General features: G+C 52.3%; 102 protein-coding genes, 1 rRNA gene and 1 riboswitch (1 of these 104 running past the window's edge). Of the genes, 44 read left to right on the top strand and 59 right to left on the bottom strand.

The genetic code is table 11. The annotated features are described in order from the left end of the window. The 7 genes from yhdP to csrD all read right to left on the bottom strand — a co-directional run. Positions 1-945: the 5' portion of an AsmA2 domain-containing protein YhdP gene (yhdP, locus tag EC840_RS17035; RefSeq protein WP_132966289.1), read on the bottom strand. 2892 nt of this gene lie to the left of the window's left edge; the window shows 945 of its 3837 coding nt (coding positions 1-945); the start codon lies at positions 943-945; its stop codon lies off the left edge, out of view. A gap of 97 nt (positions 946-1042) precedes the next feature. Beyond that, a complete protein-coding gene (gene rng / locus EC840_RS17030) occupies positions 1043-2512 on the bottom strand; it encodes a ribonuclease G (protein ID WP_112290421.1) in 1470 nt (489 codons plus the stop codon). Beyond that, on the bottom strand, positions 2502-3095 hold the full coding sequence (locus EC840_RS17025; protein ID WP_112290419.1) for a nucleoside triphosphate pyrophosphatase: 594 nt from the start codon (positions 3093-3095) through the stop codon (positions 2502-2504). The genes rng and EC840_RS17025 overlap by 11 nt, the downstream gene beginning before the upstream one ends. Before the next feature lie 7 nt (positions 3096-3102). Continuing rightward, positions 3103-3591: a rod shape-determining protein MreD gene (gene mreD, locus EC840_RS17020; protein ID WP_132966287.1), complete on the bottom strand. Its 489-nt coding sequence runs from the start codon at positions 3589-3591 to the stop codon at positions 3103-3105. Continuing rightward, positions 3588-4595: a rod shape-determining protein MreC gene (gene mreC, locus EC840_RS17015; protein WP_112290416.1), complete on the bottom strand. Its 1008-nt coding sequence runs from the start codon at positions 4593-4595 to the stop codon at positions 3588-3590. Before mreC ends, mreD begins: the two co-directional genes overlap by 4 nt. Positions 4596-4870: 275 nt before the next feature. After that, on the bottom strand, positions 4871-5914 hold the full coding sequence (gene mreB / locus EC840_RS17010; protein ID WP_013577291.1) for a rod shape-determining protein MreB: 1044 nt from the start codon (positions 5912-5914) through the stop codon (positions 4871-4873). 355 nt (positions 5915-6269) lie between these two features. Beyond that, positions 6270-8204, bottom strand: a complete 1935-nt coding sequence (csrD, locus tag EC840_RS17005; protein ID WP_112290414.1) for an RNase E specificity factor CsrD — start codon at positions 8202-8204, stop codon at positions 6270-6272. Between the two features lie 388 nt (positions 8205-8592). Here csrD and msrP point away from each other — a divergent pair, with 388 nt between their 5' ends. The 20 genes from msrP to EC840_RS16905 all read left to right on the top strand — a co-directional run bounded on the left by msrP (position 8593) and on the right by EC840_RS16905 (position 27873). Next, positions 8593-9594 (top strand): protein-methionine-sulfoxide reductase catalytic subunit MsrP, encoded by a 1002-nt coding sequence (gene msrP, locus EC840_RS17000; RefSeq protein WP_112290413.1) that lies wholly within the window; start codon positions 8593-8595, stop codon positions 9592-9594. Positions 9595-9613: 19 nt separating this feature from the next. After that, positions 9614-10216 carry a protein-methionine-sulfoxide reductase heme-binding subunit MsrQ gene (gene msrQ, locus EC840_RS16995; RefSeq protein WP_112290411.1) on the top strand — a complete coding sequence of 201 codons (603 nt, stop codon included), beginning with the start codon at positions 9614-9616 and terminating at the stop codon, positions 10214-10216. Positions 10217-10457: 241 nt separating this feature from the next. Beyond that, a complete protein-coding gene (gene aroQ / locus EC840_RS16990; RefSeq protein WP_013577295.1) occupies positions 10458-10910 on the top strand; it encodes a type II 3-dehydroquinate dehydratase in 453 nt (150 codons plus the stop codon). 32 nt (positions 10911-10942) lie between these two features. Beyond that, positions 10943-11407 carry an acetyl-CoA carboxylase biotin carboxyl carrier protein gene (gene accB, locus EC840_RS16985; protein WP_013577296.1) on the top strand — a complete coding sequence of 155 codons (465 nt, stop codon included), beginning with the start codon at positions 10943-10945 and terminating at the stop codon, positions 11405-11407. A gap of 11 nt (positions 11408-11418) precedes the next feature. Further along, positions 11419-12768 carry an acetyl-CoA carboxylase biotin carboxylase subunit gene (gene accC / locus EC840_RS16980; RefSeq protein WP_112290409.1) on the top strand — a complete coding sequence of 450 codons (1350 nt, stop codon included), beginning with the start codon at positions 11419-11421 and terminating at the stop codon, positions 12766-12768. Positions 12769-12924: 156 nt separating this feature from the next. Further along, on the top strand, positions 12925-14847 hold the full coding sequence (locus EC840_RS16975; protein ID WP_132966285.1) for a M60 family metallopeptidase: 1923 nt from the start codon (positions 12925-12927) through the stop codon (positions 14845-14847). A gap of 98 nt (positions 14848-14945) precedes the next feature. Further along, positions 14946-15188: a YhdT family protein gene (locus tag EC840_RS16970; RefSeq protein WP_112290408.1), complete on the top strand. Its 243-nt coding sequence runs from the start codon at positions 14946-14948 to the stop codon at positions 15186-15188. Then, on the top strand, positions 15178-16623 hold the full coding sequence (gene panF, locus EC840_RS16965; RefSeq protein ID WP_132966283.1) for a sodium/pantothenate symporter: 1446 nt from the start codon (positions 15178-15180) through the stop codon (positions 16621-16623). The genes EC840_RS16970 and panF overlap by 11 nt, the downstream gene beginning before the upstream one ends. Before the next feature lie 43 nt (positions 16624-16666). Further along, a complete protein-coding gene (gene prmA / locus EC840_RS16960; RefSeq protein WP_112290405.1) occupies positions 16667-17551 on the top strand; it encodes a 50S ribosomal protein L11 methyltransferase in 885 nt (294 codons plus the stop codon). 147 nt (positions 17552-17698) lie between these two features. Next, a complete protein-coding gene (locus EC840_RS16955) occupies positions 17699-18436 on the top strand; it encodes a carbonic anhydrase family protein (protein WP_192878633.1) in 738 nt (245 codons plus the stop codon). A 388-nt stretch (positions 18437-18824) separates the two neighbouring features. Continuing rightward, positions 18825-19790 carry a tRNA dihydrouridine synthase DusB gene (gene dusB / locus EC840_RS16950; RefSeq protein WP_112290402.1) on the top strand — a complete coding sequence of 322 codons (966 nt, stop codon included), beginning with the start codon at positions 18825-18827 and terminating at the stop codon, positions 19788-19790. Positions 19791-19811: 21 nt separating this feature from the next. Further along, the gene (fis, locus tag EC840_RS16945; protein ID WP_004097144.1) at positions 19812-20108 is read left to right on the top strand and encodes a DNA-binding transcriptional regulator Fis; all 297 of its coding nucleotides are present in this window, start codon (positions 19812-19814) and stop codon (positions 20106-20108) included. Positions 20109-20328: 220 nt separating this feature from the next. Beyond that, the gene (locus EC840_RS16940) at positions 20329-20757 is read left to right on the top strand and encodes a DoxX family protein (RefSeq protein ID WP_112290400.1); all 429 of its coding nucleotides are present in this window, start codon (positions 20329-20331) and stop codon (positions 20755-20757) included. Between the two features lie 420 nt (positions 20758-21177). Beyond that, positions 21178-22098: a kdo(2)-lipid IV(A) palmitoleoyltransferase gene (gene lpxP / locus EC840_RS16935; RefSeq protein WP_129638064.1), complete on the top strand. Its 921-nt coding sequence runs from the start codon at positions 21178-21180 to the stop codon at positions 22096-22098. A gap of 84 nt (positions 22099-22182) precedes the next feature. After that, positions 22183-22368: a hypothetical protein gene (locus EC840_RS16930; protein WP_113876792.1), complete on the top strand. Its 186-nt coding sequence runs from the start codon at positions 22183-22185 to the stop codon at positions 22366-22368. A 144-nt stretch (positions 22369-22512) separates the two neighbouring features. Beyond that, positions 22513-23199: a CTP synthase gene (locus EC840_RS16925; RefSeq protein WP_129638063.1), complete on the top strand. Its 687-nt coding sequence runs from the start codon at positions 22513-22515 to the stop codon at positions 23197-23199. Positions 23200-23571: 372 nt separating this feature from the next. Beyond that, positions 23572-24597, top strand: coding sequence for an amino acid ABC transporter substrate-binding protein (locus EC840_RS16920; RefSeq protein WP_112290395.1), 1026 nt, complete (start codon positions 23572-23574; stop codon positions 24595-24597). A 208-nt stretch (positions 24598-24805) separates the two neighbouring features. Continuing rightward, complete coding sequence (locus EC840_RS16915) at positions 24806-25984, top strand: amino acid ABC transporter permease (protein WP_113876708.1); 1179 nt, start codon at positions 24806-24808, stop codon at positions 25982-25984. Between the two features lie 15 nt (positions 25985-25999). Further along, positions 26000-27103 (top strand): amino acid ABC transporter permease, encoded by a 1104-nt coding sequence (locus EC840_RS16910; RefSeq protein ID WP_132966420.1) that lies wholly within the window; start codon positions 26000-26002, stop codon positions 27101-27103. Between the two features lie 8 nt (positions 27104-27111). Beyond that, positions 27112-27873 (top strand): amino acid ABC transporter ATP-binding protein, encoded by a 762-nt coding sequence (locus EC840_RS16905; RefSeq protein WP_120162185.1) that lies wholly within the window; start codon positions 27112-27114, stop codon positions 27871-27873. Between the two features lie 630 nt (positions 27874-28503). On the opposite strand, the gene EC840_RS16900 is transcribed toward EC840_RS16905, so the two are convergent. Together EC840_RS16900 and EC840_RS16895 are read right to left on the bottom strand one after the other, a co-directional pair. Then, entirely contained in the window at positions 28504-29193 is a 690-nt protein-coding gene (locus tag EC840_RS16900; protein ID WP_113876706.1) for an LrgB family protein, read from the bottom strand. Continuing rightward, complete coding sequence (locus tag EC840_RS16895; RefSeq protein WP_113876705.1) at positions 29186-29608, bottom strand: CidA/LrgA family protein; 423 nt, start codon at positions 29606-29608, stop codon at positions 29186-29188. Before EC840_RS16895 ends, EC840_RS16900 begins: the two co-directional genes overlap by 8 nt. Positions 29609-29752: 144 nt before the next feature. On the opposite strand from EC840_RS16895, the gene EC840_RS16890 reads away from it, so the two are divergent. Beyond that, entirely contained in the window at positions 29753-30631 is an 879-nt protein-coding gene (locus EC840_RS16890; RefSeq protein ID WP_112291302.1) for a LysR family transcriptional regulator, read from the top strand. 89 nt (positions 30632-30720) lie between these two features. On the opposite strand, the gene EC840_RS16885 is transcribed toward EC840_RS16890, so the two are convergent. The 3 genes from EC840_RS16885 to EC840_RS16875 form a co-directional block, all read right to left on the bottom strand. Then, positions 30721-32370, bottom strand: a complete 1650-nt coding sequence (locus tag EC840_RS16885; RefSeq protein ID WP_113876704.1) for a Na+/H+ antiporter — start codon at positions 32368-32370, stop codon at positions 30721-30723. An 824-nt stretch (positions 32371-33194) separates the two neighbouring features. Next, positions 33195-34562 carry an NCS2 family permease gene (locus EC840_RS16880; RefSeq protein ID WP_113876702.1) on the bottom strand — a complete coding sequence of 456 codons (1368 nt, stop codon included), beginning with the start codon at positions 34560-34562 and terminating at the stop codon, positions 33195-33197. 534 nt (positions 34563-35096) lie between these two features. Then, on the bottom strand, positions 35097-35765 hold the full coding sequence (locus EC840_RS16875) for a glutathione S-transferase (RefSeq protein WP_113876701.1): 669 nt from the start codon (positions 35763-35765) through the stop codon (positions 35097-35099). Between the two features lie 269 nt (positions 35766-36034). Here EC840_RS16875 and EC840_RS16870 point away from each other — a divergent pair, with 269 nt between their 5' ends. Continuing rightward, positions 36035-38131 (top strand): bifunctional diguanylate cyclase/phosphodiesterase, encoded by a 2097-nt coding sequence (locus tag EC840_RS16870; protein ID WP_132966281.1) that lies wholly within the window; start codon positions 36035-36037, stop codon positions 38129-38131. A gap of 16 nt (positions 38132-38147) precedes the next feature. Here the strand turns inward: EC840_RS16870 and EC840_RS16865 are convergent, their stop codons facing one another. Continuing rightward, on the bottom strand, positions 38148-39710 hold the full coding sequence (locus EC840_RS16865; RefSeq protein ID WP_129638060.1) for a methyl-accepting chemotaxis protein: 1563 nt from the start codon (positions 39708-39710) through the stop codon (positions 38148-38150). A gap of 246 nt (positions 39711-39956) precedes the next feature. Beyond that, the gene (locus EC840_RS16860) at positions 39957-40760 is read right to left on the bottom strand and encodes an inositol monophosphatase family protein (RefSeq protein WP_112287039.1); all 804 of its coding nucleotides are present in this window, start codon (positions 40758-40760) and stop codon (positions 39957-39959) included. Between the two features lie 161 nt (positions 40761-40921). On the opposite strand from EC840_RS16860, the gene EC840_RS16855 reads away from it, so the two are divergent. Together EC840_RS16855 and modA are read left to right on the top strand one after the other, a co-directional pair. After that, complete coding sequence (locus EC840_RS16855) at positions 40922-42010, top strand: ABC transporter substrate-binding protein (protein ID WP_132966279.1); 1089 nt, start codon at positions 40922-40924, stop codon at positions 42008-42010. A gap of 47 nt (positions 42011-42057) precedes the next feature. Beyond that, a complete protein-coding gene (gene modA / locus EC840_RS16850; protein WP_120162193.1) occupies positions 42058-42798 on the top strand; it encodes a molybdate ABC transporter substrate-binding protein in 741 nt (246 codons plus the stop codon). A 3-nt stretch (positions 42799-42801) separates the two neighbouring features. Here the strand turns inward: modA and EC840_RS16845 are convergent, their stop codons facing one another. Then, positions 42802-43659: a PA4780 family RIO1-like protein kinase gene (locus EC840_RS16845; RefSeq protein WP_112287042.1), complete on the bottom strand. Its 858-nt coding sequence runs from the start codon at positions 43657-43659 to the stop codon at positions 42802-42804. Between the two features lie 453 nt (positions 43660-44112). Here EC840_RS16845 and EC840_RS16840 point away from each other — a divergent pair, with 453 nt between their 5' ends. Next, positions 44113-45228, top strand: a complete 1116-nt coding sequence (locus EC840_RS16840; protein WP_113876696.1) for an SDR family oxidoreductase — start codon at positions 44113-44115, stop codon at positions 45226-45228. 225 nt (positions 45229-45453) lie between these two features. On the opposite strand, the gene EC840_RS16835 is transcribed toward EC840_RS16840, so the two are convergent. The 3 genes from EC840_RS16835 to EC840_RS16825 form a co-directional block, all read right to left on the bottom strand. Continuing rightward, on the bottom strand, positions 45454-46077 hold the full coding sequence (locus tag EC840_RS16835; RefSeq protein WP_132966277.1) for a glutathione S-transferase: 624 nt from the start codon (positions 46075-46077) through the stop codon (positions 45454-45456). A gap of 34 nt (positions 46078-46111) precedes the next feature. Then, positions 46112-46645: a GNAT family N-acetyltransferase gene (locus tag EC840_RS16830; RefSeq protein WP_112287045.1), complete on the bottom strand. Its 534-nt coding sequence runs from the start codon at positions 46643-46645 to the stop codon at positions 46112-46114. Positions 46646-46730: 85 nt separating this feature from the next. Continuing rightward, positions 46731-47609 carry an AraC family transcriptional regulator gene (locus EC840_RS16825; RefSeq protein WP_132966275.1) on the bottom strand — a complete coding sequence of 293 codons (879 nt, stop codon included), beginning with the start codon at positions 47607-47609 and terminating at the stop codon, positions 46731-46733. A gap of 189 nt (positions 47610-47798) precedes the next feature. Here EC840_RS16825 and EC840_RS16820 point away from each other — a divergent pair, with 189 nt between their 5' ends. Next, complete coding sequence (locus EC840_RS16820; protein WP_132966273.1) at positions 47799-48704, top strand: DMT family transporter; 906 nt, start codon at positions 47799-47801, stop codon at positions 48702-48704. 51 nt (positions 48705-48755) lie between these two features. Here EC840_RS16820 and zorE read toward each other — a convergent pair whose 3' ends face one another. From zorE to zorA2, 3 genes are all read right to left on the bottom strand, one after another. Further along, on the bottom strand, positions 48756-49838 hold the full coding sequence (zorE, locus tag EC840_RS16815) for a type II Zorya anti-phage system protein ZorE (RefSeq protein ID WP_132966271.1): 1083 nt from the start codon (positions 49836-49838) through the stop codon (positions 48756-48758). Positions 49839-49842: 4 nt separating this feature from the next. Further along, entirely contained in the window at positions 49843-50475 is a 633-nt protein-coding gene (gene zorB2 / locus EC840_RS16810) for a type II Zorya anti-phage system protein ZorB2 (RefSeq protein ID WP_243701088.1), read from the bottom strand. A 78-nt stretch (positions 50476-50553) separates the two neighbouring features. After that, positions 50554-52203 (bottom strand): type II Zorya anti-phage system protein ZorA2, encoded by a 1650-nt coding sequence (gene zorA2 / locus EC840_RS16805; protein WP_132966268.1) that lies wholly within the window; start codon positions 52201-52203, stop codon positions 50554-50556. 364 nt (positions 52204-52567) lie between these two features. Here zorA2 and EC840_RS16800 point away from each other — a divergent pair, with 364 nt between their 5' ends. Continuing rightward, positions 52568-52948 (top strand): tautomerase family protein, encoded by a 381-nt coding sequence (locus EC840_RS16800; protein ID WP_113876693.1) that lies wholly within the window; start codon positions 52568-52570, stop codon positions 52946-52948. 97 nt (positions 52949-53045) lie between these two features. Here EC840_RS16800 and EC840_RS16795 read toward each other — a convergent pair whose 3' ends face one another. Beyond that, on the bottom strand, positions 53046-53786 hold the full coding sequence (locus EC840_RS16795; RefSeq protein ID WP_132966266.1) for an SDR family oxidoreductase: 741 nt from the start codon (positions 53784-53786) through the stop codon (positions 53046-53048). 119 nt (positions 53787-53905) lie between these two features. Here EC840_RS16795 and EC840_RS16790 point away from each other — a divergent pair, with 119 nt between their 5' ends. Then, positions 53906-54808, top strand: a complete 903-nt coding sequence (locus EC840_RS16790; RefSeq protein ID WP_132966264.1) for a LysR family transcriptional regulator — start codon at positions 53906-53908, stop codon at positions 54806-54808. Between the two features lie 55 nt (positions 54809-54863). Further along, positions 54864-55355: a hypothetical protein gene (locus tag EC840_RS16785; RefSeq protein ID WP_113876791.1), complete on the top strand. Its 492-nt coding sequence runs from the start codon at positions 54864-54866 to the stop codon at positions 55353-55355. 55 nt (positions 55356-55410) lie between these two features. Here EC840_RS16785 and EC840_RS16780 read toward each other — a convergent pair whose 3' ends face one another. From EC840_RS16780 to EC840_RS16760, 5 genes are all read right to left on the bottom strand, one after another. After that, positions 55411-55950 carry a hypothetical protein gene (locus EC840_RS16780; protein ID WP_132966262.1) on the bottom strand — a complete coding sequence of 180 codons (540 nt, stop codon included), beginning with the start codon at positions 55948-55950 and terminating at the stop codon, positions 55411-55413. Positions 55951-55967: 17 nt separating this feature from the next. Then, positions 55968-56297, bottom strand: coding sequence for a hypothetical protein (locus tag EC840_RS16775; RefSeq protein WP_095924354.1), 330 nt, complete (start codon positions 56295-56297; stop codon positions 55968-55970). 199 nt (positions 56298-56496) lie between these two features. Beyond that, a complete protein-coding gene (locus EC840_RS16770) occupies positions 56497-58071 on the bottom strand; it encodes a hypothetical protein (RefSeq protein ID WP_132966260.1) in 1575 nt (524 codons plus the stop codon). 127 nt (positions 58072-58198) lie between these two features. Continuing rightward, a complete protein-coding gene (gene hpxO, locus EC840_RS16765) occupies positions 58199-59356 on the bottom strand; it encodes an FAD-dependent urate hydroxylase HpxO (protein WP_132966258.1) in 1158 nt (385 codons plus the stop codon). 212 nt (positions 59357-59568) lie between these two features. Further along, a complete protein-coding gene (locus tag EC840_RS16760; RefSeq protein ID WP_132966256.1) occupies positions 59569-60249 on the bottom strand; it encodes a YopT-type cysteine protease domain-containing protein in 681 nt (226 codons plus the stop codon). A gap of 205 nt (positions 60250-60454) precedes the next feature. On the opposite strand from EC840_RS16760, the gene EC840_RS16755 reads away from it, so the two are divergent. Together EC840_RS16755 and EC840_RS16750 are read left to right on the top strand one after the other, a co-directional pair. Continuing rightward, on the top strand, positions 60455-61309 hold the full coding sequence (locus tag EC840_RS16755; protein ID WP_132966254.1) for a LysR family transcriptional regulator: 855 nt from the start codon (positions 60455-60457) through the stop codon (positions 61307-61309). Between the two features lie 112 nt (positions 61310-61421). Next, positions 61422-62834, top strand: coding sequence for an amidohydrolase family protein (locus EC840_RS16750; protein WP_243701083.1), 1413 nt, complete (start codon positions 61422-61424; stop codon positions 62832-62834). An 88-nt stretch (positions 62835-62922) separates the two neighbouring features. On the opposite strand, the gene EC840_RS16745 is transcribed toward EC840_RS16750, so the two are convergent. Continuing rightward, complete coding sequence (locus EC840_RS16745; protein WP_095924349.1) at positions 62923-63465, bottom strand: single-stranded DNA-binding protein; 543 nt, start codon at positions 63463-63465, stop codon at positions 62923-62925. Positions 63466-63791: 326 nt separating this feature from the next. Between EC840_RS16745 and uvrA the strand changes: the two genes are divergently transcribed. From uvrA to EC840_RS16730, 3 genes are read left to right on the top strand one after another with little or no spacing between them, the layout of a single operon-like run. Then, positions 63792-66647 (top strand): excinuclease ABC subunit UvrA, encoded by a 2856-nt coding sequence (gene uvrA, locus EC840_RS16740; protein ID WP_113876684.1) that lies wholly within the window; start codon positions 63792-63794, stop codon positions 66645-66647. A gap of 59 nt (positions 66648-66706) precedes the next feature. Next, the gene (locus tag EC840_RS16735) at positions 66707-68047 is read left to right on the top strand and encodes an AAA family ATPase (protein WP_132966250.1); all 1341 of its coding nucleotides are present in this window, start codon (positions 66707-66709) and stop codon (positions 68045-68047) included. Continuing rightward, on the top strand, positions 68034-68666 hold the full coding sequence (locus EC840_RS16730) for a TIGR02646 family protein (RefSeq protein ID WP_132966248.1): 633 nt from the start codon (positions 68034-68036) through the stop codon (positions 68664-68666). The genes EC840_RS16735 and EC840_RS16730 overlap by 14 nt, the downstream gene beginning before the upstream one ends. Positions 68667-68729: 63 nt before the next feature. Here EC840_RS16730 and EC840_RS16725 read toward each other — a convergent pair whose 3' ends face one another. Next, positions 68730-69911 carry an esterase gene (locus EC840_RS16725; protein ID WP_132966246.1) on the bottom strand — a complete coding sequence of 394 codons (1182 nt, stop codon included), beginning with the start codon at positions 69909-69911 and terminating at the stop codon, positions 68730-68732. 114 nt (positions 69912-70025) lie between these two features. Next, positions 70026-70943, bottom strand: coding sequence for a LysR family transcriptional regulator (locus EC840_RS16720; RefSeq protein ID WP_113876682.1), 918 nt, complete (start codon positions 70941-70943; stop codon positions 70026-70028). A gap of 100 nt (positions 70944-71043) precedes the next feature. Here EC840_RS16720 and EC840_RS16715 point away from each other — a divergent pair, with 100 nt between their 5' ends. Both EC840_RS16715 and EC840_RS16710 read left to right on the top strand, forming a co-directional pair. Further along, a complete protein-coding gene (locus EC840_RS16715; RefSeq protein ID WP_129638042.1) occupies positions 71044-71664 on the top strand; it encodes a glutathione S-transferase in 621 nt (206 codons plus the stop codon). A gap of 5 nt (positions 71665-71669) precedes the next feature. Next, entirely contained in the window at positions 71670-72590 is a 921-nt protein-coding gene (locus tag EC840_RS16710; protein ID WP_132966244.1) for a pyridoxamine 5'-phosphate oxidase family protein, read from the top strand. On the opposite strand, the gene EC840_RS16705 is transcribed toward EC840_RS16710, so the two are convergent. From EC840_RS16705 to EC840_RS16690, 4 genes are all read right to left on the bottom strand, one after another. Beyond that, positions 72572-72925, bottom strand: coding sequence for an MmcQ/YjbR family DNA-binding protein (locus tag EC840_RS16705; RefSeq protein WP_120163839.1), 354 nt, complete (start codon positions 72923-72925; stop codon positions 72572-72574). The two genes, EC840_RS16710 and EC840_RS16705, sit on opposite strands and share 19 nt — an antisense overlap. 176 nt (positions 72926-73101) lie before the next feature. Next, the gene (locus EC840_RS16700) at positions 73102-74295 is read right to left on the bottom strand and encodes an amino acid aminotransferase (protein WP_113876790.1); all 1194 of its coding nucleotides are present in this window, start codon (positions 74293-74295) and stop codon (positions 73102-73104) included. A 149-nt stretch (positions 74296-74444) separates the two neighbouring features. Further along, positions 74445-75077, bottom strand: a complete 633-nt coding sequence (locus EC840_RS16695) for a YitT family protein (protein WP_112287068.1) — start codon at positions 75075-75077, stop codon at positions 74445-74447. Positions 75078-75322: 245 nt separating this feature from the next. Continuing rightward, complete coding sequence (locus tag EC840_RS16690) at positions 75323-75787, bottom strand: Lrp/AsnC family transcriptional regulator (RefSeq protein WP_112287069.1); 465 nt, start codon at positions 75785-75787, stop codon at positions 75323-75325. 147 nt (positions 75788-75934) lie between these two features. Between EC840_RS16690 and EC840_RS16685 the strand changes: the two genes are divergently transcribed. Further along, positions 75935-76714 carry a transporter substrate-binding domain-containing protein gene (locus EC840_RS16685; RefSeq protein WP_112287070.1) on the top strand — a complete coding sequence of 260 codons (780 nt, stop codon included), beginning with the start codon at positions 75935-75937 and terminating at the stop codon, positions 76712-76714. Between the two features lie 3 nt (positions 76715-76717). Here EC840_RS16685 and alr read toward each other — a convergent pair whose 3' ends face one another. Both alr and dnaB read right to left on the bottom strand, forming a co-directional pair. Beyond that, the gene (gene alr, locus EC840_RS16680) at positions 76718-77797 is read right to left on the bottom strand and encodes an alanine racemase (RefSeq protein ID WP_132966242.1); all 1080 of its coding nucleotides are present in this window, start codon (positions 77795-77797) and stop codon (positions 76718-76720) included. Positions 77798-77983: 186 nt separating this feature from the next. Then, positions 77984-79390 (bottom strand): replicative DNA helicase, encoded by a 1407-nt coding sequence (gene dnaB / locus EC840_RS16675; RefSeq protein ID WP_113876676.1) that lies wholly within the window; start codon positions 79388-79390, stop codon positions 77984-77986. A 182-nt stretch (positions 79391-79572) separates the two neighbouring features. On the opposite strand from dnaB, the gene EC840_RS16670 reads away from it, so the two are divergent. Then, positions 79573-80556 (top strand): quinone oxidoreductase, encoded by a 984-nt coding sequence (locus tag EC840_RS16670; protein WP_129638039.1) that lies wholly within the window; start codon positions 79573-79575, stop codon positions 80554-80556. A 394-nt stretch (positions 80557-80950) separates the two neighbouring features. Here the strand turns inward: EC840_RS16670 and pspG are convergent, their stop codons facing one another. Further along, the gene (pspG, locus tag EC840_RS16665; protein WP_112287074.1) at positions 80951-81187 is read right to left on the bottom strand and encodes an envelope stress response protein PspG; all 237 of its coding nucleotides are present in this window, start codon (positions 81185-81187) and stop codon (positions 80951-80953) included. A gap of 192 nt (positions 81188-81379) precedes the next feature. Then, positions 81380-82387, bottom strand: a complete 1008-nt coding sequence (gene dusA, locus EC840_RS16660; RefSeq protein ID WP_132966240.1) for a tRNA dihydrouridine(20/20a) synthase DusA — start codon at positions 82385-82387, stop codon at positions 81380-81382. A 267-nt stretch (positions 82388-82654) separates the two neighbouring features. On the opposite strand from dusA, the gene zur reads away from it, so the two are divergent. Continuing rightward, entirely contained in the window at positions 82655-83164 is a 510-nt protein-coding gene (gene zur, locus EC840_RS16655; protein WP_112287076.1) for a zinc uptake transcriptional repressor Zur, read from the top strand. 165 nt (positions 83165-83329) lie between these two features. Here zur and EC840_RS16650 read toward each other — a convergent pair whose 3' ends face one another. From EC840_RS16650 to EC840_RS16635, 4 genes are all read right to left on the bottom strand, one after another. Further along, positions 83330-83539: a CsbD family protein gene (locus tag EC840_RS16650; RefSeq protein ID WP_112287077.1), complete on the bottom strand. Its 210-nt coding sequence runs from the start codon at positions 83537-83539 to the stop codon at positions 83330-83332. Positions 83540-83730: 191 nt separating this feature from the next. Continuing rightward, positions 83731-85095: an MATE family efflux transporter DinF gene (gene dinF, locus EC840_RS16645; RefSeq protein ID WP_132966238.1), complete on the bottom strand. Its 1365-nt coding sequence runs from the start codon at positions 85093-85095 to the stop codon at positions 83731-83733. A gap of 298 nt (positions 85096-85393) precedes the next feature. Continuing rightward, positions 85394-86002, bottom strand: coding sequence for a transcriptional repressor LexA (gene lexA, locus EC840_RS16640; protein ID WP_095924321.1), 609 nt, complete (start codon positions 86000-86002; stop codon positions 85394-85396). 119 nt (positions 86003-86121) lie between these two features. Then, positions 86122-86490, bottom strand: a complete 369-nt coding sequence (locus EC840_RS16635; protein WP_112287079.1) for a diacylglycerol kinase — start codon at positions 86488-86490, stop codon at positions 86122-86124. A gap of 130 nt (positions 86491-86620) precedes the next feature. Between EC840_RS16635 and plsB the strand changes: the two genes are divergently transcribed. After that, entirely contained in the window at positions 86621-89104 is a 2484-nt protein-coding gene (plsB, locus tag EC840_RS16630) for a glycerol-3-phosphate 1-O-acyltransferase PlsB (protein ID WP_120163847.1), read from the top strand. A 99-nt stretch (positions 89105-89203) separates the two neighbouring features. On the opposite strand, the gene ubiA is transcribed toward plsB, so the two are convergent. The 4 genes from ubiA to pgi all read right to left on the bottom strand — a co-directional run bounded on the left by ubiA (position 89204) and on the right by pgi (position 93046). Continuing rightward, entirely contained in the window at positions 89204-90070 is an 867-nt protein-coding gene (ubiA, locus tag EC840_RS16625) for a 4-hydroxybenzoate octaprenyltransferase (protein ID WP_207914770.1), read from the bottom strand. Positions 90071-90111: 41 nt separating this feature from the next. Beyond that, positions 90112-90651: a chorismate lyase gene (gene ubiC, locus EC840_RS16620; protein WP_120163848.1), complete on the bottom strand. Its 540-nt coding sequence runs from the start codon at positions 90649-90651 to the stop codon at positions 90112-90114. A gap of 89 nt (positions 90652-90740) precedes the next feature. Then, positions 90741-91148, bottom strand: a complete 408-nt coding sequence (gene psiE, locus EC840_RS16615) for a phosphate-starvation-inducible protein PsiE (protein WP_095924316.1) — start codon at positions 91146-91148, stop codon at positions 90741-90743. A gap of 251 nt (positions 91149-91399) precedes the next feature. Continuing rightward, a complete protein-coding gene (gene pgi / locus EC840_RS16610) occupies positions 91400-93046 on the bottom strand; it encodes a glucose-6-phosphate isomerase (RefSeq protein ID WP_113876669.1) in 1647 nt (548 codons plus the stop codon). Positions 93047-93274: 228 nt separating this feature from the next. Then, a riboswitch (Lysine riboswitch) is annotated at positions 93275-93462 on the top strand. 109 nt (positions 93463-93571) lie between these two features. On the opposite strand from pgi, the gene lysC reads away from it, so the two are divergent. Then, entirely contained in the window at positions 93572-94960 is a 1389-nt protein-coding gene (lysC, locus tag EC840_RS16605; RefSeq protein ID WP_132966234.1) for a lysine-sensitive aspartokinase 3, read from the top strand. Between the two features lie 94 nt (positions 94961-95054). Beyond that, on the top strand, positions 95055-95972 hold the full coding sequence (panS, locus tag EC840_RS16600; protein ID WP_132966231.1) for a ketopantoate/pantoate/pantothenate transporter PanS: 918 nt from the start codon (positions 95055-95057) through the stop codon (positions 95970-95972). Between the two features lie 85 nt (positions 95973-96057). On the opposite strand, the gene EC840_RS16595 is transcribed toward panS, so the two are convergent. The 7 genes from EC840_RS16595 to EC840_RS16565 all read right to left on the bottom strand — a co-directional run bounded on the left by EC840_RS16595 (position 96058) and on the right by EC840_RS16565 (position 102992). Next, entirely contained in the window at positions 96058-97710 is a 1653-nt protein-coding gene (locus EC840_RS16595; RefSeq protein WP_132966229.1) for a Na/Pi cotransporter family protein, read from the bottom strand. Positions 97711-97725: 15 nt separating this feature from the next. Beyond that, on the bottom strand, positions 97726-98382 hold the full coding sequence (locus EC840_RS16590) for an HAD family hydrolase (protein WP_132966227.1): 657 nt from the start codon (positions 98380-98382) through the stop codon (positions 97726-97728). After that, complete coding sequence (locus EC840_RS16585; RefSeq protein ID WP_112287087.1) at positions 98379-99371, bottom strand: ABC transporter ATP-binding protein; 993 nt, start codon at positions 99369-99371, stop codon at positions 98379-98381. Before EC840_RS16585 ends, EC840_RS16590 begins: the two co-directional genes overlap by 4 nt. A gap of 2 nt (positions 99372-99373) precedes the next feature. Then, on the bottom strand, positions 99374-100159 hold the full coding sequence (locus EC840_RS16580; RefSeq protein WP_132966225.1) for an ABC transporter permease: 786 nt from the start codon (positions 100157-100159) through the stop codon (positions 99374-99376). Positions 100160-100181: 22 nt separating this feature from the next. Further along, complete coding sequence (locus EC840_RS16575; RefSeq protein ID WP_112287089.1) at positions 100182-101024, bottom strand: ABC transporter permease subunit; 843 nt, start codon at positions 101022-101024, stop codon at positions 100182-100184. A gap of 26 nt (positions 101025-101050) precedes the next feature. Then, the gene (locus EC840_RS16570; protein ID WP_132966223.1) at positions 101051-101848 is read right to left on the bottom strand and encodes an alkaline phosphatase family protein; all 798 of its coding nucleotides are present in this window, start codon (positions 101846-101848) and stop codon (positions 101051-101053) included. A gap of 85 nt (positions 101849-101933) precedes the next feature. Beyond that, positions 101934-102992: an ABC transporter substrate-binding protein gene (locus tag EC840_RS16565; RefSeq protein ID WP_112287091.1), complete on the bottom strand. Its 1059-nt coding sequence runs from the start codon at positions 102990-102992 to the stop codon at positions 101934-101936. A 202-nt stretch (positions 102993-103194) separates the two neighbouring features. Here EC840_RS16565 and EC840_RS16560 point away from each other — a divergent pair, with 202 nt between their 5' ends. Further along, complete coding sequence (locus tag EC840_RS16560; RefSeq protein WP_112287092.1) at positions 103195-103905, top strand: UTRA domain-containing protein; 711 nt, start codon at positions 103195-103197, stop codon at positions 103903-103905. Positions 103906-104093: 188 nt separating this feature from the next. On the opposite strand, the gene metH is transcribed toward EC840_RS16560, so the two are convergent. Next, a complete protein-coding gene (gene metH / locus EC840_RS16555; RefSeq protein WP_132966221.1) occupies positions 104094-107777 on the bottom strand; it encodes a methionine synthase in 3684 nt (1227 codons plus the stop codon). Positions 107778-108042: 265 nt separating this feature from the next. Here metH and iclR point away from each other — a divergent pair, with 265 nt between their 5' ends. Continuing rightward, the gene (gene iclR / locus EC840_RS16550) at positions 108043-108885 is read left to right on the top strand and encodes a glyoxylate bypass operon transcriptional repressor IclR (protein WP_112287093.1); all 843 of its coding nucleotides are present in this window, start codon (positions 108043-108045) and stop codon (positions 108883-108885) included. 46 nt (positions 108886-108931) lie between these two features. On the opposite strand, the gene aceK is transcribed toward iclR, so the two are convergent. The 5 genes from aceK to rrf all read right to left on the bottom strand — a co-directional run. Next, positions 108932-110644 carry a bifunctional isocitrate dehydrogenase kinase/phosphatase gene (aceK, locus tag EC840_RS16545; RefSeq protein WP_132966219.1) on the bottom strand — a complete coding sequence of 571 codons (1713 nt, stop codon included), beginning with the start codon at positions 110642-110644 and terminating at the stop codon, positions 108932-108934. A 52-nt stretch (positions 110645-110696) separates the two neighbouring features. Beyond that, positions 110697-112019 (bottom strand): isocitrate lyase, encoded by a 1323-nt coding sequence (aceA, locus tag EC840_RS16540; protein ID WP_132966217.1) that lies wholly within the window; start codon positions 112017-112019, stop codon positions 110697-110699. A 41-nt stretch (positions 112020-112060) separates the two neighbouring features. Further along, a complete protein-coding gene (gene aceB / locus EC840_RS16535; protein ID WP_132966215.1) occupies positions 112061-113659 on the bottom strand; it encodes a malate synthase A in 1599 nt (532 codons plus the stop codon). Positions 113660-114033: 374 nt separating this feature from the next. After that, on the bottom strand, positions 114034-114963 hold the full coding sequence (metA, locus tag EC840_RS16530) for a homoserine O-succinyltransferase (RefSeq protein ID WP_113876657.1): 930 nt from the start codon (positions 114961-114963) through the stop codon (positions 114034-114036). 292 nt (positions 114964-115255) lie between these two features. Then, a 5S ribosomal RNA gene (gene rrf, locus EC840_RS16525) occupies positions 115256-115343 on the bottom strand; the annotation flags it as partial.

The following is a 115343-nucleotide window of genomic DNA, read 5'->3' as shown; positions in this document are numbered from 1 at the left end:
GCGACCTTTTGGCCACGCGACGCCATCCGTTTTCAGATTCAGTTGCTGCGTGCCGACCTGCCAGCCATTTCCCTGACGGCTGCCGTGCAAGGTGAGATTATCAACATCGAGGCGGTGCTCATCGTCACCGGTTTTCCAGGTGGCGGACCCCGTTTTCAGCAGCGCATCACCGGCATAAATATCGCCATTGTGGACTGTGAGCCATGCCGCCAGGCTAAAGTTAGCGCTTTCCAGACCGGTGTTACTGCGCAGCCACCGGCTGAACCACGGTTTCATATCAATATCATCGGCTTGCATATAAATCTTGCCGTTATTGAGCAGACCGTTTGAGTCGTTGAGATCCATACGCAGTTGCACAACGCCGTGCTGACCGTTAAAGCTCGAGAGGCTGAGCTGCCCTTCGGCGCGGTGGCGGTTACGGCTGTTCAGCCAGGTGAGCTGGGGAATATCGAATTCGGCACGCGAACCGGAAGGCGTAGGGAACGTAATGCGGCTGTTGCGCAGGTCAAAATGGTCAACCTGACGCAGAAAAATATCGCTGACACGACCGGGCTTGATGCCGTTGCCTTTATTGGCCTCGCCACCGAGCGGGGTGTTTAAATCCAGTTGCAGGTTATAGAAAGTGAGATCGCGAAACTGCCAGCGAAAATGCAGCAGTGATTGCCAGACGTCCAGCGCCATCGTGATGCGCTGAACCCGCCATTTGGCCTCGGGTAATGTGACCTGAAGACCACGGACTTCCATGATCGGGCCAAAGGTTTTCCAGCTGGCGCTGATTTGCGACAGTTCAATCGGTACGCCGGTGACCGCCTCTACTTTCCCGACCAGTTGATCCTGAAAGCGGCTAAGCTGCGGCAATGCGAGACGCAAGCCGCTGATCACCAAAGCCACTATCACGACAAGGGTTGCGCTGGTGGTTAATAAAATACCGGGCAGTCGCCTCAAACCTCTCTCCTTGTTTTCCATTCCATGCTGGTTTCACCCGCACAGACGGCAATGGAAACCTTTAACACCCAGATGCTTCAAGCCAGTCATCCGCAGATCACATCATGACGACGTCGAACTGTTCCTGACTGTAGAGCGGCTCAATCTGCACCTTAACCTGCTTACCGACGAAGATTTCCACTTCGGCCAGCGCATGGGATTCTTCTCCCTTGAGGGCTTCCCCCACGGCAGCAGACGCGTAAACCAGGAAACGGTCGGAATCGTAGGCATGATGCACACGTACGATCTCACGCAGAATTTCATAGCAGACGGTTTCAACGGTTTTCACCGTACCGCGTGCATGGCATGTCGGACAGTCGCTGCACAGAACATGCTCGACGCTTTCACGCGTACGCTTACGGGTCATTTCCACCAGACCGAGCGCAGAGAAACCGTGAATGCCGGTCTTCACGCGGTCTTTCGCCAGCGCCTGCTCGAGGCTGTGCAATACGCGACGGCGGTGATCTTCATTCGACATATCAATGAAGTCGATGATGATAATGCCGCCGAGATTGCGCAGACGCAGCTGACGGGCAATCGCCTGTGTCGCTTCAGTATTGGTGTTAAAAATAGTGTCTTCGAGATTGCGATGGCCGACAAACGCACCGGTATTGATATCCACGGTGGTCATGGCTTCGGTCTGATCGATAATCAGGTAGCCGCCGGATTTGAGTTCCACCTTGCGCTCCAGCGCACGCTGGATTTCATTCTCAACATCGAACAAATCGAAAATAGGTTGCTTGCCGCTGTAATGCTCCAGCTTGCTGGTCATTTCAGGCATGTATTCGCTGGTGAATTCCACCAGCAATTCGTAGGTCAGACGGGAGTCAACGCGGATACGATCCAGCGCTTCACCGGCAAAATCACGTAAAACGCGATGCGCCAGCGCCAGTTCGCCATACAACTTGCACTTGGTTTTGTTGCGACGTTTACGCTCCATCACCTTAGTCCACAAGCGTTTTAAGTAGGCGGCATCCTGCTTAAGTTCTTCTTCGCCCACGCCTTCGGCGGCGGTACGAATAATGTAACCACCGTGCTCGTCGCAATATTCGGAGACGATACGTTTCAGACGGTCGCGTTCCGCCTCGCTTTCAATACGCTGGGAAACCCCAACGTGAGAAGCCCCGGGCATGAACACCAGATAGCGGGAAGGCAACGTAATGTCAGTCGTCAGGCGCGCGCCTTTGGTGCCAAGCGGGTCTTTCACCACCTGCACCATCAGATCCTGGCCCTGATGCACCAGCTCTGCGATATCACGCACATGGAAATTTTTCTGCTCGTCACGCGCCACACATTCGGTGTGAGGCATGATGTCTGAAGCGTGTAAGAACGCTGCTTTCTCAAGGCCGATATCCACGAATGCTGCCTGCATACCTGGCAGAACCCGGCTGATACGTCCTTTATAAATATTGCCGGCAATCCCGCGTTTGGTCTCACGCTCAATATGGATTTCCTGCAGAATGCCACCGTCAATGTAGGCCACGCGGGTTTCAGACGGGGTGACATTGACCAGTAATTCAGCTGTCATGTTTTCTCCTAAGCTCGCGTAAGGCAGAAAATTCATTTAGCAGTTCCTGAGTTTCCACCAAAGGAAGACCCACAACTGCATAGTAACTGCCGCGAATTTCACGGACGAAACAACCGCCCTTTCCCTGAATACCATAAGCGCCCGCTTTATCCATGGGCTCACCGCTCAGAATATAGTGTGCAATGTCGTCGGAGGATAGTGAACGGAAAGTGACATCTGTCACAACCAACGTATTGAGACAATCCTGCCGGTCGGCAAACGCAATCGCGGTCATCACCTGATGCTGTCTCCCAGACAATGCATTAAGCATAACAGCGGCTTGCGCTTCGTCACGTGGCTTTTCCAACACATTACCGTCAAGTACCACAATCGTATCTGCGCCCAGCACCGGCAAATCTTCTGCTGCTACCGCCACACCGGCCTGCGCCTTGTCTTTCGCCAGCCGCAAAACATAATCTTGCGGCGCTTCGCCGGGCTGACGTTCTTCTGCCACGTCCGTAGACAGGCGCTCGAAAGGCAACTCCAGCAACGTCAGTAATTCACGGCGGCGCGGTGACCCGGAGGCCAGATAAAGTGCGGTCATAACATCCTCATTGCACGGCAAACTGACGACGAATTTTACGCATCAGCAGGAACAGCCATGGCCACAGAATACCGTCAACCACACTACTCCAGAAAACTTCAGGCCGGAACGAAACGTTAACGACCAGGAATTCACCCCAGAACACCATCACGTCCACGGCCAGTGAAAGCACCATGACAATCAGCGCCTGTTGCCATAGCGCCAGATTACGGAATAACTGGAATTTGAACGCGACCAGATAGGCGGTGATAGCAAATGCCAGCGCCCGGATGCCGAGCGTCGATCCCAGGATCAAGTCCATGATGAAGCCGACAATAAAACCGGTACCCACGTTGACGCGATGCGGTAACGCCATCACCCAGTAAATCAGGATCAGCATCAGCCATGACGGCCTGAACATGTAAATTTGTTCCGGCCACGGCATGACCTGCAACAGCATGGCTATTAAGAAGGATAGCCAAATAATCCAACGCCCGTGGCTCCGGTAACTGTTCATCGTGTCGCTCCCTGAACAGCAGGGGTGCTGACAGGCGCGGTCACCGTACCGGTAGCCGGTGGTGGAACCGGTGCAGGAGGCCCCATATCACCCGGAGGTGGCAGGACTTGCGGCATCATTTGCATCAGACGTTCGTTGGCGACGCGATGGACTTCGTCAGGCGGCAGAGGATGTTCACCATTACGGTCGGAACCCCATAACAGCAGCAAATAACGCAGACGTTGCAGACCGGCGGTCGGACGCGCCTGAATCACGGTATACGCACGCTGGTTGTCCACTTTAACAGAGGACACCACACCCACCGGATAGCCTTCAGGGAAGCGGCCGCCAAGACCTGACGTGACCAGCACATCGCCGACACGAATGTCGGTATTGCTTGGCAGATGCTCGAGTTGCAGGTCATCGGCACAGCCGCTACCGGCTGCAATCACGCGGATGTCGTTACGCAGCACCTGAATCGGTAATGCGTGCGACGCATCGCAAATCAGCAATACGCGGCTGGTCAGAGCGGCAACGGCAACAACCTGACCGACAACACCTTTGTCGCTGATCACCGGTTGCCCGATATAGACGCCATTGTTGCTGCCTTTGTCGATCACCACCTGATCACTGTACGGATCGTTGCTGGTAGAAAGAACCTGCGTCACCATCTTGTGCTCGTCCTGACGCAACGGCGACCCTAACAGTTCGCGCAGACGGGCGTTTTCTTGTTTGTATTGGCCAAGCAGCATCAGGTCGCTGTTTTTCAGCAACAGTTCCTGACGCAAAGCGCGGTTTTCGAGCTCCATCTGACCACGAGTGGCAAATGTTGAAGAGACCTGATCTAAGAATTCACGCGGGGCATTGGACAAAAAATAGAAGGGACTGACGGCAGTATCCATATAGGTGCGAATTTTAACAAACGTACCTATTTTACTGTCGGCAACAATCAGGACAATGGCCGTGAGAATAGCCAAAAAAAGTCGCAGTTGCAGGGAAGGTCCCCTGCTAAAAATTGGCTTCATAAAATATGCGAGTTCCTCGGCAACAGAAGGTTTCAGCCAGTCGAAGTAAAGACTTCCCCTGACAGAAAAGGCGGCAATCTCATGGGATAGACAAAACACCGGCAAAGCGTTTATCGCTCAGCCAGTGTTTGCGCGGATCCACATTGAACACTGCACACTTCACGTTGCAGGTTTTACCTGACGGACAACCACCTTCCCGGGCAGACTGATTTTGTTCACTACGACAAGGCTTGCTGACAACAAGCCCTGCCCAAAACCACAAGTCTTCGCTCAGATTACTCTTCGCTGAATAAGTCGCCGCCGTGCATGTCGATCATTTCTAATGCTTTACCACCGCCGCGGGCTACGCAAGTCAGCGGATCTTCTGCGACGACAACCGGAATACCGGTTTCTTCCATCAGCAGACGATCCAGGTTACGCAGTAATGCGCCACCGCCGGTCAGCACCATGCCGCGCTCGGAAATATCAGAAGCCAGTTCTGGCGGACACTGTTCCAGTGCAACCATCACGGCGCTGACGATACCGGTCAGCGGTTCCTGCAGGGCTTCCAGGATTTCGTTGGAGTTCAGCGTGAAGCCACGTGGAACACCTTCAGCCAGGTTACGGCCACGAACTTCGATTTCGTGCACTTCATCGCCAGGATAAGCAGAACCAATGCTGTGCTTAATACGTTCGGCAGTCGCTTCACCAATCAGTGAACCGTAGTTACGACGAACGTAGTTAATGATAGCTTCGTCGAAACGGTCACCACCAATACGTACAGAAGAGGAATACACCACGCCGTTAAGGGAGATCACCGCAACTTCCGTCGTACCACCACCGATATCCACCACCATTGAACCGGTCGCTTCAGATACTGGCAGGCCTGCACCGATTGCCGCAGCCATCGGTTCTTCAATTAGGAACACTTCACGCGCGCCTGCACCTTGTGCAGATTCACGGATAGCACGGCGTTCAACTTGCGTTGCACCGACTGGCACACACACCAGCACGCGCGGACTTGGGCGCATGAAGCTGTTGCTGTGAACTTGCTTGATGAAGTGTTGCAGCATTTTCTCAGTCACGAAGAAATCGGCGATAACGCCGTCTTTCATTGGACGAATGGCTGCGATATTGCCAGGAGTACGACCCAGCATCTGTTTAGCGTCGTGACCAACAGCAGCAACGCTTTTAGGTGAACCAGCACGATCCTGACGAATAGCCACTACAGATGGCTCATTCAACACGATGCCTTGTCCTTTTACATAGATAAGGGTATTGGCGGTACCCAGGTCGATGGACAAGTCGTTGGAAAACATGCCACGAAATTTCTTAAACATAACGAAAGGATAATCCTGCAAGCTGGGGGCGGAAAATAAAATCCGCCTACTTTACCAACCACGCGAAGCAGCGACAAGGCGCAAAAACGTCCTGCTTCCGTGAAAATTGTCAGCGATGTCGCCATTCACTTGTTGTTACTTTTTGAGGCTGATGGCACTGCGAAATAATTCTTTATCGCAGGCTCGGTTTACCTCGGGCAGGCACCCAGGCGAAGTAGCAACACCGCACATAAATTCTTACACTTTTACCGAAATTTTCCGCTCATCTGCGGCCTGATAATAAGCACCGGAGGCCAGGCAAGGGAGTCGGTCAAAAGCTGGCTCATTCTACGTTAAATAATCCCATAACGGTCACTTAAACATCGCGGTTATGTGAATATTTTTTACCGACCGGGTCAACAGGCTCCGGCACAGCAAATAAATCGCCCTGACCGCCGTGGATCCCACTTTTCAGCAGGACGGCCCACTCCTCTTTTGTCCTCACTCCGGAGGCAAAAACCAGGGCCTGAGTTCCTTCACATGCACTGAGCAAACTTTGTACAAAAAGCTGATTTTCCACCCTTTTATCAATATCGCGCACTAATCCCGGGTGAAGCTTGACTCTCTCCACCGGGAAAGTTTTCAGATAAGAGGTGCTGACGACCGACAATCCTGCCTGCGTCACGGCCAGACGACAGCCTAAACCTTGCAATAGCCTGATAGCCGGACGCAGCCGGTCGGTATGTTGACAGAGATCTGCCTCTGCAAGTTCAATCAAAATTCGATTTCGTTGGGTTCTTTCGCACTGAAGCAACGTATCGCGCAGCCAGCGAACAAACGAGCGCTGCAATAATGAATCAACCGTCAGGTGAAATGCCAACGTTTCATCCGGCCAGCGGTTAAGTAACGGAATAATCTGACTTAACATGACCCGGTCAAAGCTCTGAGACAGGCCAAACTGAACCACCAGAGGAATAAATTCTGCGGCCAGCAGTTCCTGTTCTCCGTCAAAGACGCGACGCTGCACTTCCCGGTGGTCAAGCTTGCCGCCTTTTGAGAATGACGGTTTCTGGTATAAACGCGGGCCGCCACGCGCCAGGGTATTCTCCAGCAAAGTCCGCCAGCGCACGCTTCCCCGGCCCTTTTCCGGCACGTTTTTATCGTAGATAAACCAGCTGTTACTTCCCTGGAACGCCGCGTGACGGGTGGCCTGCTCAACCATATCCATGACCTGATCCGGCGTCTGCCCGAAACGGTACGCACTGATGCCGATGTACATCAGTGCGTCGCGGTCGATCAGCGAAGACGTCGGCAACACGCCCAGCGCATTCACCAGCTGGGCCGCCATCACTTCCGCTTCTTTCAGGGTGCGATGCGGCAGCAGCACCGCAAAATCACTGTGGAAATAGCGGGCCAGTAAAGCGTCAACGTGGCGCATAACAAACGTCGATAATAAATTCACCATCGCCGAACGTAGTTCTTCAACCACCGCCTGACCGTGGGTCTCGCGCATCATATCGAAATCAGGTAAACGCAGCAGCATCACCACGCCATGCGCGCCCTTTTCTTCCAGCTGTGTGGCGAGCTGGTTATCAAAGAACAGGCGGTTACTCAGCCCGGTTTGTGCGTCCTGCTGCGCATACGCGCGTATCAGCGTGTCCACGCGGCTACGCTGTTCACGGGCTTCGTTCAGGTCAGTCAGCAACACATCGATAGCACTGCTGGCAGAATGAGGCCATTCACCAACATCACCGGTCAGACCCTCGCGTTCTCCGCGTAAAATGCGCACTGCGCGGTCTTCCAGTTTTTCCACGCCATCGGTTTCCTGACGCAGCCAGCGGAAACTGAGCATCAGCATGCCCAGCATCACCAGAATGGCGAGACCAATCGCAAATGTTGAGCGCAGGGAGCGGATATAAGTGCTGATCGGATCGATATAGGACATCTGCAGAGACATCGCATGGTTCTGCATCAGCGGGAAAATTGCCGTCTCGAATTCAGGGATTACGCTGTCCCAGGAACGGCGTAAATTAGGCTTTTCATGATACTCATAAACAGTGGTGTTATTGAGTTTGAGCTCAACATCCGTGATATCAAGCATGCGCATCGCCGGTGGCATCCAGCGTTCGGCTTCCGCAGGGGTATGGGTCAGAAGCGCCTGATCATAGGTCGCCGCCAGCGCCTGAAGATGTTGCTCTGTACTTTGTTTATTGAGATAGAGAAAACTGAAAGTGACGCCCAGCAACATCAACAGCATTGCCAGCGCGACTAACATCGAAATCAGTGCCGATAGTCTGGTAGTAAATCGCATCCCTGTGCCTTACTCGCTACGGTTAGGTGAACACAAACCCGTTGTCTGAGCCTGCTGCGTAAAAACGCCGCTACTATAAAACAGAAAAAGGGAGGGACTGGAGAAATTTACGAAAAAGGATTACTCGCATATTTCGTTATTTCTGCCACATCGGGCACCATTTCATTCCTTTATCAGGCCGAAAAGTGCCCTTTGCATACATTGATAGCATAGCAACGCAAAAAACAATCAATTCAGAATTCTTATGCAAATGGATAAAAATCAGCCAAAGGCGTTTTTTTAAAATCGGGTATTTGCAGGGTTCATCTCGCAAAACCCCCAATTTCACGCCATGCTCTGTCTATAACCATAAAAATGAACCATATAAAAGAGAATGCCGGAGAATGCTATGTTCAAACCCCGCAAACTAACGGAAGCCGATGTCACACCCGAAGACATCTTCCATGACCGGCGCAAAGTATTACAGGCGCTGGGTATCAGTGCGGCGGCACTGGCCATCCCGCAAGATGCCCGGGCTGATCTGCTTTCCTGGTTTAAAGGCCATGACCGCCCGTCCGCACCTGCGGGCAAGCCGCTGGATTTCACCAAACCAGCCGCATACCAGAATGATCTGCCGCTGACACCGGAAGATAAGGTGTCCGGCTATAACAATTTCTATGAATTCGGACTGGATAAAGCGGATCCGGCAGCGAATGCCGGGCAACTGGTCACATCGCCATGGACGTTAAAAATTGAAGGTGAAGTCGCTAAACCGATGACACTGGATATGGACGACATTATGAAGCGTTTCCCGCTCGAGCAGCGGATCTACCGCATGCGTTGCGTCGAAGCCTGGTCAATGGTGGTGCCGTGGGTCGGATTCCAGCTCAGTGAAATACTCAAACTCGCCGAGCCGACCAGCAATGCGCGTTATGTCGCGTTTACCACCTTATATGACCCTGAGCATATGCCGGGGCAAAAAGACCGGTTTATCGGCGGCGGGCTGAATTACCCGTACGTTGAAGGATTGCGTATAGATGAAGCGATGAACCCGCTGGCGATGATGACGGTCGGCGTGTATGGCAAGGCACTTCCGCCGCAAAACGGCGCGCCCATCCGCCTGACCATTCCGTGGAAGTACGGCTTCAAGGGGATTAAATCCATCGTGAACATCAAATTCACCAAAGATGAGCCGCCGACCACCTGGAACCAGATTGCCTCGAATGAATACGGATTTTACGCCAATGTGAACCCGCAAGTTGATCACCCGCGCTGGTCGCAGGCGACGGAGCGATTTATCGGTTCGGGCGGATTGCTCGACGTGCAGCGTCAGCCCACCTTATTGTTCAACGGTTATGCCGAACAGGTGGCGTCGATGTATCACGGTATGGACTTGCGTAAGTTCTATTAAGGAAGGGGAAGCTTCACCTATGCGTCGTTTAAGCCCTGCAAATATTACCTGGCTGAAGGTGATCATCTATCTTTGCGCTATTTTGCCTTTTTTCTGGATTGTGCTTTCGATTAATCAGGGCTGGTTCAGCGCCGATCCCGCCAAAGATATTCAGCATTTTACCGGTAGGATGACTCTGAAATTTTTACTGGTCACTCTGCTGGTTACGCCTGTCGCACGTTACGGAAAACAGCCGCTGCTGATCCGCACCCGTCGTTTGCTGGGTTTATGGTGTTTCGCGTGGGGAACGCTGCATCTTCTCAGCTATTCCTTCCTTGAACTGGGCATCAGTAATCTTCGCCTGCTCGGCAGTGAACTGATATCACGTCCGTATCTGACGCTCGGTATCATCTGCTGGGTTCTCCTGCTGGCACTGGCCTGCACTTCTCCCATGTGGGCACAGCGCAAATTGGGGTCAAAATGGCAGAAGTTGCACAATTTCATTTATCTGATCGCGGTACTTGCGCCGATCCACTACCTTTGGTCGGTAAAAGTGTTATCGCCGCAACCCGTCATTTACGCATTACTGGCGGTCATCTTGTTGGCATTTCGTTATAAAAAATTCCGCCAGTGGCTGCGATAAGCGGTGGAACTTTTCTGTGTTCTGCCCCTCATAATTCCGGCAATCACACTCACATTCTCCGGGCGAGGGTTGATTATCTTCGCTGATAAGACCAGTATTTAGCTGCGAATTGCCACGATATCATTATAATGCCCGACCTCATGCCGAAGAGACGGGCCGATTTGCCGCGAAATAGGTGACAAATCGGTGACATCAGGGTATTTTCTACAATCTTTGTCTAATTGCCGGAGATAGGCTCACAATGGCGCATAAGTTTGACATTTTGCTACTGAACGGTCCTAACCTGAATTTGTTAGGCACCCGTGAGCCTGAAACGTACGGACACACCACGCTCAACGATATTGTTAAAGGTTTGGAAGTTCAGGCTGCTGCTGCTGATGTAGCACTCAGCCATCTGCAATCCAACGCAGAACATGTCCTGATTGAACGCATTCATCAGGCACGCGGAAACGTCGATTTTATTCTGATCAATCCCGCGGCCTTTACCCATACCAGCGTGGCGCTGCGCGATGCATTACTGGGGGTGTCGATTCCGTTTATCGAGATCCATCTGTCGAATGTACATGCCCGCGAAGCGTTCCGGCATCATTCCTATCTTTCCGACATCGCAGTGGGCGTTATTTGCGGACTTGGCGCAGATGGCTACCACTTTGCATTACAGGCAGCGGTTAATCGCTTGTCAAAAACCCACTAATTTCTACGCAAAAAGAGTACGGAATCACACCCATGGATATTCGTAAAATTAAAAAACTGATCGAACTGGTTGAAGAATCAGGCATTTCTGAACTGGAAATTTCTGAAGGCGAAGAATCAGTACGTATCAGCCGTGCTGCACCTGCGCAGGCTTATCCAATGATGCAACAGGCTTATGCTATGCCTGTACAACAACAGCCAGGTCTGGCTGCTGCGGTCGCGCCAGCTGCTGCGCCTGCAGAAGCGGCTCCGGCTGCCATCAGCGGTCATATCGTTCGCTCACCGATGGTAGGTACCTTCTACCGTACGCCAAGCCCGGACGCTAAAGCCTTCATCGAAGTGGGTCAGAAAGTGAACGCTGGCGATACCCTGTGTATCGTTGAAGCGATGAAAATGATGAACCAAATCGAAGCAGACAAATCCGGTGTTGTTAAAGCAATTCTGGTAGAAAGCGGCCAACCGGTTGAGTTCGACGAGCCGCTGGTCGTCATCGAATAACGAGGCGTACCATGGTAGATAAAATTGTTATCGCGAACCGCGGCGAGATTGCCCTGCGTATTTTGCGTGCCTGTAAAGAAATGGGCATCAAAACCGTTGCTGTGCACTCCACTGCTGACCGTGACCTGAAACACGTGCTGCTGGCAGACGAAACCGTCTGTATCGGTCCTGCACCTTCAGTAAAAAGCTATCTGAACATCCCTGCCATTATCGCGGCGGCAGAAATCACTGGAGCGGTGGCTATTCACCCTGGCTATGGTTTCCTGTCCGAGAATGCTGATTTTGCAGAGCAGGTTGAGCGTTCTGGTTTTATCTTCATCGGCCCGAAAGCTGAAACTATCCGCCTGATGGGCGACAAAGTTTCTGCGATCCACGCGATGAAAGCGGCTGGCGTACCTTGCGTACCTGGCTCTGACGGCCCGCTGGGCGACGACATGGATCAAAACCGTGCCTTCGCTAAACGCATCGGCTATCCGGTCATCATCAAAGCTTCTGGCGGCGGCGGTGGTCGTGGTATGCGTGTTGTGCGCAGCGACAAAGACCTTGAGCAATCCATCAACATGACCCGTGCGGAAGCCAAAGCGGCTTTCAACAACGACATGGTTTACATGGAAAAATACCTGGAAAACCCACGTCACGTGGAAATTCAGGTACTGGCTGACGGTCAGGGCAATGCGGTTTATCTGGCTGAACGTGACTGCTCTATGCAGCGTCGTCACCAGAAAGTCGTGGAAGAAGCGCCAGCACCGGGCATCACTGAAGAACTGCGTCGTTTCATCGGCGAACGTTGTTCAAAAGCCTGTGTGGATATCGGCTACCGTGGCGCAGGTACTTTCGAGTTCCTGTATGAAAACGGTGAGTTCTTCTTCATCGAAATGAACACCCGTATCCAGGTTGAGCATCCGGTTACCGAGATGATCACTGGTGTGGATTTGATCAAAGAGCAGCTGCGCATTGCGTCCGGCCAGCCACTGTCGATCAAACAAAGCGAAGTGAAAGTCAAAGGCCATGCGGTGGAATGCCGTATTAACGCGGAAGACCCTAACACCTTCCTGCCAAGCCCGGGCAAAATCACTCGTTTCCACGCACCTGGCGGCTTCGGTGTTCGTTGGGAATCGCACATTTACGCAGGCTACACTGTGCCTCCGTACTACGATTCCATGATTGGTAAACTGATCACTTACGGCGAAACCCGTGAAGTGGCGATTGCCCGCATGAAAAATGCACTGGCAGAACTGATCATCGACGGCATCAAAACCAACATTGATCTGCAAATGCGCATTATGGACGACGAGAACTTCCAGCACGGTGGGACTAACATCCACTATCTGGAGAAAAAACTCGGTCTGCAGGAAAAATAATTCCTCGATAAAACCTCAACGAATCCGTTGAGGTTTTTTTATTTATATTGATATAAATAATATATTCATAAAATTTCGACTAATAAATCTATAGTTAAAACCGCCTTGTTAATCTGCTAATCTTCCGACCCCATCATTTAGAGCAAGGAAGAGTCAATGCATATTAAAAAATTATCCAAAAGGAATCTATTATTCACATCCGTAATATCATTACTTTCAGTTACGGCCTGCACGTCATCTTTTGCGGATATGGCAAGTCCATCACAAAACTGGTGGGATAATTATTCTGACAGCGAAGGATTCAGGGAAGCCTTATTTGAATTAGGCACCACCCCAGTTGAATTAAATGCAGATATAAAAAACACGATTGCCAGGGGGAATAATGTTAACGACCCCTTATTCTGGCTGAAAAGAAATCTCGATATATACCCTGCTGACAACGAAAATGCTTACAATATTCCCGTAACAGAAATTCATAGCCAGGGCAAAAACAGAACCGGTGCAAACGGGCGCAATGGTTATTTCCTGACCCGCGATTTCGCGACTGCTGGGCAAAACATCAAACTCATGGTCGGTGAGATGCCTCAGGGAGTGTCTTGCTCCATAGCAACCGGGGTGGGCTTTGCCAAAGAAAACCATATGTTGGATTCTCAAGGTCTGAAAAGTGCTTCAGTCAATACCTACACATTAAAGCAGGATGGAACAATATTATTAGCCTGCAACGATCAAGATATTACAATGCCTAATGTAGATAAGGCCGTTAATATTGAAATTCTGGAAGGCGGTGTCAATCAACCCTTCTTTATTTTCGGACAAAGTACACAGGCAGACTGGAAAACATTAAGCCAGAGCAATTCTAAATCGGGTCAGATATTTATGTTCTCGGGTCGTTCCAGAATGAATGTAAAGACCGCAATTGCTAAAAAATCGGCTGATACAAATATGGTTCATTCAATGAGCCAATATCTTGCGATGACAATTAAGGATGACTCGCTTAATGGCTTTGACGGTACTGATCCTTTAAACCAACCATCTCGCGGTTTAATCGTCGCCACATATAATGACTGTTGCTACGCTACCGGTGGTCAGGGCTTTACCGCAATAGGGTTCAACAGCAAGCTTGCCGACGATACTGACTGGGGCGACTGGCATGAATTTGGTCATCACAACCAACAGGGTTGGTCATGGTCGGCATTAAATGAAGTGACGGTGAATCTCTACTCTGTCGCAAACTGCACCCTTTTACGCGGAGAAGCACCTACCCCCTCGTGCCATTCTAATAGCAATATAAAAGCGTTAGACTGGAGCACTTACGCTGTCGGGAACTTTATTGCTTCCGGGGAACATTATAACTTTGATAATTCGGGGTCTGGCACCGAATTTAAAAGGGCGACTCTGTTTGCCCAATTGCTCTTCAGCTACCCGGAACTTTATCCGCAATTAGGTAAAGCGTTCCGCGAAGAATACAACTACGCTAAAAACCGCTCCAACCTCGATTCTTCTCAGGAGTTAAAAGATTGGTTTGTAGTGAATACCAGTAAGTATTCTAAGAACGATCTTCGTGAGTTTTATGACCACTGGGGACTCACCTATTCTTCGCAAGCCAGCGATGCGGTAAACGCAATGAAACTGCCGAAACCTTATCAACCCGCACAAACACAAGAGATAACACTTAACAGTGATTATTCCTCTTCTTATGCCACCACAACCATGGTTGATCCTGTTGCTAAAAATATTGGCTTCGTTCTGCCAACCTCAGCCCAGGGGCCAACATCATTAGTGTGGAGCAAATCAGGCGACACGCAGTTTTATGCAGATGTGACCGACAGCCAGCAGCGCGCATTTAGAGTAAAACTTCACGGCAAAAAATCCGTAGGACAATGTGCAAATTATACCCTCAACTCTGCTGCTAACTGTGTTTCCGGCTCAACAAGCTTCCTGCGTTTCGATTTCCGCAAAGAGGATAACACTCAGCTTCCGGCGGGCACTTACCATGGAACAACACATTTATCAGGCCGTGACTGGCATAAGCCAACATGGGCTTCTGAGATAAAGATCAACCTTAATATCGTCAAATAATCCTGCCTGCCAGGTGAATTCCTCGCCTGGCAAATAGTTACTGCGAAAAATGCCATAATCCGTAAAATCCCCCCTTATTTTCAATTTACGGTGAACCTATGGATCAACGTTTCTTACAAGCCAACCGCGAAGCCCGCTGGGCTTTTGGGCTGACGATTGCCTATCTGCTGGCATGGAGTTTTGCCGCTTATATTCCTGACGATAAACAGGGCATCACCGGCCTGCCGCACTGGTTTGAAATGGCCTGTCTGCTGGTACCGCTGATATTCGTTCTTTTAAGCTGGCTGATGGTTCGCGTGATTTATCGCGATATTCCGCTGGAGGATCATCATGCAGACTGAAGTCTTGTTGCCGCTGATTGCCTATCTGCTGCTGGTATTCGGGCTGTCTGTGTATGCCTACACGCGTCGCGAACAGGGCAACTTCCTCACCGAGTATTTCCTCGGTAACCGCTCGATGGGCGGCTTCGTACTGGCCATGACTCTTACCGCTACCTACATCAGCGCCAGTTCGTTTATCGGCGGTCCCGGTGCTGCATACAAGTTTGGCCTTGGTTGGGTGTTGCTGGCGATGATCCAGCTGCCTGCTGTCTGGCTTTCACTGGGCGTGCTGGGCAAAAAATTCGCCATTCTGGCGCGCCGCTATAACGCAGTTACCCTGAATGACATGCTGTTTGCGCGCTACCAGAGCCGCCTGCTGGTCTGGCTGGCAAGTCTGAGCCTGCTGGTGGCATTTCTGGGTGCGATGACCGTGCAGTTCATCGGTGGTGCGCGTCTGCTGGAAACCGCCGCCGGTATCCCTTACGACACCGGTCTGCTGATTTTCGGCATCAGTATCGCGCTGTATACCGCGTTTGGTGGCTTTCGTGCCAGCGTGCTCAATGATGCCATGCAGGGTCTGGTGATGCTTCTGGGCACCATTTTGCTGCTGGTAGCGGTGATCCATGCCGCCGGAGGGCTGCACAGTGCCGTTGATAAACTTCAGCAAATCGACCCGAAACTGGTTTCCGTTCATGGCGGAGATGACGTGCTGTCGCTGCCATTCATGGCCTCGTTCTGGATTTTAGTGTGCTTTGGCGTGATTGGCCTGCCGCACACTGCCGTGCGTTGTATCTCATACAAAGACAGCAAAGCCGTGCACCGCGGCATTGTGCTGGGCACGATTGTGGTCGCCGTACTGATGTTCGGTATGCATCTGGCTGGCGCACTCGGGCGTGCGGTTTTACCTGATCTTAAAATTCCCGATCAGGTGATCCCGACGCTGATGATCACCGTGCTGCCACCTTACGCCGCCGGGATTTTTCTGGCCGCACCGATGGCTGCCATTATGTCGACCATCAACGCACAGCTTTTACAGTCATCAGCGACTATCGTTAAAGACTTATACCTCGGCATTAAACCGGAGCAGTTAACCAACGAGCGTAAGCTGAAGCGGTTCTCGAGCTGGGCGACCTTTGTGCTGGGATTGCTGGTATTACTGGCCGCATGGCGTCCGCCGGAAATGATTATCTGGCTGAACCTGCTGGCGTTTGGCGGGCTGGAAGCGGTGTTCCTGTGGCCGCTGGTGCTCGGTTTGTACTGGGAGCGCGCCAATGCTGCCGGGGCGCTGAGCTCAATGATTGTTGGCGCAGTTTGTTATACCCTGCTTGCCAGTATCGACCTGCATATTGGTGGTCTGCATCCGATTGTGCCGTCGCTGTTGCTGAGCCTGCTGGCGTTTTATGTCGGCAATAAGTTTGGTAAACAGCCACGCGAAACCGTACTCAAGCCGTCCTGACCGGGCGGCACTGATTTTACAGATTGTTAAGAAGAGAATGGCTATGCCTTGGATCCAACTGAAAATTAATACCACCGGTAACGACGCGGAAACGCTGAGCGACGCGCTTATCGAAAGTGGCGCCGTGTCCGTGACTTTCCAGGATACCCACGATAATCCGGTGTTCGAACCCCTGCCTGGCGAAACCTTGCTGTGGGGCGATACCGACGCTATCGGCCTGTACGATGCGGAAACCGACATGGAAGAAGTGGTCGCCATGCTGGAAAACGAACCGCTGCTGGGCAAAGGTTTCGTGCACAAAATCGAACAACTGGAAGACAAAGACTGGGAACGCGAATGGATGGATAACTTCCACCCGATGCGTTTTGGCGAGCGTCTGTGGATTTGCCCAAGCTGGCGCGATGTGCCGGATCCGAATGCTGTCAACGTGATGCTCGATCCGGGCCTGGCATTTGGCACCGGCACCCATCCGACCACCGCGATGTGTCTGCAATGGCTCGACAGTCTGGATCTGACCGATAAAACGGTGATCGACTTCGGCTGCGGGTCGGGCATTCTGGCGATCGCTGCGCTGAAACTTGGCGCAAAACACGTCGTTGGGATCGACATCGATCCGCAGGCGATTCAGGCCAGCCGTGATAACGCCGAGCGTAACGGCGTTTCAGAGCGTCTGTCGTTGTACCTGCCGAAAGACCAGCCAGAGAACCTGTCAGCCGACGTGGTCGTCGCTAACATCCTTGCTGGCCCTCTGCGCGAACTGGCACCGCTTATCAGCGTGCTGCCGGTTGCAGGCGGTCATCTGGGGCTTTCCGGCGTTCTGGCCAGCCAGGCGCAAAGTGTGGCGGATGCGTACAAAGATAAATTTGAACTGGATGCGGTGGCCGAGAAAGAAGAATGGTGCCGCATTACAGGCGTTAAAAAAGCCTGATAGCCGTCACCCGCTCTTTCTTTTTGTGCATAAAGAGCGGGTTTCCCCCCAAAAACCTTTTCTGACCTTTTCTTATATTTATCCTGCCGCACCAAACCCTTAAACTTCGCATGGTTTTTATTACTCAACGAACGAAAGGGATATCTTTTGAAAGGAAAATTGCTGTTTATTGCACTCGCTGCATTTTCGGTGTCTGCGGCTGCGGCCGATGCGCCACACTGGTCCTATGACGGCGATGCCGCCCCGCAAAACTGGTCTAAACTCAGCCCGGATTTCCATCTGTGCGAACAGGGCAAAGCACAGTCGCCTATCGATATCAAAGAAGCGTTACCGGTGCATCCCCGCCCGCTTAAACTCAGCTACGAGTTACCGCCGGTGAGTGTCATTAATAACGGCCATAGCGTGCAGGTCAATGTTCAGCAGGGTGATTTTGCCACGCTGGACGGGGATAAATTCGTCCTTCAGCAGTTCCACTTCCACTCCCCGAGCGAAAACACTCTCAACGGTAAATCCTTCCCGATGGAAGCGCACTTTGTGCATATGGATGCTGAGGGTGAAGTTGCGGTGATTGCGGTGATGTTCGAGACCGGTAAGGCCAATCCGGAACTGGAAAAGATCTGGCAACAGATGCCAGAAAAAGCGGGCGAATCGGTCATGCTGAAAGAGAAAGTCAGTCTTGATGGACTGCTGCCTAAAGATCTCACCCATTACCGCTTCAGCGGATCGCTGACCACCCCGCCATGCACTGAAGGCGTTCGCTGGCTGGTCGTGAAACAGCCTCAGACGCTGTCTGAAGCGCAACTGGAAAAATTCCAGCATGTTATGCATCATGCAAATAACCGTCCTGTGCAGGGTCTGCATGGCCGCGTGGTGGTCGACGAATAATCTAGCCTGAACCCGGAGACGCAGACAGGGCTTCTGCGTCTCTTTCTGTTGCCTTTCTTAGTTTCTGAAAATCAGTCACTTTTTAACCAAAAGACGATCTGCGTCACGGAATTTTGTGGTGATTGCTGCTTAAAACGTCAAATCTGCCCTTAGATTCAACTGATATAACAGGATGTTTCAGAGAGATATTAGGAATTTGCATAAGCGCACAATTTGACCTACGTCACATAACTCAATGTAAAACCAAGACAAAAAATCTAATTGCGCTCAATTTCACCATTGGCAAGGTATTTTCTTAGCTAATTGCTCAAAGTTTGGCCTTTCATATCGCAACGAAAATGCGTAATATACGCGCCCTTGCGGACATCAGTATGGTCATTCCTAGTTCATGCGCATCGGACACCACCAGCTTACAAATTGCCTGATTGCGGCCCCGATGGCCGGTATCACTGACCGACCATTTCGTGCCTTATGTCATGCGATGGGGGCTGGAATGGCAGTATCTGAAATGCTCTCCTCCAATCCGGAGGTGTGGCGGACGGATAAGTCACGTTTGCGCATGGTACATAACGATGAACCGGGGATCCGCGCCGTGCAAATTGCCGGTTGTGACCCCGAAGATATGGCGGCTGCTGCACGAATTAACGTGGAAAGCGGTGCGCAAATCATTGATATCAATATGGGCTGCCCGGCCAAGAAAGTGAACCGCAAACTGGCAGGTTCTGCATTATTGCAGTATCCGGATTTGGTCAAACAAATCCTCACTACCGTAGTGAATGCGGTAGATGTGCCAGTCACGTTGAAAATTCGTACTGGTTGGGCACCGGAACACCGTAACTGTGTACAAATTGCCCAATTGGCTGAAGACTGTGGAATTCAGGCCCTGACTATTCATGGCCGAACCCGTGCCTGTCTCTTCAATGGAGAAGCAGAGTACGACAGTATTCGGACAGTTAAGCAGAGTGTTTCCATTCCGATTATCGCGAATGGCGACATAACTGACCCGCATAAAGCCAGAGCGGTGCTCGACTACACCGGAGCTGATGCTCTGATGATAGGACGTGCCGCTCAGGGGAGACCCTGGATCTTCCGGGAAATCCAGCATTATCTGGACACAGGGGAGCTGTTACCTCCACCGCCTATGGGTGAGGTTCAGCGCTTGTTACTAGGGCACGTACGGGAATTGCACGACTTTTACGGTCAAGGCAAGGGATTTCGTATCGCTCGTAAGCATGTTTCCTGGTATCTCCAGGAGCATGCCCCAAATGACCAGTTTCGGCGCTCCTTCAACGCCATAGAGGATGCCAGCGAACAGCTGGAGGCGTTGGAAGCATATTTCGAAAATCTTGCGTAACAAAAAAGAGCTGACAGAACTATGTTCGAACAACGCGTGAATTCTGACGTACTGACCGTTTCTACCGTTAATTCTCAGGATCAGGTAACCCAAAAACCCCTGCGTGACTCGGTAAAACAAGCACTTAAGGGCTATTTTGCTCAATTGAATGGTCAGGACGTGAATGACCTGTATGAGTTGGTATTGGCTGAAGTTGAACAGCCACTGTTAGACATGGTGATGCAGTATACCCGTGGCAACCAGACTCGTGCGGCCCTGATGATGGGTATCAACCGCGGTACGCTGCGTAAGAAATTGAAAAAATACGGCATGAACTGATACTAATCAGTCGATGTCTTAAAAAGGCGCTTTTCCGCAAGGGGAGCGCCTTTTTGTTTTCTGTTTTTTATATTTACCGATTCTTTAGCAGCAAACCTTTAGCCCAAAATTTGCGCAAAACCTAACCCAGATCAACCCAAATGAGAATAATTCTCCCCTGCATTTCGCGATAAAGCACTACCTTATACAGACAATAAAAACGTCTCCGGGAGTCACACTGATGAAGCCACTTTATCTACGTTTTACCGCGGCAATGAATAAACCTGATCTGGCTATTTTACTGCTGCGTATCACTTACGGTCTGCTGATTTTTCATGGCTGGCATAAGCTGCATGACGGACTGGGCGGTATACAGGGGATGCTGGCAGGTTATGGTATTCCGGCGTTTGTCGCCTACGGCGTAATTATCGGTGAGGTCATCGCCCCGATCATGATGATATTGGGGATCTTCACCCGTCTCGCCGCTCTGTCTGCTGCAGCGACGATGGTCGTGGCCTGGCTGATGGTCGGTATCCACCATACGTTTGCATTGTCACCGGTGGGTGCCTGGGCCATTGAAGACATCGTGTATTACTTCATGGCAGCCATCGTGATCGCGCTGTACGGTAGCGGGCGTTATTCCATTATGAGCAACCCGCTCTACCGCTGATATTCCCTTTCAGCATGCTTCTAGGAAGGAGCATGCTGAAATATCATGCACACGAGGCTGCAGTTTCCAAAAGCTAATCCCTTCTTTCCGTAGTGTTTTCATTTTATGGTCTGAGCCCACTCGTAAAAAATCAGTAAAGAGTCCGTTTATCGGACAATTTCCCCCTCCGGTTAGATCAAGCAGCATGTTATACTCTGTGCAAGAGTCGTATTCGCTCGCTCAACGCCTACGGACAGCCCTTCAGCTTCGCGATCCCGCCTTTTAAAAGTGTCTTCTTAGAGTAAAAATTGCGTCAACTTGTGTCTTTTCAAAAACGTTTGCCGGCACATGCTGTCCCACTCTATGTCAGACAATCCGTATCGCGAATGAGCCAACTCCTTACGCGTTACCCCGGTTTTTTATGCAGATGATTAGGCTTTTATGACTTCTCCTCGCTTTCGTGCTTCATTTTTACATCCACGTTACTGGCTGACCTGGTTTGGCCTGGGTGTACTGTTCCTGCTGGTTCAGCTGCCTTATCCGGTGTTAAACCGTCTGGGTATCTGGCTTGGCCGAACGTCGATGCGTTTCCTGAAACGCCGCGTGTCAATAACGCGCCGTAATCTGCAATTGTGCTTCCCGGATCTGCCTTCTGATCAGGTTGAAGCCCGCATTGTCAGCAATTTTGAATCCCTCGGTATGGGCTTACTGGAAACCGGCATGGCCTGGTTCTGGTCGGATGCCCGTGTGAAACGCTGGTTTGATGTCAGCGGCCTGCACAACCTGAAAAAGGCGCAGGAAAACAAAAAAGGCGTACTGGTGATAGGCGTGCATTTCATGTCGCTGGAACTGGGTGGCCGTGCGATGGGCTTATGTCAGCCGATGATGGCGATGTACCGTCCGCACAACAATAAAGCGATGGAATTTGTGCAAACCTGGGGCCGTATGCGGTCTAACAAGGCAATGCTCGATCGCAAAGATTTACGCGGTATGGTTCACGCTCTGAAAAAAGGCGAAGCGGTCTGGTTTGCGCCGGATCAGGACTACGGCCCGCGCGGCAGCGTCTTTGCCCCCCTGTTTGCCGTCGATCAGGCTGCCACCACCAGCGGCACCTTCATGCTGGCGCGTCTGGCGAAACCGGCGCTGGTCACCGTAGTACTGGTGCGCAAAGCCTTAGGTAAAGGCTATGAGCTGGTGATCCAACCTGAGTTGCAGGATTACCCGATCGATGACGAAATGGCGGCTGCGGCTTACATGAATCGCGTTATCGAGAAAGAGATTATGCGTGCGCCCGATCAGTATCTCTGGTTGCACCGCCGCTTTAAAACCCGTCCGGCAGGAACGCCTTCTCTTTATAGCTAAGTGCCAGACGTGATAAAACAGAAGCCCGATGCAATGCGTCGGGCTTTTTCATTGAACAGCATCCATAAGAGATTTGTAATTTTCATGGCTAAAAAACCTGACGCGACACCTTCCATCTTTGACCATCTCAAAGAGGAAGACAGCTTTGACCTCTGGGGACGCTCCGGCCTCAGCACTGCACTGAACAAAGCCAAACCTAAAGCGCCGGATAACGAGCAGATTGCCGCCGCACGTAAGCTTATCAAAGGCAATACCGACAAGAGCGAATGATGTGAAAACATCGCCTGACAGAAACCCACTCTATGTGGGTTTTTTATGGCTTTTATCTGCACAAACAGGCTGATGAAAATAATTCTCACGACAGATTAATCGCTTTTCTGTAACCTCTCTTTTTACCTGCCCTGGAGAGAAGTGATGAAAACCTCTGTTCGTCTGGCGCTGGTCGGAGACTACCACTCCGCGATCACGGCCCACCAAGCTATCCCCCTTGCTATCGACCTTGCAGCACAACACTTCAGCACTGAAATTCACGCCGACTGGCTCGCAACCGACACCATTACCCCTGAGATTTTACAAAACTACGACGCTTTCTGGTGTGTCCCCGGCAGCCCGTATCACTCCACCGAAGGTGCCCTGAGCGCTATCCGTTTTGCCCGCGAAAACCACAAGCCTTTCCTCGGAACCTGCGGCGGTTTTCAGCATGCGATCATCGAATACGCCCGTAACGTGATGGCCTGGCAGGATGCAGGACATGGCGAAACCGATACCGAAGGCCGGCTGGTGATCAGCGCCCTGTCGTGCGAAATGGTGGAAGTTAAAAACACCCTCACCTTTATCCCAGACAGCCTGCCAGCACGCGCCTATGGCAGGCTGGAAGTCGAAGAGGGTTATCACTGCCGTTACGGCATCAATACCGAATTTCAGGCGGCGCTTGAGGCACAGCCGTTGCGGATGGTGGGTCATGATGCCACCGGCGAAGTTCGCGCCATCGAATTGCCCGGACATCCGTTTTTTGTCGCGACCTTATTTCAGCCGGAACGCGCCGCACTAAAAGGTCAGCTTCCGCCGCTGGTGGCTGCACTGATAAAGTCCGCTCTCTGAGTCTGCCTGTTTCTGAATATCTCTCAGGCTATCCTGTCTGAGAGATTTACTCATCGTTTTGCCTCATTTTTTTACCCAATATGACACCGTATTTCACTTCCCTTCAAAGACCGCGATCTGCACTCCAATATTGAAATAATCCGCTCCCTTTTAAAGCAGCCACATTGACCGCGCACCGAAACAGGGCAATAAATTTTATACACCTCATCAATGTTACTGAGCAATTCCTCTACGCGACTTGATTGATGGGGTGTTTTCGATGTTGGCACTCCCTTTGCAAAGACAGGTGCAGAGGGCGTTGCCCCATAAACAGACAGGGTGCTCCGGCACTCACACAATAATAATTTTCAATTTTGTCTCACAGGACGCTTAATGAAAAAAATATTGCTCTCAACGCTGATTGCCGCAGCAAGCTTCGTGACACTGGCTGGTCAGGCTCACGCAGGTACCACTCTGGATGCAGTTAAAAAGAAAGGATTTGTTCAATGCGGTATCAGCGATGGCCTGCCAGGCTTCTCTTACGCTGACTCCAAAGGCAAATTCACCGGTATCGACGTTGACCTCTGCCGCGCAGTAGCTGCTGCCGTATTTGGTGACGCTGAGAAAGTGAAATACACCCCGCTGACCGCAAAAGAGCGTTTCACCGCGCTGCAGTCTGGCGAAGTGGACATCCTGTCACGTAATACCACCTGGACCTCTTCCCGCGATGCGGGCATGGGCATGATTTTCGCCGGCGTAAACTATTACGACGGTATCGGCTTCCTGACTCACCAGAAAGCCGGCCTGAAAAGCGCCAAAGAACTTGATGGCGCCACCGTCTGTCTGCAGGCCGGTACGGATACCGAGCTGAACGTAGCTGACTACTTCAAAGCCAACAAAATGACTTACACCCCGGTCACCTTCGACCGTTCAGACGAAAGCGCCAAAGCGCTGGACTCAGGCCGTTGTGACACTCTGGCCTCTGACCAGTCTCAGCTGTACGCACTGCGTATCAAACTGGGCAAGCCGGATGACTTCATCGTTCTGCCAGAAGTCATTTCTAAAGAACCTCTGGGTCCGGTCGTTCGCCGTGGTGACGAAGACTGGCTGGCTATCGTGCGCTGGTCACTGTTCGCGATGCTGAACGCCGAAGAAATGGGCGTGACGTCTGCCAACGTCGATCAACTGGCGGCAAACCCGACCACGCCTGACATGAGCAACCTGCTGGGCAAAACCGGCACTTACGGCGCGGATCTGAAAGTGCCTAATGACTGGGTGGTTAAAATCGTTAAACAGGTCGGCAACTACGGCGAAAGCTTTGAGCGTAACGTCGGTCAGGGCAGCGAGCTGAAAATCAAGCGTGGTCAGAACGCATTGTGGAATAAAGGCGGGATCCAATACGCACCACCTGTCCGCTAATTTTATCCTTCGTACCTGACGTTGCACCGGCGTTGGCGGCACTCGGTCACCCGAATCACTGACCCGTGTCAGCTCATCGGGATTTCCTCCCTTGCTGCAACGCCAGTTACTTTGGATAAACAAAAGTTCAGTCTGAGAAAGGAAGCTGATGCACCGGTCGTTCCCCGGCGCATCACTTCCACTGTTTTACCTGCAGGTCGAGGTTAAAATGTCGCAACGCCCAACCGGAAAAGTCTCGTTCTCGCTGACCAACCCAGCGGTACGGGCCTGGATTTACCAAATTTTCGCGGTGGTGTTGCTGGTAGCCTGTCTGGGTTACCTGCTCCACAACACCATTACCAATCTGACTACACGAGGGATCACCTCGGGATTTGCGTTTCTTGAAAAGGGTGCCGGTTTCGGCATTGTTCAGCATCTTATCGACTACCAGGAAGGCGACACCTACGCCCGCGTATTTGTTATCGGTCTGCTGAATACGCTGCTGGTTTCCGCGCTGTGTATCGTTTTTGCTTCCATCCTCGGGTTCATTATCGGCTTAGGACGCCTTTCCGATAACTGGCTGATCCGTAAAGTCTCGACCGTCTATATCGAGACGTTCCGTAACATTCCACCGCTGCTGCAAATCTTCTTCTGGTACTTCGCCGTACTGCGCAACCTGCCGGGCCCGCGTCAGAGCCTGAATGCGTTCGACCTGGCTTTCGTCAGTAACCGCGGCCTGTATTTGCCGTCGCCGGAACTGGCGCCGGGCAGTCTGGCGGGATTTATCGCCCTGGTGCTGGCGATTTTTGGCATCGTCGCGCTGCAACGCTACAACCACTTCCGCCAGATCCATACCGGACGCGTCTGGCATATCTGGCCATGGGCGATTGTGATGCTGGTTGTGTTTCCGGCGCTGGCGCACCTGATTTTCGGGCCTGCGCTGCACTGGGATGTGCCTGCGCTGCGCGGTTTTAACTTCCGCGGCGGCATGGTTTTGATCCCGGAACTGGCGGCGTTAACGCTGGCGTTATCGGTGTATACCTCGACGTTTATCGCCGAAGTGATCCGCTCCGGTATTCAGTCTGTTTCGCACGGCCAGCACGAAGCCGCCCGTTCGCTCGGTCTGCCGAATCCGGTCACGCTGCGACAAGTGATTTTGCCGCAGGCGATGCGGGTGATCATCCCCCCGCTGACCAGCCAGTATCTGAACATCGTGAAAAACTCCTCTCTGGCCGCCGCTATCGGTTATCCGGATATGGTGTCGCTGTTCGCCGGTACAGTGCTCAACCAGACCGGTCAGGCGATTGAAACCATTGCTATCACCATGTCGGTTTACCTGATCATCAGTCTGGTGATTTCGTTCCTGATGAATATTTACAACCGGCGTATCGCGCTGGTCGAGCGTTAAGGGAAACCCATGACGATGACAACACTTCCTCCCGGAGTCAGAGCCGTGAAACCCGGAACGCCGCTCGGTACCGCCGTGCTCTGGGCGCGTAAAAACCTGTTCTCCAGTTGGTTCAACAGTTTGCTGACACTGTTTTGTTTATGGCTGATGTGGCTGCTTATCCCTCCGCTTCTGAACTGGGTGATTTTCCAGGCTAACTGGGTCGGCACGGCGCGCACTGACTGCACCAAAGCCGGTGCCTGCTGGGTGTTTATCCACGCACGTTTCGGCCAGTTTATGTATGGGTTATATCCGTTTGATCAGCGCTGGCGCATCAACGTCACGCTGATTGTCGGCCTGCTGACCCTTGCGCCGATTTTTTTCAAAGCCACGCCACACCGCGGACGTTATATCGCCTGCTGGATGGTGCTGTTCCCGATTTTCACCTGGTTCATGTTGTATGGCGGATTCTTTGGTCTGAGCCGCGTCGAGACCCGCCAGTGGGGCGGCCTGACGCTGACGCTGATTATCGCCGCTGTCGGTATTGCCGGGGCATTACCGCTGGGCATTATGCTCGCGCTGGCACGTCGTTCACGTCTGCCCATCGTGCGTATTCTGTCGGTCGTTTTCATTGAGTTCTGGCGTGGTGTGCCGCTGATCACCGTGCTGTTTATGTCCTCGGTGATGCTGCCGCTGTTTATGACCGAAGGAACGAGCATCGACAAACTGGTGCGCGCGCTGGTGGGTGTGGTGCTGTTCCAGTCGGCGTACGTCGCGGAAGTGGTGCGCGGCGGGCTACAGGCGCTGCCGAAAGGCCAGACTGAAGCCGCCGAATCACTGGCGCTGGGTTACTGGAAAACGCAGGGATTAGTCATTCTGCCGCAGGCGCTGAAAATGGTGATACCGGGTCTGGTGAACACCATCATCGCGCTGTTTAAAGATACCAGTCTGGTGATCATCATCGGCCTGTTTGACCTGTTCAGCAGCGTACAGCAAGCCACCGTCGATCCGGAATGGCTGGGTATGTCGACCGAAGGCTACGTCTTCGCCGCCGCCGTTTACTGGATTTTCTGTTTTAGCATGTCGCGTTATAGCCAGCATCTGGAAAGACGCTTTCACACCGGACGTTCCGCACACTGAGGTAAACCATGAGCGACCATCAAGTCACTGAAAACCAAAATATGATGATCACGCTGGAAAACGTGAATAAGTGGTACGGACAATTCCACGTATTGAAAGACATTAATCTGAGCGTCAAACCGCGCGAACGTATCGTCCTTTGCGGCCCTTCCGGTTCAGGGAAATCAACGACCATTCGTTGCATTAACCATCTGGAAGAGCACCAGCAAGGGCGCATCGTGGTGGACGGCACTGAACTGAATGATGATCTGCGCAATATCGAACGCGTACGTACCGAAGTCGGCATGGTGTTCCAGCACTTCAATTTGTTCCCACATCTGACCGTGTTGCAAAACTGCACTCTGGCACCGTGCTGGGTACGCAAGATGCCGAAGAAAGAAGCCGAAGAACTGGCGATGCATTATCTGAAACGTGTGCGTATCGCCGAACATGCCAATAAATTTCCCGGCCAGCTTTCCGGCGGCCAGCAACAGCGTGTGGCGATCGCCCGTTCGCTGTGCATGAAGCCAAAAATCATGCTGTTTGATGAACCGACATCGGCGCTCGATCCGGAAATGGTGAAAGAGGTGCTGGATACCATGATCACGCTGGCGGAAGAAGGCATGACCATGTTGTGCGTGACGCACGAAATGGGATTTGCGCGAACCGTCGCCGACCGGGTGATCTTTATGGATCGCGGGGAGATCGTTGAGCAGGCGCCACCGCTGGAGTTCTTTGCGAATCCGAAGTCGGCGAGGACAAGGGAGTTCCTGTCCCAGGTGATTCATTAAACACCGGGCGGTGTTTAAGCGCGCCGTTTAAGAGCAGAAGTGTGAAAATTTCGGTTTCTCAATAGCGATGATCACTTATCGCGCTGCGCCGAAACCGCCCAAAAGGGGCCAGGACGGGCCCCTCTTGGATCTCCCGCGTCTTTTTACGGCGCTATCGCTCGCTGGCCATGTTTCAGCCACCACAGTGACAGGCTGGAAATCTTGCCGCTGCGAGGTTCCTTCATTTCGGGATTGCAGCCTCAGGTCTGCAACCTCTCATTCAGCAAGCTTTCTGAAACGCCCGCACGATCTTAAATTCAAAACCAATAGGTTTTTCATATTAAAATCCGTGAGGTTGTGAAGTTAACGTTGAGGCCGGTTCCAAAATACCGCCGGAGGAGAGGTGGAAAACCGCGCGTCTTTTTGCGCGGGTTGTAACCCGAACGTAGGGCACCGCGCAGCGGCGGGATTTTGCGGCTATCGCTGCGGCACCTGAAACATAGCCAGCGAGCGGAGCACGCAGTTAAAAAAAAGCGCGGAGTCCAGAGGCCCGCGCGTTACCGGGTCTCTGGTCGGTGTGGGCCGACGCCCACGACCTTGAATTTGAATTTGAATTTGAATTTAAAGTTTCAGATCTTTTTCAAAAGATCATCACCACATCACTCCCCCGATCACCGGCGCAATCACCACGGTGACAACTCCCGCCAGCATCATTACCAGACTCGATACCACGCCTTCTTCCGCGCCCAGCTCATAGGCTCTCGCCGTACCCGCACCGTGCGACGCCGCACCAAACCCGGCGCCTTTTGCCAGTCCGCTTTTCACTGCCAGACGCAGAAACAGCATATCGCCGACCGCCATGCCGAATACGCCGGTGATCACCACAAACAACGCGACCAGATCCGGCTGACCGCCCATTTGCTTCGCCGCTGCCAGCGCGAACGGTGTGGTGATGGAACGCACCGCCAGACTGCGCTGAATCTCTTCAGGCAAGGTCAGCATCCGCGCCAGCCAGACGGAGCTGCTGACCGCCACCACAATCGCGGTCAGCACGCCCGCACTCAGCGACATCCAGTGACGGCGGATCACCGCCATATTCTCGTAAACAGGCACCGCAAACGCGATGGTTGAAGGCCCAAGCAGCCATAACAACCAGTGCGTTTCGCCGATGTAATCCTGATACGAGGTGTGCGTCACCACCAGCAAGACAACCAGCACAATCGGCGTGAATACCAGCGGCATCAGCAGCAACGTGCGTTTCTGGCGGTAAAGTTTCTTGTTGGCGTAATACAGCCCGAGCGTGATGACAAAACACAGAATGCTGATAAGAAGATCAGTCACGGCTCGCCTTCCTTGCCGCCAGACGTTGTTCCAGACGATAAACTTTATCAACCACCACCGCCGTCGCACCGAGGGTCAGTACGGTACTGACACCAATCACCAGAAAAATTTTCCAGCCCTCGATCATCAGCAACTGGGCGTAATTCACCACCGCCACCACGGCAGGCACGAAGAACAACAACATTTCCGCCAGCAGCCAGCGGGAACCGGCTTTCACCCATTTCACCGGCAAAATGCGGAACATAATCAGCAGTAAAAGCATCAGCATGCCGACAATATTGGCAGGTAACGGCAGATGTAATGCGGTGACCAGACGATCGGCGATAACGAATAACACCGCGTACAGCACCACCTGAACGGGGATCTGACAGCGGGTCAGCAGGGACGGCGCTTTCGTGCGCAACGCCAGCAACATGGGGACGACCTCGAAAGAGGGAAAAGAGTGAAAATGAAGTATACGCTGGCAGGAAACCGGTAAAGAAATGAATTAAAATCATAAAAATGATTCCAGTTTGGAATACTTTGTTACTCGCCGATCTGACCGGGGAAACATCAGCCCATGGACGTCCGTACCTTACGCTATTTTGTCGAAGTGGTTCGCCAGCAGAGCTTTACCCGCGCGGCGGAAAAGCTGTTCGTCACGCAACCGACGATCAGCAAAATGCTGCGTCATCTGGAAGAAGAACTGGAATGCACGCTGATTGTTCGTGAAGGACGGCGTTTGCGGCTGACTGACAGCGGTCAGGCGCTGTATCAGCGCGGGCTGAATATCCTTGAAGAATTCCGCCAGCTGGAAGCCGAACTCGAAGATATCAACTCACTTAAATCCGGTCACCTGCGGCTGGGCATTCCGCCGATGGTGGGCACACAAATCGCGCCGCTTATTAGCAGTTTCCGCCAGCAATATCCGGGTATCGAACTGATTATTTCCGAATTTGGCGGACTGACCGTGCAACAGGCGGTGATCTCCGGCGAGCTGGATCTGGCGCTCACCGCCCTGCCCGCCGACGCTGTGCCTTCCATCGCCTCGTTGCTGCTGTTCAGTCATCCGCTGTGCGTGGTGGTACCGCGCACGCCGCACTGGCTGAACCGCACGCGCATCGGGTTCAGTGATCTGGCGGATGAAAGTATTCTGATTTATAACGAAGATTTTGCACTGTATCGCCAGCTGATGGATGCGTTTTCCGCTCACGGTTTTACGCCCAAAATTGCCGCACGCAGCGGTCAGTGGGATTTCTTAGCCGCGATGGTGCAAACCGGCATGGGCGTGGCGATTTTGCCGGAACCTGTCTGTCAGCGGCTGGATAAAAACGCGCTGATGTGGCTGCCGCTGGATCCGCTGATGCCGTGGCAACTGGGGCTTATCTGGCATCAGGGCAGTTATCTTTCACACAGCGCCCAGGCGTGGATCACGCTGTGCAGAGATTACTGGAAATAGCGGGAAGCAACGGGAAGTGACGGGAAATAGCAGGCAATAAAAAACCGCGTGAACTTTGCAGCGCACGCGGTTTTTATTTCTGACAGAAGTTAAACTTCTTTTTCTACAAGAAGCGCTTCAAGTAAATCGAGATCATGCAGCAGTTTTTGCAGCGTCTCATTACTGATTTTCTGCGTGGCGCGCAGGTGATACAGCTCACCACGTTCAGCGCGCAGCGCGGTCAGACGGAAGCGGCGCTCGAGGTTTTCCAGCTTCAGCGCGGTTTCCATATCATCGCGGTTGGCCGTGCGTCGTCGCAGAGTCCCGATAACCCGCGAGCTGATTTCCTTCAGCGTCTGCTCGTCGATGTTTTCTTCAGTATCCGCCGCCAGACGTTCCTCCATCTTATGCAGGCTTTCTATCGCCACTTCCGCCGCGATAGATTTCGCCATGCGTTCTTCTTCGCGATACGCGGTGCCATCCGCCACCACCACGCCTTTGAGCAGGAACGGCAAGGCAATCACGCCCGCAATCAGCGAGAACAGAATGACGCCGGTCGCCAGGAACACCAGCTGATAGCGCGACGGGAAGGCCGAACCATCGGCGAGGAACAGCGGAATTGACAGCACACCCGCCAGCGTAATCGCCCCGCGCACACCGGCGAAGGATGCCACCCACAGCTCACGCGTACTGTAGCTGCCAAACAGCAGCGGTTTCTTTTTCAGGAAACGGTTGCTGAAATTTTTCATCACCCACAGCCAGACAAAACGCAGGATCAGCAGCGCAAAGTAGATAATCCCGACGTCTGCGAACAGATGCCACGTCACGATAGACGGATCGTGTGTCGCCTGATCAATTGAGTTCTCAAGGATGCCCGGCAATTGCAGGCCCAGCATAATGAACACCATGCCGTTGAACACAAATTCCAGCATCGCCCAGACGCTGTTGGCACGCAGACGCATCGCCAGCGGTGCGTTACGGATAATGCCCGACTGGCTGATGGTCATACCGGCGGCCACTGCGGCCAGAATGCCCGATACGCCAATGTGTTCGGCAATCAGATACGACGCAAACGGCAGCAGCAACAGGAAGACGATTTGCGTTGCCGGATCATCACCGCTCCAGCGGCTCATGATACGCAGCGATTTACTGTACAACCACGTCACCGCCACACCGGCCATCAGGCCACCGATCGCCACTTTAAGGAACTCAACGCTGGCACCGCCGACGGTAAAGATCATCGTGCCCATCGCCACAGCGATAGCGAATTTCAGCGACACCAGACCGGACGCGTCATTCATCAGCGCTTCACCTTCCAGCACGCTCATGATCGACTTCGGAATACGGCCCTTGCCGACAATCCCGCCTAATGCCACGGCATCGGTGGGTGAAAGCACCGCAGCCAGCGCGAACGCAGCCACCAGCGGAATATCCGGCACCATCATATAAATCAGATAGCCGATACCGACGACGGTGAGTAATACCAGCACCAGCGCCAGCCCAAGAATTTCGCGACCGTGGTGGAGGAATTCACGGGTCGGGGTTTTCCAGCCATCGGCGAACAGCAATGGCGGGATGAACAGAACGAGAAACAGTTCCGGATCGAAGTCCACGTGCAGGCCAAAATTGGGCCATGCCAGCAAAGCACCGACGGCAATCTGCATCAATGGAAGAGGAACCTGAAACGGCAACATTCTGGTGACGACACCGGATAGCGACACCACCAGAATCAAAATCAGAATGGTAAAGAATATTTCCATGCTTTCCTTAGACTCTTGTTTTTATGATTTCAATCAGACAGGGTCTGACACGTACAGGGGGAATAGTAGATCAAAAAAAGCGTACTTTTAAATCAGAGCGTGCTTAAAGCCGCTTTTAAACCCAAGTCAAGGTACCCAGACTGGCCTTAAGGTCAACACCGTGGGTTGCCACCCACACTGGCTTCAAGGTCAACATCGTGGGTTGCCACCCACACTGGCTTCAAGGTCAACACCGTGGGTTGCCACCCACACTGGCCTTAAGGGCGGCTTATCGCCGCCGCCCTTAAGAATCCCAGGCTCTTTCACTGCGCGCTGTCGCAGGTACGATGGACATGTTTCGGTACATTTGTGAGTGGCGCAAAATATTGCCGCTACGCGGTTCCTTCTCTCGGTCTTCGAGCCACTGGTCTCGAAGCCGCTCCGTTCAGCAAAATTTTTAATCACGCCATTTCACTCTCTGAAAAGCAGATTGGTTTTGAATTTAAGATTGTGAGGGCGATTCAGAAATCTTGCCGAACGTAGCGGCCTGAAGACCCAGGGCTTCAGGACCGAGAGAGGGAACCGCGCAGCGGCAAGATTTCCAGCCTGTCGCAGCGGTTGCTGAAACATAGCCAGCGAGCGAAGCGCTTGTTGAAAAAAGCGAGGGGAGTTCAGAGGGGAAAAGCCTTTCCCCTCTGGTCGGTTTGGGCGCAGCGCGTTAAGCGATCACCGCACGTGAGAAACCGAAATTTTCTCGGCCCGCCGGTGCAACCGGCAAAAACCAAAATTTTCTCAGTCAGCCCGCCAGTGCAACCGGCCAAATCCGCCTGATACCCGGCCTGGCATCAAATCGCCCAGCCGCCCGCATAAAACACCACCAGCGCCACGGCGATCACCACCGTGCCCACGTTCAGTTTCCGCCATTCGCCGGAGAAAATACGGCCAATCACCAGCGAGCTGAAACCGAGCATGATGCCGGTCACGATGTTACAGGTCAGCACGATGAACACCGCGCACAGCAATCCTGACATCGCATCCACGAAATCGGTGAAATCCAGTTTGGTCACGTTGCTGAGCATCAGCAGACCGACGTACATCAGCGCCGGTGCGGTAGCGTAAGCCGGTACCAGATAAGACAATGGAGACAGGAACAACATCAGCAGGAACAGCACGCCGACGACCGTTGCGGTCAGGCCGGTTTTGCCGCCCGCTGCCGTACCGGCTGCCGATTCGATGTAAACCGCTGCCGGTGATGCGCCAACCAGCGAGGCAAAAATGCTGCTCACGGAGTCTGCGGTCAGCGCTTTGCCGCCGCTGATGATCTGGCCGTTTTCATCCAGCAGGTTTGCCTGACCGGCTACTGCGCGGATAGTGCCGGTGGCATCAAACACCGCGGTCATCACCAGCGCCAGAACGCTTGGCAATACCGCCGCTTTCAGCGCGCCCATGATGTCGAGATCGAAAATCACCGATTTGCCGTCAGCACCTGCCAGAGAAGGCATCGCGAACAAACCCTGATATTTCACGGCAGGATCGAAAATCAGACCAATAATGGAAATCGCGATAATCACCAGCAAAATGCCGCCGGGCACACGCAGTTTCTCAAGGCCGAAAATCACCGCCAGTCCGAGCAATGTCATGATCACCGGGAAAGAAGTAAAGGCGCCAAGCGCGACAGGTAAACCGTCCAGCGGGTTTTTCACCACCAGGCCGACGCCGTTGGCCGCGATCAGCAACAGGAACAGGCCGATACCGATGCCGGTTCCGTGCGCAACGCCGGTTGGCAGGTTGCGCAAAATCCACGACCGGATGCCGGTCATCGAGATAATGGTGAACAATACGCCCATCAGGAATACCGCGCCGAGGGCAACCGGCACGCTGATGTGCTGGCCGAGCACCAGACTAAAGGCGGTAAAGGCAGTCAGAGAGATGGCGCAACCAATCGCCAGCGGCAGATTAGCCCACAGGCCCATCAGCAGGGAGCCGAAACCGGCTACCAGACAGGTCGCGACAAACACGGCGCTTGGCGAGAAACCCGCTTTGCCAAGCATTGACGGTACAACGATGACCGAATACACCATCGCCAGAAACGTCGTTAAGCCGGCGATCACTTCCTGGCGAACGTTACTGCCACGCGCACTGATTTTGAAAAAAGCATCAAACGGGCCCTTTGGCGCAACGGCGCTGCCCGTCTGAGTGTGTTGACTCGACATGAAAATTCCTCTGAATGTCTCTGCTGATTAGCCGGCGTGGTCATTATGAAACCGTTTCTGCACGTTCACTTCCCTATTTGTCGCCTGAAATCGCCGAAACGGGCGTCAGAACGGCAAGGCAAACGTTTAACTCGCATCGCGTATGGCGGGACAAAAATTAACGCAAACGATTATCTCGTTTTTAATTACCACACATCAACTGTGAATGACGACAATTTACCGTTGTCTGGTCAATAAAAACGCGGTTGTGGTGCAAATCTGTCCGCCTGGCGATTTGCTGTGCGGTAACGGTTGCGCACGCTTCGTGGCGATGAGAAAGAGAGACAGCAAATCAGGATGAATAGGCTATGCCGGGAGGTAAAAGACCGGAGATAAAAATAACAGGACGTTTATTAAGGTTTATTTTCTGATGGCGTTCATTGGGCAAATTCCACACCCGCAAAGAGCCCGCTGTGAAATATAAAAAGGGAATACGTTCCGGCGATAAAAAACCAAAACGCTTCCCCCTTTAAATTTCTGAGGACTTAAAAACCATTAACGCAGGATATTCAAAGGGCCACCGGTTTCCAGAGCCCGCTGATAAGCCGGTCGGGCTGTCACATTGGAAAGCCATGCATTTAAATGTGGGTATTTTCCCAGACCGGTGCGGGCGTTTATGGCTTCTACCGGGAAACTCATCTGAATGTCCGCTGCGCTGAACTGATAACCCGCGAAATAAGGATGCGTGGTCAGATGTTGTTCCAGATAATCCATGTGGGTATAAATCTGTTTATCCAGATAGTTTTTCTGCACACCCTGTCCGATCGCACCGGCAATCGGGCGGATCAGCCACGGCATTGGCGGCTTGCCCAGACGGCTGAAAATCAGCTTCATGACCAGCAGCGGCATCAGCGAACCTTCGGCATAATGCATCCAGTAGCGATACTGCTGGCGCTCCGCGAACGCCGTCGGTTTCAGCGTGCCTGCCTCATCGTACACTTCCTGCAGATACTCAATAATGGCGCCAGATTCCGCGAGGATCATGCCGTTATCTTCCAGTACCGGTGATTTGCCGAGAGGATGCACTTTTTTCAGCGATTCCGGTGCCAGCATGGATTTCTTATCACGTTGATACTGTTTGATTTCGTAAGGTACGCTCAGTTCTTCGAGCATCCATAAGATTCGCTGTGATCGGGAGTTATCCAAATGATGAACTGTTAACATAAACGTCTTCTGCCCTGTCGTATTTAATTATCTGTTAACTATAGACAACGGTTTCGCAGGCCGTATCACATTCGTTTAAAAACCCTTTCTTTCATCCGGATTAATACCGCAAAAAATCTTTTTATTTGATTAAAATTACTTACGGATTAATCTTAATTACACGAAAAAAATTATCGTAACTTCATTCGCCTTTAATAATTCTTAATGCCATTATCGCCGGATAAAAAAATCAGCCCGTCGCTTTCGACTCTATGTTTGTGGAGCCTCACATGTTTTCCAGTAATTACAACAATGTGCTTGTCATGTTTTCGTTCATTGTTGCAATGCTTGCCTCTTATACCGCGCTTGATATGGCTGGCCGGGTTGCCACCACGGAGGGAAGGGCTTCCCGACTTTGGTTAATTGGTGGCGCCATTGCAATGGGCATCGGTATCTGGTCCATGCATTTCATCGGCATGCTGGCTTTTAATTCCTCTATGCCAATGGGTTACGACCCGGTCATTACATTGCTTTCCATGCTGATTGCGATTATTTCCTCGGCGTTTGCGCTCTGGCTGGTATGCCTGCAAGAGTTGCCGCTGCGGCGATTGCTGGCCGGCGCGTTACTGATGGGTGGCGGCATTGCGGCCATGCATTACACCGGAATGTCAGCGATGCTGATGATGCCGCCGATTGTTTATGACTTCCGCTGGGTCACATTATCCGTCGTGGTCGCCATTGTTGCCTCCGGCGCAGCACTGTGGATGGCGTTCCATCTGCGCCAGCAGTCGCCGAATGTGCGCCTGTTGCGCATCAGTGCCGCCGTGGTGATGGGCACGGCGATTGTCGGTATGCACTATATCGGTATGGCCGCTGCGCAATTCCCCATCGACAGCCACAGCATGGCGGCCTTCAGCGGCGTGGATAATAACTGGCTGGCGCTGCTGGTGATTGTAGTGACGCTGGCTATTCTGGCGATCACCCTGATTATTTCTATTCTTGATGGCCGGATGCAGGCACGCACGTCGATTCTGGCGTCGTCGCTGGCGCAGGCTAACCGCGAGCTGACTCAGCTGGCGCTGCACGACAATCTCACCCGTTTACCGAACCGCCTGTTACTGGAAGACCGCCTCAGTCAGGCGTTTCAGAAAGCCTCGCGGGGAGAATCTCAGTTTGCGGTGCTGTTTATAGATCTCGACGGGTTCAAAGCCGTTAACGATGCTTTTGGCCATCACATCGGCGATCAGCTGTTAATTTCTGTCACTGAGCGGCTGAAATCCCAGCTGCGCGCGACAGACACGCTGGCACGTCTCGGCGGTGATGAATTTGTCCTGCTGGTGGAAATCGCTGAACCGACAGATGCTTCTCAGTTAGCCGATAAACTGGTGCATCTGATTGCCCGTCCGTTTTACGTGTCCCGCTACGAACTGCTGGTGTCCGCCAGTGTCGGTATCGCGGTGTATCCGGGCGACGGTGAAAATGAACGCGAGCTGATGCTCAATGCTGACGCAGCGATGTATCACACCAAAAATTCTGGCCGCAACGGGCACAGTTTCTTTCAGCCTTCGATGAATGCCAATGCGCAAAACCAGCTGCAGATGCTCAATGATTTGCGTCTGGCTATCGAGCACCATGAACTGCGGTTGCACTATCAGCCGAAATTTATTGCGCCTTACGGGCCGGTCAGCGGGTTCGAGGCGCTGCTGCGCTGGGAGCGTGACGGCAAAACGCTGAGCCCGGATGTATTCCTGCCACTGGCAGAGAAAACCGGTCTGATCATTCCGATTGGCGAATGGGTGCTGAATGAAGCCTGCCGCCAGCTGCGCGAATGGCATCTGCAAGGACACACCACCTGGACGGTGGCGGTCAATCTGTCCACGCTGCAATTTGAGCAGTCGAATTTGGTCGAAATGGTGATTGAGACGATTGAACGTCATCAGATCCCACCGGAAATGCTGACGCTGGAAGTCACCGAAACCACTGCAATGCGCAATCCGGACGTCAGCGTGGCAATTCTCGAACGCCTGACCCAGTACGGTGTGAAGGCCTCGATTGACGATTTCGGCACCGGCTATTCCAGCCTGCTGTATCTGAAACGTCTGCCGGCCAGCGAACTGAAAATCGACGGGGCCTTTATCAATGACCTGATCGCCGGCAGCGAAGACGCCAGCATTGTTGCGGCGATTATCGCTCTGGGCCAGACCCTTAATCTGAAAGTGGTGGCCGAAGGCGTGGAGACCACCCAGCAGCAGGATTTCCTGACGCAGCTGGGTTGCGACACGTTGCAGGGCTATCTGCTGGGACGTCCGATGACACCGCAACAGATTGCCCAGCATCCCGATACCGACTGGGAACCGCAGCTCTCCATCAATCATAAACCTGACTAACCCAGGGCGTCGTACATCACGCGGTCGCTGTGCGGAAAAATCGCACAGCGTTGCGCAGTTCGACGCTTTGTTCCGTCAGCGATTGCGCGGCGGCGGCAGCCTGTTCAACCAGCGCCGCATTTTGCTGCGTCACCTGATCCATCTGACCGACCGCAATCCCCACTTCATGGATCCCGCTGTGTTGCTCCGAACTGGCGGTCGAAATTTCACTCACAATCTCCGCCACCTTATTCACCGAAATCACGATTTCGCTCATCGCTTTACTGGCACGATCGGCCTGATCTGAACCTTCGGAAATTTTACTCACCGTATCCTGAATAAGATCTTTAATCTCTTTTGCCGCCTGCCCGCTTTTCTGTGCCAGCACGCGGACTTCACTCGCCACCACCGCAAAACCTTTACCCTGCGTCCCCGCGCGCGCCGCTTCCACGGCGGCGTTGAGCGCCAGTAAATTGGTCTGAAAAGCGATGCCTTCAATGACGCTGATAATATTAATGATTTCGCTGGAGCTCCCGGAGACATCGCGCATATGCGCCTGCATACCGCTGACAATCGCCCCGCCCTGCGAGGCCGTTTTCGAGGTTTCGTGTGCCAGCTGGCTGGCCTGCCGCGCATTCTCAGCATTCTGGCTGACGGTCGCGGTCAGGTTCTGCATATTCGAACTGGTTTGCACCAGCGATGCCGCCTGCTCTTCCGTGCGCTGCGACAGATCGACGTTGCCCTGCTCAATTTCACTGGCGGCGTGATTTATCGACTCGCTGCCCTGCATGATCTGATGAATGGTTTTGTTCAGTTGGAGATTCATGGCATTCAGCGAAGCCAGCAAACTGCTCTCATCTCCCGGCTTAAGGGCAATTTTGGCGGCCAGATTACCGGTCGAAATCTCATGCATAATCGAAGCCGCATAAGCCGGTTCTCCGCCCAGCTGGGTGATCAGATTTCGTGCCAGCAAAAGCGCCATAAGCAGGGAAATAATAAAGGCCACGGCGACCAGCACTAAAAACATCACACTGGCATTCCGATAACTGCTGTGCGTCTGTGCGGCCGCCTTCTCGCTGTTGGCAAGTTCGTCACTGACCAGTTTCGCCAGATCTGCCATCAGCTGGGTGCGGTATTTACGTGAATTGTCACCGCTGATTTGTGTGGCCTGCGCAATATCGTTGCGTTCCACTGCTGCAATAACTTCATCATTTGCCAGCGAAAACTGTTCGAAATTCCTGACGATTTTCTTAAAGAGGTCTGATTTACTGCCTCCGCTGTTCAGCTTCTGATACGCATTTTCGGCGGTCTTAAAGGTATCGACGGCTTGCTGAATTTCCACCCGGTGCCCGTCGCGCGGTGCCCCTTGCGGCGAAGCAATGTATTGCACCTGCTGCAGGCGTAATTCCGCCAGTGTGCCGCGCATCACCAGCGGATATTGCACACCGGGAAGACGATAGGCACGGTAGTTTTCGATCTGCTGATTACTGCTGTTGAGCAACCAGGCGGACATGGCGGCAAGGGTGAGCATCAGCGCCATCACGAGGGCAAAAGCGCCGAGTAAACGGGTAAGAACAGAGAGACTGGTGAATTTTTTCATCTGGACACATCAGAAAGTCAGTGAAAGGAAACTCTCATAACGGCCGGAAAAAAGGGAACTTTATGGCAAAATGAAACTATATTTCATTTTGTTAAGCACTGGCTTTCAAAATGTAATTCCACGGTTACCGGACAAATTTTTCATGTTATCCACGCGGCTAAAAAGATGATCTGCAACGCAGATTGGGATTTTTGCCCTCTCCTGACGAGAGAGCACCATCAATGCTTTATTTCAGGCTACTTAATTTCAGCGTGGTTCAAAATCCGGCCATAACGGCGCGATGTCAGACATCAGATTCGGGGTTCCGGCTGCCACTGCCATATGCCGGTAGTTGTCGGTACCATCCGGCGTTTTCGCGAATTTCACCACCGTGTGCAGTCCGGCTTCCTGACACAGCACGGCGCCTCCTGCAATGTCCCACAGCGTCGTGCGCCGTTGCAGATGGCCGTCGATAATGCCCTTTGCGGCAAACACCATACCGATGGTCGTGCAGCGATAACAATGCACCGACCAGTCTGCGGCGCGAAGCCCCTGATAAAATGCTGAAGCTTCGTCCAGTTTATCGTCCGAGCTGTCGCCCAGCGATACAATCTGCACGTCGCCAAAACGGTCATCGCGACGGAATGGCTTTCCGTTCAGGAAAATCCCCTTTCCGGATTCTGCGGCAAACAGGTCGTTTAATACCGGCAACGCCACAATGCCCACCACTGGCTTTTTGTTCTCGACCAGGCCGAGCGACACGCCCCATAGCGGCGAACCGCGCAGGAAATTCGAGGTACCGTCAATCGGGTCGATCACCCAGCAAGGCGCGTCAGTCAGCACGCCACCCAGTTCCTCACCGATAATGGCATCCTGCGGGAAATGCTCTGCAAGCTGGCGACGGATAAACTGCTCGACCGCCACATCCGCCTCAGAGACGAAATCCTGCGTGCGTTTGCTGCTGACTTCAATGGTGTCCCGGCGGTTAAAAAAGCCCAGCGCCAGTTCAGCCGCCTGCGCCGCGATCTGACTGGCCATCGCCAGACGGGGAGACATCGTCGTGTTGGTCATCATAAATCCTGAATATTCAGTCTGAAGGCGAAAAGTTATTGCCATAGAATGCATCGGAATCGATGAATAAAAAATGACAACCGGTCCTTTATCACCGGTCATATTCAGCTATGACATAACGCTATATAATCCTCTGTATAACGTAACCAGAGGATTTATCCGTGCGCGCATTATCATCCCGCTTTTTACCTTCACTCGCCCTGCTCGGGCTGGCCCTGAGTTTTGCTTCCCCTTCCGCTCTGGCTGCACGCCAGATTACTGACCAGTTAGGCCGTCAGGTCACGATCCCCGATAACGTGGATCGCGTGGTTGTTCTGCAACATCAGACCCTGAATTTGCTGGTTCAGCTGGATGCCACCAAAGACATTGTTGGCGTGCTGAATAACTGGCAGAAACAACTGGGCAGCGGTTATGCGCGCCTTGCGCCAGAGCTTCTGAAAACGCCGGAAGTGGGTGACCTGACCAGTGTGAATCTGGAAAGCGTGGTCGCGCTGCATCCGCAGGTGGTTTTCGTCACCAACTATGCGCCGCAGGAAATGATCGACCAGATCAGCCAGACCGGCATCGCGGTGGTGGCGATCTCACTGCGTGACGATCCGAAAGGCGAAGAACATAAAATGAATCCGGTGCTGCCTGATGAAGATAAGGCGTACACCGAAGGGCTGAAGAAAGGTATCGCGCTGATTGGCGAAGTGGTTAATCACCAGAAACAGGCTCAGGCATTGATCGACTATACTTTTTCAGAGCGCAAGCTCACCGCCGAACGTCTGAAAAGCATTCCGCCTGAACAGCGGATCCGCACATACATGGCAAATCCCGATCTGACCACTTACGGTTCCGGCAAATATACCGGCCTGATGATGTCCCATGCCGGCGCGATGAATGTGGCCGCCGCGACCGTGAAAGGGTTTAAACAAGTGGCGATGGAACAGGTGATTGCCTGGGATCCACAGGTGATCTTCGTGCAGGACAGATATCCGGAAGTGGTGGGGCAGATCAACGGTGATCCGAAATGGCAAAGTACTGATGCCGTTAAACATCATCGGGTCTATCTGATGCCGGAATACGCCAAAGCCTGGGGCTACCCGATGCCCGAAGCGCTGGCGATAGGTGAACTGTGGATGGCGAAAAAACTGTATCCACAAAAATTCGCCGATATCGATATGCAAAAACAGGCAGACGCTTATTACCAGCGCTTCTACCGGACGGATTTTAAACCCGCGGCAGACGCGGCGCGCGCGGGAAAATAACCTCGTCCCCGGCGTTTATTGTTGAGGCAATGTGACAAGGAGACCTGATGACAAATTCAATCAAAGTGCTGGCCGCAGGTAGCCTGCGCCGGGCATGGCAGCCGTTGTGTGAAGCATTTACGGAAAAAACAGGCACGAAAGTAATTGCGGAATTCGGCCCCGCCGGGTTGTTACGTGAACGCATCGAACAGGGTGAGAAAGTCGATCTGTTTGCTTCCGCCAATACTTCTCACCCGCTGGCCTTACAGCAGCATGGTAAAGCGCTGTCAGTGGACAGTTTTTGCGGCAACAGCCTGTGCGTGACGGCGCGTAAAGTACCAGAACTGGACACACTTAACTGGCTGAAAGTGCTGCTCGATTCGCGTTTCCGGCTGGCGACTTCGACGCCAAAAAGTGATCCTTCCGGCGACTATACCTGGCAGATGTTTGAAAATATTGAGCGTCGCCATCCGGGCGCGGGAGAAACCTTGCGCAATAAAGCCTTACGGCTGGTGGGCGGTGAAAATTCAGCAAAAGTGCCGGAAGGAAAACTGGCTGCGGAATGGCTGATTTGCAGCGGACAAGCCGATGTATTTATCGGCTATACCAGTTATGCCACGCTGCTGCGTGAAAATGACGAGCTGGAAGTGTTCAACGTGCCGGCCGATTACAATGTCCGCGCCATCTACGCGCTGGCCACCTGCACCGAAAAAGGCAAACCGCTGGCGGAATTTATTCTTTCAGAAACCGGCCAGCATATTTTGCAGAACGCCGGTTTTTGCGGAAAGCATTCGGTGATGCCGGAATAAAGACTAATGATCTAAATCGCGTTCCTTCATTGCCCGCTGACGATCGTAATACTCATCTTCGGCGGCAATGATTTCATCCAGCAGGGAATCCACATCGGCTTTATGCGTATCTTCGGCAAACAGGCCGGTCAGCGGCGATTCCGGCGTCAGTTTGCCGTCTTCGTACAATGCCCAGATCTCTTTGGCATAGCGCGTTTCCAGCAACTTCGGCGCGAACTGACCGTAATACTCGGTCATGTTATTCACATCGCGCTCAAACATCGATTCGGCATGGTTATTGGCGGCCGCATCCACGGCCTGCGGCAGGTCGATAATCACCGGCCCGTCGGCATCCATCAGCACGTTAAACTCTGATAAATCGCCATGCACGATACCGGCACACAACATGCGCACGATATTACGGATCATGGTTTCGAAATCAGCCACCGCTTCTTCTTCGCTGAGGATGACATCACTGAGGCGCGGCGCGACCACACCGTCAGCGTCGGTGATTAGCTCCATCAGCAACACGCCATCGAGACAAATGTAAGGCTGCGGCACGCGCACACCGGCATTCGCCAGACGGAACAGCGCATCGACTTCCGCCGTCTGCCAGGACTCTTCCTGCTGTTTACGTCCGAACTTAGTGCCCTTTTGCATCGCACGCGCGTTGCGGCTGTTACGGACTTTACGGCCTTCCTGATACTGTACGGCCTGCTTGAAGCTACGCTGCGTCGCTTCTTTATAAACCTTGGCACAACGGATCTCTTCACCGCATAACACGGTGTACACGTCGGCCTCTTTGCCACTTTTCAGTCGACGGACCACATCATCAATCAGGCCGTCATCCACCAGAGGTTGGATTCTATTTGGGATTTTCATGCAGCCTTGTACCTTATTTCAGCGCATGAGGGAATGACCTGCGCAATATTCCCTTCATTACACACCAGACACGCCGTTCGCGTCATCCTTTCTTGATCCTTATCGCTTACTGCCTTCAGGAGTACAGTTTAACGTAGTGGCGATGGAGTGGATACTTTCTGCGCACAAGTTATTGTCATTCTGCGTAAAAAAGCACACGGACATTGTGGGTGTTTTCCTTCTGATCATCATCGCCGGGAATTTGACTTAAATGATGACTTCAGGCCTGATAATTATTTCTTACTGTAAATAAGTCCTGCCAGTTATTATATTTTCATATCGCCGGAACTTTTTCTCTCAATTGAGCTTTTCGTGCTGTTTAGCTGAGGTTTAATAACGGCATGAAATGGTATACGCTCCGTTTAGAATTTTGGTGGTACTGTGCCGGTAATTTCCCGTTGCAGGTTGTCTCTTATGAACACTCTATTAATTACCGGTGCCACTGGTTTCGTTGGCGGAGCTGTTGTTGAATATTTTCTGCGTCAGCAATTAACCACCAGAAATAAACTATTACTTTTAGTCAGGGCTGACGATAATACGACGGGACTCGCCAGAATTATCGATAACTTAAAGAAATTTGAACTCAGTGATGAACAGCTTTCTTCTCTGAGCGAACAGTCAATATTAACCGGTGACTTAGCTGAGCCGGAAAGTTTTATTCATGACCCGCGTTTAGATAATGTCACGCATGTCATTAACTGTGCCGCCATTGCGTCATTCGGTAATAATCCGGCCATGTGGCGGGTGAATGTTGAAGGCTCACTGGTGTTTGCCAAACGTATGGCACAGGTCAAAGGGCTGCAAAGATTTGTGCATGTTGGCACGGCGATGGCCTCAATGCCTGATAAAGACAGCGTATTCTATGAAGGGATGCCGGACAACGAGCAGAACGAAGACCTGGTGCAATATACCGCGTCCAAGCGCGCCATCGAGAATCTGGTGCGGGAAGAATGTCCGTCACTGCCGTTTGTCGTCGCACGTCCGTCGATTATCGTCGGTCATACCCAGTACGGTTGCCAGCCTTCGAGCAGCATTTTCTGGGTCTTTATGATGGCGATCAAACTGAAGAAATTTACCTGTACGCTCGACGACCAGGTGGATGTGATCCCGGTAGATTATTGTGCGATGGTGCTGGCAAAATTATGTCTGGCGACCGAACTCAGCCATAATTTTTATCATATTTCTTCCGGCGAAGAGATGTGTACACCCTTCCATGAAATTGATACCTCGGTGGCAAAAGCGAATAATTCGCCACGGATTATCAGCGAATATGAGCAGATCAGTTATCAGGACTTCACCGGTATCCGTAAGCAATTTAAAGATGTGCTTGGTCCGTGTAATGACAAAATCATTTTACGCGCCATTAAACTTTACGGCGGCTTTGCCCAGTTAAACGTGAAATTTGATAACTCACGCTTATTGAATATGGGTATTCCTAAACCTGCGGCCTTTAAAAGTTATATTGATAAATGTGTTTCCTCTACCCGTGGACAATCTATCAGCGAACTGATGCGGGTTGATTTTAAATAAACACGATGTCTGTTAAATATTAAACACTCCCCTAAATCATTCTCGTTGCATCAAGGCGGCAACGGAATGAATCCCCGGAGCTTACATAAGTAAGTGACCGGGGTGAGTGACCAATCTGCAGGGAGCAGATTGGAACGCTGCTTGCAGCGGCTCCTTCAGGAGCGAGGTCCATGGATGGGCCGAGTAACGCAGCCAACGCAGAAGCAGCGTGAAGGATGACGGGGATTATACCAGGCCGTTTCGGCCATACAGCCTGAAACCTTCGCGCTGATTCAGCCTGTCGTAATACGCCGTCACTGCCGGTAACGCCGGACGTGGCATCGGCGTCATTGACCAGCGGTTCACCGCCAGCCCGAGCGGAATATCTGCCAGCGTAAGATTATCTCCCAGCACGTAATCGCCGCTGCGCTGAAGTTGTTCTTCCAGCATCTGCATGTGACGGTTCCATTCGCTGACACCGGCATCAATCAGCGCCGGATCCTGATGTTGCGCACTGTTGCGCGCCAGCGCCGGAAACGCATAGCGCCAGGCGTTATTCAGCTCACCGGCCTGCCAGTCCATCCACTGTTCCGTCAGCGCGCGACGTTTCGGGTCAGAGGACAGCAAATCCTCGCGCCCTTCCCGCGCCGCCAGATACCGGCAAATCACGTTGGATTCCCACAGCACGAACTCGCCGTCGAGCACCACCGGCACCATCGCATTCGGATTCAGCGCTTTAAATTCCGCTGTCTGCGTGGACTGAAAACCTGAACCAAACTGCTCCTGCTCGTAATCCAGCCCCAGTTCATGGCAGGTCCACAACACTTTACGCACATTGATCGACGGTGATTTACCCAGAATCTTCAGCATGATTTCCCCTGTCAGGTGGAACGCAAATGGCCGGTCACGACGGACGAACAAAAATCCGCGTGGCAGAGCCGTGATAAGTGGTGTCGGTTTTCGCCACGAAACCACATTTTTCCGCCAGCCGAATTGAAGCCTGATGCTCCGGCGCAATAATGCAGCATAGCTGACGATCCAGATTTGTTTCAGCCCAGCGGATCACCGCCTGCGCCGCTTCAAACGCGTAACCTTTGCCATGAAACGCCGGAGAAACCACCCAGCCCATTTCTGCCATGCCGCTGAGCGAGGGAGTAATGTCACGCTGATAATCTGCCAGACCAATTTCGCCGATAAACGCGCCTTCTGCACCATCGGTTTTTTCAAACACAATCCAGTAGCCGAAACCGAGCATCTGCCAGTGGCCGGGATAACGCAGCAGACGGCTCCAGCTGGTTTCGCGACCCGACGGTGTGCCGCCGATATATTTCACCACCGCAGGATCAGCCCATTGCGCGGCAATATGTTCAAAATCATCAACGTGATGGGCGCGTAAAATCAGACGTTCGGTTTCGATAACAGGTGCCTGGGTCAGCATGGTTTTCCCTGAATAAAGTGAATTTCCATTAAATTAGCACTGGAATCAGACAGACCGGAAGAAGGGTTTTAACGCGGAATGAAAATCAGACGATAATGCCGCCGCGCAGCGCCGACGGCGTGATACCGCGGACGGATTTAAAGCGGTTACTAAAATGACTGGTGGAACTGAATCCGCACTCAAGCGCGATAGCCGTGATGTTCATCTGGCTGGTTTTCAGCAGATTTTCTGCGTGGATCAGCCGGGCGTTCATTACGTACTGATGCGGCGCCAGCCCCATGCTTTGCCTGAACATACGTGCAAAATGGAATTCGCTGAGTTGTGCCAGCGCAGCCAGTTCCGGCAGCAATAAAGGCTCAGCCAGATGGGTGTGAATGTAATCTTTCACGCGATTGAGAATATGCGGTGCCAGCCCGCCGCGCACCGTCGGCAGCGCCCATTGCAGATGGGTATAATTTTTGACCAGATGCGCCAGCAGCAGATTGGCGGCGCTGCTCAGCATCAGCTGATTGCTGTTTTCCTGCCACTGACTGCTGAGCAAAAAGTGGCGATACAACAGCGTAATCTGCGGATCTTCTTCAAACGTGCGTTCCTCCAGCTCAATTGCCGCCGGGCTGCGATCCCAGGTTTGCTCGACCAGATACCGCAGATGGTCGTCGGAGCAGTACAGATGTACAAACGACAAATTGTCGCGCACGTCCCAGCTCGACATGCTGCCTTTCGGCATCAGACAAAAGCGATCCGGCCCGCCGCCGTTACGCCAGCCGCCACGGGTTTTGTGATAGCACTCGTAACCGTCGGCAACGTACAGGCTCAGCGTGTGGTGATCGGCGCTTTCCTGATTCACGATGTCATTTTTGTTCGACCACGCCGCCAGCTGAATGCCGGAACCCAGCTCCACACTGTCATGCAGAACCGCTTTGTGCTGACGCAGCGTTTCAAAAGCCTGATAAACCTTCGTCATGGCATGTCCGTGTGGAGGGAAGAAGAGGTTCAGTTTACGGTTTTTCACCGTCACAGAGCCACATTTTGCAGGCCGCCGCCGCAAAAAATGCGCAAGAATATGCAACTCAGCGCAGGTCGCTGAAAGCCTGCAATCTCCCGTTCCGGCAGACTTCTCTCAGCCATTATCTTTTTTGAGTGAGAGAAACCCATGAACGCTTTGCTTTATATTCTGGTGATAATTATCTGGGGCACCACCTGGTTTGCCATCTATCTGCAACAAGGCGACGTGCCAGTGACGGTGTCGATTTTCTACCGTTTCCTGCTGGCCGCGGTGATCATGCTGGTGGCTTTGCTGGCAACGCGCCGGTTACGACGTCTGGCGCTGAAAGATCATCTGTTCTGCATGATTCAGGGCTGCTGTGTTTTTTGCTTCAATTTTTACTGCTTCTATCACGCAGCGGCTTACATCACCAGCGGGCTGGAGTCAGTGATCTTCTCAATGGCCGTGTTATTTAATGCCTTCAACGGCATGCTGTTTTTCCGCCAGAAGCTGGCACCGGCAGTGATTCCGGCGTCAACTCTCGGGCTGGCGGGCATTATCACACTGTTCTGGCATGATCTCAGCGCCGCGCATATCGCGCCGGAACTGCTCAAAGGCATCGGCCTCAGCCTGCTCGGCACCTACGGATTTTCACTCGGCAACATGATCAGCTCCCGCCATCAGCGCCACGGGCTGGACGTACTTTCCACCAATACTTACGCGATGTTTTACGGCACCGCGGTGATGGGCGTACTGAGTCTGATACAAGGCGCGTCATTCGCCATCGACCTGACATCGCACTATCTCGGCTCGCTGGTCTATCTTTCGGTGTTTGGCTCAGTGCTGGCCTTCGGTATTTACTTCACACTGGTCGGGCGCATCGGTGCCAGTCAGGCGGCCTACAGCACCCTGCTGTTCCCGCTGGTCGCACTGACCGTGTCCACGGTTTATGAAGGTTATCAGTGGCACGCCAATGCAGTTATCGGGCTGGCGCTTATCCTGCTGGGCAATCTGGTGATGTTCTGCCGCCCGGACTGGCTGGGGGTGTTCAGGAAGAAGGTGGTAGTAGTTTAAGAAAATTCAGTAACGTCACGCAGTTGGCAAGGTTGCCGCAAACCGACAGCCTTAACCCTCATTGATATAGGACACAGCTTCACTGACTGTAAAAATAGTCCAACCGGGCAAAAAAACGGGCTCCAGATTTACAGCAATTTTTTCCGATACCCAGGCAGCATCCAGAGTTATTTCTCTACCCTGCCCCGCATTTTCTACCTGATAACCCAGCTTGGGTAACGGATATTTCTTCATTTCTAATATATTAATATCGCCATGAATAGAAGTATCAGTAAGGGAATAAACGTCACTCCAGGTATTGACGTTATTAACGCCTTGTTGTAGTCGGCAAGCCTTTATAACTTGCATATCCGATGATGAAAGGAACATCCATCCATGCTGCGGTTTTTTCCGGTGACAATCGCGACAAACGACTTCTAGATTTTCTTCCGTATTATTATATTTCACACCATCTTTGTGATGTACGTCGCACAAATTACGGTGTGAACTCATATCAACACCACAGTCACTGCATACAAAACCACTTCTGTTTCTTATCCTGTTAGATATTTCTTTCCAGTCTTCAGTATAGCCGCTATTTGTGGCGTTATATAAACCTTTAGGCATATAGCTAAAACAAGTACTGTAATGAGAAAAGAAATCTTTGAGCACAAAAGAAGCAAACACAATATGTCTAACGGCCTTATTAGCGCTTTCACGATAATTCAATTTCTCCAGACAATTTTTACAGACTTTAAGTTCGATATCCTGATGTTTTCCATGACCATCGTCGATTTCGAAAAATCCATCAAGTCGGTTTGTTGCATGATAGCGACCAAAACGACCGTCCTGCCGCATAGTATCCAGCGTTTTACACCATGCAATATGAAATTTATTGCCTCTACCAGGATCAGCTATTGCAGAATCATATATTTGACTATGATCTCGTATATAAAGTAGAACCTGACGTCCCTTAAATGAAATCAACCCTGTGCCGGCATCCAACTCACTAATGTTGATTTTTATACCGCTTTCCAATTCAACATCTAAAGGTTCAAAACTCACTGACTTTTCGCCCAAAATAAAACCCGATCCTTCTGGTAGCATGCGTTTTCCCAGCCGGATTAATTCAGATAAGTTAATATTAAGTTTCATTATATTACTCCTGAATTATCCGTCGAATCTGCAACTCAGCATTAGTGACGACTTTAAAGGTGACTCGTCTTGAGCGGCTCGGGTCTTCTCTGCCAGAAGCGTTAAGCACGGGGTGTGATGATGAGTAACCTACTGCTGAAAAATGAGATTTTATCCAAGGCCGCTGGCTTTTAATTTCATCCATTTCATAGACATATTCCAGTACTGTTCGGGTTCTACCTTGCGACAATTCCATATTGTTAAAATAAGCAACATCACGGTCAGATGTCCCGGTCCAGTCACTACTGGTATGGCCTTCAATTCTGACTTCAGTAATATGTTCTTTAAATTTATCAAGTACGGTAAGATACCGGGGAAAGAAGTTATCGAGAGTAGACTTAAATCCTAATTGAAGATCCGAGCTACCTGTTCTGAACAATACATCTGGGGATTTGAAACGAAATTCTAATGTTTGCTTATCAATTTCAGCATCCCAATCAGGCAGATCTTTGGCAAACTCCACTTCAAGCGCATTATAAAGTTCTATTTGTGCATTCTGATAAGCAACGGCGACTTCTTTGATCTTATTTTTTTCTACCTGAACATAGTGCATATAAGCAACAGAAATAAAAAGGAACACCATCATTAACCCCGCCATCAGATCTGACATGGATATCCAGTGTTCATTGTCCTGTTTTTTAACTTCCACAGGTTTACCTAAGAATTTCTCCATTTTTTACCTGCGCTCATTGCTGTTAATCATCGACTTAAGTTGCCCCATAACAACCTGATATTCTCTAATTAACTGGTCATAGTTATTTATGAAGCCTTTACTGATCGAAATAAGTGAATCAGCCAGGATTTGTAATTCACGATTCATTTCACGATCGGTTGCCTCTCCGAAGGCTTTGAGCTGACTATTGATTGCCTCTCCAAAACGACCTAGGGAATCATTAACATGTTCGGTAAGTCCGGAGTTTGCCTTATCAAACGAACTCTGCAGAGTATCCAGCATATTGCTCGAATTACTTTTCAACGCCCCAGAAAGTTCATCAGACTGAGTTTTCATCATTGCGGAAAGGTCCGCAGAATGATCTTTCAGTTTTCCTCCCATGTCGGATACAGAGATTTGCATCGAAGTAAGAAGTTCAATGGCGCTGGACTTCATTTCCTCCACAGTTTCTCCAAGAGAGGATGTCAGGACTTCTGAGGAGTTCGCTACGTCATGTGCCATAGAAGCAAAAGATTGCTGGGTTTGCGTTACGGAGTTTCTGAAACCTTCTGCACCTTCATCCAGAGCAACACGCATAGAGTTAGCATTGACCAACAACTGTCCGCCAGTCTGTTCCAGCGAAGCACTGACACTTAAAGCACCGGCTTTTAATTGTTCCCCAACTTCATCCAGTTTCATTTGAATTGCAGGGACAGCTTCGGTGGCTTTATCTCTTAAGGTCGCGAAAGCGTCTAAATGCCTTGAAAGTTCATCAATCTGATGCTGATTGACCTTCAATACATTTTGCAGTTCTGCCATTGCGAGAGGGATTTCTTTGCACTCTTCCCAAATACCCGCGACAGAATTTTTTGTCTCCATAAGCGAATCAACACTTTGCTTATATTGCTCACTCATCACTTCGACTTGGTCTTTATAAGCACCTTGCCATTCAACGAGTTTTTTAACAGAACTGTCTAAGGCCTTAAAATTCTCACCAAATTGTTCCGTAAGGTTATTATTAAAATCGACAATGACTTTTCTCAGGGCATCGATGATTTGCTCTGTTGCGCCTTTTGCCATCAAATCGCCAAAGTGAGTCAATTCAGCCCATAATTTCTGACTGAACTCTTCATGATGATTTCTTTGCAGTTTAGAAATATCACCCATGTCAGTGCGCAACAATTTCAATTGCCCCACTAAAGAGACCTCATCATTTCCATCAAAACCGAACGCAATTCGTTCTAAAAGCTTGTGCTGCGACTGGAGAACCTGGTGAATATGATCAGGCGTCACCGCTTCTGGCTGGGCTACATTCATACCGTTTGGCCGGGGGGAGGAGAGCATCGTATCTAAAATATTAAATGCTAGAGCACCTAACATACCGACAATACTTGTAATAAATGCTGTTTTTAATCCCCCCAATAAGACAGGAATGCTGCGTTCTATATTGGTTGTATCGAAATGCAAAAGTCCAATCACGACCCCTACGAAGGTCCCCAAGATCCCAAGCGCAGTCATTAAAGTCGGTGCGTATTCCAAAAAACGGGGTGATTTACTCTTATATCTGGCATATAAAGCACCAAAAAAAACGAGTACAACAGCCCAAATAAAACAATCGGTTATCGTTGATGAATCCATTGCACTTAACAAAGATTCCAGCACTTTTGACAGCATTGTGATCCTTTTGGAACATGAAAGAAGCAAACGCCGAAAGGCTATGCTTGAATTAACTATTGCTGTGAATTCTGAAAACAATCGTTATCAGAAAAAGGGGACATAAAATACCAAGAAAGTTGCAATAAAGGCATGATAAATATCATTTACAACGGATTATTACTTTCACTGAAAACGAACTATTTTACCTAAGTTATTATTATACTTTTAAGTATCATGAGATAAACAAGGGCTAATGAGGAAGTGTACGTAGAATACCGGTGCGTACAAAAAATCGCTCGACACACTGGCTCTTCGTGTTGCATACCTGAAAGGCCGCATCCCCGAAGATGCGTGCCCTACAGAAAATAATGAGGAGAATAAAATGCCTTTTGTACGTATTGATATGGTCGAAGGAAAACCCGAAACCTACCGCAAAACCGTTGGCGATGTGGTCTACGACGCCATGCGCACCACGCTGAATGTGCCGGAAAATGACAAGTTTATCGTCATCTCCGAACACTCTCCGGCAGAAATGATGATTTCACCGGACTATCTGGATATCCAGCGCAGTCCGAACTGCATCGTTATCCAGATAACCCTCAACGCAGGCCGCACGACAGAGATGAAAAAAGCTTTCTATCACGCCGTGGCGTACGGGCTGCACGAAAAAACCGGACTACGCCTCGAAGATGTGTTCATCAGTCTGGTGGAAGTGCCGAAAGAAAACTGGTCCTTCGGCAACGGCGAAGCACAATACGCGTGATCCCTTGCCTGAAGATTAACTTCAGGCCAGTAAGCTCTCACCGCCAATCAGCGGAATAATCCGGGCAAGCACATCGTTAAACCGTTAATCGGGAGTGTTAAATAATCCCGCCATTCGCCTTCAGCGTCTGGCCGTTAACCCATGCGCCATCGGCACCGGCGAGGAAGGCGACGACGGAGGCAATATCTTCCGGCTGGCCGAGGCGCTCAAGCGGTGAGGTTTTGGCGATCGTTTCCACCAGTTGATCCGATTTGCCGTTGAGGAATAAATCCGTTGCCGTCGGGCCGGGCGCCACGGTGTTGACGGTTATCTGGCGTCCGCGCATTTCTTTGGTTAGCACGCGGCTCAGTGCTTCGACAGCTGCTTTGGTCGCGGCATACACGCCGTACGTCGGCTGGTATAACCCAACCACGGTCGATGAGAAATTGATGATTCGCCCGCCGTCGTGCAGATGTTTCGCCGCTTCACGCAGCGTGTTAAAAGTGCCTTTCAGGTTAATGTCGATAAGGCGATCGAACGCTGCATCGTCTGTGTCGGCAATGGCGGAAAGTGTCATGATCCCCGCGTTATTCACCAGCACATCAACACCACCAAACGCCTGTTCCGCGCTGGCAAACATCCGGCTGACCGCCGCAGCGTCGCTGACATCCGCCTGCCCGCTGATGGCCTTGCCGCCTGCCTGTACGATTTTACTGACCACCGCGTCAGCTTCTGCCGCACCGCGTGAATAGTTCAAAATCACGGTAAAACCGTCCTGCGCCAGACGCTGCGCAATCGCTGCGCCGATACCACGGGATGCGCCGGTGACCAGGGCGACTTTCTGTTTAGATGAAGTCATGAGGTGTTTCCTTTTGAGTTGTCCGGATTCGTTGCTGCTGAAGAAAGCGTAGCCGATTGACGCTGCCGGATAATTACCCGATATTCGTTATCACTATCCGGAAAAGGCGAACAATCATCATGGATAAACTCGACAGTATGCAGTTATTCACCCGCGTGGTGGAACTGCGCAGTTTTACGCAGGCCGCACAGGCGCTGAACCTGAAACGCTCGACGGTGACCGACGCGATTAAGCAGCTGGAAACGCGGCTGAACATCCGGCTTCTGCAACGCACTACCCGTCACGTCAGCCCGACACTGGACGGCGAAGCCTATTACCAGCGCTGTCTGCGTATTCTGGCGGATGTGGAAGATGCCGAAATGGCCTTTGCCGGTGCGCAGCCGAAAGGGTTATTGCGGGTGGATGTCCACGGTTCGATGGCGCGACATTTTCTGCTGCCAGGACTGCCGGACTTTCTGGCGCAGTATCCCGACATTGAGTTTTACATGAGCGAAGGCGACCGGCTGGTGGATCTGGTGCGCGAAGGGATTGATTGCGTGATCCGCGCAGGAGAGCTGAAAGACAGCGATATGGTGGCGCGCCCGCTCGGTACGCTGCCGGAAATTACCTGCGCCAGCCCGGAGTATCTGCAACGTTTTGGCATACCGGAAACACCGGAAGATCTCGCCGGTCACCGGATGATTGGTTTTCGTTCCAGTGCCACCGGAGGCCTGTTGCCATTAGTGTTTCAGGACCAAGGCAAAACGCGTGAAATCCTGCTGCCGACCAGTTTGTCGGTCAACGGCGCGGAAAGCATGAAAGAAGCGGCACGGCGCGGAATGGGGATTATTCAGGTGCCGCATTACGGCCTGCTGGAAGATCTCGCGCAGGGAAGTCTGGTGCAGATCCTGACTAATTTTCCGGCCGGTACGTTACCGGTTTCCCTGCTTTACCCGCGTAACCGCCAGCTTTCGCCACGGGTGCGGGTGTTTATCGACTGGATGGTGAAAGAATTTGCGCGGCGCGATCCGCATCTGACATGATAGTTTTTCTGCTCAGAAAGCCTGACGTCATAACGTTAACGATTGGGAGATGCCGATGACCACACCTGCTGTATTGCTGCATATCGGCAGCGAAGAAACGCAAGTTATCGTCCGTAGTGATGATAACGAAGATAAAAGTTTGCTCCTGACACTGGGCTCACAACTGACATCCGTCGGGTATTTCCGCCATTCGCCGCCGACGCCGGATGAAATGGAAACCGCCATTATGGTGGTCGAGGACGAAGTAATTCGTATCCGGCATGACATTCCGCCGGACGCCAAACTGTTCAGCACAGACAACGATATCCGCGCGCTGGCCCGCATTGCCGGTGAAGCAGAAAACGAAATAATGACCTTATCCCTCGACGCCGTTGAACGCACTTTCGACCGGCTGGCGCTGGTGATTAATGGCCGTCCTGCCCATTTCGAAGGCATCCCGGACGGTAATGATTTCGCCGCCACGCTGCTTATTTTGCGCGAATTTATGCATCACCTGCAATTTGATGAAATCGTGGTGAAAGGGACGAAATTTGAGATACCCAGGTAAGCACTAAAGAGAAAAGAACAGCCCCGGATGGGGCTGTTAATACGTTAGCACTGGATCAGGATTTACTTTTTCCCTGCCCGTGGGTGTCGTAATAATTGAGCACGAATTCGAGATCGAAGGTTTTCGACTGGAATGTCTGTTTAAGTTTTTCCTGTAAAGGTGCTGGTAAAGCTAAAAACCGACCTTCTGTTTTTATCACAGAGGGATTTGCGCCCGGCGAAAGGACAATCAAAGATTCGATCACTGTTTGATAATCTTGCCCGCTATGTGTGCTTTCAGGAAAACTGCCCGCATAGGCAATCATACTCAGCATATATTCATATTCTTGCTGTTGAATACAGGATTTCAGCGATTCATTTTTAAAGTAAATAAGCGCAGTAGATATCGTTTCCCGATCAAAAGGCTTCAGATCTTCTGCGGTGACTTTCGGCTTTTGTTGCTCTTTTTTGTCACACAGCGTGGTTTGTCTGCCCAGGCTGTCCATCGCAGATTGCATTGCCTGCTTTAGTCTTAATTGTTCCGGCGAGATACTCTGAGTAGCAAATACGCACAGAGGAAAAAAGAGTAAGAGTGCGGTTAATGGTAAAAGCTTCACATTCATTCCTTAAATGTTTAACGAAGACTGTCCTTCATACACATCCAAAAAGCACGTTCCTCACCTTGCAATCCAGTTGTTAATATTAGCATTTCGATATCTCTATATATCAAGTTCCTGACAAGGTCACCGGTTCCTTTCGCTGCCTGAGAAAACATAAAGAAATCTTGTTGTGTAACGTAAAAACTACTGGTTAATGAATTATTTTTAACGAAAATAGAATAAAGAACACTAGTTGCATTCAGTGCCTGAAGTAATGTTCCCAATTTTCTCTTTCGACGTATTTCTTCAATGGTATTGATACTCTGCTGGCCGAAAGTTACGGAACCTCCACCACATTCTATCATTTTAGACCTCAGCTATTATTGAAATATATCATTCATAATAAATACATTCACATGACCCATCAAATAACTTCATTTATATGATATTGGTAAAAATGATTTTTAACTGAAGAAATATCACACTTCCAGAAATAAAAAGCCTCTCTGAAATATTCAGAGAGGCTTATAGTTTCCGTTTATTTAATAACGTTACTGCAAAATATTAATTATTTTTCAATACCGCAGGTTCAGATTCCATCAGTACCATCCCGCTGAGATCAGGCAGGGTCTGATGATTCAGGTAATCCTGGAACGACATCCGCGGGGCATTATTTTCCCAGGCGGATTGCAGCTTGCCGAGCAGGTTAGTGGTCTTCGACACAGATTCCGGCGTGGTGGTGTCGGATTCCAGTGCGCCTTTCACATATTTCTGAATATGTGTTGAGTTGCTGGCGGACTGAGTCACTGACGCACTCACCAGCGCCCCTTTGTGATACTGCACGGACGTCGTGCTTTCTGCCGAGTCATCAATCTGATAGTACAGGTAATTCTGCGAATTCCGGTCGCTGGTCAGGTTCAGCTGTAAACCCGGCGTCAGCGACTGATGGTAACTGGCGACCAGATGCGACTGCTGCTTCTGGGTGATATTGCGATCCTGCGTACCCGTACCGGTGATGCTGCTGGTTTGAGAAACCTGATAAGAGAACGTATCGGTTTCGTCCGGGCGCATCGGATTGGTGGTATCGACCGGCGTCTGTGAGATGGACGCCGTGAAATCCGCCAGCCCCGTCATCATGTTTTTATCGGTTTTGGTCAGCGAGAAATACACCGGCTCTGAGCCACGGGTTTTGTATGTCGTCGCCGTATCGCCGTAATTGCTGTTCAGGGCGGTAAAGGCATCTTTGAACATGGCCATCAGCGATTCATCGGCATTGCCGCGATTGCCTGCGCTGTTGATTTGCTTCAGATAACTGTTCAGCGCCTGTTTCTGCTGATTATCGGTGCCCAGCAGTGCGCGTTGACTCATGTCCACGCTGATATCTACCGTGCCAGCCACACCGGTCGATTTGACTGAGCGCGTATTCGCATCAGCATGAAAATCCAGCGTCTGGGTATTAGTGGTGCCCAGCGTGGCGTGCAAATCCACCGACGACAGCACCGAGGTATCGAATTTTGTCAGGCCGCTCAGATCCAGCTTCGGCGGCTGCGCCGTCAGGCCATCAATCGCTTTCTGAAAACCTTCTGCAAGACCGGCCAGCGCTTTGCGATCCGCATCGCTGAGCGTGCCTTTGCTGACATTCACCTGCACGCCGAGACCGTCATCATTGCTGCCCAGCGTGATATCCACCAGCGCGCCGCTGGCGGTTTTAATGCTCAGGCTTATCTGGTTATCGGCTTTGGTATGAAGCTGGGTTTGGGCGGCGACGTTGGCCGCAGAACTGGCTGACTGAGCGGAAGTCTGCTTCATCACCGACTGGGAATAACTGCTGCTGTAGGTAGTAAATCGTTCAAGCAGCGCCGCACCGAGTCCGGTAAAACGCGCCGCATTGCCGGCGTTGCTGAAATTGGATGCGAGCTTTGAAGACATCAGATCACTGGAAGAACGTTCCCAGACCAGTGCCGGTTTGGTGATGCTGTATACCGGCGACGCAGATTCCGTCTGGCCGATCATCACTGCGGTGGATTGTGTCGTTGAAGCCTGCTGCTGACTGGCTGTAGTAGTGACTGCCGTCAGTGATTTTGTTGACGTAACCAGCGTATTAAGCGCCTGATTACCTGTCGCAGAGATAACTGTCATCCTGATGAGTCCCTATGTTTTTGCGTCAAAGCGCCAGTGGATACCTTGATCCTTCTGATGCTATTTTCGGCAAAAACACAGGAAACTTTAAGGATGTGTAAAAAGTTATTTCCTGCCAGTCACCGCGCTATTCCAGCGGGCCGCCCAGAATGGTTTCACACATTCCGGAAAGAATGCGTTCACCGGTTTCAGTTTTCAAATCCTCATACCATTGTTCGGTCACGGCCATTTCTTTGCCGTGGGTGACATCGCAGCGTTTACGCGCTTTCAGTACCAGATCCTTCACGCGACATGCGCGTTTTTCCTGATAACGCAGCAGTGCATCTTCAATGCCTAATGAATTGGTTTGCAGCATGTTCGCCAGCACCACCGCATCTTCCATCGCCGCACAACCACCCTGCCCGATATCCGGCGTGGTGCTGTGGCCGGAATCGCCGAGCAGCGCAATACGGCCTTTGACCAGTTGCATAAAGGGTTCGATATCGTGGATTTCAACGCGGTTAGTAGTTTCAGGATTGATCTGGCTGATCAGCTTTTGCACCGGTTCCGCCCAGCCCGCAAAGTAGCCCTGCAAATCCTCGCGCACGGTGGTGCGATCCTGCGGCAAACCTTTCGGCAGCGGCACATCAAAGAAGAAGTAAAAACGGTTGCCGCTCACCGGCATCAGCGAAACGCGTTTGCCTTCGCCGACAAACGTCGTCCATTGATCGGCAGGCGCGATGCTTTCGTCGATTTCCACCAGGCCGTTCCAGTTGACGTAACCGGCGTACCGGCGCTCCGTCGCATAGCCCAGAACGTGCTGGCGGATAACAGAATGGGTGCCGTCGGCGGCAATCAGTAAATCACCGGTCGCAGACGTGCCGTCGTCAAACCAGGCGGTCACGCTGTCGGCGGATTCTTCAACATGCGTTACGCGCTTGCCAAACTGCACCTGATCGCGGCCATACGTCTCGAGCAACATCGACTGAAGTTCCGCACGCGCCACCGGATACGGCTGCTCGCCGACGCTTTGGATCAGCGGATCCATACTGAAACGCGTCATGGTCTGACCCTGCTGATATTCTTTGTAGGCCATAAAACGCATGTTGCCGCCAAGTTCGCGCAGCGCATCTTTCATACCGAGATAATTTAGGCACTTCACGCCGTTAGGCCAGATGGAGATCGCCGCGCCGACCGGTTTGATCTCTTTCACTGCCTCGTATACCGCCGTTTCGATGCCAAAACGCTTCAGCGCAATCGCCGCACACGCCCCGCCAATACCGCCACCAATCACGATCGCTTTCATATTTTTCTCCCCTGAGTCTCTTTAGGGAAAAGCAATTTCTGTACCAGAAAGACGATTTGCCGCCAAAGCCTTGTAGTCAATCTTAAGTGAAATCAACCACTGCCAAAGCGTGGACGGAATGCGCTAAAACGAGGCGCACTTTTGGAGCAAACGTGTCGCAACCAGCACGAAATGAACCAGTCTGGTGCGTCGACCTTTTTCACCGCTTTCCCTCAGGGAACGGCGTAGTGCTCCACCGTTAACATAAAGTACTGGCTGTAGTATTGTGAAAAAACATGCGTCAGAAATCTTTCCATTTCATCATTAACGCCCTTGTTATAGGGAAAAACGGTTTCCCCATAATTGGGGTCGAGAAATTTAATTTGATTTGCCTCAGCCCTTATACCTAAAGAATGCCCACCGGACGATTTTTTAATGGATATATGATAGCCATAGCCCTGACGGACATTATTCAATATTGCCTGAGACATTTTTATTGGCGTGTTTTCTGTCAGCCGGATCTCTTCACGAATGAAATTAACGCTATGCGGTTTAAGGATGCCATGAAAAACGTTTTTCATTTCTTTCATATTCCCGCTGGCGCTCAGGTGCTCCTGAAAATTCATAATTCCACGCACCAGTGTCTTACCCCGCTCACTGCTGATATACGAACTGAACTGGCTCCAGCTTTGACCTGAGATCAGGTATGCACCAATCAACCCCTGACACACACCGCTTTCAAAACCATATTCCACCACCCGTCCTGCACGGTCATAACTATTCCCGGTCCATGCCCCCTTACGTTTTAGTGAATCGCAATGATCCCACTTGTTTTTCTTAATATATTCACCCTGCCTGAATTTATTATATATCCCATTAGAATCTTGTATCAGTCTGACTGAATCAATTCTCATAAATCACTTCATTCCATCATTAATAAAATTTTTTCAAATGATAAAGAAATAAGACTTTCAATGTCGGACATGAATAATTAAGAAAACAGAAAGAAAACCTTGCCTTCTGAAGTGTTCTCAGCCCCTGGTCTGGTGCGCACGGGCGAAGGTTGGTACTCTGGGTAGTATTGATATTTTGAATACGTAAAACATAAGTATTTATAAAATGAATCGCTATCCGATGTTCAGCCCGCAGCAGTTGCTTAGTTTTGTCGCCGTCTGCGAAACCGGCAGTTTTACCCGTGCTGCCGACCGCGTTTATCTCTCGCAATCCACCGTCAGCCAGCAAATCCGCCGGCTGGAAGAGGCGCTGGGTAAACCGCTGCTGGAACGCACCTCACATCAGGTTCAGCTCACCGAAGAAGGCGAACGGTTGCTGGGTTATGCGCGGCGGATTATTGCCCTGAACGGTGAAGCGCACGACGCGCTGAGTGACCAGTGGCCGGACGGCGTGGTGCGTCTTGGCGTGCCGGAAGATTTTGCCGCCGCCACCACATCGTTGCTGGCCCAGTTCAGCCGCGCCCATCCGCATATCCGCCTCGATGTGACCAGCGGCCTGAGCCACGAACTGCGCCGCGCCTGGCAGCAGGAGATGCTGGATATTATTCTGGTGAAACAACTCTCCGGCGAGAAAGCCAATGCCTCGCGCCCCGAGCCGATGCTGTGGCTCGACAGCGCCGCGTTTCCGGCGTTTGAACGGGATCCGATCCCGCTGGTGCTGTTTCCGCTCAACGGGTTATACCGCGAAGAACTGTGTCAGGCGCTGGATACTCTCGGACGCAGCTGGCGCATCAGTTACAGCAGCGCCAGCCTCGCGGCGCTGGTCGCCGCCAGTGCCGCCGGACTGGGCGTTACCTTATTGCCTGCCAGCTGCCGCCTGCCGGAACACCGGATTTTAGGCACCGAGAGCGGCTTGCCGCCGGTGGATAACGTCGAACTGGCGCTGTTTTATCGCCCCGATGCGACGCCGGCACAAATCGCACTGGCCGGAAAACTAAAGGATTTTTGTCAGCTCAGTTAGCCATTACGTTTCCCACTGACAGGCAGTGGGAAAAATCGCAGCCGGAACCGGCGATATCTTTTAGGGTGAAAGGGAAACAGCATCCTCCCGCATCATGATTAAGGAATTCGACGTGCAAAATCCTCAGCAACAAAGCCGCAGAAACTTTCTCTCTCATAGCGCCAAAATCACCGCCACCGGCGCATTGCTCACCGCAGGAATGTCCTCCGGAATCGCATCAGCCGCGCCGTTTAAAGCGGGCGCGATGGACGAAAAAGGTGACGATGTCAGCCAGATCAACGCGATTTCTGCACCGCATTACCAGCTGCGCAATGTGCGGCTGGAAGAGGGTTTTGAGCGCGAAGGCGATATCGTTGTCGCCACCCAAACCGGGCTGTACAACCTGGAAATCAATAACGGCAAAATCGTGGCGATCCAGCCAGCAAAAGACGCCCCGGCCAGTAACTTGCCTGCTTTTGATGCCAGAGGATTACTTCTGCTGCCCGCCACACGCGACATGCATATTCACCTCGACAAGACCTTCTACGGCGGCAAATGGGAAGCACCCCGCCCGCGTAAAGGCAAAACCATCATGGATATGATTGCCCGCGAACAGGTGCTGATCCCCCAACTGTTACCGACATCGGTGGAACACGCCGAAGCAATCATTGGCCTGCTGCATTCCAAAGGCACGACTGTTGCGCGCAGCCACTGCAATATCGACCCGGTCAGTGGCCTGAAAAGCCTTGAGCATCTGAAGATTGCGCTGGAAAAGCATCAGCAGGATTTCAGTTGTGAAATTGTGGCGTTCCCGCAGCACGGTTTACTGCATTCGAAAGTCGATGGCCTGATGCGCGAAGCGATGCAAATGGGCGTGCAGTACGTCGGCGGGCTGGATCCGACCAACGTGGACGGCGCGATGGAAAAATCCCTCGACGCGATGTTCCAGATTGCGCTCGATACCAACAAGGGCGTGGATATTCATCTGCATGAAACCACGCCAGCCGGGATTGCAGCGGTGAAATACATGATTCAGACGGTGGAGAAAAACCCGCAGCTGAAAGGCAAAGTGACGCTCAGCCACGGTTTCGCACTGGCGATGATGCAGGGCGCAGAACTCGACGAGGTAATCAACGGGCTTGCCGAACAGCAGTTCACCATCGCCTCCACCATTCCGCTCGGTAAACTGAACATGCCGCTGCCGCAACTCAGCCAGAACGGCGTATTTGTTATGACCGGCACCGACAGCGTGATCGACCACTGGTCGCCGTTCGGTACCGGCAGCATGCTTGAAAAAGCCAGCCTCTACGCCCAGCTCTACGGCAACTCCGACGAATTTGGCCTGACGCGCTCCCTCGCTATCGCCACCGGTAACGTCCTGCCGCTCGACGACAGCGGCAAACGCCAGTGGCCTGCGGTGAACGATAACGCCGAAATGATCCTGGTCGACGCCAGTTGCTCCGCCGAAGCGGTGGCGCGGGTGTCGGAGGTGAAAGCGACATTCCATCAGGGCAGATTAGTGTTCGGTGCTGTTGGGAAAGTGTGAGGTATCAGAGACCCCTGAATGCCGGATAGCAAAAAGCCCCTTTCGGGGCTTTTTGCTGTTCTGAACGTTGATGCCCGAAGGCAAACAATCAGAACGGGATATCGTCGTCGAAATCCATTGGTGGTTCGTTGTTCTGTGCTGGCGCGTTGTTTTGCGCAGCCGGACGAGCCTGCTGGCCGCCGCTGAACTGGTTGCCGCCTTGTGGCTGCTGAGGCTGACCCCAACCGCCTTGCTGGCCGCCTGCGGATGGCTGACCGCCACCTGCTGGTGCGCCGCCGCCGGCACGGCCGCCGAGCATCTGCATGGTGCCGCCCACGTTAACGACGACTTCGGTGGTGTATTTTTCAACGCCAGCCTGATCGGTCCATTTACGGGTTTGCAGTGCGCCTTCGATGTAGACCTGAGAACCTTTCTTCAGGTATTCGCCTGCGACTTCTGCTAATTTGCCGAACAACACCACACGGTGCCATTCCGTTTTTTCTTTCTGCTCGCCGGTGGCTTTGTCACGCCAGCTTTCAGACGTTGCCAGAGTGATGTTGGCAACCGCGCCGCCGTTAGGCATGTAGCGGACTTCCGGGTCTTGTCCCAGATTACCGACGAGAATAACTTTGTTTACGCCTCTGCTGGCCATGTGGATTCTCCTGATGATGTATGTCGTGGTTGAAACCACAATCCGAGGTGTGGAAGGTCACACTTTGCAGCATTATAACCATAAAACGATACCTTCGTACCATGGATGTCTGAGGATGCGGCATTCTTTCCAGATTGTTCAGCAAACATTCCATCGTTACATCGAGTACTGGATATACATTCAGGTTTTGGGGTGGCACAGATTGTGATTTGTGTCATAATTGCGCGTTACGTTCTTCTCTGTGCCCGATTCGATGGCTGGCGCGAAACAGGTTTTCACGGCGGTTACCGGCACGGTGAGCTATCAAGTTAATCCGGGAATGATGAATGGATAAGATCGAAGTTCGGGGCGCACGCACCCATAATCTCAAGAATATCAACCTGATTATCCCGCGCGACAAACTGATTGTTGTCACCGGCTTATCCGGTTCAGGCAAGTCCTCTCTGGCGTTCGATACGCTGTACGCCGAAGGCCAGCGCCGCTACGTCGAGTCGCTGTCTGCCTATGCACGCCAATTTTTATCCTTAATGGAAAAACCGGACGTCGACCATATTGAAGGTCTGTCTCCGGCGATTTCGATTGAGCAAAAATCAACGTCACACAACCCGCGTTCAACCGTCGGGACGATCACCGAAATCCACGACTACCTGCGTCTGCTGTTTGCCCGCGTGGGCGAGCCGCGCTGCCCGGATCATAATATTCCGCTGTCAGCCCAGACCGTCAGTCAGATGGTGGATAACGTCCTCGCGCAGCCGGAAGGCCAGCGTCTGATGCTGCTGGCGACCATTGTTAAAGACCGCAAAGGCGAGCACACCAAGACGCTGGAAAACCTGGCGTCGCAGGGCTATATCCGTGCGCGTATCGATGGCGAAGTGTGTGATCTGTCCGATCCGCCGAAATTAGAATTGCAGAAAAAGCATACCATTGAAGTGGTCGTTGACCGCTTTAAAGTGCGTGATGATCTGGCGCAGCGTCTGGCGGAATCGTTTGAAACCGCGCTCGAGCTTTCCGGCGGTACCGCCGTGGTCGCCGATATGGATGACCCGAAAGCCGATGAGATGCTGTTCTCTGCCAACTTCGCCTGTCCGGTGTGCGGCTACAGTATGCGCGAACTGGAACCGCGTATGTTCTCGTTCAATAACCCGGCCGGTGCCTGTCCGACCTGCGACGGGCTGGGCGTGCAGCAATTCTTCGACCCGGAACGCGTGGTGCAAAACCCTGAGCTTTCACTGGCAGGTGGCGCAATTCGTGGCTGGGATCGCCGTAACTTCTATTACTTCCAGATGCTGCGCTCTCTTGGCGAGCATTATGATTTCGACGTGGAAGCACCGTTTAACGAACTGAGCAGCGACGTAAAACACGCGATCCTGCACGGCTCCGGCAAAACTACGATTGAATTCAAATACATCAACGATCGCGGTGATACGTCTATCCGCCGCCATCCGTTTGAAGGTGTGCTGCACAATATGGAACGCCGTTATAAAGAAACGGAATCCAGCGCGGTACGTGAAGAACTGTCGAAATACATCAGCAACCGTCCGTGTACATCCTGCCGTGGCACACGCCTGCGTGAAGAAGCACGTAACGTGTTCGTGGAAGAAACGACGTTGCCGGAAATCTCTGATTTCAGCATCGGTCATGCGATGGATTTCTTCCGCAATATGAAACTCAGCGGCCAGCGCGCCAAGATTGCTGAGAAAGTGCTGAAAGAGATTGGCGATCGCCTGAAATTCCTGGTGAACGTTGGTCTGAACTATCTCTCGCTGTCCCGTTCTGCGGAAACGCTGTCCGGCGGCGAAGCCCAGCGTATCCGTCTGGCGAGCCAGATTGGTGCCGGTCTGGTGGGCGTCATGTACGTGCTGGATGAGCCCTCTATCGGCCTGCACCAGCGCGACAACGAACGTCTGCTGGAAACCCTGATCCACCTTCGCGATCTGGGTAATACCGTCATTGTGGTCGAGCACGACGAAGATGCGATCCGCGCCGCTGACCATATTATTGATATCGGTCCGGGTGCGGGCGTGCATGGTGGCGAAGTGGTGGCAGAAGGCACCGCTGAAGACATTATGGCGACCGAGAATTCACTGACCGGCCAGTTCCTGAGCGGCAAACGTGAAATCTCTGTACCGGCACAACGCGTTCCGGCGGATGCCACCAAAGTGCTGAAACTTTCCGGCGCCAAAGGCAACAACCTGAAAGACGTCACGCTGACGCTGCCGGTAGGCCTGTTTACCTGTATCACCGGCGTGTCCGGCTCGGGTAAATCGACGCTGATTAACGACACATTGTTCCCGCTGGCACAGCGCGAACTGAATGGCGCAACAATTGCCGAAGCCGCACCGTATCGCGAAATCGAAGGTCTGGGGCATTTCGATAAAGTCATCGACATCGATCAGAGCCCGATTGGTCGTACGCCGCGTTCTAACCCGGCAACCTACACCGGCATTTTCACGCCGGTTCGCGAACTGTTTGCCGGTGTACCGGAATCCCGTTCACGCGGTTATACGCCGGGACGTTTCAGTTTCAACGTCAAAGGCGGACGCTGCGAAGCCTGTCAGGGCGACGGCGTGATCAAAGTCGAAATGCACTTCCTGCCGGATATTTATGTGCCGTGCGATCAGTGCAAAGGTAAACGCTATAACCGCGAAACGCTGGAAATTAAATACAAAGGCAAGAGCATCCACGAAGTGCTGGAGATGACCATTGAAGAAGCGCGTGATTTCTTCGATGCCGTCCCTGCCCTTGCGCGTAAATTGCAGACGCTGATCGACGTCGGTCTGACCTACATCAGCCTCGGCCAGTCAGCAACCACGCTGTCCGGTGGTGAAGCGCAGCGCGTGAAACTGGCGCGTGAGCTGTCCAAACGCGGCACCGGTCAGACGTTGTATATTCTCGACGAACCGACCACGGGCCTGCACTTTGCCGACATTCAGCAACTGCTGGAAGTACTGCATCAGCTGCGCGATCAGGGCAACACCATCGTGGTGATTGAACACAATCTGGACGTGATTAAAACGGCGGACTGGATTGTCGATCTCGGGCCGGAAGGCGGTGCGGGCGGCGGACAGATTCTGGTCGCCGGTACGCCGGAAACCGTCGCGGAATGCAAAGAATCGCATACCGCGCGCTTCCTGAAACCGTTGCTGGAACGCCACAGCCAGCAGGCGAAGAAAAGCGCTTAATGTCATGAATTAGCAGATATAATGCGTCGAATTTATTTTTAAAGTTAAAGGGTAGCGTTATGGAAATTAAAAACATTCGTCTGATTAACGTTGGTCGTTTTGAAGATTTGGAAATAGCGCTATCACCGACTGAAAATTGCCCTGGCAATACGACCGTTTTTGTTGGTAACAATGGGGCAGGGAAAACCTCATTACTTAAATCGATAGCAACATCGTTGAGCTGGTTTGTATCACGCATTCGTTCGGAAAAGGGTAATGGAAGCCCTGTTCCGGAAGATGTCATCCTTAATGGACAAAATTCGGCATCCATTGAACTCGAAGTCCTCGACGCTCACGTTGGAAAATCTTTTACATGGGCGATAGCAAAAACCCGTGCAGGGCGAAAAGCTGTATTTCAGACACATTTGAGTTCTTTGTCCGCATTAACTGATATCTACAGGACCAGGCTTTCAGATAATCACAAAACTGCACTGCCACTGATTGCTTTCTACCCTGTCGAACGGGCAGTGTTAGATATCCCACTTAAAATAAGAGAAAAACATTCTTTTACTCAGCTTGATGGATACGACAATTCATTGAGTCAGGGTGTAGATTTCAGACGATTCTTTGAGTGGTTTCGCGAACGCGAAGATTCTGAAAATGAGCAGGGGTTTACTGAAGAATCTGTTGAAGCAATGGTCAAAATTCTTGGTGGTGATCATGAATCTATCGTGAAAATTAACGAACTTCGTGATGCAGCCAAAGACAAGCAATTATCGGCTGTACGTATTGCAATCCATCACTTCATGCCAGGTTTTACAAATATGCGGGTAAGGCGTAAGCCCCGGCTGCATATGACCATTGATAAACAGGGCGAGACATTAAGCGTTTCACAACTGTCACAGGGAGAGAAGTCCCTGATGGCGTTGGTTGGCGATATTGCACGACGCCTTGCGATAATGAATCCTGATTCAAACAATCCGTTATCGGGTGATGGAATTATTTTAATTGATGAAGTGGATATGCACCTTCATCCGCAATGGCAACGCAGCTTAATTGAGCGCTTAACTTCAACGTTTCCAAATTGTCAGTTCATCTTATCAACGCACTCCCCTTTGGTAATCAGCGATTATAAAGATGTATTGGTTTACTCCTTAGAGAATGGCCAAAGCAAAGAAGTCTCAACCCAATATGGACAGGATGCCAACTCCGTTCTTTTAGATGTCATGGACACTGATATCCGCAATAGTCGTATCAACATCCGTTTGAACGACCTGTTAGATGCGATTAATGACAAAAAAATCGACGCGGCCCGATCTATTATCAACGAACTTGAGACCATACTCCCTGCGTCAAATATAGAATTAATCAGGGCAAGATTGTTGCTGCGTAAACAGGAGTTACGCCGTGAGGAAAGTTGATAAAGGAATTGAGCCACCCAGTCTCACCGACTGGAAAGTCGCAAATCCTGCCGGCAATTACACCGGCCTGACAAATAGAGAAAGAGTCGATATTCGCTTTTTCTGTTTGCGTGAACAGTTTTATATTTGTGCGTATTGCTGCCAGGCAATCACTGGCCAGAATGAAGACTGCATGAATGAGCACGTTGAGGCTCGAATGCTAGCTCCTCATCGCAGTCTGGATTACACAAATATCGTAGCCAGCTGTACGGGGCTCAATCAATGTGACAAATCACATGGCTCTCAGTCACTACCACTTACTCCTTTTATGAACGAGTGTGAAACTGAGTTTCGTTTTAAAATCAGTGGAAGAATAGAAGGCTTAAGCGCCCGTGCTCAAGAAACAATCCGCGTTCTTAACCTAGGCGATACCGAACAGAATAATCGCAGCCTGATTGAAAAGCGAAAACAGTTAGTCAGTGCATTGATGCTGAAAAATGGTCTCGATGCGGAGGAAGGACTGGAGGACGATGATCTTTTGCAAGCCGTTATAGAAGATATCTCAACACCCATGGACGATCATCTTGAGGCATTCTCACCAGTAATGGTTAATATTTTAAAACAATGGATTACAGCCTGAATACCTCATTCATCTGGTTCTGATGAGTATAAACAACGCCACTTTCGTGACGTTGTTTATCTTTTACTTAAATATCTTCTGCACAAACTCCGCGTAGGCCGGACGCCAGACATCCATTTCATGGCCCAGACTCGGGTATTCGTGATAATCGAACTTAATCTTTTTCTCTTCCAGTTCAGACTTCAGTCCGGCGATGTCCTTGCCTGTTACCACATCCTTTTCCCCCACCACTAACGTGAAGTTTTTCAGCTGTGCGTTGATTTTTTCCGGTTCGGCGAAGCGTTTTTCGACGTCAGCATTCGGGACTGTCGTGGTGCTGACGCCGCTAAAGGTCGCCAGCCAGCCGAACTGGTCGAGATGCGTCATGCCGCTGACCAGCGTCTGATAACCGCCTTGTGAAAGCCCCGCGAGTGCACGTCCGGCGGCATCATCACGTACGCGGAAGGTTTTGGAAATCAGCGGGATAATGTCGCCGGTCAGTTCTTTATCGGCCGCCGCCGCATTTCGGGGATAGAATTCCTTGCGGCGATCTTTGGTGACGTAATCTTCCGGCACCACGCCTTTGGCGTCGGTTTCAGTATCCGGAATGACCACTAACATCGGCGCGATTTTTTTCTCCGCCAGCAGGTTATCCATGATTTGCGGAATGCGTCCCTGATCCAGCGCCGAGCGGCCGGTGTCACCAAAGCCGTGGTAGAAATACAGTACCGGCAACGGCTTTGACGCATCGCTGTAACCCGGCGGCGTCCATACCGCAACCTGACGCTCAGAATTCAGCGCAGCGGAATGATAGGTCAGCGTGCGGACTTCGCCGTGCGGAACGCTTTTCACATCCAGAATACTGCCCGGCACCAGGATCAGGCTGGTGTTCACCTGTCGCTGCGGCTTAGGCATCGCACTGCCCGGGTCGGCAATCCGCAAACCATCGACATTGAAGAAATATTCATACAGATCAGGTTTTTGTGCATCCGACGTCCAGCTCCAGACGCCTTTATCGTCCTTGGTCATCTGATGCGGAATGTATGTCACCGCCGTCGCGCCGGTTACCACGTCAACGTGTTCAGCAGCCGGTGCATACAGGCGGTAAGTGATGGTTAAATCAGGATTTACTGCCGTGATGTAATTTTTCGCAGGCACCGAAGCATCAGGATCCTGTGGCAAACTTTGCGCGGAGACAGTCAGGGAGATCGGCGCGCTGAGCGCCAGTATCAAAAGCGTGGCAAGATTCAGCCGGTTACGGGTCATCATCCTTTCCTTCTGGGTTGGCGTGAGCAACGGACAACCTGTCCTGAAGTAACTCACTGTTTTTGCACAACTCTCAGAGTAGGTTATTTTTACCGCATACAAGCGTGATCGGCGTCACTGTTCAGAAGATGCGTCCAGCGCATGAAGTTGCGGAAGTGCGCTCAGCCGCTGACAGGCGAAATCCCAGAATGTACGGACCTTGCGCGGCATCTGCTGCACCTGTTGCGCCACCAGTTGTACCGGCAACGGCAGTGGTTCGAATTCCGCCAGAAGCCGCACCATGCGACCCGCCTGCACATCGTCGCTCACCTGATAAGACAGTAAGCGTGCAATCCCCTGCCCGCTGCGTACCGCCAGCAGCTGTGATTCCACGTCGTTTGAGAGCAGACGCGGTGACAGCCGGACACGCAAATCATCCTCATGCGGTCCGAAACGCCATTCGCGGATTTGCGTACGCAGCGTGCCCATCACCGTCTGGTGCGCGGCCAGCTCCGAAGGATGTTGCGGTTCGCCATGCCGCGCCAGATAAGCCGGACTGGCGACCAGTACGCGGGTCACTTGGGCGACCTTACGCGCCACTTTGCCTGAATCTTCCTGATGCCCGATACGCACCGCCAGATCCAATCCTTCGTCGATCAGATCCAGATTGCGGTCGTTAAGCATCATTTCGATCTGCATATCAGGATGTTGCGCCAGAAATTCCATCACCAGCGGCGCGACATGTTTACGCCCGAACTGCACCGGCGCGGTGATACGCAACAGGCCGCTGAGTTGAGTTTCTGCGGTGTCTTCCACTGCGTCCTGATACTGGCTGAGCAGCAGGCGGGCCTTTTCCGCCAGCCGTGTGCCCGCTTCTGTCGGTGCCAGACTGCGCGTGGTGCGCTCGACCAGCCTTGCGCCGAAACGGTGCTCCAGTGAGGCAATGGCGCGGGTGATCGCGGGTGGCGACCGGTGAAGTTTACGGGCGGCTTCCGCCAGGCTGCCATACTGAAGTACGGCGACAAAAATCGCCATTTCATCCAAACGATCCATAGATTCTTCCACAAAGTGAAACACTCAATTTCAATTGAGTGGATCCCAATCGTTTAGCGCAAGAGTAATGTTGTGTTCAGACACTTTAAGGAGACAGCCCATGCCCGCCATCAAACTTTACAGCACGCCACTTTCCGGCCACTGCCACCGCGTGACCCTGTTGCTGAACATGCTCAACCTGCCGTTTGAGGCCACTGAAGCTGGTGCCGGCGTGCGCCAGACGGAGGATTTTGCGCGGCTGAATCCGCTGCGTCAGATCCCCGTTCTGATCGACGGCGGGCACGTGCTCACCGACAGCAATGCGATCCTGGTGTATCTGGTCAAACGCTACGCGCCGGACAGCCACTGGTTGCCGGAAGATCCGCTGAAGGCCGCTGAGGTGCAGAAATGGTTATCCCGCGCCGCCGGTGAAGTGCGTTTCGGTCCGGCCTCTGCGCGTATGGTGAAACAATTTTCTGCGCCGGAAGTGTACGAAAGCGCACTGCAGATTTCGGCGAAATTTCTGCCGCAGCTGGAACAACATCTGGAAAACCATGAGTTTCTGGCGACGGAACGCGCCACCATTGCCGATCTGGCCTGTTACAGCTATGTGGCGACTGCACCGGAAGGCGGCGTTTCACTGACGGGTTATCCGGCCATTCAGCGCTGGCTGGCACGGATTGAAAGTCTGCCCGGCTTTACGCCGCTTCCGGCATTACCGTTGCCAGAAATTGCGGGATAAAGACGATGAAGAACCCTTTCCATGCAGACGAAATCCTGGCTCAGGACATGGCAGGGTTTGACGTCGAAGCACACGGCATCCGTGAAGCGATGCCGGAACAGCACCGGCTGTTTTTCGCCGCGCTGCCTTATTTGTTTATCTCAACGCTGGATGAAAACGGCTGGCCGGTGGCGACATTGCTGACCGGACCAGCCGGGTTTATCCGCACACCGGATGACACGCATTTACGGATTAACGCGCCAAGACGGACGGATGATCCGGCGCTGACGGCCTTACAGCCGGGAAAACAGATCGGCGGACTGGGGATCGATTTTTCCAACCGGCGGCGTAATCGCGTGAATGGCAGGATCGGGCGCATCGATAAAAATCGGATCGAGATCGTGGTCGATCAAAGTTTTGGCAATTGTCCGCAGTATATCCAGATCCGCAAACTGACGGATGTGCCAGTCAGTTTGCCATTGCCCGCAAGAGAGGACATGACGGAGCCGGATGCGGATGCGCGTGCGCTGATTGGGCGTTCGGACACTTTTTTCATCGCCAGTCACGCGCACGGCGGCGCGGATGTGTCACATCGCGGTGGTCAGCCGGGATTCGCACATCTGGTGGGAAACCGTTTGTGGGTGCCGGATTATCGCGGCAACCGCTATATGAATACGCTGGGAAATTTACTGGCAGAGCCGCGTGCAGCGTTGCTGTTTATGGATTTCGATAACGGCGATATTTTGCATCTGCAGGGACATACGCAGATCCACTGGCAGCCGGAAGTATTTCCCGGCCCGCAAGGCGCGGAACGCTACTGGAGTCTGGACATCACCCGCGTGTGGCGCTTTCGTGCCGCGTTACCGTGGCGTGCAGCATCAGCCGATTTCTCCCCCGCGACCCTGAAAACCGGCCACTGGTCGGGCGGTCAGTTGCCAATTTCCTGACGCAGATGCTCTTCTAAACCGGAGATGACCGTCTGGTAAGAACTGTCGATTAGGGAATAAAATTGAGAATCCGGCAAAGTGCCATCCAGAACCACGGTATTCCAGTGTGCTTTGTTGAGATTCTTACCCGGAAGAATACAGGTATGTTCGGCGCGTAACTTGCCGGCCATGCCGGTGCTGGTTTTCAGCGAAACCGCTTCATGTCCCTGACAATCGCAGAACATGGCGAACATCACGCCGCCCACTTTTATCTGATTCGCGCCGTGCTGATTTTGGGTACTTTGTTCTGCTCCGGGTTTCCCCATGCAATAGTCGAGCAATTCCGCACTGGTCATTTTGGCCTTTCTCCTTGTCTGATGTTGACGACCCCGCGAACCGGAATCGTCTATTTAGTGTGCAGCAACATCGCAAAAAAGAAAGGTAGCAGATCGCAAATACGGAAAAGGCCGACATTTCTGTCAGCCTTAATGAACGCAACCAACGCATCCGTAGCCCGAAGTATGACGGGGATTTACTGGACGGCGGCGAAAGCTTCAGCCACCTGCTTCACATTGTGGTGATTTAAACCCGCCATGCAGACACGACCGCTGAGGATCAGATACACGCCGAACTCTTCACGCAGACGCACGACCTGCGCTTCGCTGAATCCGGTGTAGCTGAACATCCCGCGCTGTTGCAGCAGGTAGTCAAAATTACGGCCCGGCAACGCGGTTTTCAGGCTGTCGACCAGCGTGTGACGCATTTCGAGAATACGGGTACGCATTTTCTCGACTTCGGCTTTCCATTGCGCGTTCAGGGCGCTGTCACTCAGGACTTTCGCCACCACTTTCGCACCGAAATTCGGCGGGCTGGAGTAGTTACGACGCACGGTCGCTTTCAGCTGACCCAGGACGCGGCCTGCGGCTTCGCTGTCTTCACAGACCACGGACAATCCGCCGACGCGTTCGCCGTACAGGGAGAAAATTTTCGAGAAGGAGTTGCTGACGAAGCAGTTCACGCCTGCCGCCGCCATCGCGCGGATGGCGTAAGCGTCGTCATCAATGCCTGCGCCAAAGCCCTGATAAGCGATATCCAGGAACGGGATCAGCTCGCGCTGTTTGGTGACTTCAATCACCTGATCCCACTGCGCTGGCGTCAGGTCAGAACCCGTCGGGTTATGACAGCAAGGGTGCAGCAATACAATACTTTGCGCCGGTAAGGTTTTCAGGCGTTCGATCATCGCGGTGAAATTCACACCCAGCGTTTCTGCATCAAAGTACGGATAAGTATGCACTTTGAAGCCTGCGCCGCCAAAGATAGCCACGTGGTTTTCCCAGGTCGGATCACTGACGTAAACATCTGAATTCGGGAAATAAAACTTGAGGAAATCCGCACCCACTTTCAGCGCGCCGGAACCGCCGACGGTCTGAATGGTTGCGATACGCTGTTGTTTCAGCGCCGGATGATCGGCACCAAACAGCAATTCCTGAATGCCTGCGCGGTATGCCGGCAGACCTTCCATCGGCAGATACACTGATGCAGCCTGTGGCCCCGCGTTCAGCTGGTTCTCTGCATTTTCCACCGCAGCCAGTTGCGGAATAATACCCTGCTCGTCGTAATAAAGACCGATGCTCAGGTTTACCTTATCTTGTCTCGGATCGGTCTTGAAACTTTCCATCAGCGACAAAATCGGGTCACCGGCATAGGCATCGACATGTTGGAACACGGTATACATCTCCTTGGTTTGGTTGAGTGGCGCGGCGATCCGTCCCGGTTTTCGGGTGGATCGCCACTGTTTCACAGACTATCAAAGTTCGTTAAAAAAGATGACAACTATGTTGTCATTTGTCGGGCGTTTTTTGTGCGGTGATTTCTTCAGACGCTGTAACGCCCCGGACGATGATTCATCGCGATAATCAGATTCACAATCACTGCGCCCAGCACCGAGGCAATCAGCATTTCGTAACTGACGACAAACAGCGACGCCAGCACGATGCAGCAGTCCACGCCCATTTGCAGTTTGCCGGCGCGGATGCCGTATTTGTCCTGCAGAAACAGCGCCAGAATGTTCACGCCGCCGAGGCTGGCTTTATGGCGGAACAGCACAATGAAGCCGATGCCCATGATTACATTGGCAAATAACGTGGCGTAGAACGGCTGAAGATGATCGAAATGCACAAACAGCGGATGAAGGTCGGAGAAGACGGAAACCAGCGCAACGGCGGCGAAGGTTTTCAGCGTGAACTGCAAGCCCATGCGGCGGAAAGACAGGTAATAGAAAGGTAAGTTGATGATAAAGAAAGCGGTGCCGAACGAAATTTGTGTCACGTAATGCGCCAGAAATGCCATTCCCGCGGTGCCACCGGTCAGTGCGCCAACCTGCCGTAACATCACCACGCCAAAAGAAACCATCAGCGTACCGATAATGATCGCCAGCGCATCTTCCACCAGCGTATGCCCGATGCGCGGCTGCTCAACCGGCTGTTTGATGTCGTCAACACTTGCCATAATTCCCTGTACCCCAAAATAATAAGACTAAAGACTGATTTTGAGATAATTAATGAGATGAGGAATTAAGGCAATATTCACGCACGGAATTTGCATTAAAAATCGAAAATAAGATTTTATGACGCGTTAATTATTCTTTACATGCACAGAGTACGCATAATAATTCAAAATAATGCACCATTAAAGTGAGGCTGCACCAAAATAAATCACCATAACAGTGCGCACAAAATACAGGGTCAATATTCTTATCCCAGCGTTAATAAGCCGTTTTCTTTTAACCGGTTAAGGACTACCGATGTTTTTACATGCGCCACACTTTTATGTACTGACAGGATTTGGCTGATCAACGTGCTTAAACCGGCTAAATCTTTCACCGCGACCTTCAGCAAATAATCCGCATCTCCGGTCGTTTTATAGGCATCAATAATCGCAGCCACTTCTCCCAGCATGCTGTGGAAAGCCTCGACCTGTGCGGGCAAATGGTTGATAAGTCTGACCTCAATCAGACCAATCATGCCTAAACCGAGCGCCTCCGGTGCCAGACGCGCGTGATAACCGAGGATTAACTGAGCCTGTTCCAGACCAATCCGGCGGCGTGAACATTGTGAAGCTGACAGCCCGACCAGTTCGCTTAATTCCTGGTTGGTCAGTCTTCCGTTAGCTTGTAATAGGGTCAGAATTTTCAGGTCATAATCATCAACGCTGTACATGGCACCTTTCCTGTCGTATTAATTTTTTTATGTTCGCATTCCTGTTGCAATATTATTGCAAAAAGCATTCCCACTATAACGAGTTATAAATACTTATCGGCTGTTTTTTCTTATACTTGCGTACATTCATACCGCAAGGAAAAAATAATGAAAAAAGTACTCTTTTCTCTCGCCTTACTGTCTGCTTTACCCGTTTTCGCACAGGCGGATACCACCTCTTCCCATCTTGAACGCGTATTACAGAAAGGTTCGCTGAATGTTTGCACCACCGGCGACTATAAGCCGTATACGTTTTTGAAAGAAAACGGGGAATATGAAGGCATTGATATCGCCATGGCGCAATCGCTGGCGGCGAGTCTGGACGTTAAAGTGAACTGGGTGCCGGTCACCTGGAAATCATTGCCGGACGAAATGAGCGCCGGTCATTGTGACATCGCCATGGGCGGAATTTCCGTCACGCTAAAACGCCAGCAGAAAGCCTGGTTCGCTAACATGTTGGACCAGGACGGGAAAATCCCGCTGGTGCGCTGCGAAAATGTGCGTCAGTACCAGACGGTTGAACAGCTGAACCGGCCATCCGTGCGCCTGATTGAACCGGAGGGCGGCACCAACGAAGCCTTTGTCCACAGCCACCTGCCAAAAGCCACGCTGACGCTGAGCGATAACGTCACCATCTTCCAGAAGCTGATGGATAAGAAAGCCGATGTGATGATTACGGATGCGTCGGAAGCGCTATTCCAGCAGAAACACTATCCGAAACTGTGTGCGGTGAATCCGAAAAAGCCGCTGCAATATGGCGAGAAAGCCTACATGTTGCCGCGTGATGACGTGAGCTGGAAGATGTATGTCGACCAGTGGCTGCACCTGAGTAAAGCCACCGGCGACTATCAGAAGATTGTCAGCCAGTGGCTGGGCGTGAAGAAGTAAGGTTTAGTCGCCAGTATATATGCGGGCAACGCGCTCGCTGAGCTGGGTAATCAGCTCATAAGCACTGATACCGGTTGCCTGTGCAATGCGCTCAACCGGTAATTTTTCGCCCCAGAAAATCACTTCATCACCAACGTTATCTGTCGATTCCGGCCCTAAATCCACGGTGATCATGTCCATCGACACGCGCCCGGCAACCGGCACTTCGCGGCCATTGACCAGCACCGGCGTACCGTTCGGCGCACTGCGGGGATACCCGTCGCCATACCCCATCGCCACGACGCCCAGACGAGTGTCGCGATCGCTGACCCACGTACTGCCATAACCGACCGGTTCACCGGCAGTGTGCTCACGCACGGCGATCAGGCTGGACGTCAGCGTCATGGCCGGTTGCAGCCCGAAATCGCTGGCCGTGCCGGTTTCCATCGGTGAGACGCCGTACAAAATAATGCCGGGACGAGCCAGATTCATATGCGATTCCGGCCACAGCAAAATCCCGCCGGAAGCCGCGATCGATTTCTGCCCCGGCTTGCCTTCAGCAAACGCGTTAAAGCTGTTCAGCTGCTTCGTTGTGGCATCGCTTTCCGGCTCATCGGCACGGCAGAAATGGCTCATGATATTGACCGGCTGAACGACATTTTTGCAGGCACTGAGGCGCTGATAAAACGCGTCGGCCTGTACAGGATGGACGCCCAAACGGTGCATACCGGTATCGATTTTCAGCCAGACATTCAGCGGACGCGCGAGGTCAGCGCTTTCCAGCGCGTCGAGCTGTTCGATGCTGTGAACGGCGGTATCCAGCTGATGTTCAGTCAGCAACGGTAATTCACTGGCGGAGAAAAAGCCTTCGAGCAGAAGAACAGGTTTAACGACACCGGCTTTGCGCAGCATCAGTGCTTCGCTGAGACGGGAAACGCCGTAATAATCGGCATCCTGCAAGCTATGCACCGTCTCTAACAGACCGTGCCCATAAGCGTTTGCTTTCACTACCGCAACCAGACGACTTTGTGGCGCCAGATGACGCACCCGTTGCAGATTGTGTCGCAGAGCGCGGCGATCAATGACAGCCGTAGCCGCTTTCATTTTAAGTCCTTTGCATGAAATTGAGAGTGTTAACCTAACCGCTAATGCTTAGGGGCGTCAGCGTCGCGGCCAGTTTGGACACGGCCAGCGCGGAAAAACCGGAGCGTACACAAAGTACGTGAGCCAATCTTTCCAAAAAAAGTGAGCACTGCCCGGGTTCAAAATGGCAAGTAAGCTAGCTCCGCACTAGTCTTCGTCGTATTGCGGGCCGCCGTAATTATCAAATCGCGACCACTGACCGTTAAAGGTCAGGCGGACGGTACCGATCGGACCGTTACGTTGTTTACCGAGGATGATTTGCGCGATGCCTTTTTCTTCACTGTTATCGTGATAAACCTCGTCACGATAGATGAACATGATTAAGTCGGCGTCCTGCTCGATGGAACCTGATTCACGTAAGTCGGAGTTGACCGGGCGTTTATCGGCACGTTGCTCCAGGCTTCGGTTAAGCTGCGACAGCGCCACCACCGGCACCTGCAATTCTTTCGCCAGCGCTTTAAGCGAGCGGGAGATTTCGGCGATTTCCAGCGTACGGTTATCGGACAGCGACGGAACGCGCATCAGCTGGAGATAGTCAATCATGATCAGGCTCAGACCGCCGTGTTCACGGAAGATACGGCGCGCGCGCGAACGGACTTCCGTTGGCGTCAGGCCGGACGAGTCATCGATATACATGTTACGTTTTTCGAGCAGGATCCCCATGGTGCTGGAAATTCGCGCCCAGTCTTCGTCATCAAGCTGACCGGTACGGATTTTGGTCTGATCGACGCGGGAAAGCGACGCCAGCATACGCATCATGATCTGGTCGCCGGGCATCTCAAGACTGAAGATTAAGACCGGTTTATCCTGCATCATCGCCGCATTTTCGGCGAGGTTCATCGCAAACGTGGTTTTACCCATCGACGGACGTGCCGCCACGATGATCAGATCCGATTTTTGCAAACCGGCGGTTTTCTTATCGAGATCCGCATAGCCGGTGGACACACCGGTTACGCCGTCGTGCGGGCGCTGGAACAGTTCTTCGATACGCGAAACGGTGCTTTCCAGAATACGGTCGATGCTTTTCGGGCCTTCGTCTTTACTGGCGCGGGATTCGGCAATCTGGAATACGCGGGATTCGGCTAAGTCCAGCAGGTCTTCGCTGCTGCGCCCCTGCGGATCATAACCCGCATCGGCAATTTCATTGGCGACGGAAATCATTTCGCGAACGACTGCGCGTTCACGCACGATGTCGGCATAAGCGCCGATATTCGCCGCACTTGGGGTGTTTTTCGAGAGCTCTGCCAGATAGGCGAAACCGCCGACGGAATCCAGTTCGCCTTTCTGTTCCAGGGATTCAGAAAGCGTAATCAGGTCGATCGGTTTGCTCATCTCCAGCAAACGCTGCATTTCGGTGAAAATCAGGCGATGCGGGCGGCTGAAGAAGTCATTGCTGACCACACGCTCGGCGACGTTATCCCAGCGTTCGTTATCCAGCATCAGCCCGCCCAGAACGGATTGTTCAGCTTCCAGCGAATGCGGCGGAAGTTTCAATCCTTCCATCTGGCGATCGCGGTTTTCGTTCTGTTGATTGGTCGGTTTTTTTGCTGCCATCTGTGGAATAGTTCCTGCTCTAAGCGCCTGTTTTATGAGCGTCCGGTTTCCAAAAATCAGAGCCAGACTCGCGCGACAGTATAAACCATTTCAAAAGGGTATTAACCCTTAGTGCCGAAAATCTGGATTGTCCCGGACATTTAGCCTAGGGTTGAAATCAGACTCCATCACGAGGGATAAACATGGCAAAGCGCATCCAGTTTTCTGAGACAGGCACTCCAGACGTTCTGCAATACGTTGATTATCAGCCACAAGATCCGCAGGCTGGCGAAGTTCAGGTTGAGAATAAGGCCATCGGTATCAACTATATCGACACTTACGTGCGCAGCGGTCTGTATGCGCCCGCCAGTTTTCCGGCCGGTTTAGGGACTGAAGCGGCAGGGATTGTCAGTAAAGTCGGCAGCGACGTGACCGGTATTAAGCCGGGCGACCGCGTGGTCTACGCGCAATCGGCGCTCGGGGCTTACAGTGAATTCCATAACGTGCCGCAGGAAAAAATTGCCCTGCTGCCGGATGCCATCAGTTTTGAACAGGCGGCGGCGTCCTTCCTTAAAGGGCTAACGGTTTACTATTTACTGCGCCAGACCCACGAAGTGCAGGCCGGCGAAACCATTCTTTTCCATGCTGCGGCCGGTGGCGTCGGTCTGATTGCCTGCCAGTGGGCGAAAGCGCTGGGCGTTAAACTGATCGGAACTGTGGGTTCGGACGAAAAAGCCGAACGCGCGAAACAGGCCGGTGCGTGGGCGACGATTAATTATCAGAAAGAAGATATCGCGTCCCGCGTGGCGGAGCTGACTGGCGGCGAAAAAGTCGGTGTGGTGTACGATTCTGTCGGTAAAGACACCTTCGAGAAATCGCTGAACAGCCTGAAACGCCGTGGTTTGCTGGTCAGTTTCGGCAATGCTTCCGGCCCGGTGAAAGGCGTGGATCTGGCGATCCTCAATCAGAAAGGTTCGCTGTTCGTGACGCGCCCTTCCCTGAATGGCTACGTGACCAACCGCGAAGAACTGGCACACGCAAGCAGCGAGCTATTTTCGCTGATTGCCAGCGGCGCGATAAAAGTGGACGTCAGCGACGCGCAGAAATTCCCGCTCTCTGAAGCCAGACGCGCGCACGAAACGCTGGAAAGCCGCGTAACGCAAGGCTCAAGTTTACTGATCCCATAACAGTTCCCTAAGCCAATGCAAAAAAGGCTTCCAGAATATGGAAGCCTTTCTTACTGTCTGACTCAGACGACCTCTGATTTCAGACGGGTACTGCTGTAGGGTACTGCCGGGTAAATCCGCAGGGCGATGTCACTTAAGCGACTATTGTGTGCCTCAGCGGACTTGATGAATTCGGTTTACAGCCTGACGGCTGCCAATGAATTCCATCCTAACAGTCACCCATGTTAAAAAATATGATTTATGCATTTCGACCGCACATTCTGACCCAGCTTGTGATCGCTAGCACATAAGCAAAAGTTATCGCTGCAACGGTTACATTTTTTTGTGCTCAAAAGACCACCACTAATCACCAGTATTTCATGCAGTTACAGAAACTACTTATCGACAGTAAAAATTACGGTAAACGGCGGCGGCGATATTTTGGCTGATCCGGTTTAATAAATGCCCGGTAAATCCACACGGCAACCACGGCCAAAATCAGCCAAGGCAACATTTTTATAACAATCGCCAGAAAGCCACCCAACATCATTACCGCGAATGCGACGATCAGCGCAGCGATCATGCCCAGCAGCGAAATGCCGGTCAGCATCAGCATAAAGAAAAAACCAAGCACGAAGAGAATTTCCAGCATCGGGTGCTCCTTAATAAGCCATGTGCAATAAGACGTGATGTCAGAACACACGTTAGCTATTACAAGAAACGTGCCAGTGTGACGGGTTAAATAATGGATTGAATTACAAGAAGAAAATATTTCGCAGGCACGAATGGCCTGCGAAAAGATAGTAAATTTGACTAACAGATAGTGATTTTCCTCACCTGGTTTTCAGGCCTGTGCCGCCATTTCCTGTTGCTGGGCGACCATCTGCAATGCCTGTTCAACCACATCAATGCCCGCGCCGGCTTTATGAGCGTTCTCACTCAGGTGACGACGGAACTGACGTGCGCCCGGCACGCCCTGGAACAGACCAAGAATATGGCGGGTAATGTGGCCCAGATAGGTGCCTTTACTCAGTTCCGCGTCGATATACGGATACAGCGCGCGGATAATATCCGGCCCGGTTTTCAGCGGCGCGTCGGAGCCAAACAGCTCGCGATCGACGTTCAGCAACATGCCCGGATTCTGGTAAGCCTCGCGACCGACCATCACGCCATCCATAAATTGCAGATGCGTTTTGGCTTCTTCGAGCGTTTTAATGCCGCCGTTAATCGCCATCGTCAGCTGCGGGAAATCACGCTTAAGCTGATACACACGCGGGTAATCGAGCGGCGGGATTTCACGGTTTTCTTTCGGGCTGAGACCGGAAAGCCAGGCTTTACGCGCATGGATAATAAAGGTATCGCAGCCGCCGTTTTCAGACACCTGACGGATGAAATCGCACAAAAATTCGTAGCTGTCCTGATCGTCAATACCGATACGGGTTTTGACCGTCACCGGAATTGAAACCACATCGCGCATGGCTTTGATACAGTCCGCTACCAGCGACGCCTGCCCCATCAGACAGGCACCAAACATGCCGTTCTGCACGCGATCCGACGGGCAACCGACGTTGAGGTTAATTTCGTCATAACCGCGTTCTTCTGCCAGTTTAGCGCAATGTGCCAGATCGGCAGGATTGCTACCGCCAAGCTGCAATGACACCGGATGTTCAGCGTCGCCAAACCCGAGATAATCCCCTTTACCATGAATAATGGCACCGGTAGTCACCATTTCGGTGTACAACAACGTCTGGCCGGTCATCAGCCGGTGAAAATGGCGACAGTGGCGATCGGTCCAGTCGAGCATCGGCGCAACGGAAAAACGCTGAGCGGAAAACGGAGTGGTCTGGGGCATTGCGTGTTGAGTTTCTGACATCGGCCTGACATTCGCTGAAGGGGTTCGTGGCGCTCTCTCTGACGCAACGCCAGAGAGAAGTTAATCGGTGATTATACCACAGAACAAAGATTCGGCATCCTGCGCCATCGTGCAGAGAAATAACGTCGCCGCAATACATCTTAATGAATGGCGCATAATTCGTCGTTTTAGCCTAAGCATGATAAAATCAACAATGGTCGCATGTTGTGGCCTGTCGATCCCAATCTGCGCTCAGAGAACGTTGCTATGACCCTGAATAATCCGGAAAAATTACTTTCGCAAGCTGAAGAACTTTGCCAGCAGCGCAATGTTCGTCTTACGCCGCAGCGGCTGGAAGTACTGCGCCTGATGGCGCAACAACCCGGTGCCATCAGCGCCTATGATTTGCTGGATCTGCTGCGTGTCAGCGAGCCACAAGCAAAACCGCCAACCGTTTACCGCGCGCTGGATTTTCTGCTTGAACAAGGCTTTATCCACCGGGTTGAATCGGCTAACAGCTACGTGCTTTGCCATCATTTTGAAGAGCCGAGCCACACGTCTGCGCTGTTCATCTGCGACCGCTGCGGGCTGGTGACGGAAAAAACCACTGACGGTATTGAAGAACGTCTGGCGAAACTGGCAACGGAATCCGGCTTTGAGCTTCGCCATTCTGTCGTGGAAGCCCACGGTTTATGCGGGGAATGTAAGGTCGTGGAAACCTGTGACAGCCATGAGCACTGCGATCATGACCACAGTATTGTGGTGAAAAAACGCTAAGGGATTTTGGTGTTTGTGCGGGGATTTACTGAAGCAAGTATGTGCAAAAGCCAAGAAGTGAAGACATAAAGTTGGGTACATCCGTGTACCCGTATCCTGAAGCGTTCCGGGTAGGAGCAGCTAAATCTCAGGATACGTCACTGACACGCGAGGGGGAGTCGCGTATTACCAGTGATATTTGTTGCTGGTTTCCCATTCCTTGAGCTCTTTCTCGGCCTGATCTTTCTGATAGCCGTAACGCTCCTGAATCTTACCAACCAACTGATCACGTTTACCTTCAACCACTGTCAGGTCGTCATCGGTCAGTTTGCCCCATTTTTCTTTCACTTTCCCTTTGAACTGTTTCCAGTTACCGTCGGCTTGGTCCTTATTCATAAAATATCTCCTGTTACCTTGGGTTTATGGAGCTGCGTTTTGTTCCTGCAGCTCGTCCTTAACACTTCTAAGGTTAGTAGAGAATCTGGATTAATCCTCCCCGAACAGGGATAAAAACCATTATTAGGATTATTCCAAAGCAGGAAATAACGGCAAAAGAACATTTATCTCTTTGATAAAACACTGCCAATTCAGTGTCCGGGAGAAGAAAACCAGGTATCGCGCTGCCAGTAACGACGCCATATCCAGCCCAGTGCAATCCCGCGCAAGCCGAGGAAGACGGTCAGCGCCAGCCATAACGCATGGTTTCCCAGCACTGGTAAGGTCAGAAGCGTCAGCCCGTATCCGAGCGCTGCAACCACCATGCTGTTACGCATATCCCGCCCGCGTGTGGCACCGATAAACATCCCATCGAGCAGATAACACCAGACCGCCACCAGCGGCAATACAATTTGCCAGCCGAGGTAATGATCCGCCAGTTCACGCAATTCGGGGAGTGAGGTGAGCGCATTTATAATCGCCCCGCCGGCTACGGCATAAATTAGCGCAAAAGCCAGCGCCACCAGTCCGGCCTGACGGCACGCGGCATGCCACACGTTGAGCAGTTTTTCGCGATTGCGCGCACCGAATGCCTCACCGGAATGGGCTTCAATGGCATACGCAAAGCCGTCGAGTGCAAATGCGGTAAAGGTCAGCAGGTTCATCAGAACAGCGTTGACCGCCACAATGTGGCTGCCCAGCCGCGCACCCAGGATGGTCAGTGAGGCAAAGCATAGCTGCAACAGCAATGAGCGCAGCATGATGTCGCGGTTAAGTCCGAGAAGACGGCGCAAATTACCGCGCCACGCACTGGTGATTTCTGAACCGGTGATACCGCGTCGTTTCATGACACGCCAGACAAAATACAGCCCGATGAACAACGTGAAATACTCTGCACTGGCAGTTGCCATCGCCGCACCACGTACGTTCAGCCCCAGCCCCATTACCAGCCAGATATCCAGGATAATATTCAGCAGATTTCCCGCGATCAGCAAAATCACCGGCCCGCGAATATACTGGATCCCCAGCAACCAGCCGAGGATCACCAGATTCGCCAGAGAAGCAGGCGCACTGTACCAGCGGATTTCGATAAACAGCCTCGCCTGTTCCAGCACCGACTGACTGCCACCCACGACATGAAACGCCAGCTCCATCAGCGGATGGCGAAATAACAGAATGACGACACCGGCCAGCACCGCCAGCAAAAAGGGCTGCACAAAAGCACGTGCCAGCAACTGATTGTCTTTTGCGCCCAGCGCCTGTGCGGTCATGCCGGTGGTGCTCATGCGCAGAAACAGCAGCATCATGAAGAGGAAAGTCGTGACCATCGAACCAACCGCCACACCACCGAGATAATCGGCACTGTCGAGATGACCGATCACTGCGGTATCGACCAGACCAAGAAGAGGCACCGTGATATTGGAAAAAATCATCGGTAACGCCAGGGTCCAGAGTGCTTTATCCGCGGGGCTTAGAAAGGTATTTTTGAATGATTGTCGCAGGGAATGATGTTGCATAGAGAATCTCATGCCGGAGGTTCAGGTTATGCCTAAAATGACATCGCCCCGAAAGGGGCGATGATGAGAGAAACGCATTTCTCTTTGAATTCACATGGATGCCAGAGGCGGCCGCCATCCATATTCAATTAGTTTTAGTCTTCTCTATCTGACACAGCAATTTCTGACTCAGCAATTTCTGACCGAGTAATTCGAGTTGCAGGAAGGCGGCAAGTAAGAGAATCCCGATGAGCTGACATGAGTCAGTGATTCGGGTAAACGCACGCAGCCAACGCGTCTGCAGCTCGAAGTACGAAGGTCAGATCCAGTTGCCGTTACGGATGACGCCTACGGCTAGCCCTTCAATGCTGAAATTCTGTTCGCGTAAATCCACCACGATCGGCTGGAATTCGCTGTTCTCAGGCAATAACTGCACCACGCTGCCCTGCTTTTTCAGGCGTTTCACGGTGACTTCATCATCGATACGCGCCACGACAACCTGGCCGTTACGCACGTCCTGCGTTTTATGCACGGCCAGCAAATCGCCGTCGAGGATACCAATGTCACGCATCGACATCCCGCTGACGCGCAGCAGGAAATCGGCGCTCGGCTTGAACATCGCCGGATCAACCTGATAATGCCCTTCGATATGTTGCTGTGCCAGCAGCGGCTCACCGGCGGCAACGCGGCCGATCAGCGGTAAACCTTCTTCTTCTTCCATCAGCAGACGGATACCACGAGATGCACCGGAGACAATCTCGATAACGCCTTTACGTGCCAGCGCTTTCAGGTGTTCTTCCGCCGCATTGGGAGAACGGAAACCCAGACGCGATGCAATCTCTGCGCGAGTCGGTGGCATACCGGTGGTGGAGATATGATCGCGAATAAGGTCGTAGACCTCTTGTTGTCTGGTCGTTAAAGCTTTCATTCCGCCCCCTGGTTGTTTATACAGTCTTGCTGTGAGTATATACAGCTAAACGGTCAATGAAAACCTAAGATTGAATAAAAACAGGGCATAACGGTGATTCCTGGAATACAGATTCCAGATCAGAACCATCGCGGCCAAAAGATACTGACCCAGACAAAAATCGCCAATATGATGGTCAGAAGTACGGCAGCAGAACCGATATCTTTTGCCCGCCCTGAGAGCACGTGAAACTCAGGGCCGATACGGTCAATCGCGCATTCCACCGCACTGTTGAGCAACTCGGTGACGCAGACCAGCATCACGGAGCTTACAAGCAAAATGCGTTCAACCGTGCTGACATCGAGCCAGAAAGATAACAAAATTAACGGGATAGCCACGCTGGCTTCCTGGCGAAAAGCCGCTTCGTTCTGCCATGCGGCTTTCAATCCTTTCCAGGAATATCCGGCCGCTTTATAAATTCGGGTAAATCCAGTGACTTGGTTCGCCATTTCGGGTACTGATCCTTGAAGGGTTGTCCTTAAAAGTGTGCCGTATTTTAGCTTTTATATGACCACAGATCTCCACGGATCTTTCTGGTATCCTTGCGGCGAAATGGCTAACAAGAGGCTTCACGTTTTTATGTCAGGTTGGCGTAGACTTTATTACACATTATTGAATTTACCACTCTCATTGCTGGTAAAGAGCAAGGTCATACCTTCAGATCCGGTTACCGAGTTGCATTTGGACCCGACGCGCCCGATTTTGTACGTATTGCCTTACAACTCCAAAGCAGACTTGCTGACGTTGCGTGCGCAATGTCTGGCAGAGAATCTGCCCGATCCCCTTATTCCGCTGGAAATCGACGGAACGCTGCTGCCAAGCCATGTTTTCATTGCTGAAGGCCCGCGCGTGTTCTCGTATTACACGCCGAAGCAGGAATCCGTAAAGCTGTTCCACGACTATCTGGATTTGCACCGCAACAATCCGGATTTAGACATTCAAATGCTGCCGGTTTCCGTGATGTTTGGCCGTGCGCCGGGCCGTGAAGGTCAGGATGATACGCCGCATCTGCGCGTACTGAATGGCATCCAGAAATTCTTTGCCGTGCTGTGGCTCGGACGTGACAGTTTTGTCCGTTTCTCCAATACCGTTTCCCTGCGCTATATGGCGACAGAGCACGGCACCGACAAAACCATCGCTCAGAAACTGGCACGCGTGGCGCGTATGCATTTCTCCCGCCAGCGTCTGGCAGCGGTCGGCCCGCGTCTTCCGGCTCGTCAGGATTTATTCAATAAATTGCTGGCTTCCAAAGCCATCGAAAAAGCGATCGAAGACGAAGCCCGCAGCAAGAAAATTTCCCACGAAAAAGCCCAGCAGAATGCTATCGCGCTGATGGAAGAAATCGCGGCGAACTTCTCTTATGAGGCCGTGCGTCTGTCAGACCGCGTGCTGAGCTGGACGTGGAACCGCTTGTATAAAGGCATCAACGTCAACAATGCTGAACGTGTCCGTCAGCTGGCGCTTGATGGTCAGGAAATTGTGTATGTGCCCTGCCACCGCAGCCATATGGATTACCTGCTGCTGTCTTACGTGCTCTATCACCAGGGGCTGGTGCCGCCGCATATCGCTGCCGGTATCAACCTGAATTTCTGGCCGGCTGGCCCGATTTTCCGTCGTCTGGGTGCGTTCTTCATCCGTCGTACCTTTAAGGGCAACAAGCTTTATTCCACTGTTTTCCGCGAATATCTGGGCGAGTTGTTCAGCCGCGGTTATTCGGTCGAATACTTTGTGGAAGGTGGCCGTTCACGAACCGGACGTCTGCTGGAACCGAAAACCGGTACGCTGGCGATGACCATTCAGGCCATGCTGCGCGGCGGTTCACGTCCGATTACGTTAGTGCCGATTTACATCGGTTATGAGCACGTGATGGAAGTGGGCACGTACGCCAAAGAATTACGCGGTGCGACCAAAGAGAAAGAAAGCCTGACGCAGATGCTGAACGGGCTGCGCAAGCTGCGCAACCTCGGTCAGGGTTATGTGAATTTCGGCGAGCCACTGCATCTGACTACTTACCTGAACCAGAACGTACCTACCTGGCGTGAAGCGATCGACCCAATCGAAGCGCAGCGTCCGAGCTGGCTGACGCCAACGGTGCAGGATCTGGCAGAGCAGATTATGGTGCGTATTAACAACTCAGCCGCGGCTAACGCCATGAACCTGTGTTGTACCGCGCTGCTGGCATCCCGTCAGCGCTCGCTGACCCGTGAACAGCTGACCGAACAAATCGACTGCTATTTGCAATTGCTTCGTAACGTGCCGTATAACGCGGATTCGACGGTGCCTGATCTGACCGCCGATCAGCTGCTCGATCACGCGCTGAACATGAACAAGTTCCAGGTCGAGAAAGACAACATCGGTGACATCATCGTTCTGCCGCGCGAGCAGGCTGTTCTGATGACGTATTACCGCAACAATATCCACCATATGCTGGTGTTGCCGTCGCTGATTTCAAGCATCGTGATGCATCACCGTCAGGTCACCCGCGCAGAATTACTGCGTCAGGTGGAACTGATTTACCCGATGCTCAAAGCAGAACTGTTTATGCATTTCGATAAGTCAGAGCTGCCGCAGGTGCTGGATGTTCTGACGCTGGAACTGGCACGTCAGCAAATCATTCATCTGGAAGACGATGAACTGACGCTGAACCCGGCACGTATCCGTACCCTGCAACTGCTGGCCGCAGGTGTGCGTGAAACGCTGCAACGCTATGCCATTACTTTCTCGCTGCTCACCAATAATCCGAGCATCAACCGCGGTGCGCTGGAGAAAGAGAGCCGGATTATGGCGCAGCGTTTGTCCGTATTACACGGTATCAATGCACCTGAATTCTTCGACAAAGCGGTGTTCTCAACGCTGGTCGGCACACTGCGCGCTGAGGGTTATATCAGTGACACCGGTGATGCGATTCAGGAACAAACGCGTGAGATTTACATCATGCTCAGTGATCTGATGACGCCGGATATCAAGCTGACGATCGAGAGTGCGGGAATGCCATCTGAGCTGCCGCAACCGACAGAGCCACCGGCTGAGCCGAAAATGGATGTGCGCGATACCGATCATTAACCGGTATTAGCGCACGCCTGCTGGCTGGTAAAACAAAACGCCCGGACTTTTTACAGAGTCCGGGCGTTTTTTATGGATGCCGTCTAAGGTCTGGAAATCTTAGAAACTGAACGCTGATAAGCTCATCAGAATGCCGAGGAACAGCACCAGTCCGACATAGTTGTTCTGACGGAAAGCCAGGAAACAGGCATCGCGTTCTCGTTTAGCGATCAGCTTTTGCTGATGCATAAACAGCGCAGCGGCCAGCAGCAGCGACCAGTAGAACGGCGCGCCAAGTTGTGAAAGATGTCCCACAAATCCCATCAGAACCAGTGTGGCAAGTTGCAGCAGGCCGATAATCAGCGTGTCAAAACGACCAAACAAAATCGCTGTCGACTTCACGCCGATTTTCAAATCATCATCGCGATCCACCATGGCATATTGCGTATCGTAAGCCACCGTCCAGCAGATATTGGCGGCAAACATCAGCCAGCAGCTGAGCGGTACGCTTTCGCTTACCGCCGCGTACGCCATCGGAATTGCCCAGCCAAACGCCGCGCCCAAAACGACCTGCGGCAGATGGCTGATCCGCTTCATAAACGGATAAATCCATGCCAGCGCCAGCCCGGCCAGAGACAGCAAAATGGTCATGCGGTTGAGCAGGAGAACCAGCAGAAAGGACACCAGCACCAGCCCGACAAAAAGCATTTTCGCCTGCTTACCGGTGATCGAACCGCTTGGCAGCGGACGGTTCGCGGTCCGTTTTACATGACCGTCAAATTTACGGTCTGCGTAGTCGTTCACCACGCAACCGGCTGCACGCATAAAGAAAACGCCCAGCACGAACACCAGCAAAATCTTAGCAGATGGCATTCCGCCACCGGCCACCCACAATGCCCATAATGTTGGCCACAGCAGCAACAGCGAGCCGATAGGTTTATCAATACGCATCAGGCGGCAGTAATCACGCCATGTGCCCTGAGTCATACTTCCTGACACTCTCTGTTCTCCTTGTTGATTAGTCTGGCTCATGCCTTGCTCACTTTACCCTCGGGGCGATGCACCGGCGAGTCCGGCAGGAAAATTTCCGTCAGCAGCAGCGGTTTGTCTGAAAGCCGCAGGCGGGAACGACGCGCCCATAAATCACCCTGTTCACTCTGCAATTGCCCTAAATGAATGTAATCACGGGTCAGGTTGTTGCCGCTAAACAGATAGCGTCCGAGCGGCACCGTACCTAAATCGACCAGCGCCAGGTCTGGCCCGGTCAGCGTTTCTTCAGGAATGACCGTGCGGCCCAACAGCCAGGGTTCGGCATCGCCAAACAGCACAATTTCGCGGATCCAGTAACGGGCACTTTCCGGCAACTGCTGTGCTTCGCTTTCACCCAGTTCCTCGCGGCTGACAAAACATTCGTTTTGCGGCTTCACGGTGACGGTAACACCCTGCTTTTCAAACCGGCGGGTCATGGATCCCATTTCCATCAGCCAGTCGGCGACATCTGCAGGCACCTGCGAGGGATCGTCAAACCAGTGGATCGGGGATTGTTCGGGGGAATGGGAATCAGACATCAACGGCTCCGTAATGAAGGTATTCATACCTCCAATGAATTATCTGCCCCGCATTCTAGCGCATGAATGCGGGTCAGTAATGGCCTGTTTTATTCGCGGCGCAAACGTTCGCCGTTAGCCAGGAACAGCGTCACGACCAGCACGAGGATCGCACAGGCGTAAACCAGCGTGTCATAAGGACTTTTATGGTCGACGATAATCAGACGGATAATCGCGGTGATACCGATGTAAATAAAATAGCGCAACGGGAAGTGATAGCCCGAGGAAAAGTATTTGATAATCAGTGCAATAAACTCGAAATAGAGGAAGTAAATGACAATCCCCTCTATCAGTAAATACGACGAAGACTGGTCGTTATTCACGAACAACACCATCGCCAGATGATATGTTTCGCGCCCGATAAAAATCATCAGGATCGCGGCCAGTCCCAATAAGAAAACGTTCAAGATTCGCTGCATAATGACGGATATCATCATTGCGCGTTTTGATCCTGCCATGTGATCTACATCCCACTTTTGTTATGAATACCCGCAGAATACCACAGAGTCCGCACCAGAAAACGAGCATTAAAAAAGGGTCAGCCGGTGAAGGCTAACCCTTTTATTTAGAAATATTTTGGCCCGTCCCTCTAAATCATTCGTGCTGCATCCAGGCGGCAACTGAGTGAACTCCCGGGAGCATACGCAAGTATGTGACCGAGATTCGTGAAAGCAGCCAACGCCGGGTCAGCGCGAAGGATGACGAGGGATTAGCGCCAGTTTTTAAAGCGGTTAATCAAACCGTTAGTCGAGCTGTCGTGACCGGTAACATCTTTGTCGTCTTCCAGCTCTGGCAGGATACGGTTTGCCAGCTGTTTGCCCAGTTCTACGCCCCATTGGTCGAAGGTGTAGATATTCAGGATAACGCCCTGAGTAAAGATTTTATGCTCGTACATCGCGATCAACGCACCCAGGCTGTAAGGCGTGATTTCACGCAGCAGGATAGAGTTGGTCGGACGGTTACCTTCGAACACTTTGAACGGTGCAACGTGTTTAACGTCTTCCGGTTTTTTACCCTGATCGGCGAATTCTTTCTCGACGACATCCAGAGATTTACCGAACGCCAGCGCTTCTGTCTGGGCGAAGAAATTAGACAGCAGTTTCGCGTGGTGATCGCTCAGCGGGTTATGGCTGATGGCCGGCGCGATGAAGTCACAAGGGATGATTTTGGTTCCCTGGTGGATCAGCTGATAGAACGCGTGCTGCCCGTTGGTGCCTGGTTCGCCCCAGATGATCGGGCCCGTCTGGTAATCTACCGGGTTGCCGTTACGGTCAACGAACTTACCGTTGGATTCCATGTTGCCTTGCTGGAAGTAAGCAGCAAAACGGTGCATGTACTGGTCGTATGGCAGAATCGCTTCGGTTTCGGTGCCGTAGAAATCGTTGTACCAGATACCGATCAGCGCCAGCAGAACTGGCAGGTTTTTCTCCGCCGGGGTATTGGCGAAGTGATTATCCATCGCGTGAGCACCGCTCAGCAGTTGTTCGAAGTTATCGAAACCAACAGACAGGGCGATGGACAGACCGATTGCAGACCACAGTGAGTAACGGCCGCCGACCCAGTCCCAGAATTCGAACATGTTGTCGGTGTCGATACCAAACTCGCTCACCGCTTTACCGTTGGTGGACAGCGCCGCGAAGTGTTTGGCCACGTGTTTGTTGTCGCCCGCGGTTTTCAGGAACCAGTCACGCGCGCTGTGGGCGTTGGTCATGGTTTCCTGGGTAGTGAAGGTTTTTGATGCGACCAGGAACAGCGTGGTTTCCGGTGACAAGTCTTTCAGCGTTTCGGCTATATGCGTGCCATCCACGTTGGAGACGAAATGCATATTCAGGTGGTTTTTGTACGGACGCAGCGCTTCGGTGACCATGAACGGACCGAGGTCTGAACCGCCGATACCGATGTTCACCACGTCAGTGATGGCCTTACCGGTATAACCTTTCCACTCGCCGCCGATTACGCGTTCGGTGAAGCCTTTGATTTTCGCCAGAACCGCATTCACTTCCGGCATCACATCCTTGCCGTCCACGACGATTGGCGTGTTGCTGCGGTTACGCAGGGCAACGTGCAGCACGGCACGGTCTTCTGTGCGGTTGATCTTCTCGCCAGAGAACATCGATTTGATGGCGCCCTGAAGGTCGGTCTCTTTCGCCAGCGCCTGCAGTTTTTCCAGCGTCTCTGCAGTGATTCGGTTTTTGGAGAAATCGACCAGCATCTGGTCTTCAAACGTGGCAGAGAATTTGGAGAAACGATCACCATCTTCAGCAAACAGATGGCTAATCTGCACATCTTTCATCTTGTCGAAATGCTGCTGCAGGGCTTGCCAGGCAGCGGTCTGAGTTGGATTGATATTTTTCATAGCAATGCTCTTAGGCTGAGAATAAATATGAGGTAACTGTCCCGATTGTATCCTGAACTTCCCGGGAAGAGATGCCTTTTCTTGCGATAGGTCAGATCTGCTAAATCACAATGACAGAGAACAATATTAGATGAGAATCGTTCAAAATGTGGCGCATGGGCCGCGAGACCGTTGACAGACGCGCCATAACCCGTTATTCCTAAGCACCTAACTCGCGCGCGTGTCGCGTGAGCCAGAAGAGGCGCGTCGCCCAGGAAGTGTATCGGAGGAGCCGAATCCTACGAAGGTACATCAGGGGGAGCGACGCCGAGGTCTGAAGCCCGCGGCAGGCATATGATCGACTACAGGGGCTGAATCCCCTGGGTTGTCACCGGGCATCCGAGAGGATGTTGACAAGGTGGGGCGCTTCTGGGTGTATCGTAGCATTTCTACGTCTGCCCCCTTCCCGCTCTCCCCTTGTGCCAATTCTTAAAGTTTATGGAATAGATGGCCGTCTGGTATGACGACCCTGACACGAGGTTTTACATGAATTACGCAGCAACCCGCAACGCCAACCCGCAGGCTCTGGGCAACGTTATCGTCGCCAAATTCGGCGGTACCAGCGTAGCGGATTTCGACGCCATGAATCGCAGTGCAGATATCGTTCTGTCGCGCCCTGAAGTGCGTCTGGTTGTTCTCTCCGCCTCTGCGGGCGTCACCAATTTATTAGTCGAGCTGGCCGAAGGCAAAGAAGCCGAACGCCGGGCGTTCCTGCTTGATGAAATTCGCCGTATCCAGAATGCCATTATTGACCGTCTGGACAATCCGACGGTGATCCGCGAAGAGCTGACCCGCATGCTGGAAAACATCGCCATGTTGTCCGAAGCTGCCAGCCTCGCGACATCAACGGCACTGACCGACGAACTGGTCAGCCACGGCGAGCTGATGTCCACGCTGTTATTTGTAGAAATCATCCGCCAGCGCAACGTGCCGGTGGAATGGTTCGACGTGCGTAAAATCATGCGCACCAACGATCGTTTCGGTCGTGCTGAACCGGACACGCAGATACTGAGCGAACTTACCGTTCAGCAACTGCAACCGCGACTGCAGGACGCGCTGGTTATCACACAAGGCTTTATCGGTTCTGAAGGCAAAGGCCGCACCACGACACTTGGCCGTGGCGGCAGTGACTACACCGCTGCATTGCTGGGCGAAGCGCTGAGCGCCGTCCGTGTCGATATCTGGACCGACGTACCGGGGATTTACACCACCGATCCACGTCTGGTGCCCGCGGCAAAACGCATTGATCATATCGCCTTTGAAGAAGCCGCTGAAATGGCGACATTTGGCGCGAAAGTTCTGCATCCTGCCACATTACTGCCGGCAGTACGTCGCGGGATCCCGGTGTTTGTCGGGTCGAGCAAAGACCCGTCGGGCGGTGGCACGTTAGTATGTGATACCACTGACAACCCGCCGCTGTTCCGCGCGATTGCCCTGCGTCGCAGACAAACGCTGGTCACGCTGCACAGCCTGAGCATGTTGCATTCACGCGGTTTCCTCGCCGAAGTGTTTGGCATTCTGGCGCGTCACAGCATTTCCGTGGATCTCATCACCACATCCGAAGTCAGCGTAGCGCTGACGCTGGATACCACCGGTTCGACCTCTTCTGATGCCAGCCTGCTGACCACCTCGCTGCTGACAGAATTATCCTCACTGTGCCGCGTGGAAGTGGAAGAAAATCTGGCGCTGGTCGCCATCATCGGCAACAAGCTGTCGCAGGCCTGTGGCGTCGGCAAAGAAGTGTTCGGCGTGCTGGATCCGTTCAATATCCGTATGATTTGCTACGGCGCAAGCAGTTACAACCTGTGCTTCCTGGTGCCGGGCAATGATGCCGATCAGGTCGTTAAAACTCTACACCGTAACCTGTTCGAATAACGACGGGCGCGGTATCTGAGAAGACCGGGCCATGTGCCCGGTCTTTTTTTTTGTCTGTACTTTTGCATAACAACAAAGACAAGGATCATCCTCAATGTTAGCCAAAATAACCCGCCTGTTTCCGCTGTGGGCCGTGCTGTTATCCGTCGCGGCCTATTATTCGCCCGGCACATTCACCCCAATCGGCCCGCACGTTTCCACACTGCTGATGCTGATTATGTTCGCGATGGGCGTTACCCTCGAATTCGGTGATTTCAAACGCGTGCTTTCCCGTCCCGGCCCGGTTGCCGCGGCGACGTTCCTGCATTATCTGGTGATGCCGCTGGCCGCATGGATGCTGGCGAAGTTGTTCCATATGCCTGCAGATTTATCGGCGGGCATGATCCTGGTCGGCAGCGTGGCCAGCGGAACGGCTTCTAACGTGATGATTTATCTTGCCAAAGGTGACGTTGCGCTTTCCGTGACCATTTCGGCTGTCTCCACGCTGGTGGGCGTTTTCGCTACACCTCTGCTGACTCGTTTGTATGTTGATACGCACATCAAGGTGGATGTGGAAGGCATGCTGCTGAGTATTTTGCAGATCGTGGTGATCCCAATTTTAGCCGGTCTGATTATTCATCATCTGTTCACGAAAACCGTGAAACGCATCGAACCGCTGTTGCCGCTTTTCTCCATGATTTGCATCGTGGCAATTATCAGCGCCGTGGTCGCGGGCAGTCAGGGCTTTATTGGCTCCGTCGGCCTTATCGTGATTGTGGCGGTGATCCTGCACAACGGCATAGGCTTGCTGAGCGGTTACTGGGGCGGGAAACTGTTTGGCTTCGATGAAACCACCTGCCGCACGCTGGCGATGGAAGTCGGGATGCAGAACTCAGGCTTAGCCGCGACGCTGGGGAAAATTTACTTCACCCCGCTGGCCGCGCTGCCGGGTGCGTTGTTCTCGGTCTGGCACAATCTGTCGGGTTCTTTGCTCGCCGGTTACTGGTCCGGTAAACCAGTTAAAAAAGATTAACTCTCCTCTTATAAAACAACGGGCGCTTTTTACAGCGCCCGTTGTTTTCTTAACGAACCATTTTTTTTCTTAACGAACGATGATGTTAAACCCGTTTCATATCGTCATTCGGTTCGCGCTGTTCATCTTCCTGCTCGTCCTGATCCAGCACGTTATACGCCACCGCACAGAACAGCGAGTTCAGACGTTTCATATCGCCGAGCAACCCGAGGTGCAGCGAACTGGTTTCAATGCTTTGCACGTTATGCTGATGCAAACGGTCAACGTGAGCGTGCGCATAACGGCGGTCAAGAATACGGAAACGGTGTTTAGAGCGGCGCAGACGGCGCGCACTGGTCAGGTCATTCGACAGAAAAACACCCAGACTCAGACGCAGGTTATCCTGCAACTTTTCATGTAAGGCATCCAGCTCCACCAGCCCTTCCGGCGAGAATGTCCGGCGCGTGGCGTGAGATTTGGCCGTGATATCGCCGGTCATGCGCTCGATAATGTCACCGGCCTGTTCGAGGTTCAGCGCCATTTCAATGATTTCAGCCCAGCGGCGTGAATCATCTTCGCCCAGACCTTCTTTATTGATTTGAGCCAGATACAGCTTGATGGCGGTGTAGAGCACATCCACATCATCGTCGAGACGGCGGACTTCGCGATCCTGCGCCAGTTTGCCGTGCATCACTTCGCGGTTGAGGATCAGCATATGCTCGACCACGTCGCCCATACGCAACGTTTCACGCGCGGCATTAGCCAGCGCCAGCGTCGGGGTATCGATCGCGCTGACGTCCAGATGGCGCGGACGCAAACGCGGGTCATCTTCCGGCACATCGGCAATCATCAGCTGGCAAATCTTCGCCATCGGCGCGGTCAGTGGCACCATCGCCAGACAGCGGATCAGGTTGTAGAACATGTGAAAATAGATCACCAGCTCTTCGTCCGGAATGCCCAGTCGCGCCAGCTGCGTCGAAAGTGGCCCGACAAACGGCAGCACAATCACTAAACCAATCAGTTTAAACAGCGTACTGCCCAGCGCGACACGTCGGCCTGCGGCGTTCATTTTGCTGGCATTGATCATCGCCAGCAGCCCGCTGCCGAGGTTGGCACCAATCACCAGACACAATGACACTTTCAGTGAGATAACGCCGGTTGCGGCGAGCGTTGCCGTCAGCAACACCGCCGCCAGACTGGAATAACTGATGATGGCAAAGACTGCGCCGGTCAGGGCATCGAGCAGCACATCACCGGTCAGGGATGAGAACAGTACTTTTACGCCGGACGCCTGCATGATCGGCGTTGCCGCGCCCACAATCAGTTCCAGCGCCAGTAAAATCAGACCCAGCCCGATACAGACACGCCCCATTTGTCCGGCGCGGGTTTGCTTGCGGCTGAGGAAAAAAGCAACACCGACGAAAATCAGCAGCGGGGAAAGCCAGGACAGATCGAACGTCAGGATACGCGCCATCACGGCGGTCCCGACATCTGCGCCGAGAATAATCACCAGCGCCGGTGCCAGCGCAACCAGCCCCTGAGACACAAACGACGTCACCAGCAGCGCCGTCGCATTACTGCTTTGTACCAGTGCGGTCACACCAATACCGGCGACAAAGGCCAGCGGTTTTTTCTCGACACTGTTACTCAGAACACGGCGCAGATTGGCGCCAAAGACACGCATGATGCCGGTACGCACGATGTGCGTACCCCATACGAGTAAAGAAATAGCAGACAACAGATGCAAAAGGGTTAACACGAAAGAACAGCTCCATTAACGCCAGGCATAGACCGGCCATCCTGCCTGCCGGGCGTGCTGGAGCAGGATGGCGTCCGGATTCACGGCCACCGGCTGACCCACACGGGTCAGTAAGGGCAGATCATTATGGGAATCCGAATAGAAACTGGCTTTTTGCAGCAGGGAATCGTCCTGATTGATGAGTTCAAGCAAACGCGACACTTTACCTTCGCGATAGGTCATCATCCCCTGCGTGGCGCCGGTAAAGCGCCCGTCTTTTATTTCAACACCAATCGCCAGCGTTTCCTCAACACCGAGGTAACGGGCAATCGGACGCACCAGATGCTCTCCGGACGCGGAAATAATCACCGTCCGGTCGCCCTGTGCGCGGTGAGCGGCCAGACACTCACGCGCCTGCGCATAAATGCGCGGTGCAATCACAGCCTGAATATAACCCGCGACCATTGCCGCGACGTCACTTTCGCTGCGTCCGGTAAGTGGCACCAAAGTACAGCGCATGTACTCCTGCATGTCCATCTTACCCACGGCATATTGTTGCATCAGCGCGGCATCCTGTTGCAGGAAAGCCTGCTCATCTGCCACCCAGCCATTCGCCACCATATAGGCAGACCAGAGGCTTGAACAGTCGCCGCTAATCAGGGTTTCATCGAGATCAAACAGCGCCAGTTTCATGCAACTTCCCGTAACGTAACAAGATCTAACTGTAGACCAATATCGCTGCCATCGGCGCGAAGTGAGGCCACAGAACGGTTTAACACATCCACAGAAAGCTCGACTCCGTGCGCTATAACACGATAACGCACCACATTACCAAGCAGGCTGTGGCTGAGAACTTTAGCCGGAATGCCTTCAATCAGCTCGCATATCGTCACCGACTCCGGACGAATGGCAACGCGGCCCGTGTAAGTAATGCCGGTCAGCGCCATCGCCTGTTCAGGGCTCAGCAGGTTGTAGCTGCCGATAAAGCCCGCGGCAAACGCATCCACAGGCTCAGTATACAGGGTTTCGGCATCGGCATTTTGGACGATTTGTCCTTTGTTCATCAGCACAATCCGGTCTGACATGGTCAGTGCTTCTTCCTGATCGTGAGTAACGAAAATCGCCGTCAGGTTCATTTCGCGCTGAATGCGGCGGATTTGCTCACGCAGATGCTTACGGATACGGGCATCGAGCGCGGAAAGGGGTTCGTCGAGCAGAAGCAGACGCGGCTGAGTCACCAGCGAGCGCGCCAGCGCCACACGCTGACACTGACCGCCGGAAAGCTGATGCGGATAACGTTTGGCGTAATCGTTCATTTCCACCAGTTCCAGCACTTCGCCCACGCGGCGATGCAGTTCGGAAGCCGGTATCTTCTGCATCTTCAGACCAAACGCGACGTTGGCTTCCACCGTCATATTCGGGAAAAGCGCGTAGCTCTGGAAGACCATCCCGATCCCGCGCTGTTGTGGTGGCAACGGCACGATATCCTGCCCCTGGATCAGAATCTTTCCACTGTCGACCGATGTCAGCCCGGCCAGACAGCGCAGCAGCGTGGATTTCCCGCAGCCGCTCGGCCCCAGCAGCGTGACGAATTCGCCTTCTTCTGCCGAGAAATCAATGTTGTTGAAAATCTGTGTCGGGCCGTAAGACTTGTTGAGTTGAGTGACCTGCAAATACGACATAATCAGCTCTTTCCTTTGTTCAGCATGTTCGCCACCCAGGTGAAAATCAGGACGACCATGAAATAGGAGATAACCAATGCGCTGGTGAAATGGCCACTGCCATTGCGCATGTTATAGAGATAAACCTGCACCGTTTCATAACGGCTGCCCGCCAGCAGGTTGGCGAATACGAATTCCCCGATAAGGAATGAGAACGACAGCAGCACGGCAATCATTCCGCCCTTGCGTAAGTTCGGTAATACCACCAGCACCGCGGCTTTCCAGGTGCTGGCACCGAGCAGGTGCGCCGCATCCATCAGGTCACGAAGATTGATGGCCTGCATGTTGTTAGAAATGGCGCGATAAATAAACGGCAACGCGATGGTGAAGTAACAGCCAATCAGGATCCACGGCGTACCGGTCAGCGCCAGCGGCTCAGCGGAATAGAGCTGCATCAGCCCCACGGAAGACACCACCGGCGGCACGGCAAACGGCAGCAGGATAAGGATATTCATCAGCGCGTCGAGCTTCGGGAAATAGTAAGCAATCACAAACATCAGTGGCAGGATCAGCACCAGCGACAGGAAAAGCGTGCCGAAACACACCAGCAGCGAGTGCCAGAGTGCGATCAGGAATCGCGGATCGCTCCACAGTTCCACCAGCCATTTCAGCGTAAAGCCGCTCGGCAAAATGGTGGCGCCCCATTCCAGTACCAGCGCATACACCAGCGTCGCCAGTAACGGCAACATCAGGACAATCAGTAAAACCCAGATCACCACACGGTGGTAAATCGCTTCAGAGCGCGACATCTTACGTTCCTTTTTCAGGCAATCAGCTGCGCTGACTGAGATAGCTTTTACGCAATAACCACTGATGGATCAGCGTGATAAACGCCATCAGCACCACCAGTAACATCGCCAGCGCACTGCCCATATTGGGATCGAGCGAAATATCTCCCGACACCAGCGCCGCAATACGCACAGGCACCACGTTAAAGTTGCCTGTGGTCAGCGCGTAGACCGTGGCATACGCGCCCAGTGCATTGGCGAGCAAAATCACAAAGGTCCCCAGAAGCGCCGGGAACAGCACCGGAATGCCGATATACCGCCAGTAACTCCAGCGCCCCGCACCCAGCAACGCTGCAGATTCGCGCCAGTCTTCGCGCAGGGCATCGAATGCCGGATACATCAGCAATACACCAAGCGGGATCTGGAAATAGGTATAGAGAACAATCAGCCCGTCTTTCGAATACAGGTCGAAGTGTTCCATCAGGCCATATTTTCTCAGCAGCAGCGTCAGGCAGCCATTCAGGCCGAGCAAAATCACAAAGGCGAACGCCAGCGGTACACCCGCGAAGTTGCTGGTCATATTGGTAAATGACATCACGAAATCGTGAAGTTTTGTCGGACCCAACTGGCGAAGTGAGTAACTGCCCACTAACGCAATAAGTAAGCCGTACAAACTCGACCAGATGGAAATATCCAGCGAGAAGCGCATCGCCTGCAGATAAAAAGGTGACGTCAGAATATCGCTGTAATTGCCCAGCCCCCAGGCTTCATAGGTTTCGCTGTAAAAACTGCTCACCGCAATCCAGGCCAGCGGCGCCAGCTGAAAAGCGATGAAAAACACCAGAAATGGCAACATGAACAGCGCCGCAATCCACTTAGCTTTCATCGGTTATCCTCTAAAAGTGACAGGATTCAGGCCAGTAATGCCGCGCAATGTGGCTTGTCGTGGGCAATATTCAGGATCTGACAAATTGTTCCGCACAGCTCAGTTTGCAACGGCGCGGCGTCTTTGAAACTGAACGCACTGCCGAACACGAACAGCGGCACCTGTCGCTCTTCTGGCAAAATACCACCGTGGCTGCGGTCATCGTTCATGCCGTGATCGGCGGTCACCATCACCTGATAACCGGCATCCAGCCAGTCGCCCAGATAGCGCGAAAGTATGCCGTCCGCCGTCCGTGCTTTGTTGCGGTATTGCGGCGTCGACAGGCCAAATTTGTGGCCAGCATCATCAATATTCATCGGGTGGATGAGCATAAAATCGGGGTCATGCCGACGGCGCAGGCTTTCTGCATCATCGAACAAATGCGAATCGGGGTAACCGTCATCGTAATAAAAATGACCATGCTGAATTGTCAGCGACTCATCGCTGGTATGGCGGTCACGCGGCGGGTCAAACGGCGTGCGGTTATACAGTTCGCTGACCCAATGATAAGCCGCAGCCGCCGAGGTCAGACCGGCGTCGCGGGCATAATGGAAAATACTGCGTTGCGTGGATAACCGGTCAACGTGGTTATGCACAATCCCACTCACCACCGGCGTAATGCCGGTGAGGATGCATTCATAAAGCGGCCGGGACAGCGATGGCAGTTCGCATTCCAGTTGATACAAGCGGCCGCGTCCTGCGGCACACTGAGCCTGTAAATAACCCATTGCGTCTTTGCCGACCTGATAATTCAGGCCGTCGAGTACTACCAGAATGCTCTTCATTACACTTATGCCTTTCGTTTCAAACAGGTGTTGTCATTGAACCAATGCTTTCGCTGTCCGGTTTTTCTTATTTTTGCTTAATGGATTACTGCTGCATGTTGATCATGACGTTTTCCTGCCACAGACGAGGCAAGGTTTTGGCACTCTTATCCCAGGCAGCCGGATCGGCAATCGGGTGAGCATTTTTGTATTCGCTGGAAGGCAGCAGTTTGGCTTTGGCATCGTCGGGCAGCGTGATGTGATCAGCACGGATTGGACGGGCATAACCCTGCGCTAAGTTGATCTGACCTGCATCAGAGAAGATGTATTCACGCGCCAGTTTGGCGGCATTCGGGTGCCTGGCGAATTTGTTGATAATGGTGGTATAGCCGGAAGTGATGCTGCCATCAGATGGGATCACTACGTCGAAGCGGGTTTTGTCGATTTTGTCGCGATAGCTCAGACCATTGAAATCCCAGACCACGCCGACCTGCACTTCACCTTTTTCCAGAGAAGCAATGACCGGGTTAGTCAGGCTAAGACGCCCTGCTTTCGCCAGTTTGCCGAAATATTCCAGACCTGGTTTCAGATCCTTTTCATTGCCGCCCATCGCGTACGTTGCCGCCAGCACGCCGTTCGCGGCCTGCGCTGCCGTGCTCACATCACCGATGGTCACTTTGTATTTGCTGTTCAGCAGATCAGCCCAGCTGTGAGGCTCATCTTTGACCTGAGATTTATCAATGATAAAAGCAATGGTGCCGGTGTAAGCAAGTGCCCACATACCGTCTTTATCTTTCGCCCAGTCTGGCACCTGATCCCAGGTGGTAGGTTTATAAGGTTGAGTCACACCTTTTGAAACAGCAACCGGACCAAAGGCCGCCCCCACATCACCGATATCAGCGCTGGCATTGTCTTTTTCCGCCAGGAATTTCGCAATTTCCTGCGCGGAGCTCATGTCGGTATCGCTGTGTTTCAGGCCATATTTGGTATTCAGATCACTCCAGGTGGCTTTCCAGTTCGCCCAGTCATCAGGCATACCGACGCTGTTTACGGTTCCTTCGGCTTGCGCCGCTTTCAGGAGTTCAGCAGGAGGCTCAGCGGCAAATACCGATGAGGAGGAGAGGACAAGCGCGCTGGTTAACACAGAAGCGAACAACTGTTTCATAACGGATGCTCCGGATGGTAGTGTGTGAAGTGCTGGTCTAGTCCAGCAAGAACCAAGCCAATCTAACGCTCAATTGTGATAATTATATGTCAGCGTGAAAAAGCAGCAGTTTTAAGCTTATCGCTGTTAACACGCGCACATTATTTACGCGATAAAGAGTCGGATTGGTGCAAAAATGCACTGAAATGAGGCTTGCTGACCGATGAGTGAATCGCAGACCACCCTTGCCGTTATCTGCAAGGCATTGAGCGAAAGTATTGCGGCCGGGGCATTTTCTGCCGAGGGAAGGCTGCCTTCTGAGCGGGCGTTAAGTGAACAATTTTCCACAACCCGTATCACAATACGGGAAGCATTAAGCCAGCTTGAGGCACAGGGGCTGATCTACCGGGAAGTGCGCCGTGGCTGGTTTGTGTCACCGCCCCGCATTGTTTACAACCCGTTGCAAAGAAGTCACTTTCACGCGATGGCGAAAGATCAGGGACGTAGCGCGCAGACCGAAGTGATCGATGCGAAGCACTGCGTTGCCAGTGAGACTGTCTGCCAGAAGTTACTGTTACCGTCTGAGAGTGAGGTGATATGTATCCGCCGGCTGCGTTATATCGATAAACGCCCGGTTTTGTACGTCGAGCACTATCTTAATCCTCTGTATTTTCAGGGCATTCTTGACGCGGATCTCACGACATCGCTGACTGATTTGTACGCATCCCGCTATGACATCCACTATGGACGCGTGCGTTTCGACATGGTGCCGACATTGCTGCCTGAACAAGCGTCACATGCGCTGAAAGTTGCTTCCGGCAGTCCGGCGCTGTTTATTACGCGTATTAACCGCGACCAGCACGACCGGGTTATCGACTGCGATCTTGAATACTGGCGCTATGACGCGCTGCACATTGATGTGGAAGTGAACTGATTTAAAGAAACAGAGAAATAGCAGGTGGAACCGGACGAGGGCTGAGGATGAATGTCAGAATCAGTGAAAACAGGCAGATCGTAAAGACGCCGTAAAATCATCCCTGATGGCTCGAACCGCGCCATCCATGGCGCGGACGCTTTACTCTTCTGCCTGTTTTCACCTCCAGAGCGCGGAAGTATTCAGGATCAGTCGGCGTCGTAACCTAAGTTCGGCGCCAGCCAGCGTTCGACTTCGGCGACAGGCATTTTTTTACGCGCCGCATAATCTTCCACCTGATCACGCTGAATCTGCGCCACGGCGAAATATTTGCTGTCTGGGTGACTGAAATACCAGCCAGATACCGCCGCGCCCGGCCACATGGCGAAGGATTCGGTCAGTTGCATACCGGTGTTGGCTTCGACATCCAGCAGTTTCCAGATTTGACCTTTTTCAGTGTGTTCAGGACAGGCCGGATAACCCGGAGCCGGACGGATGCCCTGATAATTCTCGCGGATCAGTTCTTCATTGCTCAGATTTTCTGTCGGCGCAAAGCCCCAGTAAACCTTGCGCACTTTTTCATGCAGGTATTCTGCGAACGCTTCTGCCAGACGGTCTGCCAGCGCTTTAATCATGATTTTATTGTAATCATCATGCTGCTTGTCATACGCCTCAGCCAGCGCGTCTTCTTCCAGCCCGCCGGTGACGGCAAACGCGCCCATGTAATCTTTCTTGCCGCTGGATTTCGGCGCAACAAAATCCGCCAGACAGTAGTTGGCGAAGTCGGTTTTTTCCGTTTGCTGACGTAAATGATGGCTGACGACCAGCACGTCTTCACGACGTTCATCGCTATAGATTTCAATGTCATCGCCCTTGCGGTTTGCCGGGAACAAGCCGACGACACCACGCGGATTAAGCAATTTCTCTGTGGAGAGTTTATCCAGGAGGTCATTGGCATCTTTGAACAGGCGCTTCGCTTCCTCGCCGACCACTTCATCTTCAAGAATGCGCGGGTATTTACCGGCCAGCGACCAGGTCATGAAGAACGGCGTCCAGTCGATGTAGTTGCGCAGCGTTTCGATGCTGGCTTCTACTTTCTGAATGCCCAGCCGGTGAGCGACAGGCGGCGTGTAATTGTCCCAGTCGATGGTCATCGCGTTATCGCGGGCGACCTCAAGGCTGACTGGCGGTGTGCGGGGTTTTTTACGTGCATGCTGGATACGCACGGTGTCGTACTCTTTGCGCGTACGTTCGATAAACGCGTCACGCTGATCTTTTGACAGCAAGGCCGACACCACGCCGACAGAACGCGAGGCATTTTGCACATAACAGGTCGCGCCACTGTAGTTTTGTTCGATTTTAACCGCGGTGTGCGCTTTTGAGGTGGTCGCGCCGCCAATCAGCAACGGCATGGTGAAACCGCGGCGCTCCATCTCTTTCGCCACGTTAACCATTTCATCCAGCGACGGCGTGATCAGCCCCGAAAGCCCGATGATATCGACATTTTCTTCAATGGCCGTTTTCAGGATTTTGTCGGTGGGCACCATCACGCCGAGATCGATAATCTCGTAGTTATTGCATTGCAGTACCACGCCAACGATGTTTTTGCCGATGTCATGTACGTCGCCTTTTACTGTCGCAAGCAGGATTTTGCCGTTGGTCTGGCCCTTCTCCTTACTCGCTTCGATGTACGGCTCCAGATAGGCCACGGCCTGCTTCATTACGCGCGCAGACTTCACCACCTGCGGCAGGAACATTTTACCGGCACCAAACAGGTCACCGACAACGTTCATGCCGTCCATCAGCGGACCTTCGATCACTTCAATAGGCCGCGCAGCGAGCTGGCGACACTCTTCGGTATCCAGTTCGATAAATTCGGTAATGCCTTTCACCAGCGAGTATTCAAGGCGTTTTTTGACTTCCCAGCTGCGCCATTCCGCCTGCTGTTTGTTGGCTTCGCCATCGTCCTTGCTGCCACGGTATTTTTCGGCAAGTTCAAGCAGTCGCTCAGTACCATCGTCGCGGCGGTTGAGGATCACGTCTTCAACGGCGTCGCGCAGTTCAGCAGGTAAATCATCATAAATCGCCAGCTGCCCGGCGTTGACGATGCCCATATCCATACCGTTGCGGATAGCGTGATACAGGAAAACGGCGTGAATAGCTTCGCGCACCGGTTCATTACCCCGGAACGAGAAAGAAACGTTGGAAACACCGCCGGAAATCAGTGCGTGCGGCAATTGTGTTTTGATATCGGCGCAAGCTTCGATGAAATCGACAGCGTAGTTGTTGTGCTCTTCAATGCCGGTGGCGACCGCGAAAATGTTCGGGTCAAAAATGATGTCTTCCGGCGGGAAACCGACTTTTTCAGTCAGTAATTTGTAGGCACGGCGGCATATTTCAATTTTGCGGGCGCGGGTATCCGCCTGTCCGGTTTCATCAAAGGCCATAACAACTACGGCGGCACCATAGCGGCGCACCATGCGGGCGTGATGCAGGAAGGCTTCTTCACCCTCTTTCATGGAAATGGAGTTAACAATCCCTTTGCCCTGAATGCATTTCAGGCCTTTTTCAATGACGTCCCATTTGGACGAGTCGATCATGATCGGCACGCGTGCAATATCCGGTTCACCGGCAATCAGGTTGAGAAAACGCACCATCGCCGCTTCGGCGTCGAGCATCCCTTCATCCATGTTGATGTCGATAATTTGGGCGCCACTTTCCACCTGCTGACGAGCCACGGCCAGCGCTTCCGAATACTTTTCTTCTTTTATCAGCCGTTTAAATCTGGCGGAACCGGTGACGTTGGTGCGTTCACCGACGTTCACAAACAGCGTCTGCGGATCAATAGTCAGTGGTTCCAGCCCTGCAAGACGGCAGGCAACCGGGATAACCGGCAACGCACGTGGCGGTACGCCCTCGACAGCTTTCACCATCGCCGCAATATGTGCAGGCGTGGTACCACAACAGCCACCGACGATGTTCAGGAAGCCAGAGCGCGCCCATTCGGCAATGTGCTCCGCCATCTCTTTGGCTTCCAGATCGTATTCACCGAAAGCGTTCGGCAAACCGGCGTTCGGGTGAGCCGTGACATAACATTCTGCAATGCGTGATAGTTCAGCAACATACTGACGTAATTCATCAGGACCCAGAGCGCAGTTCAGACCGAAAGTGAGCGGTTTAACGTGGCGCAGTGAGTTGTAAAAAGCTTCTGTCGTCTGGCCTGATAGCGTACGGCCGGAAGCGTCAGTGATAGTGCCGGAAACCATCACAGGCAATACAATGCCCATCGCTTCAAACTCGCTTTCAACCGCGAATGTGGCGGCTTTGGCGTTGAGTGTGTCAAAAATGGTTTCGATCATGATCAGATCTGCGCCGCCTTCAATCAGCGCACGGGTCGATTCGCGATAGGCCTGGACAAGTTGATCGAAAGACACATTACGGAAAGCGGGATCGTTGACGTCAGGGGAAATCGACGCCGTACGGTTAGTCGGGCCTAACACACCGGCGACGTAACGTGGTTTATCCGGTGTGCGGGCGGTCCACTCATCGGCGCACTGACGCGCCAGCCGGGCTGCCTCATAGTTAATTTCAGCCGACAGCGATTCCATATGGTAGTCAGCCATCGCAATCGTGGTGGAGTTAAAAGTGTTGGTTTCGAGAATATCGGCGCCAGCAGCCAGATAACCGTTATGGATCTCGACGATCACTTCAGGTTTAGACAAGACCAGAAGATCGTTATTGCCTTTAAGATCGCTTTCCCAGTCAGCAAAACGTTCGCCACGGTAATCTTCTTCTTCCAGACGGTAGCTTTGGATCATGGTGCCCATGCCACCGTCCAGAACCAAAATGCGCTGTGCCAGTTGCTTATGTAGCGCCTCAACTCGATTAGTCACTTTCACCTCATCACCCGTCACTCACACCCGGCAAATTGTGCATTCATGCGCCGGAAATTATGGTCAACATCCTAGCATACCTTCCCCGACCAAAAGCCCGCGCCGACGTGAGACTTTTTCAATTCAGGAAGGCATCCCGCAAATGCAGTGCAACACATCGGATGAGCGCAAAGGCTGGTTGCGATCCATACTGTAAAAACGAAAACCAATTCCAAAAATGATTTTTCTTCGCCAGCATTTGGCGCATCTTACAAGGAACAGGCTCATGGCAACGTCCGTATCGGCTCCGGCCAAACGTGCTAAGAAAACCAAAGCCGCGACGGCAACAAGCAGCGCCGCGACCGGGCAGGTGCAGTCCCTGACACGTGGCCTTAAGTTGCTGGAATATATCGCTGAAGCGCAAGGCAGTGTAGCGCTGACAGATCTTGCTCAGCAGGCAGGATTGCCGAATTCCACCACCCATCGCCTGCTGACCACGATGCAGCAACAAGGTTTTGTCCGTCAGGTCGGCGATCTGGGTTTGTGGACCATAGGATCGCACGCTTTTGTTGTGGGAAGCAGTTTCCTGCAAAGCCGGAATTTACTGGCGATGGTGCACCCGATGTTGCGTCGCCTGATGGAGGAATCCGGCGAAACGGTGAATCTGGCGGTACTGGATCACAGTGATTATCAGGCGATCATTATCGATCAGGTGCAATGCAATGCGCTGATGAGAATGTCCGCGCCGATTGGCGGCAAATTACCAATGCATGCGTCAGGTGCCGGTAAAGCCTTTCTTTCGACATTACCGGAAGAACGCCTGGCAAAACTGCTGCATAAGATTGGCCTGCACAGCTATACGCCGCTGACAAAAACCTCTCCGGCGAACCTGAAGCAGGAGCTGGCGGACACACGTAAACGCGGCTATGCCTTTGATGATGAAGAGCATGCACTTGGCCTGCGCTGTGTGGCGACCTGCATTTACGACGAACATAATGATGCGTATGCGGCGATTTCCATCTCTGGCCCGATTTCGCGCATCACTGATGACCGGGTGACGGAGCTGGGTGCTCTGGTGATCCATGCGGCGAAAGAAATTACGCAGGCGTACGGCGGCGGGAAACACTGACATGCCGCTGAAATCCCGCCGAAATATGGCGGGACGATTACGCGCTTTAGCGGCGGCTAAAGCGCTGAGAACGGCGATAAGCAAACACATCTTCCACATGCCCTTCGTTGATACGCTGCTGTAAACCGCGCCAGTAACCGGCGCTGAACAGGTCGTCGTGCAGCGACTCAAAAATCTGGCCAAGACGCTTGTCACTGCACAGGAAATGCCGGAATTCTTCCGGGAAAACATCACCGGGCGCAATGCTGTACCAGGGTTCGCTGGCCAGTTCATCTTCAGGATAACGTGGTGCGGGAATGTCGCGGAAATTCACTTCGGTCATGTAGCAGATTTCGTCGTAGTCATAAAACACCACACGACCATGGCGGGTCACGCCAAAATTCTTAAACAACATATCGCCGGGAAAGATATTTGCCGCAGCCAGTTGTTTGATTGCATTGCCATATTCCTCTATCACATCATGAAGCTGCGCATCACTGGCCTGCTCCAGATATAAATTCAGCGGCGTCATACGCCGTTCAATATACAGATGACGAAGCGCAATGCTGTCACCCAGATCTTCAATTTTAGCTGGCACTTCTCGGTGTAATTCAGTCATCAGCTCAGGACTAATATTTTTCTTCGGCAGAACAAAATGTTCGAACTCCTGCGTATCGGCCATCCGCCCTACGCGGTCATGCTCTTTCACTAACTGATAGCAGGCCATGACCTGTACTTCGGTGACTTCTTTCTGTGGTGCAAAATTGTCTTTGATGACTTTGAATACCCGGTCACTGCCGGGCAAAGTAAAGACCAGCATAACCATGCCTTTGACACCCGGCGCAATAATAAAAGACTCGTCGGTCTGCGCCATAAAGCGTAAGTGCTCGCGGTAACACTCAGTTTTTGCATGCTTCTGGCAGCCGATGGCGCTGTAAAGTTCAGCAGTGGTTTTCGCCGGTAATATCTCACGCAACCATTCAACCAGCGCGCCGGGTTGTGGGGCGTACACCATGAAATAAGAGCGCGCAAAACCGAAAACGATGCTGGCATCATTACCTTCAGTAAGACAGGTATCCACAAACAACTGATTCTGATGATTGAGATGTACCGGCAACAGCAGCGGGAATATCTGCGACCCTGCCCTGATTTTCCCGATAATCCACGCGGCCTTATTGCGATAAAAAAGCTCTGTGGCGATCTCAATATCAGCATCCGCCAGCCACTCAGCGGAAAAGCGTTGCTGCAATGCCGTAGCAATATAATCAACATCGCGCTTCGCCTCTTCCCACGGTAAACGCACCGGCAGGTCATCAAGCACCTTTGATAATGCGGCTATCAGATTGCCCTGCACCGGATACTCACGTGACAAGGGACGGGAACAATTCTGTGGTTTCCTGGCAGGCTGCTCGCTGAAAATAAAAAGCTTATCTGCCGTCAGATCACGATGTTTGAAGATCCGGCAATAGACTGAATTAAAAAAGCTTTCGGCTATTTCAGCCCGGGGATAATCAGGCAGTAATTCGGAGTAACATTCCTTTATGCGGATCAGGAATGCGGCATCATAAAAGTGCTGACCGGTGATGCATTTAAGCTGGGCAACCACCAGTCCGACATGGTGATCATACAAATGAATACGTTGCTTCATCGCCGCCTGTACCGCTGGCCAGTTGGCATTTTCAAAACGTTGCTGCGCCCCCGATGTCACCTCGAGAAAACGGCCGTACTGTGCGTCGAATCCCTGCAAAATAGTCTGCGCAATCAACAGTTCTATACGCATAGTGACGGCTCCAAAAGAGAAAAGGCCCGGATTTCGCCGGGCCAGGAGATAATCAGTGTGATGTGGAGGAGAATTGCTGCTCTTCGGTGGAACCGGTCAGCGCGGTAACCGAGGAGCGTCCGCCCTGAATGATGGTGGTGACCTTGTCGAAATAGCCCGTTCCGACTTCCTGCTGATGGGAAGCGAAAGTGTAGCCACGGCTGATGGCAGCGAATTCAGGTTCCTGCACTTTGTCGACATAGTGCTTCATCCCTTCGCCCTGGGCGTAGGCATGAGCCAGATCGAACATGTTAAACCACATGCTGTGAATGCCCGCCAGCGTGATGAACTGGTACTGATAGCCCATCGCGGCCAGCTGATCCTGGAAACTGGCGATGGTTTTATCGTCGAGATTCTTCTTCCAGTTAAACGATGGCGAACAGTTGTAGGCCAGCAGTTTGCCTGGGAATTTGGCGTGGATAGCTTCGGCAAAACGCTGAGCCAGTTTCAAATCTGGCGTAGATGTTTCACACCACACCACGTCAGCGTATGGCGCATAAGCCAGCCCCCGGCTGATAGCCTGTTCAATACCCGCATGCGTTCTGTAGAAACCTTCATGCGTTCTTTCGCCGGTAATAAACTGGCTGTCATACGGGTCACAATCGGATGTCAGTAAATCTGCGGCATCTGCATCGGTGCGCGCCACCAGCAACGTCGGCACCCCGAGAACATCGGCGGCAAGACGCGCGGAAACCAGTTTCTGTACCGCTTCCTGTGTTGGCACCAGAACTTTTCCGCCCATATGCCCGCACTTTTTAACAGCAGCGAGCTGATCTTCAAAATGAACGGCTGCAGCACCGGATTCAACCATGGATTTCATCAGTTCAAACGCATTGAGTACGCCACCAAAACCGGCTTCAGCATCGGCCACAATCGGCAGAAAATAGTCGGTATAACCGGGCTGACCGGGTTCAATGTTATTCGCCCACTGGATCTGATCCGCACGGCGGAAAGTATTGTTAATCCGCGCCACCACTTCAGGCACCGAATTCACCGGATATAACGACTGATCCGGATACATACTGGAAGCCGTATTAGCATCGGCAGCCACCTGCCAGCCGGAAAGATAAATAGCTTCAATCCCGGCTTTCGCCTGCTGCAATGCCTGCCCGCCGGTCAGCGCGCCGAGGCAATTCACATAACCTTTACGCGAACCGCCATGCAGTAAATTCCACAGACGTGCCGCGCCGTGCTGAGCCAATGTACATTCAGGGTTTACTGAGCCACGCAGGCTGATCACCTCTGCCGCCGTGTAAGGTCGCGTGATATTTTTCCAGCGCGGCTGGTTCCAGGTTTCTTCAAGCTGCTGAATTTGCTGAGTACGGGTCGTTTTCATGGCAAATGCTCCGGTCTTTTTTATATGTAGGGTAAGAAGAGTCAGGCCAGCAGCTGATAGCCCGGCAGGGTCAGGAAGTCGATTAACTCATCCTGTGTGGTGATTTTTTCCATTAGTGCCGCGGCTTGTGTGAAGCGGCCTGCGCTGAAACGCTGTTCGCCCAACTCCTGCTGAATGACCAGCATTTCCTCATTGAGCATGCGGCGGAACAGCGGTTTCGTGACGGGTTGACCGTCATTTAACGACTTGCCATGGTGGATCCACTGCCAGATCGATGTCCGGGAGATTTCAGCGGTGGCGGCATCTTCCATCAGCCCGTAAATCGGCACGCAGCCATTACCGGAAATCCAGGCCTCAATGTATTGCACTGCGACGCGGATATTGGCGCGCATACCTTCTTCGGTGCGTTCGCCGGAACAAGGTTCGAGCAATTGTCCGGCGTTAATTTCATCATCTTCTTCCCGCAAGACATCCAGCTGGTTTGAACGGTTGCCCAGCGCTTTGTCAAATACTTCAAGCACGGTGTCAGCCAGCCCGGGGTGTGCGATCCAGGTACCATCATGTCCGTTATTCGCTTCCAGCTCTTTATCTGTCCGGACTTTGTTCAGCACCCATTCATTGCGCTTAACGTCTTTGCTGGGAATAAAGGCCGCCATGCCACCCATCGCAAATGCGCCACGGCGGTGACAAGTTTTAATCAGCAGGCGCGAGTACGCACTGAGGAAAGGTTGAGTCATGGTCACGGACTGACGATCGGGTAATACGCGGTCAGCATGATTCTTCAATGTTTTGATATAGCTGAAGATGTAATCCCAGCGACCACAGTTCAGGCCGACGATATGATCCCGCAGGTGATAAAGGATTTCATCCATCTGGAAAACAGCAGGCAGGGTTTCAATCAGTACCGTCGCTTTAATCGTACCGCGAGATAATCCGGCATAGTCTTCGGCAAAACTGAAGACCTCGCTCCACCATTCAGCTTCATGATAAGACTGCATTTTTGGCAGATAGAAATAAGGGCCACTGCCTTTTGCCAGCAAAGCGCGGTAGTTGTGGAAGAAATACAAAGCAAAATCGAACAGCGAACCGGGAATAGCTTCGCCCTGCCAGGTCACATGCTTTTCGGGTAAATGCAGCCCACGGACACGGCAAATCAGGATGGCCGGATCGGGCTTGAGCTGATAAATTTTCCCGGATTCATTGGTGTAGCTGATCGTCCCGTTCACCGCGTCGCGTAAGTTGATTTGCCCTTCGATGACTTTCTGCCAGTCCGGAGCCAGAGAATCCTCAAAATCCGCCATAAAAACTTTCACATTGGCATTGAGCGCATTGATTACCATCTTGCGTTCAACAGGACCGGTGATCTCTACGCGGCGGTCCAGTAAATCAGCCGGGATCCCGAGTATTTTCCAGTCTGAATTTTTAATGGAAGTAGTTTCCGAAATAAAATCAGGCAATGTACCTTGATCTATGTTCTGCTGCACGGCAATACGGTCAGCCAGTAAGCGGTTACGCTGTGGGGTAAAATGCACGACCAGCTCGGACAAAAACTCCACGGCCTCTTCGGTCAGAATTTGCGCTTCGTTCTCGCCAAAACGACGCGTAAAGCCAAGCTGACTGCGTGTAATTTGCTCTGACATCGCTTTTCTCCTGATTTATCTGCTTAATCTGCCAGACCGCTTCACTGAACAGACGCTGTTACGGTTGAAAATACACCGGAGATGCACTCATATTTCTGAGGCAATTTTCCTCTGGTCATTTATTGCCCGATAGATTTAAGCGTAATCATGAATTTCATAAAATCAAAAACGATTTCCATTTTATTTTCAAATATAAAAAGACTTATTTTTAATCAATGAGATATGCGTAAATTATTTTTTCATAAAATGGTAATGAATTTCGAACGAGATAAGAGTACGAAGAACAGAAAGAGATCTGAGAAAAGGGTCACAGGGATAAAAAGAGGATGAACAGACGACCGGCAAGATCGTCTGCTGAAAACGTGAAAAGGGGATTACTCGAGGGTTGGATTCATCTGGCGCAGATCAAACGGCGTGATCTGATAAACGTAATAATTCAACCAGTTAGTGAACAACAGGTGACCGTGACTCCGCCAGGTCGCCTTCGGTGACAACTCGGCGTTATCCTGCGGGAAGTAGTTGTAAGGCATTTCCGGAGATAAGCCCGCTGAGACGTCGCGCAGATACTCTCCGGCCAGCGTTCCTGCATCGTATTCAGGATGTCCCGTCACGAAGGCCATACGCTTATCTTTCGTCGCAAAGAGATACGCTCCCGCCTCTTCAGATTCCGCGAATATATCCAGATCCGTATGCTGGCGAAGCACATCAGCGGGGAAATCTGCATAACGAGAATGCGGAGCGAGGAAGCTTTCATCAAAACCGCGGGTCAGTAACGCCAGAGGTTGCAGCGTCTGATGAGGGTACACCCCTGAGAGCTTGGCTTCACGCGTCATTTTAGGCAGACCGTAAAGTACATTCAGTGCAGCCTGAACCGCCCAGCAGACAAACAGCGTCGATGTTACATGCTCTTTCGCCCAGTGAATGACACGCTCAATTTCCGGCCAGTAGGCCACATCGCAAAAGTCGACCAATCCCAGAGGCGCACCGGTGACGATCAGACCGTCATAGTTGTCATGTTGAATGTCTTCAAAGTCGCAATAGAAGTTGTTCAGATGCTCTGCGGGGGTGTTTTTAGACTCACGGCTATCGATGCGCAGCAGCTGTACATCAATCTGAAGAGGAGAGTTTGAAAGCAGCCGTAAAAACTGATTTTCGGTCTCAATTTTTTTCGGCATCAGGTTGAGAACCAGCACCTTAAGAGGACGGATCTCCTGGGTTTTCGCACGTGATGACGTCATGACAAAGACGTTCTCATTGCGCAGGAAATTCACGGCTGGTAGTTCATCTGGAACCCGGATCGGCATAACAACTTCCTCACTGCATCCATTTATACGTTTAGACTTCTAGATAGCCGAAGATAACGGGTTTTGTTTAAGATGTCGAGCGTGCAAGTGGTAAGTGAAAATGTTTCAGCTTCAGTTATTAATTTAGAGGATCTGGTTATAAAGAACGGGAAATGAGGCGAAGGTCGCGATAAGAAACAGGCGTTAAATGAGTAAACAATTACGATTTTCGGACAAACATCGAACAAAAAACCCCAAATTCCACATAGCAAAAAGCCCTGTACGTCAGTACAGGGCTTTCCACTTATTTGATGCCTGGCAGTTCCCTACTCTCGCATGGGGAGACCCCACACTACCATCGGCGCTACGGCGTTTCACTTCTGAGTTCGGCATGGGGTCAG

This window comes from Rahnella sp. JUb53 (assembly GCF_004346065.1).
Lineage (GTDB): Bacteria > Pseudomonadota > Gammaproteobacteria > Enterobacterales > Enterobacteriaceae > Rahnella > Rahnella variigena.
Note: the sequence above shows the minus strand (reverse complement) of the source record. Positions and strands in the feature narration are given on the sequence as shown.

Excerpts from the sequence above, each read along its gene's own strand:
- EC840_RS16775 (WP_095924354.1), bottom strand. The coding sequence starts at position 56,297 with ATGATAGAATGTGGTGGAGGTTCCGTAACTTTCGGCCAGCAGAGTATC.
- EC840_RS16890 (WP_112291302.1), top strand. The coding sequence starts at position 29,753 with ATGGACGTCCGTACCTTACGCTATTTTGTCGAAGTGGTTCGCCAGCAG.
- panF (WP_132966283.1), top strand. The coding sequence starts at position 15,178 with ATGCAGACTGAAGTCTTGTTGCCGCTGATTGCCTATCTGCTGCTGGTA.
- EC840_RS16755 (WP_132966254.1), top strand. The coding sequence starts at position 60,455 with ATGAATCGCTATCCGATGTTCAGCCCGCAGCAGTTGCTTAGTTTTGTC.
- EC840_RS16635 (WP_112287079.1), bottom strand. The coding sequence starts at position 86,490 with ATGGCGAACCAAGTCACTGGATTTACCCGAATTTATAAAGCGGCCGGA.
- msrQ (WP_112290411.1), top strand. The coding sequence starts at position 9,614 with ATGCGTCGTTTAAGCCCTGCAAATATTACCTGGCTGAAGGTGATCATC.
- EC840_RS16575 (WP_112287089.1), bottom strand. The coding sequence starts at position 101,024 with ATGAAAGCTAAGTGGATTGCGGCGCTGTTCATGTTGCCATTTCTGGTG.
- EC840_RS16905 (WP_120162185.1), top strand. The coding sequence starts at position 27,112 with ATGAGCGACCATCAAGTCACTGAAAACCAAAATATGATGATCACGCTG.
- EC840_RS16585 (WP_112287087.1), bottom strand. The coding sequence starts at position 99,371 with ATGTCGTATTTGCAGGTCACTCAACTCAACAAGTCTTACGGCCCGACA.
- mreC (WP_112290416.1), bottom strand. The coding sequence starts at position 4,595 with ATGAAGCCAATTTTTAGCAGGGGACCTTCCCTGCAACTGCGACTTTTT.
- accC (WP_112290409.1), top strand. The coding sequence starts at position 11,419 with ATGGTAGATAAAATTGTTATCGCGAACCGCGGCGAGATTGCCCTGCGT.
- zorB2 (WP_243701088.1), bottom strand. The coding sequence starts at position 50,475 with ATGGCGGGGTTAATGATGGTGTTCCTTTTTATTTCTGTTGCTTATATG.
- csrD (WP_112290414.1), bottom strand. The coding sequence starts at position 8,204 with ATGCGATTTACTACCAGACTATCGGCACTGATTTCGATGTTAGTCGCG.
- alr (WP_132966242.1), bottom strand. The coding sequence starts at position 77,797 with ATGAAAGCGGCTACGGCTGTCATTGATCGCCGCGCTCTGCGACACAAT.
- prmA (WP_112290405.1), top strand. The coding sequence starts at position 16,667 with ATGCCTTGGATCCAACTGAAAATTAATACCACCGGTAACGACGCGGAA.
- EC840_RS16940 (WP_112290400.1), top strand. The coding sequence starts at position 20,329 with ATGAAGCCACTTTATCTACGTTTTACCGCGGCAATGAATAAACCTGAT.
- EC840_RS16790 (WP_132966264.1), top strand. The coding sequence starts at position 53,906 with ATGGATAAACTCGACAGTATGCAGTTATTCACCCGCGTGGTGGAACTG.
- lexA (WP_095924321.1), bottom strand. The coding sequence starts at position 86,002 with ATGAAAGCTTTAACGACCAGACAACAAGAGGTCTACGACCTTATTCGC.
- EC840_RS16825 (WP_132966275.1), bottom strand. The coding sequence starts at position 47,609 with ATGACGAAGGTTTATCAGGCTTTTGAAACGCTGCGTCAGCACAAAGCG.
- EC840_RS16695 (WP_112287068.1), bottom strand. The coding sequence starts at position 75,077 with ATGGCAAGTGTTGACGACATCAAACAGCCGGTTGAGCAGCCGCGCATC.
- dusA (WP_132966240.1), bottom strand. The coding sequence starts at position 82,387 with ATGCCCCAGACCACTCCGTTTTCCGCTCAGCGTTTTTCCGTTGCGCCG.
- EC840_RS16670 (WP_129638039.1), top strand. The coding sequence starts at position 79,573 with ATGGCAAAGCGCATCCAGTTTTCTGAGACAGGCACTCCAGACGTTCTG.
- mreB (WP_013577291.1), bottom strand. The coding sequence starts at position 5,914 with ATGTTTAAGAAATTTCGTGGCATGTTTTCCAACGACTTGTCCATCGAC.
- EC840_RS16920 (WP_112290395.1), top strand. The coding sequence starts at position 23,572 with ATGAAAAAAATATTGCTCTCAACGCTGATTGCCGCAGCAAGCTTCGTG.
- modA (WP_120162193.1), top strand. The coding sequence starts at position 42,058 with ATGACAAATTCAATCAAAGTGCTGGCCGCAGGTAGCCTGCGCCGGGCA.
- EC840_RS16860 (WP_112287039.1), bottom strand. The coding sequence starts at position 40,760 with ATGACCAACACGACGATGTCTCCCCGTCTGGCGATGGCCAGTCAGATC.
- EC840_RS16685 (WP_112287070.1), top strand. The coding sequence starts at position 75,935 with ATGAAAAAAGTACTCTTTTCTCTCGCCTTACTGTCTGCTTTACCCGTT.
- lysC (WP_132966234.1), top strand. The coding sequence starts at position 93,572 with ATGAATTACGCAGCAACCCGCAACGCCAACCCGCAGGCTCTGGGCAAC.
- zorE (WP_132966271.1), bottom strand. The coding sequence starts at position 49,838 with ATGAAACTTAATATTAACTTATCTGAATTAATCCGGCTGGGAAAACGC.
- plsB (WP_120163847.1), top strand. The coding sequence starts at position 86,621 with ATGTCAGGTTGGCGTAGACTTTATTACACATTATTGAATTTACCACTC.
- EC840_RS16885 (WP_113876704.1), bottom strand. The coding sequence starts at position 32,370 with ATGGAAATATTCTTTACCATTCTGATTTTGATTCTGGTGGTGTCGCTA.
- EC840_RS16930 (WP_113876792.1), top strand. The coding sequence starts at position 22,183 with ATGGCTAAAAAACCTGACGCGACACCTTCCATCTTTGACCATCTCAAA.
- iclR (WP_112287093.1), top strand. The coding sequence starts at position 108,043 with ATGGCAACGTCCGTATCGGCTCCGGCCAAACGTGCTAAGAAAACCAAA.
- EC840_RS16570 (WP_132966223.1), bottom strand. The coding sequence starts at position 101,848 with ATGAAGAGCATTCTGGTAGTACTCGACGGCCTGAATTATCAGGTCGGC.
- EC840_RS16865 (WP_129638060.1), bottom strand. The coding sequence starts at position 39,710 with ATGAAAAAATTCACCAGTCTCTCTGTTCTTACCCGTTTACTCGGCGCT.
- hpxO (WP_132966258.1), bottom strand. The coding sequence starts at position 59,356 with ATGAAAGCGATCGTGATTGGTGGCGGTATTGGCGGGGCGTGTGCGGCG.
- EC840_RS16715 (WP_129638042.1), top strand. The coding sequence starts at position 71,044 with ATGCCCGCCATCAAACTTTACAGCACGCCACTTTCCGGCCACTGCCAC.
- EC840_RS16705 (WP_120163839.1), bottom strand. The coding sequence starts at position 72,925 with ATGACCAGTGCGGAATTGCTCGACTATTGCATGGGGAAACCCGGAGCA.
- EC840_RS16800 (WP_113876693.1), top strand. The coding sequence starts at position 52,568 with ATGCCTTTTGTACGTATTGATATGGTCGAAGGAAAACCCGAAACCTAC.
- EC840_RS16875 (WP_113876701.1), bottom strand. The coding sequence starts at position 35,765 with ATGTTAACAGTTCATCATTTGGATAACTCCCGATCACAGCGAATCTTA.
- pgi (WP_113876669.1), bottom strand. The coding sequence starts at position 93,046 with ATGAAAAATATCAATCCAACTCAGACCGCTGCCTGGCAAGCCCTGCAG.
- aceB (WP_132966215.1), bottom strand. The coding sequence starts at position 113,659 with ATGTCAGAGCAAATTACACGCAGTCAGCTTGGCTTTACGCGTCGTTTT.
- fis (WP_004097144.1), top strand. The coding sequence starts at position 19,812 with ATGTTCGAACAACGCGTGAATTCTGACGTACTGACCGTTTCTACCGTT.
- EC840_RS16880 (WP_113876702.1), bottom strand. The coding sequence starts at position 34,562 with ATGTCGAGTCAACACACTCAGACGGGCAGCGCCGTTGCGCCAAAGGGC.
- EC840_RS16735 (WP_132966250.1), top strand. The coding sequence starts at position 66,707 with ATGGAAATTAAAAACATTCGTCTGATTAACGTTGGTCGTTTTGAAGAT.
- EC840_RS16590 (WP_132966227.1), bottom strand. The coding sequence starts at position 98,382 with ATGAAACTGGCGCTGTTTGATCTCGATGAAACCCTGATTAGCGGCGAC.
- EC840_RS16830 (WP_112287045.1), bottom strand. The coding sequence starts at position 46,645 with ATGCTGACCCAGGCACCTGTTATCGAAACCGAACGTCTGATTTTACGC.
- EC840_RS16565 (WP_112287091.1), bottom strand. The coding sequence starts at position 102,992 with ATGAAACAGTTGTTCGCTTCTGTGTTAACCAGCGCGCTTGTCCTCTCC.
- EC840_RS16785 (WP_113876791.1), top strand. The coding sequence starts at position 54,864 with ATGACCACACCTGCTGTATTGCTGCATATCGGCAGCGAAGAAACGCAA.
- mreD (WP_132966287.1), bottom strand. The coding sequence starts at position 3,591 with ATGAACAGTTACCGGAGCCACGGGCGTTGGATTATTTGGCTATCCTTC.
- dinF (WP_132966238.1), bottom strand. The coding sequence starts at position 85,095 with ATGCAACATCATTCCCTGCGACAATCATTCAAAAATACCTTTCTAAGC.
- EC840_RS16795 (WP_132966266.1), bottom strand. The coding sequence starts at position 53,786 with ATGACTTCATCTAAACAGAAAGTCGCCCTGGTCACCGGCGCATCCCGT.
- EC840_RS16650 (WP_112287077.1), bottom strand. The coding sequence starts at position 83,539 with ATGAATAAGGACCAAGCCGACGGTAACTGGAAACAGTTCAAAGGGAAA.
- EC840_RS16560 (WP_112287092.1), top strand. The coding sequence starts at position 103,195 with ATGAGTGAATCGCAGACCACCCTTGCCGTTATCTGCAAGGCATTGAGC.
- ubiA (WP_207914770.1), bottom strand. The coding sequence starts at position 90,070 with ATGACTCAGGGCACATGGCGTGATTACTGCCGCCTGATGCGTATTGAT.
- EC840_RS16870 (WP_132966281.1), top strand. The coding sequence starts at position 36,035 with ATGTTTTCCAGTAATTACAACAATGTGCTTGTCATGTTTTCGTTCATT.
- aceK (WP_132966219.1), bottom strand. The coding sequence starts at position 110,644 with ATGCGTATAGAACTGTTGATTGCGCAGACTATTTTGCAGGGATTCGAC.
- EC840_RS16745 (WP_095924349.1), bottom strand. The coding sequence starts at position 63,465 with ATGGCCAGCAGAGGCGTAAACAAAGTTATTCTCGTCGGTAATCTGGGA.
- EC840_RS16840 (WP_113876696.1), top strand. The coding sequence starts at position 44,113 with ATGAACACTCTATTAATTACCGGTGCCACTGGTTTCGTTGGCGGAGCT.
- zorA2 (WP_132966268.1), bottom strand. The coding sequence starts at position 52,203 with ATGCTGTCAAAAGTGCTGGAATCTTTGTTAAGTGCAATGGATTCATCA.
- zur (WP_112287076.1), top strand. The coding sequence starts at position 82,655 with ATGACCCTGAATAATCCGGAAAAATTACTTTCGCAAGCTGAAGAACTT.
- aceA (WP_132966217.1), bottom strand. The coding sequence starts at position 112,019 with ATGAAAACGACCCGTACTCAGCAAATTCAGCAGCTTGAAGAAACCTGG.
- EC840_RS16725 (WP_132966246.1), bottom strand. The coding sequence starts at position 69,911 with ATGACCCGTAACCGGCTGAATCTTGCCACGCTTTTGATACTGGCGCTC.
- EC840_RS16690 (WP_112287069.1), bottom strand. The coding sequence starts at position 75,787 with ATGTACAGCGTTGATGATTATGACCTGAAAATTCTGACCCTATTACAA.
- lpxP (WP_129638064.1), top strand. The coding sequence starts at position 21,178 with ATGACTTCTCCTCGCTTTCGTGCTTCATTTTTACATCCACGTTACTGG.
- accB (WP_013577296.1), top strand. The coding sequence starts at position 10,943 with ATGGATATTCGTAAAATTAAAAAACTGATCGAACTGGTTGAAGAATCA.
- uvrA (WP_113876684.1), top strand. The coding sequence starts at position 63,792 with ATGGATAAGATCGAAGTTCGGGGCGCACGCACCCATAATCTCAAGAAT.
- dusB (WP_112290402.1), top strand. The coding sequence starts at position 18,825 with ATGCGCATCGGACACCACCAGCTTACAAATTGCCTGATTGCGGCCCCG.
- EC840_RS16835 (WP_132966277.1), bottom strand. The coding sequence starts at position 46,077 with ATGCTGAAGATTCTGGGTAAATCACCGTCGATCAATGTGCGTAAAGTG.
- metA (WP_113876657.1), bottom strand. The coding sequence starts at position 114,963 with ATGCCGATCCGGGTTCCAGATGAACTACCAGCCGTGAATTTCCTGCGC.
- EC840_RS16580 (WP_132966225.1), bottom strand. The coding sequence starts at position 100,159 with ATGTCGCGCTCTGAAGCGATTTACCACCGTGTGGTGATCTGGGTTTTA.
- EC840_RS16720 (WP_113876682.1), bottom strand. The coding sequence starts at position 70,943 with ATGGATCGTTTGGATGAAATGGCGATTTTTGTCGCCGTACTTCAGTAT.
- dnaB (WP_113876676.1), bottom strand. The coding sequence starts at position 79,390 with ATGGCAGCAAAAAAACCGACCAATCAACAGAACGAAAACCGCGATCGC.
- pspG (WP_112287074.1), bottom strand. The coding sequence starts at position 81,187 with ATGCTGGAAATTCTCTTCGTGCTTGGTTTTTTCTTTATGCTGATGCTG.
- EC840_RS16770 (WP_132966260.1), bottom strand. The coding sequence starts at position 58,071 with ATGACAGTTATCTCTGCGACAGGTAATCAGGCGCTTAATACGCTGGTT.
- panS (WP_132966231.1), top strand. The coding sequence starts at position 95,055 with ATGTTAGCCAAAATAACCCGCCTGTTTCCGCTGTGGGCCGTGCTGTTA.
- ubiC (WP_120163848.1), bottom strand. The coding sequence starts at position 90,651 with ATGTCTGATTCCCATTCCCCCGAACAATCCCCGATCCACTGGTTTGAC.
- EC840_RS16710 (WP_132966244.1), top strand. The coding sequence starts at position 71,670 with ATGAAGAACCCTTTCCATGCAGACGAAATCCTGGCTCAGGACATGGCA.
- rng (WP_112290421.1), bottom strand. The coding sequence starts at position 2,512 with ATGACAGCTGAATTACTGGTCAATGTCACCCCGTCTGAAACCCGCGTG.
- EC840_RS16915 (WP_113876708.1), top strand. The coding sequence starts at position 24,806 with ATGTCGCAACGCCCAACCGGAAAAGTCTCGTTCTCGCTGACCAACCCA.
- psiE (WP_095924316.1), bottom strand. The coding sequence starts at position 91,148 with ATGGCAGGATCAAAACGCGCAATGATGATATCCGTCATTATGCAGCGA.
- aroQ (WP_013577295.1), top strand. The coding sequence starts at position 10,458 with ATGGCGCATAAGTTTGACATTTTGCTACTGAACGGTCCTAACCTGAAT.
- EC840_RS16975 (WP_132966285.1), top strand. The coding sequence starts at position 12,925 with ATGCATATTAAAAAATTATCCAAAAGGAATCTATTATTCACATCCGTA.
- EC840_RS16910 (WP_132966420.1), top strand. The coding sequence starts at position 26,000 with ATGACAACACTTCCTCCCGGAGTCAGAGCCGTGAAACCCGGAACGCCG.
- EC840_RS16925 (WP_129638063.1), top strand. The coding sequence starts at position 22,513 with ATGAAAACCTCTGTTCGTCTGGCGCTGGTCGGAGACTACCACTCCGCG.
- EC840_RS16845 (WP_112287042.1), bottom strand. The coding sequence starts at position 43,659 with ATGAAAATCCCAAATAGAATCCAACCTCTGGTGGATGACGGCCTGATT.
- EC840_RS17025 (WP_112290419.1), bottom strand. The coding sequence starts at position 3,095 with ATGACCGCACTTTATCTGGCCTCCGGGTCACCGCGCCGCCGTGAATTA.
- EC840_RS16895 (WP_113876705.1), bottom strand. The coding sequence starts at position 29,608 with ATGTTGCTGGCGTTGCGCACGAAAGCGCCGTCCCTGCTGACCCGCTGT.
- EC840_RS16760 (WP_132966256.1), bottom strand. The coding sequence starts at position 60,249 with ATGAGAATTGATTCAGTCAGACTGATACAAGATTCTAATGGGATATAT.
- msrP (WP_112290413.1), top strand. The coding sequence starts at position 8,593 with ATGTTCAAACCCCGCAAACTAACGGAAGCCGATGTCACACCCGAAGAC.
- EC840_RS16970 (WP_112290408.1), top strand. The coding sequence starts at position 14,946 with ATGGATCAACGTTTCTTACAAGCCAACCGCGAAGCCCGCTGGGCTTTT.
- EC840_RS16820 (WP_132966273.1), top strand. The coding sequence starts at position 47,799 with ATGAACGCTTTGCTTTATATTCTGGTGATAATTATCTGGGGCACCACC.